The 106327-nt window shown below is 34.3% G+C and carries 99 protein-coding genes, 1 pseudogene and 1 other annotated feature; of the genes and pseudogenes, 87 read left to right on the top strand and 13 right to left on the bottom strand.

The window, feature by feature from the left end; genetic code table 11:
* The first annotated feature begins 173 nt into the window (after positions 1–173).
* From M2098_RS05320 to M2098_RS05215, 22 genes are all read left to right on the top strand, one after another.
* Positions 174–1130, top strand: a complete 957-nt coding sequence (locus M2098_RS05320; protein ID WP_280682197.1) for an ATPase, T2SS/T4P/T4SS family — start codon at positions 174–176, stop codon at positions 1128–1130.
* Positions 1069–2097: a type II secretion system F family protein gene (locus M2098_RS05315; protein ID WP_280682195.1), complete on the top strand. Its 1029-nt coding sequence runs from the start codon at positions 1069–1071 to the stop codon at positions 2095–2097. Before M2098_RS05320 ends, M2098_RS05315 begins: the two co-directional genes overlap by 62 nt.
* A 2-nt stretch (positions 2098–2099) precedes the next feature.
* A complete protein-coding gene (gene comGC / locus M2098_RS05310) occupies positions 2100–2402 on the top strand; it encodes a competence type IV pilus major pilin ComGC (RefSeq protein ID WP_280682193.1) in 303 nt (100 codons plus the stop codon).
* A complete protein-coding gene (gene comGD / locus M2098_RS05305; RefSeq protein WP_280682191.1) occupies positions 2353–2775 on the top strand; it encodes a competence type IV pilus minor pilin ComGD in 423 nt (140 codons plus the stop codon). Before comGC ends, comGD begins: the two co-directional genes overlap by 50 nt.
* Entirely contained in the window at positions 2765–3028 is a 264-nt protein-coding gene (locus M2098_RS05300; protein WP_280682189.1) for a hypothetical protein, read from the top strand. Before comGD ends, M2098_RS05300 begins: the two co-directional genes overlap by 11 nt.
* Positions 2973–3395 carry a hypothetical protein gene (locus tag M2098_RS05295; protein ID WP_280682187.1) on the top strand — a complete coding sequence of 141 codons (423 nt, stop codon included), beginning with the start codon at positions 2973–2975 and terminating at the stop codon, positions 3393–3395. Before M2098_RS05300 ends, M2098_RS05295 begins: the two co-directional genes overlap by 56 nt.
* A gap of 94 nt (positions 3396–3489) precedes the next feature.
* A complete protein-coding gene (locus tag M2098_RS05290; RefSeq protein WP_280682185.1) occupies positions 3490–3729 on the top strand; it encodes a hypothetical protein in 240 nt (79 codons plus the stop codon).
* A gap of 64 nt (positions 3730–3793) precedes the next feature.
* Positions 3794–4066, top strand: coding sequence for a 30S ribosomal protein S16 (gene rpsP, locus M2098_RS05285; RefSeq protein ID WP_134169218.1), 273 nt, complete (start codon positions 3794–3796; stop codon positions 4064–4066).
* A gap of 5 nt (positions 4067–4071) precedes the next feature.
* Positions 4072–4317 carry a KH domain-containing protein gene (locus M2098_RS05280; protein WP_280682182.1) on the top strand — a complete coding sequence of 82 codons (246 nt, stop codon included), beginning with the start codon at positions 4072–4074 and terminating at the stop codon, positions 4315–4317.
* A 34-nt stretch (positions 4318–4351) separates the two neighbouring features.
* The gene (gene rimM, locus M2098_RS05275) at positions 4352–4831 is read left to right on the top strand and encodes a ribosome maturation factor RimM (protein ID WP_280682180.1); all 480 of its coding nucleotides are present in this window, start codon (positions 4352–4354) and stop codon (positions 4829–4831) included.
* Entirely contained in the window at positions 4831–5583 is a 753-nt protein-coding gene (gene trmD, locus M2098_RS05270; protein ID WP_280682200.1) for a tRNA (guanosine(37)-N1)-methyltransferase TrmD, read from the top strand. Before rimM ends, trmD begins: the two co-directional genes overlap by 1 nt.
* A gap of 167 nt (positions 5584–5750) precedes the next feature.
* Positions 5751–6101: a 50S ribosomal protein L19 gene (gene rplS, locus M2098_RS05265; protein ID WP_134169212.1), complete on the top strand. Its 351-nt coding sequence runs from the start codon at positions 5751–5753 to the stop codon at positions 6099–6101.
* Positions 6102–6212: 111 nt separating this feature from the next.
* Positions 6213–6824: a signal peptidase I gene (lepB, locus tag M2098_RS05260; protein ID WP_280682178.1), complete on the top strand. Its 612-nt coding sequence runs from the start codon at positions 6213–6215 to the stop codon at positions 6822–6824.
* Positions 6817–7686: a ribosome biogenesis GTPase YlqF gene (gene ylqF, locus M2098_RS05255; protein WP_280682198.1), complete on the top strand. Its 870-nt coding sequence runs from the start codon at positions 6817–6819 to the stop codon at positions 7684–7686. Before lepB ends, ylqF begins: the two co-directional genes overlap by 8 nt.
* A complete protein-coding gene (locus M2098_RS05250; RefSeq protein WP_280682177.1) occupies positions 7670–8290 on the top strand; it encodes a ribonuclease HII in 621 nt (206 codons plus the stop codon). The genes ylqF and M2098_RS05250 overlap by 17 nt, the downstream gene beginning before the upstream one ends.
* Positions 8291–8353: 63 nt before the next feature.
* Positions 8354–9085: a DNA-processing protein DprA gene (locus tag M2098_RS05245; RefSeq protein WP_280682175.1), complete on the top strand. Its 732-nt coding sequence runs from the start codon at positions 8354–8356 to the stop codon at positions 9083–9085.
* A 53-nt stretch (positions 9086–9138) separates the two neighbouring features.
* On the top strand, positions 9139–11373 hold the full coding sequence (gene topA / locus M2098_RS05240; RefSeq protein WP_280682173.1) for a type I DNA topoisomerase: 2235 nt from the start codon (positions 9139–9141) through the stop codon (positions 11371–11373).
* A 1-nt stretch (position 11374) separates the two neighbouring features.
* Positions 11375–12667, top strand: coding sequence for a methylenetetrahydrofolate--tRNA-(uracil(54)-C(5))-methyltransferase (FADH(2)-oxidizing) TrmFO (gene trmFO, locus M2098_RS05235; RefSeq protein WP_280682171.1), 1293 nt, complete (start codon positions 11375–11377; stop codon positions 12665–12667).
* Positions 12664–13569 (top strand): tyrosine recombinase XerC, encoded by a 906-nt coding sequence (xerC, locus tag M2098_RS05230; protein WP_280682169.1) that lies wholly within the window; start codon positions 12664–12666, stop codon positions 13567–13569. The genes trmFO and xerC overlap by 4 nt, the downstream gene beginning before the upstream one ends.
* 183 nt (positions 13570–13752) lie before the next feature.
* Entirely contained in the window at positions 13753–14739 is a 987-nt protein-coding gene (gene rpsB, locus M2098_RS05225) for a 30S ribosomal protein S2 (RefSeq protein ID WP_280682167.1), read from the top strand.
* Positions 14740–14768: 29 nt separating this feature from the next.
* On the top strand, positions 14769–15656 hold the full coding sequence (gene tsf, locus M2098_RS05220) for a translation elongation factor Ts (protein ID WP_134169198.1): 888 nt from the start codon (positions 14769–14771) through the stop codon (positions 15654–15656).
* A 356-nt stretch (positions 15657–16012) separates the two neighbouring features.
* Positions 16013–19141 carry a vWA domain-containing protein gene (locus M2098_RS05215; protein ID WP_280682163.1) on the top strand — a complete coding sequence of 1043 codons (3129 nt, stop codon included), beginning with the start codon at positions 16013–16015 and terminating at the stop codon, positions 19139–19141.
* A gap of 132 nt (positions 19142–19273) precedes the next feature.
* On the opposite strand, the gene M2098_RS11565 is transcribed toward M2098_RS05215, so the two are convergent.
* The 3 genes and pseudogenes from M2098_RS11565 to M2098_RS05205 form a co-directional block, all read right to left on the bottom strand.
* A complete protein-coding gene (locus M2098_RS11565; protein ID WP_348521567.1) occupies positions 19274–19729 on the bottom strand; it encodes a NifB/NifX family molybdenum-iron cluster-binding protein in 456 nt (151 codons plus the stop codon).
* Positions 19730–19750: 21 nt separating this feature from the next.
* Positions 19751–20536, bottom strand: a pseudogene (locus M2098_RS11560) (Mrp/NBP35 family ATP-binding protein); the annotation flags it as partial.
* Positions 20529–20864, bottom strand: coding sequence for a DUF134 domain-containing protein (locus M2098_RS05205; protein WP_280682159.1), 336 nt, complete (start codon positions 20862–20864; stop codon positions 20529–20531). The gene M2098_RS05205 and the pseudogene M2098_RS11560, both read right to left, overlap by 8 nt.
* Positions 20865–21136: 272 nt before the next feature.
* Here M2098_RS05205 and pyrH point away from each other — a divergent pair, with 272 nt between their 5' ends.
* The 8 genes from pyrH to M2098_RS05165 all read left to right on the top strand — a co-directional run bounded on the left by pyrH (position 21137) and on the right by M2098_RS05165 (position 29378).
* Positions 21137–21850 carry a UMP kinase gene (pyrH, locus tag M2098_RS05200; RefSeq protein ID WP_280682158.1) on the top strand — a complete coding sequence of 238 codons (714 nt, stop codon included), beginning with the start codon at positions 21137–21139 and terminating at the stop codon, positions 21848–21850.
* A gap of 1 nt (position 21851) precedes the next feature.
* Positions 21852–22397, top strand: a complete 546-nt coding sequence (frr, locus tag M2098_RS05195; RefSeq protein WP_134169188.1) for a ribosome recycling factor — start codon at positions 21852–21854, stop codon at positions 22395–22397.
* A gap of 40 nt (positions 22398–22437) precedes the next feature.
* Entirely contained in the window at positions 22438–23127 is a 690-nt protein-coding gene (locus tag M2098_RS05190; RefSeq protein ID WP_280682157.1) for an isoprenyl transferase, read from the top strand.
* Positions 23128–23129: 2 nt separating this feature from the next.
* Entirely contained in the window at positions 23130–23900 is a 771-nt protein-coding gene (locus M2098_RS05185; RefSeq protein WP_280682156.1) for a phosphatidate cytidylyltransferase, read from the top strand.
* Complete coding sequence (gene dxr / locus M2098_RS05180; protein ID WP_280682154.1) at positions 23897–25045, top strand: 1-deoxy-D-xylulose-5-phosphate reductoisomerase; 1149 nt, start codon at positions 23897–23899, stop codon at positions 25043–25045. The genes M2098_RS05185 and dxr overlap by 4 nt, the downstream gene beginning before the upstream one ends.
* A complete protein-coding gene (rseP, locus tag M2098_RS05175; protein ID WP_280682152.1) occupies positions 25046–26107 on the top strand; it encodes an RIP metalloprotease RseP in 1062 nt (353 codons plus the stop codon).
* Between the two features lie 100 nt (positions 26108–26207).
* Positions 26208–27992 carry an aminopeptidase P family protein gene (locus tag M2098_RS05170; RefSeq protein WP_280682150.1) on the top strand — a complete coding sequence of 595 codons (1785 nt, stop codon included), beginning with the start codon at positions 26208–26210 and terminating at the stop codon, positions 27990–27992.
* Between the two features lie 9 nt (positions 27993–28001).
* Positions 28002–29378, top strand: coding sequence for an aminopeptidase (locus tag M2098_RS05165; protein WP_280682148.1), 1377 nt, complete (start codon positions 28002–28004; stop codon positions 29376–29378).
* A 55-nt stretch (positions 29379–29433) separates the two neighbouring features.
* Here the strand turns inward: M2098_RS05165 and M2098_RS05160 are convergent, their stop codons facing one another.
* Entirely contained in the window at positions 29434–30084 is a 651-nt protein-coding gene (locus M2098_RS05160) for a hemolysin III family protein (protein ID WP_280682146.1), read from the bottom strand.
* A gap of 257 nt (positions 30085–30341) precedes the next feature.
* Here M2098_RS05160 and M2098_RS05155 point away from each other — a divergent pair, with 257 nt between their 5' ends.
* The 6 genes from M2098_RS05155 to M2098_RS05130 all read left to right on the top strand — a co-directional run bounded on the left by M2098_RS05155 (position 30342) and on the right by M2098_RS05130 (position 37644).
* The gene (locus tag M2098_RS05155) at positions 30342–33299 is read left to right on the top strand and encodes a chromosome segregation protein SMC (RefSeq protein WP_280682144.1); all 2958 of its coding nucleotides are present in this window, start codon (positions 30342–30344) and stop codon (positions 33297–33299) included.
* Positions 33299–34417 (top strand): signal recognition particle-docking protein FtsY, encoded by a 1119-nt coding sequence (gene ftsY / locus M2098_RS05150; protein WP_280682142.1) that lies wholly within the window; start codon positions 33299–33301, stop codon positions 34415–34417. The genes M2098_RS05155 and ftsY overlap by 1 nt, the downstream gene beginning before the upstream one ends.
* Positions 34410–34736 (top strand): YlxM family DNA-binding protein, encoded by a 327-nt coding sequence (gene ylxM, locus M2098_RS05145; protein ID WP_134169166.1) that lies wholly within the window; start codon positions 34410–34412, stop codon positions 34734–34736. The genes ftsY and ylxM overlap by 8 nt, the downstream gene beginning before the upstream one ends.
* Positions 34729–35922 carry an acetate kinase gene (locus tag M2098_RS05140; RefSeq protein WP_280682139.1) on the top strand — a complete coding sequence of 398 codons (1194 nt, stop codon included), beginning with the start codon at positions 34729–34731 and terminating at the stop codon, positions 35920–35922. The genes ylxM and M2098_RS05140 overlap by 8 nt, the downstream gene beginning before the upstream one ends.
* A complete protein-coding gene (locus tag M2098_RS05135) occupies positions 35922–36851 on the top strand; it encodes a bifunctional oligoribonuclease/PAP phosphatase NrnA (protein WP_280682137.1) in 930 nt (309 codons plus the stop codon). The genes M2098_RS05140 and M2098_RS05135 overlap by 1 nt, the downstream gene beginning before the upstream one ends.
* 91 nt (positions 36852–36942) lie before the next feature.
* A complete protein-coding gene (locus tag M2098_RS05130) occupies positions 36943–37644 on the top strand; it encodes a TIGR00266 family protein (RefSeq protein ID WP_280682135.1) in 702 nt (233 codons plus the stop codon).
* 38 nt (positions 37645–37682) lie between these two features.
* On the opposite strand, the gene gpmA is transcribed toward M2098_RS05130, so the two are convergent.
* The gene (gpmA, locus tag M2098_RS05125) at positions 37683–38429 is read right to left on the bottom strand and encodes a 2,3-diphosphoglycerate-dependent phosphoglycerate mutase (RefSeq protein WP_280682133.1); all 747 of its coding nucleotides are present in this window, start codon (positions 38427–38429) and stop codon (positions 37683–37685) included.
* Between the two features lie 203 nt (positions 38430–38632).
* Between gpmA and dnaE the strand changes: the two genes are divergently transcribed.
* Both dnaE and M2098_RS05115 read left to right on the top strand, forming a co-directional pair.
* Positions 38633–41695: a DNA polymerase III subunit alpha gene (dnaE, locus tag M2098_RS05120; protein ID WP_280682132.1), complete on the top strand. Its 3063-nt coding sequence runs from the start codon at positions 38633–38635 to the stop codon at positions 41693–41695.
* Positions 41696–42142 carry a flavodoxin domain-containing protein gene (locus M2098_RS05115; RefSeq protein WP_280682130.1) on the top strand — a complete coding sequence of 149 codons (447 nt, stop codon included), beginning with the start codon at positions 41696–41698 and terminating at the stop codon, positions 42140–42142.
* A gap of 258 nt (positions 42143–42400) precedes the next feature.
* Here M2098_RS05115 and M2098_RS05110 read toward each other — a convergent pair whose 3' ends face one another.
* A complete protein-coding gene (locus tag M2098_RS05110) occupies positions 42401–43483 on the bottom strand; it encodes a hypothetical protein (protein ID WP_280682128.1) in 1083 nt (360 codons plus the stop codon).
* Between the two features lie 303 nt (positions 43484–43786).
* Here M2098_RS05110 and M2098_RS05105 point away from each other — a divergent pair, with 303 nt between their 5' ends.
* The 26 genes from M2098_RS05105 (at position 43787) to holA (ending at position 68928) form a co-directional block, all read left to right on the top strand.
* Positions 43787–44722, top strand: a complete 936-nt coding sequence (locus M2098_RS05105; RefSeq protein ID WP_280682126.1) for a D-alanyl-D-alanine carboxypeptidase — start codon at positions 43787–43789, stop codon at positions 44720–44722.
* Between the two features lie 92 nt (positions 44723–44814).
* Complete coding sequence (locus tag M2098_RS05100) at positions 44815–45507, top strand: response regulator transcription factor (protein WP_280682124.1); 693 nt, start codon at positions 44815–44817, stop codon at positions 45505–45507.
* A 12-nt stretch (positions 45508–45519) separates the two neighbouring features.
* On the top strand, positions 45520–47658 hold the full coding sequence (locus M2098_RS05095; RefSeq protein WP_280682122.1) for a HAMP domain-containing sensor histidine kinase: 2139 nt from the start codon (positions 45520–45522) through the stop codon (positions 47656–47658).
* 97 nt (positions 47659–47755) lie between these two features.
* Entirely contained in the window at positions 47756–48454 is a 699-nt protein-coding gene (locus tag M2098_RS05090; protein WP_280682120.1) for a YoaK family protein, read from the top strand.
* Complete coding sequence (locus tag M2098_RS05085) at positions 48451–48879, top strand: NUDIX hydrolase (RefSeq protein ID WP_280682118.1); 429 nt, start codon at positions 48451–48453, stop codon at positions 48877–48879. The genes M2098_RS05090 and M2098_RS05085 overlap by 4 nt, the downstream gene beginning before the upstream one ends.
* A 34-nt stretch (positions 48880–48913) precedes the next feature.
* Positions 48914–49267, top strand: a complete 354-nt coding sequence (locus tag M2098_RS05080; protein WP_280682116.1) for a DUF2185 domain-containing protein — start codon at positions 48914–48916, stop codon at positions 49265–49267.
* A gap of 48 nt (positions 49268–49315) precedes the next feature.
* On the top strand, positions 49316–51058 hold the full coding sequence (locus M2098_RS05075; RefSeq protein ID WP_280682114.1) for an Hsp70 family protein: 1743 nt from the start codon (positions 49316–49318) through the stop codon (positions 51056–51058).
* Complete coding sequence (locus M2098_RS05070) at positions 51055–52380, top strand: J domain-containing protein (RefSeq protein ID WP_280682112.1); 1326 nt, start codon at positions 51055–51057, stop codon at positions 52378–52380. Before M2098_RS05075 ends, M2098_RS05070 begins: the two co-directional genes overlap by 4 nt.
* A 306-nt stretch (positions 52381–52686) precedes the next feature.
* Positions 52687–52761: a sequence feature (ribosomal protein L21 leader region), on the top strand.
* Positions 52762–52773: 12 nt separating this feature from the next.
* On the top strand, positions 52774–53085 hold the full coding sequence (gene rplU / locus M2098_RS05065; RefSeq protein WP_134170542.1) for a 50S ribosomal protein L21: 312 nt from the start codon (positions 52774–52776) through the stop codon (positions 53083–53085).
* A gap of 3 nt (positions 53086–53088) precedes the next feature.
* Positions 53089–53403: a ribosomal-processing cysteine protease Prp gene (locus tag M2098_RS05060; protein ID WP_134170544.1), complete on the top strand. Its 315-nt coding sequence runs from the start codon at positions 53089–53091 to the stop codon at positions 53401–53403.
* Positions 53404–53408: 5 nt separating this feature from the next.
* Complete coding sequence (gene rpmA, locus M2098_RS05055; RefSeq protein ID WP_134170560.1) at positions 53409–53693, top strand: 50S ribosomal protein L27; 285 nt, start codon at positions 53409–53411, stop codon at positions 53691–53693.
* A gap of 59 nt (positions 53694–53752) precedes the next feature.
* Positions 53753–55036 (top strand): GTPase ObgE, encoded by a 1284-nt coding sequence (gene obgE, locus M2098_RS05050; protein WP_280682108.1) that lies wholly within the window; start codon positions 53753–53755, stop codon positions 55034–55036.
* A 108-nt stretch (positions 55037–55144) separates the two neighbouring features.
* Positions 55145–56503 (top strand): MATE family efflux transporter, encoded by a 1359-nt coding sequence (locus M2098_RS05045; RefSeq protein WP_280682106.1) that lies wholly within the window; start codon positions 55145–55147, stop codon positions 56501–56503.
* Between the two features lie 104 nt (positions 56504–56607).
* Positions 56608–57057: an rRNA maturation RNase YbeY gene (gene ybeY / locus M2098_RS05040; protein WP_280682104.1), complete on the top strand. Its 450-nt coding sequence runs from the start codon at positions 56608–56610 to the stop codon at positions 57055–57057.
* Positions 57038–57379: a diacylglycerol kinase family protein gene (locus M2098_RS05035; protein ID WP_280682102.1), complete on the top strand. Its 342-nt coding sequence runs from the start codon at positions 57038–57040 to the stop codon at positions 57377–57379. Before ybeY ends, M2098_RS05035 begins: the two co-directional genes overlap by 20 nt.
* On the top strand, positions 57380–57766 hold the full coding sequence (cdd, locus tag M2098_RS05030) for a cytidine deaminase (protein WP_134170552.1): 387 nt from the start codon (positions 57380–57382) through the stop codon (positions 57764–57766).
* On the top strand, positions 57766–58659 hold the full coding sequence (era, locus tag M2098_RS05025) for a GTPase Era (RefSeq protein ID WP_280682099.1): 894 nt from the start codon (positions 57766–57768) through the stop codon (positions 58657–58659). Before cdd ends, era begins: the two co-directional genes overlap by 1 nt.
* Positions 58652–59386 carry a DNA repair protein RecO gene (gene recO, locus M2098_RS05020; protein ID WP_280682098.1) on the top strand — a complete coding sequence of 245 codons (735 nt, stop codon included), beginning with the start codon at positions 58652–58654 and terminating at the stop codon, positions 59384–59386. The genes era and recO overlap by 8 nt, the downstream gene beginning before the upstream one ends.
* Positions 59387–59518: 132 nt before the next feature.
* Positions 59519–60904 carry a glycine--tRNA ligase gene (locus tag M2098_RS05015; protein WP_134167956.1) on the top strand — a complete coding sequence of 462 codons (1386 nt, stop codon included), beginning with the start codon at positions 59519–59521 and terminating at the stop codon, positions 60902–60904.
* Between the two features lie 11 nt (positions 60905–60915).
* Positions 60916–62658: a DNA primase gene (dnaG, locus tag M2098_RS05010; protein ID WP_280682095.1), complete on the top strand. Its 1743-nt coding sequence runs from the start codon at positions 60916–60918 to the stop codon at positions 62656–62658.
* A 1-nt stretch (position 62659) separates the two neighbouring features.
* Positions 62660–63874, top strand: a complete 1215-nt coding sequence (gene rpoD / locus M2098_RS05005) for an RNA polymerase sigma factor RpoD (RefSeq protein ID WP_134167960.1) — start codon at positions 62660–62662, stop codon at positions 63872–63874.
* A gap of 1 nt (position 63875) precedes the next feature.
* Positions 63876–64535, top strand: coding sequence for a class I SAM-dependent methyltransferase (locus M2098_RS05000; protein ID WP_134167962.1), 660 nt, complete (start codon positions 63876–63878; stop codon positions 64533–64535).
* 58 nt (positions 64536–64593) lie between these two features.
* On the top strand, positions 64594–65559 hold the full coding sequence (locus M2098_RS04995; RefSeq protein ID WP_280682091.1) for a PhoH family protein: 966 nt from the start codon (positions 64594–64596) through the stop codon (positions 65557–65559).
* A gap of 41 nt (positions 65560–65600) precedes the next feature.
* A complete protein-coding gene (locus M2098_RS04990; RefSeq protein ID WP_280682089.1) occupies positions 65601–66068 on the top strand; it encodes a ComEA family DNA-binding protein in 468 nt (155 codons plus the stop codon).
* Positions 66068–67996 carry an MBL fold metallo-hydrolase gene (locus M2098_RS04985; protein ID WP_280682087.1) on the top strand — a complete coding sequence of 643 codons (1929 nt, stop codon included), beginning with the start codon at positions 66068–66070 and terminating at the stop codon, positions 67994–67996. Before M2098_RS04990 ends, M2098_RS04985 begins: the two co-directional genes overlap by 1 nt.
* Positions 67993–68928, top strand: coding sequence for a DNA polymerase III subunit delta (gene holA, locus M2098_RS04980; protein WP_280682085.1), 936 nt, complete (start codon positions 67993–67995; stop codon positions 68926–68928). Before M2098_RS04985 ends, holA begins: the two co-directional genes overlap by 4 nt.
* A 52-nt stretch (positions 68929–68980) precedes the next feature.
* Here the strand turns inward: holA and rpsT are convergent, their stop codons facing one another.
* Complete coding sequence (rpsT, locus tag M2098_RS04975) at positions 68981–69244, bottom strand: 30S ribosomal protein S20 (protein ID WP_134167970.1); 264 nt, start codon at positions 69242–69244, stop codon at positions 68981–68983.
* A gap of 117 nt (positions 69245–69361) precedes the next feature.
* Between rpsT and fmt the strand changes: the two genes are divergently transcribed.
* From fmt to lepA, 3 genes are read left to right on the top strand one after another with little or no spacing between them, the layout of a single operon-like run.
* Positions 69362–70297 (top strand): methionyl-tRNA formyltransferase, encoded by a 936-nt coding sequence (gene fmt / locus M2098_RS04970; RefSeq protein WP_280682082.1) that lies wholly within the window; start codon positions 69362–69364, stop codon positions 70295–70297.
* On the top strand, positions 70294–70785 hold the full coding sequence (locus M2098_RS04965; RefSeq protein WP_134167972.1) for an ECF transporter S component: 492 nt from the start codon (positions 70294–70296) through the stop codon (positions 70783–70785). Before fmt ends, M2098_RS04965 begins: the two co-directional genes overlap by 4 nt.
* 21 nt (positions 70786–70806) lie before the next feature.
* On the top strand, positions 70807–72612 hold the full coding sequence (gene lepA / locus M2098_RS04960) for a translation elongation factor 4 (protein WP_280682079.1): 1806 nt from the start codon (positions 70807–70809) through the stop codon (positions 72610–72612).
* A gap of 37 nt (positions 72613–72649) precedes the next feature.
* On the opposite strand, the gene M2098_RS04955 is transcribed toward lepA, so the two are convergent.
* The gene (locus tag M2098_RS04955; protein ID WP_280682077.1) at positions 72650–73696 is read right to left on the bottom strand and encodes an AraC family transcriptional regulator; all 1047 of its coding nucleotides are present in this window, start codon (positions 73694–73696) and stop codon (positions 72650–72652) included.
* A gap of 147 nt (positions 73697–73843) precedes the next feature.
* Here M2098_RS04955 and M2098_RS04950 point away from each other — a divergent pair, with 147 nt between their 5' ends.
* The 11 genes from M2098_RS04950 to rhaD all read left to right on the top strand — a co-directional run bounded on the left by M2098_RS04950 (position 73844) and on the right by rhaD (position 88439).
* Complete coding sequence (locus M2098_RS04950; protein ID WP_280682075.1) at positions 73844–75349, top strand: sugar ABC transporter ATP-binding protein; 1506 nt, start codon at positions 73844–73846, stop codon at positions 75347–75349.
* An 11-nt stretch (positions 75350–75360) separates the two neighbouring features.
* Positions 75361–76299, top strand: coding sequence for a hypothetical protein (locus tag M2098_RS04945; protein ID WP_280682073.1), 939 nt, complete (start codon positions 75361–75363; stop codon positions 76297–76299).
* A gap of 50 nt (positions 76300–76349) precedes the next feature.
* Positions 76350–77558, top strand: a complete 1209-nt coding sequence (locus tag M2098_RS04940) for a substrate-binding domain-containing protein (RefSeq protein WP_280682071.1) — start codon at positions 76350–76352, stop codon at positions 77556–77558.
* 16 nt (positions 77559–77574) lie between these two features.
* A complete protein-coding gene (locus M2098_RS04935) occupies positions 77575–78549 on the top strand; it encodes a hypothetical protein (RefSeq protein ID WP_280682069.1) in 975 nt (324 codons plus the stop codon).
* On the top strand, positions 78546–79184 hold the full coding sequence (pgmB, locus tag M2098_RS04930) for a beta-phosphoglucomutase (protein ID WP_280682067.1): 639 nt from the start codon (positions 78546–78548) through the stop codon (positions 79182–79184). Before M2098_RS04935 ends, pgmB begins: the two co-directional genes overlap by 4 nt.
* A 69-nt stretch (positions 79185–79253) precedes the next feature.
* Positions 79254–80954, top strand: coding sequence for a glycoside hydrolase family 3 N-terminal domain-containing protein (locus M2098_RS04925; protein ID WP_280682065.1), 1701 nt, complete (start codon positions 79254–79256; stop codon positions 80952–80954).
* Positions 80954–83815 carry an alpha-L-rhamnosidase gene (locus M2098_RS04920; RefSeq protein ID WP_280682064.1) on the top strand — a complete coding sequence of 954 codons (2862 nt, stop codon included), beginning with the start codon at positions 80954–80956 and terminating at the stop codon, positions 83813–83815. The genes M2098_RS04925 and M2098_RS04920 overlap by 1 nt, the downstream gene beginning before the upstream one ends.
* Positions 83816–83943: 128 nt before the next feature.
* Positions 83944–84909, top strand: a complete 966-nt coding sequence (locus tag M2098_RS04915) for an AraC family transcriptional regulator (protein ID WP_280682063.1) — start codon at positions 83944–83946, stop codon at positions 84907–84909.
* A 72-nt stretch (positions 84910–84981) separates the two neighbouring features.
* Positions 84982–86379, top strand: coding sequence for a rhamnulokinase (gene rhaB, locus M2098_RS04910; RefSeq protein WP_280682062.1), 1398 nt, complete (start codon positions 84982–84984; stop codon positions 86377–86379).
* Positions 86369–87628 (top strand): L-rhamnose isomerase, encoded by a 1260-nt coding sequence (locus tag M2098_RS04905; RefSeq protein WP_280682061.1) that lies wholly within the window; start codon positions 86369–86371, stop codon positions 87626–87628. The genes rhaB and M2098_RS04905 overlap by 11 nt, the downstream gene beginning before the upstream one ends.
* On the top strand, positions 87621–88439 hold the full coding sequence (gene rhaD / locus M2098_RS04900; RefSeq protein WP_280682060.1) for a rhamnulose-1-phosphate aldolase: 819 nt from the start codon (positions 87621–87623) through the stop codon (positions 88437–88439). The genes M2098_RS04905 and rhaD overlap by 8 nt, the downstream gene beginning before the upstream one ends.
* 36 nt (positions 88440–88475) lie before the next feature.
* Here rhaD and M2098_RS04895 read toward each other — a convergent pair whose 3' ends face one another.
* Both M2098_RS04895 and M2098_RS04890 read right to left on the bottom strand, forming a co-directional pair.
* A complete protein-coding gene (locus M2098_RS04895) occupies positions 88476–89555 on the bottom strand; it encodes an NAD/NADP-dependent octopine/nopaline dehydrogenase family protein (RefSeq protein ID WP_280682058.1) in 1080 nt (359 codons plus the stop codon).
* A 49-nt stretch (positions 89556–89604) separates the two neighbouring features.
* Positions 89605–90177 carry a TetR/AcrR family transcriptional regulator gene (locus M2098_RS04890; protein WP_280682056.1) on the bottom strand — a complete coding sequence of 191 codons (573 nt, stop codon included), beginning with the start codon at positions 90175–90177 and terminating at the stop codon, positions 89605–89607.
* A 141-nt stretch (positions 90178–90318) separates the two neighbouring features.
* Between M2098_RS04890 and M2098_RS04885 the strand changes: the two genes are divergently transcribed.
* Positions 90319–91020 carry an ABC transporter ATP-binding protein gene (locus M2098_RS04885; protein WP_134167986.1) on the top strand — a complete coding sequence of 234 codons (702 nt, stop codon included), beginning with the start codon at positions 90319–90321 and terminating at the stop codon, positions 91018–91020.
* Positions 91020–93893: an FtsX-like permease family protein gene (locus M2098_RS04880; RefSeq protein ID WP_280682055.1), complete on the top strand. Its 2874-nt coding sequence runs from the start codon at positions 91020–91022 to the stop codon at positions 93891–93893. The genes M2098_RS04885 and M2098_RS04880 overlap by 1 nt, the downstream gene beginning before the upstream one ends.
* Positions 93894–93915: 22 nt before the next feature.
* Here M2098_RS04880 and M2098_RS04875 read toward each other — a convergent pair whose 3' ends face one another.
* A complete protein-coding gene (locus M2098_RS04875) occupies positions 93916–95268 on the bottom strand; it encodes a penicillin-binding transpeptidase domain-containing protein (protein ID WP_280682054.1) in 1353 nt (450 codons plus the stop codon).
* Positions 95268–97022: an FtsW/RodA/SpoVE family cell cycle protein gene (locus tag M2098_RS04870; protein ID WP_280682053.1), complete on the bottom strand. Its 1755-nt coding sequence runs from the start codon at positions 97020–97022 to the stop codon at positions 95268–95270. The genes M2098_RS04875 and M2098_RS04870 overlap by 1 nt, the downstream gene beginning before the upstream one ends.
* A gap of 165 nt (positions 97023–97187) precedes the next feature.
* Between M2098_RS04870 and M2098_RS04865 the strand changes: the two genes are divergently transcribed.
* Entirely contained in the window at positions 97188–98060 is an 873-nt protein-coding gene (locus M2098_RS04865; protein WP_280682051.1) for a helix-turn-helix domain-containing protein, read from the top strand.
* A 15-nt stretch (positions 98061–98075) separates the two neighbouring features.
* On the opposite strand, the gene M2098_RS04860 is transcribed toward M2098_RS04865, so the two are convergent.
* On the bottom strand, positions 98076–98915 hold the full coding sequence (locus M2098_RS04860) for a MerR family transcriptional regulator (RefSeq protein ID WP_280682049.1): 840 nt from the start codon (positions 98913–98915) through the stop codon (positions 98076–98078).
* Positions 98916–98997: 82 nt separating this feature from the next.
* Here M2098_RS04860 and M2098_RS04855 point away from each other — a divergent pair, with 82 nt between their 5' ends.
* From M2098_RS04855 to M2098_RS04830, 6 genes are all read left to right on the top strand, one after another.
* The gene (locus M2098_RS04855) at positions 98998–100728 is read left to right on the top strand and encodes an ABC transporter ATP-binding protein (protein WP_280682047.1); all 1731 of its coding nucleotides are present in this window, start codon (positions 98998–99000) and stop codon (positions 100726–100728) included.
* Entirely contained in the window at positions 100725–102476 is a 1752-nt protein-coding gene (locus M2098_RS04850) for an ABC transporter ATP-binding protein (RefSeq protein WP_280682045.1), read from the top strand. The genes M2098_RS04855 and M2098_RS04850 overlap by 4 nt, the downstream gene beginning before the upstream one ends.
* 110 nt (positions 102477–102586) lie before the next feature.
* Entirely contained in the window at positions 102587–103090 is a 504-nt protein-coding gene (locus tag M2098_RS04845) for a GNAT family N-acetyltransferase (protein ID WP_134168002.1), read from the top strand.
* 89 nt (positions 103091–103179) lie between these two features.
* Positions 103180–104682, top strand: a complete 1503-nt coding sequence (locus M2098_RS04840) for a DNA methylase (RefSeq protein WP_280682042.1) — start codon at positions 103180–103182, stop codon at positions 104680–104682.
* Positions 104679–105113 carry a hypothetical protein gene (locus M2098_RS04835; RefSeq protein ID WP_280682040.1) on the top strand — a complete coding sequence of 145 codons (435 nt, stop codon included), beginning with the start codon at positions 104679–104681 and terminating at the stop codon, positions 105111–105113. The genes M2098_RS04840 and M2098_RS04835 overlap by 4 nt, the downstream gene beginning before the upstream one ends.
* A gap of 199 nt (positions 105114–105312) precedes the next feature.
* Positions 105313–106086 (top strand): MATE family efflux transporter, encoded by a 774-nt coding sequence (locus M2098_RS04830; RefSeq protein WP_280682038.1) that lies wholly within the window; start codon positions 105313–105315, stop codon positions 106084–106086.
* Positions 106087–106327: the final 241 nt, after the last annotated feature.

The following is a 106327-nucleotide window of genomic DNA, read 5'->3' as shown; positions in this document are numbered from 1 at the left end:
AATGCGAGTGTAATCAGCTTGAGCGAAGCGACCCGAATACCCCGTCGGAAAGCCATGGGATGGCTTTCTGGGCTCTGCCCCGGGGTAGTTTATTGCAGACTCGTTTCTTAGGAAGCGAGTTTTTTTTAGGATTTTGTGAGCTTGTTGTTTACCTATAAATAAGCGAGGTGTATATGAAAAAAAGGATCAAACAACTACTTGAGTATATTGAAATGTATGATGCAAGTGATGTTCATTTCACACTTCAAAATGGACAATTATTTGTACGGATTCGCGGGATTGATGGAATTAAAGAAATTAAGCATAAACTGCTAGATGAAAATCTATTTCATTATTTAAAGTTTATTGCCAATCTTGATTTGGGTAATTCGCTATTACCGCAAAGTGGAAACTTCTCATATACCTTTAAAAAGAAGCAACTACAGTTTCGATTTTCATACTTACGAACAATGCAACTGCAAACCGGTGTACTGCGGATACTGAATAACCACAAGCATTTTATAATTGAAGATTTAACAACAGATATAAATCAAATTGAATTATTTAAATGCTGGTTACAACGTTCAAGTGGATTGATTTTATTATCAGGCCCAACTGGTGCAGGAAAAACCACCACTTTACATGCACTATTGGAGAGACTGTCTACATACGAAAATAAACATGTGATTACTTTGGAAGATCCTATTGAAATTCAAACAACATCATATTTGCAATTGCAAATCAATGAAAAGGTAGATTTTACGTACGCAGAAGGAATCAAACAAGTCTTGCGTCATGATCCAGATGTCATTATGATTGGTGAAATTCGCGATGAAGTAACAGCAAAACAGTTGATAACTGCTGCACTGAGTGGTCATTTGGTATTATCAACCATTCATGCGAAAAGTTGTGTGGATGTTATTAAGCGGATGTTAGATTTCGGGGTGAGTGAACTTGATTTAAAAGAAACACTGTGTGGCTTAACCTCGCAACGAATTTTCAAAGCAAAAGATGAAGAGAAACGCATTTGTATTTATGAAATGATGGACGAAGCAGATATCGCACGTGTACTGAAAGGAGAACCGCTTGATGAAAACTATGAAACCATGGAAGACAAAATTCGCTTGGCTAAACAAAGAAATCAAATTTAATAAGCAAGTACGGTTACACATGCGTATGGATGAGTGGTCGTATTTTGCTAGTTTGTTGCAACAAGGCTATCCGTTAAAGCAAGCTTTGCAGCTAATGGAGAAAGATCATTTTGAAATATGCAAAGCGATTGATGATGGTTTACGTATTGAACAACTTGTCATAGACAGCTGCAAAGGTAGGATGAAAGTGTTTCTAGAATTCTTTTTAAAGATGACAAGTTTAACAAATGCGATTTCTTGTGCATGTTCAATGGAGATGTTTGAAAAGAAATTAAAGCAAGAGATGCTCAAAAAAAGTGTGTATCCACTATTTGTGCTATTGATATCATTTTTTACCGTGTATGTGTTTTCTGGATTTGTCATACCACAACTAGTTCAACACTTTGAATTTGAGCAAAATGTAATGTTTGAACTTGTTGAAATCATTCAACATATTGTGAATGTGATGGTGCTTTGCTTACTTTTTGTGATGCTACTACTCATTTTGTGTCAGTTAAGTAAACGAATTTTACGGTGTGTAGGAATGTTTGCTATTGCACACAGTAAAACGGTAAAAGAATGGATGTCATTTTATTTAGCACATTATTTAATTGAACTTGATGCGCATGGGTTAAGTACAAGACAAGCCTTCTTGTTTTTACAAGATATACGAAAACAACCACTGTTTCATAGTGTAAGCAAATCGATTTATGATGGACTAAATGCAGGGGAAGAGCTGTTTGTAGTCTTACAAAGAAATCCGTGGATATCCAAACGGTTTAAACTACATTTTACGATTGGTTCATCAACAGGAGCATTTCGAGAAATGATGATTTCATATCGTGATGAGCAACAAAAACGTTGGCAAATGCAAATACGGAAATTTACGATGCTATTGCAAATGATTTCGTATAGTTTTGTTGGGGTTATGGTCATATGTGTATATCAAGTCATGTTGTTACCTTTACAGTTATTAGAAAGGATGTAACCATGAAGCATAAAAAAGGATTTACCATATTGGAAATGATTATTGTATTAACTATTATTGCGCTTATCTTCCTGTTGACGATTCCAAATATCCAACAGAAAAAAGAGGTAATCGACAATAAAGGATGTGAGGCACTAGTTGAAGTTGTAAACGCACAAATTCTACTATATGAAATTGAGACACTTGAAACACCTTCAAATATGCAGCAACTCATTAGTAGGGGATATGTAAAAGAAAGTCAGGCACGTTGTCCAGATGGAGAAAAAATTACCATTGTTGGTGGTGAAGCTAAAGCAAGTAAATAAAAAAGGATTTACTTTGCTTGAGGCAATATTAGTACTTACGATTATAAGCGTATGTCTTCTACTATTTACAAGAACGGCGACATCTAGCACATCTTTATCACTGGAGATGGATAAAGTGAAAAGCATCCTTTTACTAGCACAAAGAGAAGCGATTCTGACAAAACAAGTTGAATATGTTCAAATTAAAAATTCTCAAATTATAAGTGGTAAGAAAACGCATCAACTTGCTAAAGGGATGGCTTGTGGAGAGCATGAAATCTATTTCAATGAGCGAGGAAATGTAAATCAGGCACGAACGATTACTTGTACATTCAATAACCAACAAAAACAATTGGTCATTCATCTAGGAAGCGGAAATATCTATGAAAAGTAAAAAAGGGTTTCTCTTGAGTGAAAGTATTATATTTATGCAAGTGTGCATGGTTCTCGTATTATTCTTAAGTGTATGTAGTCAAAGTATGTACAAATATTCTCGTATGAAACGAAATACCTATGATGAAGAATTAGAAATGAAGACTTTCTATGAAGAGTTTCGCTATGTAGAACCAGAAGAAATCGAGGAAAATGAAGATGGAGAACATACAGAACAAGAAACTGAAGAAGATGACAATCCAGATGGGGTTTAGTATGTTAGAAGCGCTGTTTAGCTTGTTGATTGTAAGTATCTTATTATCTTTACTTTTAATGTATTTACAAGGTTTACGACGTATGGATACGAGTATGTATGATGGAGAAGATGATATTAGTATCTCACAACTTCGTTTGATTTATGTACTCAGTGATACGTGTTATGCTGATGGAAGTTTATACTTGTCATATTATGATAAAGACATGCAAGTATCCTTACAAAAAGACCGTCTGATTATGCAACCAGGATATCAAGTGTTCTTACAGTATGTGGATGATGCATATTTTACGCAAAGAGAGGAGTGTATCTATCTTGTTTATAAACATAAAAACCAAGAGGTTAAGGAACGAATCATCGGTTGCTAAACATGGATTTATTGGCTTATATGGATTAGTGCTGCTCAGTTTTATGTTGAGTTTTATAAGTATGCTTACTTTAAAAATAGAAGCGCAAAGACCCATGCAAAGTAAAGTTGACTTTGTGGAATTGTACGCACTATCTAGTGCAAAGCAAATGATCAAAATGGAAGAATCTATGCGCAATCACGAATATAAAAATTGTATGATTCAAATTCGTTGTGATGAGCAAAGCTGTCGTATTGAAATTACAGGTGCAAACTATCAAATGACAAGCATTGTATCCTATGATTACAAGTCAAAGAACATACTCAATTACCAATATGAAAGAGGTGTCAAGTAAAAAACCTTGACACCTTTATTTTTTATGGTATGATTACTGAGTAAAAATTAGAAGGAGAAACACAATGGCTGTTAAATTAAGATTAAAAAGAATGGGTAAAAAAGGGTATGCATACTACCGTATCGTAGCTGCAGATTCAAGAAGTCCTCGTGATGGAAGAATTATTGAAGCAATCGGAACATACAACCCAAACTTAGACCCTGCACAAATTACTTTAGATGAAGAAAAAGCAATGAACTGGATTAAAAATGGTGCACAACCATCAGATACAGTACGTACAATTTTATCTAAACAAGGAGTTCTAAAGAAATTACACGACGAAAAAAACAGTAAATAGTCGTCATGGATTACGAAAGAATCATGTTGGATCTAATCACTCCAATTGTTGATAATAAAGAATCACTATCAGTGAAAGTCTTACCAACACTTGAAGATGATGAAGTTCTCTTAAATGTATATGCAAGTTCTGAAGATGTTGCTCGTCTTATCGGGCGTCGTGGAATTATGGCAAGCAGTCTTCGTCAGATGATGTCTATTGCATCTCGTACAGAGAATAAAATGATCACAATTAAATTTGAATCATATTAGGATGCAGACGCATCCTTTTTTAAAAGGTGAATGTATGGAAAAAATAGAAATTGGACAAATTGTAAATACTCACGGATTACGTGGGGAACTAAAAATTAAACTGGATACAGATTTCGCAAATGAACGTTTTAAAGTTGGAAATACGGTATTTGTTGGCGACTTACCTTTAGTTGTACATAGTTTTCGTATGAATAAAGGGATGGCTTTAGTTGCATTCAAAGAACTTTTAGATATCAACTTAGTTGAAAAATATAAAGGTGAAAAAGTATTCGTAAACCGCGAAGATATTAAAGATGATGGTAAAGGATACTATTTCTTTGATCTTGTTGGTTGTGAAGTATTAGATCAACATGGGAAGTCGCTTGGTATTGTGGATGAAATGATTGATACTGCTGCAAATCCAATTATGCGAGTGAATCAAAAAATCTTAATTCCATTTGTGGATGCATTTGTAAAGTCTGTTGATTTAGATAAAAAACAAATTGTAATTGAAGTAATTGAGGGATTGTTATGATGGAAATCAAAGTGTTGACACTATTTCCAAACTTTTTTGATTCCTTCAAGGAAACATCAATTATCAAACGTGCACTTGAGAAGGAAAGTGTACAGTTTACAGCGATAAATTTTCGTGATTACACATTAGATAAACACAACAATGTAGATGATACGATTTGTGGAGGTGGAGCAGGAATGCTACTTGCATGTCAACCAATCGTGGATGCATTAAAGGCGAATACTAAAGCAAACAGTAAAGTTGTTATGTTGAGTCCACAAGGGAAGAAGATGACGCAAAAACTTGTACGTGAGTTAGCTGAATGTGATGATATTGTCTTGCTGTGTGGACACTATGAAGGATTTGATGAAAGAATTCGTGATTATGTTGATGAAGAAGTAAGTATCGGTGATTTTGTGTTAACTGGTGGAGAGCCAGCAGCGCTTGTTTTAAGTGATGCCATCATTCGTTTGCGTGATGGAGTAATTCGTAGTGATTCTCATGAAGATGATTCATTTGAAAACGGCTTACTTGAATATCCACAATATACACGCCCAGTAGAATACGACGGTAAAAAAGTACCCGATGTATTGATGAGTGGACATCATGAAAATATTCGCAAATGGCGATTAAAAGAATCCTTACGAAAAACACACTTGCGTCGTCCAGATTTGTTAGATGGACGCACATTTACAAGCGAAGAACAAAAGTTATTACAAGAAGTGATGGATGAAGAAAATAAGAAACAAACTTCGAATGATGAAAATCAATAAGTCATAAAACAAAGGGTCATAAAACAATGGTGAAATTCAGTAATTTTTGGTTTACATTAATGCTGAAATTTGCTATTATATATAAGCCTGTTGGCTGCAGGGTTCCGCTTATCCGGTAATAACGGATTATGAACCAATCTGTATTACTAAAGAAAAGGAGAAAGAAAATGAATTTAAATTTAGTTAATGAAGTAACAAAAAAACAAATTAAATCTGATATCCCTGCATTCCGTAGTGGAGCTACAGTAAAAGTTCACGTTCGCATTAAAGAGGGTGACAAATCAAGAATCCAGGTATTTGAAGGTGTAGTAGTTGCACAAAAAGGTGGAGGAATTGCTGAAACTTTCACAGTTCGTAAAATCTCTAACCAAATCGGAGTTGAAAGAACATTCCCATTACACTCACCAATTATCGATAAAATCGAAGTTGTACGTCATGGTAAAGTTCGTAGAAATAAATTACGTTACCTTAAAGGACGTAGTGGAAAAGCTGCAAGAATTAAAGAAATCCGTAGATAATCTATTAGATGCACGAATGTGCATCTTTTCTTTTCCATAATCAGGTTAAGAAATGTTGTAAATTATATGTTTCATTGTGTGAAACATAAAGGAATAATGGTATAATAAGCGATGATGAACGAGACAAATGTCAATACAGAAACAAAAAAGGTAAATGAGACGAAAACAGAAATATTAGACTTTATTAAGATGGTCCTTATATGTTTTGTTTTGGTTTTTTTGTGTGTGAAGTTCTTCTTTCGCCCAATAACCGTTTCTGGTAGTAGTATGTATCCAACATTAGAAAATCAAGAATTTGGATTTTCCAATGTCTTTGCAGGATTAACTAGTGAAATTGAACGATTCGATGTCGTTGTTGTCCAAGATGAAAAAACTGGAGATGACTTGTGGGTGAAACGAGTGATTGGTTTGCCTGGAGAGGAAATCGAATACTTTGATGATCAGTTGTATATTAATGGTAAACCGGTAGAAGAACCATTTTTAAATAAAGCGTATATGGAGACACAAATCGGGGATCGTAATTATGGAAATACGTTTACCCATGATGTAGAACCTATTGTCTTAGGTGAAGATGAGTATTTTTTACTGGGTGATAATCGTCCGGTATCTAGAGATTCAAGAGCAGCTGGAATTGGACCGTTTAAGCGTAGTTCGATTATTAGCAAGAATGTTCTTGTGTTATATCCATTTGATAAAATAGGGATGGTGAGTAATGATGAGTAATCAGAAATTAAATATACAATGGTTTCCTGGGCATATGACCAAGGCTAAACGTGAAATGCAAAGTATGTTATCAATGGTCGACATGGTAATCGAATTGCGTGATGCACGTGTGCCAAATGCTTCAAAGAACCCGTTGATAGATGAATTAGTCGGACAAAAACCAAGACTGATTGTTTTAACGAAAATCGATAAAGCAGAAGATGAAGAAACAAAACGGTGGATTCAATTACTATCGAATGAGTATACAGTTGTTGTTGGTGTAGATGTACTGCATGATAATGTAAAAAAAATCATCAGTGAAAATGCACTGTTTTTAATGAAAGAAAAACGAGAACGACAAATAAAGAAAGGGATGAATCCACGTGCAGTACGTTGTATGGTGTGTGGAATCCCAAATGTTGGAAAAAGTACGCTAATTAATCAAATAGCTGCTAAGAAAACATTAGTTACTGGTGATCGCCCAGGAGTTACAAAAAACACACGTTGGGTAAAAGTAAATAAGGATATTGAATTACTAGATACACCAGGTGTATTATGGCCAAAATTTGAAGATGAGCAAATTGGGATCTTACTTGCGATTACTGGAGCAATTCGTGATCAAGTATTACCACTAGAAGAAGTAGCGTATGCTGCCTTAAAATATCTAAAGGTGTATTTTCCAGAACGTTTACAGGAAGCGTATGGCGTAACTATCATTGAAAATAACTATAAGTTGTTTTTAGAGATTGGAAGAAATCGAAACTTACTTCAAAAAGGAAATGAAGTTGATTACAATCGAGCGATTGAAACGTTTATGAAAGATATTCGTACCAACCGTTTTGGAAAGATTACTTGGGAGCGAACTGATGCAGTGCACGAATGAGTATGAATTACAGTATGAAAACCAAGGCTACCAACAAGTAATTGGTATTGATGAAGCTGGGCGAGGTCCATTGGCTGGTCCACTGGTTGTTGCTGGTGTATGTTTTCCAATGGGATTTAGTCATCCCGAGATTTATGATTCAAAGAAGCTTAGTGAAAAAAAGCGTGAAGCACTTTATGGCTATATTAAAGAAGAAGCACTATATTTTTCTATTGAAATTATTGATGAAGCGACAATCGACCGTTTAAATATCTACGAAGCAACAAAACAAACAATGATGAAAATTGCTTCTGAATGTGAAGCTGCTGATGTTGTTTTAAGTGATGCGATGAAATTTCAAGTTGAAGGAAAAATTGTTGAACCTATAATTAAAGGTGATCAAAAAAGCGTCAATATTGCAGCTGCAAGCATTCTTGCAAAAGTAACACGTGATCGTATTATGAAAGAATATAGCAAAATGTATCCAGAGTATGGATTTGATAAACATAAAGGATATCCAACTAAACAACATATGGTTGCACTTAATACATATGGTGTATTGCCAATCCATCGACGCAGTTATGCACCAGTAGCTAAAGCACTACAAATGCATTTTGATTTTTAGTAAAGAAGTATCTATCAAGGATATTTCTTTTTTTCTTCCTATATATATACAGAGGTGTATAACATGAGAGAAAGATTACTGTATTATAGTGTAAAATATGATGGCGATGTACATGCGATTAAAAGAGCAATTTTACATAATGAAGCATACGAATCCATTACGTATCCAGATCCATATATTACAATACTGGATGATGTGTATCCCCAAGAGTTTCTGTTGTTGAAATATCCACCCTATGTTCTATACTATAAAGGGGATATATCATTATTAAATAAACGTAAAATTGCAGTTGTTGGTTCGCGCATCATGACTCGCCAAGGCAGATATAATTGTGAAACGCTTATGCGATATGTAAACAAAGAATATGTAAGTGTCAGTGGACTTGCTAAGGGAGTGGATGCATATATTCATCAATTATCACTTCACACAAGAAAGACCATTGCCATTGTAGGTTGTGGACTAGATATTCACTATCCAAAGTGCAATAGCTTTCTATATAAAGAAATTGAAACAAATCATTTATTGTTAAGTGAGTATCCAAATGGTTCGCGTCCATTTTCATTTCATTTTCCTTTGCGTAATCGTTTAATTGCAGCGCTAGGAGAGAAACTAATCGTGATTGAAGCAAGTAAGCGAAGTGGCACCATGCTTACGGTAAATGAAGCAATTGAACTAAATAAAGAAGTCTATGTATTTCCATATTCATTTGTAGAAAATCATGTAAGTGGTTGCAATGTATTGATTCAAGAAGGGGCAAACATTATCGTAGATAATGAAACAATCGCCGAATTGTAGGTGTTGACAAATGAACAAAAGTGAATATACTTGATGTAAGTCGGAGGTAGTAAATGAAAAAATTAGTAATTGTGGAGTCACCTTCCAAATCAAAGACCATAGAAAAATACCTTGGTAGCGATTTTCAAGTCGTATCAAGTAAAGGACATATACGTGATTTAGCCACATCTGGAAAAGGTGGGTTAGGGATCGATGTAGATAATAATTTCGAACCAACTTATAAAATAAGTAAGGAAAAGAAAGCAACTGTAAAGGAATTGAAAGCACTTGCTAAAAAAAGTGATGAAGTATATCTTGCAAGTGACCCGGACCGTGAAGGAGAAGCGATCGCTTGGCACTTAGCTGATGAACTTGGTTTAGATCAAGATAAACAAAATCGTATTATTTTTCATGAGATTACAAAACCTGCTGTTATTGAAGCATTTGAAAATCCAAGAAAAATTGATCAAGATTTAGTAAAGTCACAGGAAACAAGACGTATTCTTGACCGTATCATTGGGTTTCGTCTATCAACTTTATTACGTTCAAAAATCAAAAGTAAATCCGCTGGACGTGTACAATCAGTTGCATTGCATTTAATCATTGAACGTGAAAATGAAATTCGTGCCTTTAAACAAGAAGAATATTGGACAATTGATGCACTAGTGAATAAGAAAAATGATTCATTTGTTGCTGAATTGAAAAAATATAAAGGAAAAACTGCAAAAATCGCAAATCAAGAACAAAGTGATGCAATCATAGCTTCTTGTACAGGTGATTATGTTGTGCAATCTATTGATAAGAAAGTAAAGAAGAAAGCTTCTAAGCTGCCATTTACTACTTCATCATTACAACAAGAGGCAAGTACAAAGTTAAATTTTAGTGCAAAGAAGACGATGTCAACTGCACAAAAACTTTATGAAGGTATTGAAATTGGTACGGGTGTTGAGGGTCTTATCTCTTACATGCGTACAGATTCAACGCGTCTAAGTGAAGTGTTTACAAGTAGTGCACTTGCATATATTGAAAGCACATACGGAAAAGAATACGTTGGAAGTGTACGTCAAAAGAAAGATGCAAATTCACAAGATGCCCATGAAGCATGTCGTGTTACTGATGTGAATCGTACACCTGAGTCAATCAAAAGTTACTTAACTGCAGATCAATATAAACTATATAAATTGATTTATGCACGTACACTTGCATCATTAATGGCACCAGCAAAAAGTGATAGCATGGTTGTACAAATCGTAAATAACGATGCACAATTTAATGCAACTGGTTCGGTATTGACTTTTGATGGGTACTTGAAAATATATAAAGACTATGAATCAAGTAAAGATGAAGTCTTACCAGTACTCGAAGAAGGTGAGATCTTAAGTGATGTAAAACTTGAAGGTAAACAACACTTTACTGAACCACCAAAACGTTATAGTGAAGCGCGTTTAATTAAAGAACTCGAAGAACAAGGAATTGGACGCCCTTCTACATATGCGATGATTATTGATACATTGCAAGCACGTGGTTATGCAGACTTACGAAAACCAACGGAAACAACAAAAACGAAAGTATTCTTCCCAACAGAACAAGGGGAGTTAACAGATAAGAAATTACAAGAATTCTTCTCTGATATCATTAATGTGAAATACACAGCAGCGATGGAAAATGAACTTGATGAAATTGCTGAGGGACAAAAGGATTACGTAAAAGAATTACGTAAATTCTATGACCGTTTTGAGCCGTTATTGCAAGAAGCATACGACAAAATGGAAAAAATCGAAGCAGAGAAAACAGGTGAGATGTGTCCTGAATGTGGTCATGAACTTGTAATCCGTAAAGGACGTTATGGAGACTTTGTTGCTTGTAGCAACTATCCAGAATGTAAATATGTAAAACAAGATGAAGAAGATAAAATTGATGAGACCTGTCCAAAATGTGGTGGTCCATTAGTGAAAAAGCGTGGACGTTTTGGTGAATTCTATGCATGTGCAAACTATCCAGAATGTAAATACATCAAAAGTGATCGTCAACCACCAAAAGAAACGGGAGAGATGTGTCCTGAGTGTGGAAAGCCATTAGTTGAACGTAAATCAAGATACGGGAAGATGTTTGTTGGATGCTCAGGATATCCAAAATGCCGTTATATTAAAAAAGAAGAAAAACCAAAAGATGAAGAGGTTGATGCAACTGCTAAATCAGAAGCAGAAAAAGTTGTAGAAACTAAGACAAAAAAGAAAACGACAAAAAAAGCAACAACAAAAAAGGCGACAAAAGCAAAAGAAGATAGTCGTACAGAATCTGAGGAATAATATGAAAGAAGTAATCGTCATCGGTGCAGGTTTGGCCGGAAGTGAAGCAACTTGGCAACTCGTAAAACGAGGAATCAAAGTAAAACTTTACGAAATGCGACCAAAGAAAATGACTGCTGCACACCATACTAGTAATTTTGCCGAACTTGTATGTAGCAATTCATTACGTTCCAATGCACTTGAAAATGCTGTTGGGATTATGAAAGAAGAACTACGTATGTTAGATTCGCTAATCATTAGCAAAGCTGACGAGCACCAAGTACCTGCCGGTAGCGCACTAGCTGTAGACCGAGCAGGTTTTAGTGCTTCTGTCACAAAAGTTATCAAAGAACATCCATTAGTTGAAGTAATTGAAGAAGAACTTACAGAAATTCCTGAAGGTAATGTCATTGTGGCAACAGGACCACTAACAAGTGATGCGCTTTCTGAACATATTAAAGATTTGTTTGATCAAGAGTACTTGCATTTTTATGATGCAGCAGCTCCAATTATTGAAAAGGATAGTATTGACTTTACAAAGGCATACTACAAATCTAGATATGATAAAGGGGAAGCTGATTATATCAACTGTCCAATGAGTGAGGAAGAATTCACAAAGTTTTATCAAGAACTCATTCATGCAGAAGTAGTTGTACCAAAAGATTTTGAAGATGAGAAATACTTTGAAGGATGTATGCCATTTGAAGAAATTGCAAAACGTGGAGAAAAAACTTTACTTTTTGGACCGATGAAACCTGTTGGTTTAGAAAAAGATGAGAACCATAAACCATATGCGGTTGTTCAGTTACGTCAAGATGATGCAGCTGCAACCTTATACAACATTGTAGGATTTCAAACACATTTAAAATGGCCCGAACAAAAACGTATATTACAAATGATTCCAGGTTTAGAAAACTGTGAGATTGTTCGTTATGGCGTTATGCACCGTAATACATTTATGTGTGCACCGAAGTGTTTAAAACAAACGTACCAAAGTCAAATCAGAGATAACTTATTCTTTGCAGGTCAAATGTGTGGAGTCGAAGGATATGTAGAAAGTACAGCAAGTGGAGCGCTCGCTGGAATTAATATGGCACGTCTATTAGAAGAAAAAGAGCCAATTGTTTTACCACCGACGACTGCAATTGGTGCACAAGCATACTATATTACGCACACCAATCCAGCTTACTTTCAGCCAATGAATGCAAACTTTGGGATTATGCAATTGGAAAGTAAAGTGAAAAAACGCGAGCGTAAAGCAGCATATGCTAAGCAAGCGATTGAAGAGATGCAACGTATTGTTGAAACATTATGAATGAATACGTTGAACGTTTCTTAAACTACACCAAGCAAAGAAACTCTGGTAGTGAACATACGTATGAAGCATACAAACGAGATATTGATGATTTCATGCAATTTATGAATCAAGAAAGTCTGAATGGTTTTGAAGAAGTGGATCGCTTAGTTGTGAGTAACTATATTGTAGAGTTGCGAAATCGCACAAGTTTACAAGGACCACTTAAAAACAGCAGTATTGCTAGAAAACTGAGTTCCTTACGTTCGTTTTTTGCTTATTTAAATGAATATATTGGAATATCAAACAATCCATTTCATTATGTAAAGATGCCAAAAATTGATAAAAAGATTCCTGAGTTCTTATTTGAAGATGAACTAGATCAATTACTAGATGCAATGGATATACATGATGAAGTCGGTTTACGTAATCGTGCGATGTTTGAATTAATGTATGCTTGTGGCTTACGGGTCAGTGAAGCAGTAAATCTAAAAATTAGTGATATTGATTTTGCTGATCAAACACTAATTGTCACAGGTAAGGGTGATAAGCAGCGTATGGTTCCATTTTATGATCGAGTTGGAACACTAGTAGATACATATTTAAAAACAACAAGAGAGAGATGGACTCATGAAATGCATGGATATGTGTTTATCAATCAAAAAGGAAAACAACTTACAAGTCGTGGGATTCAATATATACTCAATCAATGTGTATTGCAAAGCGGTTTGAACATGCATGTTCATCCACATATGTTACGTCATAGTTTTGCGACACATTTACTAGATAATGGTGCAGATTTACGAATTGTACAAGAGTTGTTGGGTCATAGTTCACTAAGCACAACCCAGATTTATACACATATTAGTCAAGATAAATTAAAATCAACATATGAAAGCGCATTTCCACGTGCAAGAACGTAAATGCGTTTTTCTTAAACCCTATTGAATAAAGGTTTTGTTTGTGGTACAATACCAAAGCGTGTGAAGACACGACTACACACATCAAGAATTGGTTGATCCGTGCTCTAGCAGGAAGAATCCTAGCGACAATGAGTTATCAACTTTTGAATTGATGGAGGAGTAACGGAAAGAGAGGACTTATTTATGTCAATTGTTTCAATGAGACAACTATTAGAATCAGGTGTACACTTCGGACACCAAACAAGAAGATGGAACCCAAAAATGAAACCATATATTTATGGTTCAAGAAATGGTGTATACATCATTAACTTAGAAGAAACGGAAAAACAAATCGATACTGCTTACGCTGCAATGAAAGCAATCGCTGAAAAAGGTGGAAAAGTATTATTTGTTGGAACAAAAAAACAAGCACAAGGAACTATCGTTGAAGAAGCATTACGTTCAGGAAGTTTCTATGTAAACCAAAGATGGTTAGGTGGATTATTAACTAACTACCGTACAATCCAAAAACGTGTAAAACGTTTAATCGAAATTGAAGAAATGGAATCAACTGGATTAATCGATGTATACACGAAAAAAGAACAAGCACAATTCCGTAAACAAAAAGCTCGTTTAGAAAACTTCTTAGGTGGAATTAAAGAAATGAAAAAACTTCCAGATGCAGTTTTTGTTGTTGATCCAAAAGAAGAACACAACGCAATCGCGGAAGCAAAGAAATTAGGAATTCCTGTATTTGCAATGATCGACACAAACTGTGACCCAGAAGAAGTTGATTACCCAATCGCATCAAATGATGATGCAATGCGTGCAATTAAATTAATCGTCACATTGATGGCTGATGCAATCGTTGAAGCTAAAGGTGGATTATTATCAGTTGCTCACTCATGTGCAAATGATACTGAACCAGATGTAACTATGAAAGACGTTATTATTAACGTTGAAGAACAAATCGCTGAAAACGAACGTCGTCGTCGCGCTAAATACGAAGAACGTCGTGCTCGTTTTGCTAACAAACGTGATGGACGCGATAACCGTGGACCAAGAAAACCATACCAAGGACGTCGTGATGACAACCGTGGAGCTCAAGGTGGAAACAGACCAGCTTACAACAACAATAAGCCAGCTGAAACAACAACAGCTCCAAAAACAGAAGAAAAAAAAGAAGCATAATTACATAACGTAAAGAAAGGAGACTTACTATGACAATTACTGCTGCAATGGTAAAAGAACTTAGAGAAAGAACAGGCGCAGGGATGATGGACTGTAAAAAAGCCCTTCAAGAAACTGACGGTGATATGGATAAAGCAGCTGAATGGCTTCGTGAAAAAGGTATTGCTAAAGCTGCAAAAAAATCAGGAAGAATTGCTGCTGAAGGATTAACTCGTGTTGCAACTGATGGAAACATCGCTGTAATCTTCGAAGTTAACTCAGAAACAGACTTCGTTGCGAAAAACGAACAATTCACTGAATTATTAGATAAAATTCAAGGAATTTTATTATCAAACAAACCAAGCGATATGGACAGTGCATTAGCATTAGTTACTGAAGGTGATACACTTGAAACTACAATCGCTAACGCAACAGCAACAATCGGTGAAAGAATTTCACTTCGTCGTTTTGAAGTAGTTGAAAAAACTGCTGATGACGTATTTGGAGCTTACATGCACATGGGTGGAAAAATTTCTGCTTTAACTGTGCTTAAAGGTGGAAATGATGAAGTTGCTAAAGACATCGCAATGCAAGTTGCATCAATGTCTCCACAATACATTTCTCGTGACCACATGCCACAAGAATTTATTGACAAAGAAAGACAAATTCAAACGGAAATCTTAAACAATGATGAAAGTTTAAAATCAAAACCAGAAAACGTTCTTAAAGGAATCGTTGAAGGTCGTTTATCTAAATCATTACAAGATGTAAGTTTAATTGACCAAATTTACTTCAAAGATCCTAACCAAAAAGTTGCCCAATACTTAAAGAGCAACAACGCTGAAGTTGTAACATTCGTACGTTACGCTGTAGGTGAAGGAATCGAAAAAAGAGAAGAAAATTTCGCTGAAGAAGTAATGAACCAAATCAATAAATAATTTAAAATGAAAGCTACTTCGGTAGCTTTTTGTTTACTACCTACACTATAAAACACAATTTTTATAAATAAGAATTAATTATAAATTTAAAAATAAAAATCTTTACATTACATAAATGTAGTATTAAAATATAATTGTGACAATTAAGAGTTTTATGTGTGTTGTGTTAATATAAGGTTTAATTTGTTTGTAAACGAGGCCGATATAAGTGTGTTTGTATGCATGTTTTTTTGTGCATGTTTGTATAATATCGCTTTGGATACTTAATCCTTTTATAATGCAGCTCATACAAATCTTTGATTTATATGAGTTTTTTCTTATATAAATATTGTTGTTGTGTTTATAAGGAGGAAAGTATGAAAAAAACAAAATTAAGCATAAGGAAAATCACACTAAGCATATTAACGTTTGCATTAGTTCTTGGTGCCATCTTTATGGGAGACTTGCAGTCAGTAAAGGCGGAAACGAACTTGCCAGATGCATATGAATTGAAAAATGCAAAACAGGAAGCAAGTAATGATGAAGTTAAACTGACTAAAACGGTTGAACAAGCAGTAGATGAAAATGGAAAAGAGATTGAAGGACAATATGATATCACTTTTGGTACTACTGGAAAATCAAAGACTATCAAAACAAAAGAAAGACTAAATATCGTATTTTTATTAGATGATAGTAATAGTATGTACAATATTAATTATTGGGGAACAATTACTGGTAAGAAGGATCTTTTGGTAGAATCAGAAAAAATGATCAAAACAATTTCTGATGACTTACTAAAAGAATTTGGTAAAACTAGTTCAAGTGACACGGAACATCCAGGCGTATCATTTAAAGTAATAACTTTTGCAGAAAATGTAAGTTCGAAGGCTTGGCGTCATGATTCACCAGTATATAAAACTGGAAAAAACCCATATGATGATACTACAAATAAAGGAAATGTAGGTAGTGCAACTTTTATACAAAAAGCACTAAGAAAAGCCAATACGGAGTTAGATGATTTAGCAAAAACAGATTCATCAAAAAAAGGAAAAGAAATCATCTTTTTATTAAGTGATGGAGAACCTACGTTTTCCTATAAAGATAACTCATCGAATACTGTAGTTGGTAATGGAAAAGTTACATCAAGTACAAACAATAAAAATACAATTAATCAAGCAACTGCAATTAAAGAAAGCGGTAAGACTATTTTTACAGTTGGTGCGAGTATTGATGTAGATGTTCTAAAACAAATTGCTTCTTACAAAAGTGGAAGCTCAACAGAAAAGTATTACTACACATGTGCAGATGCACAGGCAGTTAAGAATGCATCACAAGCCGTAGCTGAGGCAATGAAAGAAGAGTACTACAATGGTCAAGGAACTATTACTGATACACTTCCTGAATGGATGGAATATGTAACATCAGATGTAACAGATATTCAAGTACAAGATAATGTAATTAAATTTCCATTAAATGTAGATGGTAAAAATACAACGGAAGGAACGATACGAGTAAAAATTAAAGATATTGACAATAATGGTAGTTACTTACAAGATGGTTGGTATAAAACGAACCTTACAGAGAATAATGGAGTAAATTATACATATGGTGATAAAACAATAAACATTACTGGATCAACAGAGTTTTATTGGGAAAATACATATGGATATCAATTTAATTTCTTCAAAATTGATGAAGCTACAAAAGCAAAAGGTGAAGAAATTCTTTCAACGGATTTAAACCAATACAAAACTGGTAAGAATCCACAAGCATTAAATTCTTCAACACCTACAAAAACAATCAATTTGGATAGTACTAATCGTAGTGTAAGTATTGATAATACAACTACAAAGGATTCAATTCCTGCAGAAATTACTGTTGATGGAGTTACTTATGAATTCGTTAGATTTGGAGCAAATACTGCTACATTAACAAATGCAAGAGCAACTAGTGGTAATTATGTAAGTATTGAACCAGTTGGTATTGATGTTATTTATCAAGAGAAAATTGTAGAACAAGATTTTAAAGTAGAATACTATTTAGATGATCAAAGTTCCCCAATGAAAACTCTTTCTTCAAGTGAGATTCTTGGAACAAATTCAAAAGTAGAAGTTGGAAAAACTTATTCGATTGAGAATCTTACATACAACAATGTAAATATTCAAAATGCATTCTTAAATGGAGTGAGTGGATCATCAGATCGTCAATTTTATATGTTGGATACAGCGAAATCACCGATTCTTAGCTTAGAAATAAAAAGAAATGCAGATGATAATGTTTATAAAATCTACTATAAGTCGTTGCCAAATAACGGAATGGCTACAATTCAATTCGTACATTACGAACAAGAAGTTGGGTCAACAGATAAAAATAGTATCGATTCACATCCAGTTGAGGTATATCATGGTTCAGAGTTTGTAGATGCAAGTCATCTAACTCGTGCTTTTGATGACAAAAAACATATTGCAAATCTAACGGATGTTGAAGATTCGAGCGGTGTTTTGAAAAATGGATTCACTGTAGAAGCTGGAAAAACATATACTGTAACTATCACGCACAAATACAAACCAGCAACTGTAAAAGTGAATGCTACCTTTGTTGGTGGGCCTAGAAACCAAACTGAAGTGTTAATGGATTCTGCTACTGGATATGTTTCTTACTTATCACTAACAGACACAACTGATGGTGGAGAGTTAGATAAGAAGTTTACAGATGAAGGATATGTATTACAATCAACTTCTTCAACAACAGTAACACCTACAACAGATGTTCCAGATCAAGTAATCAACCGTGTTTATGTATACAAGAAAACAGCATATCGAGTTGAGTACTATTTTGAAAATGAAGCAGGAGATTTTGTTGTTAACAATGATTGGACAACAGTTTTCCCAATTACGGAACATGGAACTGATGTCTTCTACTCAATTAGTGATGCGCAACAAAAACTTGTTGATAATAACTTAGATTCAATTTATGAATTAGCTTCAGATCAACCAAGTAAACAATACGTGTTAAAAGTTACTGAGGATGTGCAAACGAATGTAATTAAAGTGAAATATGCATTATCAGAAGTTGAAGCTGAAACAACAAGTTATACAGTTCACTTCTGGGAAGATGTTATTGGTTCAAGTACAGATGCAGATAACTATATTGGAAGTTATACTTCTGAATCATTGTATGTTGATGGAGATGTAATTCAATTAAGCGATATTGATGTAAAATACTTCTTAAGTAAAGATGCAACATATATGTATCAAGCAGCTGATAAACAATCACTAACAATTAGTATTGAAAAAACAGATGATAACGTATTTAACGTAGTATATGTTAAACGTGCACCTTCAGTTGCGCCAGAAGAACCAAAACAAGACAATAAAAAAGAAGAAGTAAAAGTTCTTCCATCAATTGCGACAGGTGATACTACAAATGCATTGGCATACTTATCACTACTTCTATTAGCAACTGGTGTCTTTGTAATTACAAAGAGAACTAGAAAAGTAAAATAACATATAGTTTTAGTAAAATACGAGAAACAGAAGGGAAGTAAGCAACTTCCCTTTTTATGTGTATCGATTGACTAATTTATAAATATAAAAACAAGCCGAGTTAAGGCTTGTTAGTTATTTACATTATGTTTGTTAATGGTTTGAGCAGTTTCCACTACATTGGTGGTCATGATCATGATGATGATCATGGTCGTGGTGATCACAAGTTGCATCACTTGAAAGTTGCACATTACCAGCTATGTAGTTAGCAATTGCTTGTTCACAACTACCGCTAAATCCAGTGTATACAGTAATTCCAGCAGCTTCATTAGCATCTTTAGCTCCATTACCCATACCTCCACATAAAAGTGTAGTCACATCATATTCTAAAAGAACATTAACAAGTTCGTGATGTCCTGCACTACCTGCAGAAATGATGCGTTGGTTTGTGATTTCATTATCTACTACTGTGTAGATTTTAAACTCTTTTGTTTTTCCAAAATGTTGGAAAACTTGTCCTTTATCATAAGGGATAGCAACAACTTCGTTTATTGTTTTGGCTGTATCTTCTGTATTTGTAGTATGTAAACTTTCTACGGTTTTTAGCATTTCTACAATTGGTTGAATTTGTGGAATATCAAGATCTTCAATTAATCCTTTATCTACTTGTTGAGCAATACTTGGATCCATTGGTAAACGAGCAATACAATCAACATTAAAGCGCTCTGCAATCTCATCAAGGTGACTATCACCAAAAATGTGATGCTCTTTATTGCATGAATCACAAATAAAGTAACTCATATTCTCTACGATACCCAGTACAGGAATTTGCATCATATTTGCCATGTTTACAGCTTTTTCTACAATCATCGAAACAAGTTCTTGCGGACTGGTTACAATAATGATTCCATCTACTGGTAAAGATTGGAATACAGTAAGTGGAACATCTCCAGTTCCTGGAGGCATATCTACAAACATGTAATCTACATCACCCCATTGCACTTCTTGCCAAAATTGTTTGATCATTCCAGCGATAACAGGGCCTCTCCATACAACGGGATCACTTTCGTTTTGCAGCAACATATTCGTAGAGAATAGTTTTACTCCAGTACTTGATGTTGCAGGAAACATCCCGCTATCATTTCCATATGCTTTATCTTTGATTCCAAATGCTTTAGGAATGGATGGACCCGTAATATCACCATCAAGTATTGCACTAAGATATCCTTGCTTTTGCATGTTTGCGGCAAGTAGGGAAGTAACAAGTGATTTTCCTACACCACCTTTTCCACTAACAATCCCAATGACTTTTTTGATGTTTGAATTTTTGTTTGGTTCTTCTAAAAAACTTTGTGGTTGTGTTCTATCGTTGCAGTTTTCACTGCATGAACCACAATCGTTATTACAATTACTCATGATGAGTTCCTCCTTTTTTACAACAATGACGACGTTTGTGTACTTTTGGGCATGGTTCTTGATGGTCAACAATACGTAATGCAGTTGATTCAACCAGGCAAATCGCAATGGTTTTTCTTGCACGTTGATACATCGCTTGAACAGACGCTCGAGATAGTCCCATTTGCAGTGCACATGCTTCTTGGTTTAATCCCTCATAGTCAATTAGTCGAATAACTTCATATTCATCTAAAGGTAATAATGTGACATGCTCGTGTTGAAGATCTGGTTTAAAATCCATACAACGAGGCTTATTACAAATGTTTCGTCTCTTTTTTGGTCTGGGCATACAAATCTCCTCATTATTGTTTTTTTTACAAAGAAAAGTATATGCTCATTTCTGGCATATGTCAAAAACTATTTGCAAATCATGAAGTGTATGTGAATAGATAAAAACATGAAGTAGCAATTCTTTTTTTACACGAATTTAGGAAAGTGAGCTACTTGATACGAATGGATTATTTTCGGTAGTTATTTGTTTTTTCCTGTGGAAGTGGTCTAGTAAATCATGTATAATGAATGAGAGTCTACGGAGACTGTATATAAAGGAAGGTATTATAGATGTATAATCGAGTTCTATTAAAACTAAGTGGAGAAGCATTATCTGGTAATGGAAATGCTTTTGACCCAAACATCCTTGCACAACTTGCTGAAGAATTGAAGGAAGTTCACGAACAAGGTGTTGATTTAGCAATCGTTGTAGGTGGAGGTAACTTCATTCGTGGTAAACTTGTTGAACAATTAGGTATTGATCGTGTACAAGGTGACTACATGGGAATGCTAGGGACTGTTATAAATGCACTTGCTGTGCAAAATGCTTTGGAACAAATTGGAGTACCAACACGTGTTCAAACTGCAATTGAGATGCAAAAAATTGCAGAACCATTTATTGTAAGAAGAGCCATTCGTCACTTAGAAAAAGGACGTATTGTCATCTTTGGAGCTGGAACAGGTTCACCATACTTCTCAACAGATACAACTGCAGCCTTACGTGCAAGTGAAATTAAAGCAGATGTAATCTTGATGGCAAAAAATGGTGTAGATGGTGTATACGATAGCGACCCAAAAAAGAATCCAGATGCTAGAAAATATGATCACTTATCATACATGGATTTATTAAATCAAGGATTGCAAGTTATGGATACAACTGCAACAAGTATGTGTATGGATAACGATATTGACTTAATCGTATTTAATATGAACGAAAGAGGAAATATATTAAAAGCAATTAAAGGAAATACAATTGGAACTGTAATTAGTAAAGGAGATAAATAAAATGCAAGCAATTTTAGATAATGCAAAAGAAAAAATGGAACGTGCAATGGATGCACTTCACAACAATTTAGTAGAAATTCGTACAGGTAGAGCAAACCCTGCGATGTTGGATCGTGTAGAAGTAGATTACTATGGATCACCAACACCAGTAAACCAAATGGCAAGTATTCAAGTAGTTGAAGGTCGTCAATTATTAATTAAACCATACGACAAAAGTTTAGTTAAAGATATGCTTCAAGCAATTAATGCATGTGATCTTGGATATCCAGTACAAAATGATGGAGATGTATTACGTATTAACATTCCACCATTAACTGAAGATACTCGTAAAGCTTTAGGAAAAGATGCTGCAAAAGTTGGAGAAGAAAGCAAAATTGTAATCCGTAACATTCGTCGTGATGCGAACGATGCTGCAAAAAAAGCTTCTGAACTTACAGAAGATATGAAAAAAGATGCACAAGATCGTATTCAAAAACTTACGGATGAATACGTGAAAAAAATTGATGAAACTGTCAAAACAAAAGTCGATGAAATTATGTCAATTTAATTAACCCACGTAAGTGGGTTTTACTTTATGGAGGCTAACTATGGTAAAACACGTAGCAATGATCATGGATGGAAATGGTCGATGGGCAAAAGCAAAAGGTTTTGAGCGAACAAAAGGACATAAAGCTGGTGCTGAAACGATTCGTACCATAGCTTTAGAAGCAAATCGTTTAGGTATTGAGGTACTTACGTTATATGCGTTTAGTACAGAGAACTGGAAACGTCCACCAAAAGAAGTAGAATATTTATGTAAACTACCGAAAATGTTTTTTAATAAATATATTAGAGAGTTGAATGAAAAGAATATTAAGGTTATGCATATTGGAGAACTGGAACGATTTCCTAGTGATACAGTAAAAGTAATCTTAGAAGCTGAAAAGCAAACAAAAGATAATACGGGACTGAAGTTGGTCATTGCGATTAACTATGGTTCACGTCGTGAAATTACACTTGCTGCACAAGCGTATGCAAAAGATGTTATAGATGGAAAACAACCATTAGATATTGATGAAGATACATTTGGCTCTTACATGATGACAAATGGACTTCCTGAAATTGATTTACTTGTGCGCACAAGTGGAGAAAAACGTTTATCTAATTTCTTGATGTGGCAACTTGCGTATGCAGAATTTGTTTTTGTTGATTACGCTTGGCCTGAATTAGATGAGGCACGTTTTGCAAATATCATTGAAGAATTCAATCAACGCAATCGTCGTTTTGGAGGTGTGTAAGAATGGTAAAACGTATCATTACCGCACTAGTGATTATCGCTTGTGTCATCCCGCCGTTACTATATGGTGGAATATTACTTAAGATATTAGTTGGATTGATTGTTTTGGTATCAAGTTTTGAACTTGTATCATTACTACCAAACCGTAAATCCTTAAGTACAGCACTACTAACTATTCTATTTTTATTGAATGGATGTTTGGTTATCATTCCAGAAAAATACTCATTCTTTGTTTTTGCTGTGCTAATTTTTGCATTACTATCAACACCGTTATTTCGCAAACGTGTTCTTACTGAAGATGTCTTTTTCTTGATTGCCATTTCGACAATTACATTTATTCTAGGAAAAGTATTCTTCTATATTTATAGTGCAAGTCACTTATACATTTGGTATATTTTACTAGCGACCTATGGTTGTGATACAGGTGCTTACTTTATTGGAAGTATCTTTGGAAAAACCAAACTGTTACCAGAGATTTCACCAAAGAAAACAGTGGAAGGTGCTGTTGGTGGTTGGGCAACAGGGGCATTACTATCTGCCTTATTTGCGATTTTTGTGATTAAGGATATGCCACTGATTTTATTAATTATTGGATCTTTATGGTTGCCAATAGTTAGTCAACTTGGTGATTTATCATTTTCGAATATTAAACGTGACTACAATATTAAAGATTTTTCAAATATCTTTCCAGGACATGGTGGATTTTTGGACCGTATCGATTCATTAATCTTTACATTAGTGGCATTTGCAGTAGTAATGGTGATTGTATTATGAAAAAAATCATCTTACTTGGGGCAAGTGGATCCATTGGTATGCAAACCATTGATGTAGTACTTGGACATCCTGAAGAATATGAAATTGTCGCGATGTCTATTGGACGCAATATGAATGCATTAAAAAAGATTATTCAACTGTATCCAAAATGTCAAAACTATAGTGTTCTTCAACAAGAAGATGCAAAAATGATGCAAGAAATTTATCCGGAACTATCATTTACTTGTGAAGATGAAGGACTACTATCTTTACTTGATATACAAGCAGATGTGGTCGTAAATGCCCTTGTTGGATTTGCTGGTTTAAAACCAAGTTTAAAGACGATTGAAAAAGGCATGGTTTTAGCACTAGCCAATAAAGAAAGTCTAGTAACTGGTGGGCCACTAGTTAAAGCAGCACTAAAAAAATACAATGGAACAATGTTGCCAATTGATAGTGAACACTCTGCAATTTTTCAATGTTTACAAGGCAATAAGCGTAGCGAAATTAAGCGCTTGATTGTAAGTGCTAGTGGTGGAAGTTTTCGTGATAAAACACGCGAGGAACTCGTTTGTGTAACTGTCAAAGATGCTTTGAATCATCCAAATTGGTCGATGGGAAAACGTATTACAATTGATAGTGCAACAATGATGAATAAGGGGTTTGAAGTGATTGAAGCATATTACCTGTTCGATGTTGATTTTGATCAAATTGATGTCATTATCAATAAGGAAAGTATTGTACACTCACTTGTTGAGTATGTAGATCACTCCGTGATTGCACAACTAGGAACAGCGGATATGCGAATTCCAATTCAATATGCACTTAGTTATCCAGATCGTTTATCTTTAAAACAAAGCGAACCGCTTGATTTAGTGAAAGTAGGAATGTTACACTTTCAAGCGATGGATTTTCATCGCTTCCCATTACTTGAACTAGCCTATAAAGCAGGACGACGTGGTGGAAATAGTGGCGCAATCCTAAATGCTGCAGATGAAGTTGCAGTACAGTTATTTTTAGAAGAAAAAATCTCATTCTTACAAATTGAAGAATGTATTACAAAAGCCTATGAACAAATACAGTTTATTGAAAATCCTACATATGAGGATTTACTAGCGACTGATTTACAAACACGTGCTTTTGTAAGTGAACTTGGAGGGAATTAAATGGATACGATTATAGCCATTTTAAGTTTTGTAATTTTATTAAGTGTGATTGTTTTTGTTCACGAATTAGGACATTTTCTTACAGCCAAAGCGTTTGGTGTATACTGTGGGGAATTCTCGATTGGGATGGGACCTGTTCTGTTTAAAAAACAAGTAGGGGAAACACAATATTCCATTCGTGCTCTACCAATTGGTGGGTTTGTGTCAATGGCTGGAGAAGCTGACGATACAAAAGCGGATGAAAACGTTCCATTTGAAAGAACGATTAATGGGATAAAAACCTACCAACAAGTAATTGTTATGCTAGCTGGAATTATTATGAATGTAATTTTAGCTTGGGTCGTATTTGTTGGTATTAATATGGCAGTCGGACAACGTGTAGAAGCACAACCTGCCATTATCAACGAAGTTGTCAGCGATAGTATTGCTAGTCAAGCTGGCTTTGAAGTTGGTGATAAAGTCACAAGAATTGAAGATACAGAAAACAATGTCTATGATATTACAACTGCCAGTGAAATGGTGAGTGTTGTAAATACATTTGAAGGTGAATTAACGTTTACAGTAGAACGCGATGGAAAAACGTTGCAATTGTCAGCTACACCAATTCTTGATACAGAAAGTGATTCCAAACGCATTGGTGTTGCTTTTGCGCCTGGAAAGGTAATTAAAATTTCACCAATGGATGCAATTGGTTATGGTACACAAGATCTAAAAGAAGCAAGTACAGCTGTATTTGATGGGCTTGCAAACTTATTGCATGGAAAAAACCTTACGCAATTAAGCGGACCTGTAGGTATCTTTAAAATTAGTGCACAAGCGGCACAATCAGGAATCCTAGTATTCTTACGTTTACTTGCTTTATTCTCAGTAAATATCGGGATTATGAATGCACTACCAATTCCTGCACTTGATGGAGGACGTGTAATTATAGTTCTTGCAGAACGACTATTTGGTCGTAAGTTAAATGAGAAGGTAATGAACGGTTTAATCCTTGGAGGATTTGCAGTTTTAGTTGGATTGATGTTGTTTGCAACATACAATGATATCTTACGAATGTTCTAGGAGTGTGTAACCACATTCCTTTTTTTACTGAATTGAGTCATAGGGCTACAAATAAAGGTAAAATAGGAGTACAATAGTAGAGTTAGAGGCGGTGAATTTAATGATTAATGAAAGAATTCGCGCATTGCGTGAAAAAATGAAGGAACATAATATCGATTATTATTACATTCCTACCAATGATTACCACAACAGTGAATATGTAGGTGCACATTTTCAAGAACGCTACTACATGAGTGGTTTTAGTGGGTCTATGGGGACGATGATCGTCGGTAAAGAAAAAAGTTATTTATGGGCAGATGGACGTTACTACGTGCAAGCTGAACAAGAAATTAAAGGAAGTGAAATTATCTTCAAACGCTTAGGTAGTGATGGCGTGGAAACACCCTTACAATTTTTAAGTATGAACACACCTGAAAAGGGAGTTATCGGTTTTGATGGAAAAACTGCGGCTGCCTTTGAAGGGTTAATGATGGAACGCATTGTTAACAACAAGGGGGGTAGTTTAGTTAGTGGATATGATTTAGTTGGTCAAATTTGGCAAGATCGTCCTGCACTTCCAACAGCAAAAGCATTTATCTTGAATGAAAGCTATAGTGGTGAAAGTACACAAAGTAAGTTAGAAAGAATTCGTAAGGTGATGAAACAACATGAAGCAAATGTACATGTTGTCAATTCATTAGATGATATTGCATGGATTTTAAATATTCGTGGAGCTGATATTCCAGCAACACCAGTTGTTTTAAGTTACTTAATGATTGAACAGGCAGAATGTCGCTATTATGTTGATGAAGCTAAATTGAGTGATGAATTGAAAGCATACTTTATTAAAAACAATATTACTGTGCATCCGTATGATGCAATTTACGAAGATGTAACATATGTAAAACAAACAGTTTTGATGGATCCAGAAATTATGAATTATGCATTATATAATGCGATTAAGAAAAGTACGACAACAGTTGAAATGGCAAATCCATCGATTTTGATGAAAGCCTTAAAAAATGAAACAGAAATAGAAAATTTACGAATTGCACACATTAAAGATGGTGTTGCAATGACCAAATTCATGTATTGGTTAAAAACAAATATTGGAAAAATCGAGATGGATGAAGTTTCTGTTGCAGATACGTTACTAACTTTTAGAGAGCAACAAGAACAGTTTATCGAAGTTAGTTTTGATACTATATCAGCATATAATGCAAATGCTGCGATGATGCACTATCACGCACAAAAAGAGACATGTGCTACATTGCAACCTGAAGGGTTATTGCTCGTTGATTCTGGTGGTCAATATATGAATGGGACAACAGATATTACACGTACATTTGCATTAGGTGAAGTACATCCTGTTTGGAAAACACACTTTACACAAACACTAATGGGAATGGCACAACTTGCACGCCAAAAATTCTTAAGTGGATGTACAGGAATCAACTTAGATATTCTTGCACGTCAATACTTGTGGAACAGCAATATTGATTATCGTTCTGGAACTGGACATGGAGTAGGGTTTTTATTAGGTGTCCATGAAGGTCCACATGGAATCCGTTGGCGTAAAGCGATGAACCGTAAGGAAGATACACCGTTGATGGAAGGTATGGTTGTCACTGATGAACCTGGTGTATATGAAGAAGGAAGTCATGGAATTCGTATTGAAAATGAATTGATTGTGAAAAGGGATATTGTAAATGAATATGGACAATTTTTAGCATTTGAAACTATTACATTTGTACCGATTGATTTAGATGCCATTGATTTTGAAACACTTGATGAAGCAACACGAATTTGGTTAAATGAATACCATAAAGAAGTTTATGCAAAAATTCATCTATATCTAAATGATGAAGAAGTTGCATGGCTAAAAGAATATACAAAAGAAATATAGGAGATATTTATGTACAAGAAAAATGCATGGGAAAAATATGATGGAAATTTCAAAGAGATTTTTGATTTCAATGATGGATATAAAACATTCATCTCAAACAATAAGACAGAACGTCTTTGTGTAGCAGATGCTGTTGCAATGGCAAAAGCTGCAGGATACCAAGATTTAGAGACTTTAATTGCAAAACAAACACCATTGAAAGCGGGTGATAAAGTTTTTGCAACAAATAAAGATAAAAATATTTATTTATTTGTTATGGGTGAAAAACCACTAGATGCTGGAATGCGTATATTAGGAGCGCATATTGATTCACCACGTTTAGACTTAAAACAAAATCCATTATATGAAGCAAATGACTTTGCTTTACTTGATACACACTACTACGGTGGTGTAAAAAAATACCAATGGGTTACATTACCACTAGCAATTCACGGTGTTGTAATGAAAAAAGATGGAACACGCATTGATGTAAGTATCGGTGATGATGATAATGATCCAGTTGTTGGTATTGGTGATTTGCTTATCCACCTAGCTGGTGAGCAACTACAAAAACAAGCAAGCGTTGTAATTGAAGGTGAAAACTTAGATGTTACAGTGGGAAGTATTCCTGTAAAAGGGGAAGAAAAAGATGCTGTAAAGAAAAACATTTTAGCATTACTTAACGAAAAATATGGAATGGAAGAAGAAGACTTCATCTCAGCTGAACTTGAAGTAGTTCCTGCAGGTAAAGCAAGAGACTATGGCCTTGATCGTTCTATGGTGATGGGATATGGACATGATGACCGTGTATGTGCATATACTTCTTTAAAAGCGATTTTAGATAGTGAAGTTAACACGTATACTGCTTGTTGTACACTTGTTGATAAAGAAGAGGTAGGTAGTATTGGAGCAACAGGAGCACAATCAAAATTCTTTGAAAATATCGTTGCTGAAATGTGTGCGCTTCAAGGAATTGACACAAACTTAGGTATGCGTCGTGCATTCACAAATTCAAAAATGTTATCTAGTGATGTAAGTGCCGGTTTTGATCCATTGTTTGCTTCTGTAAATGAACCAAAAAACTCTGCATACCTTGGAAACGGTGTGGTATTCAACAAATACACAGGAGCACGCGGGAAAAGTGGATGTAATGATGCAAGTGCAGAATATATTGCAGAATTACGTCAAGCGATGGATGCAAATGATATAAACTTCCAAACAGCTGAACTTGGAAAAGTCGACCAAGGTGGTGGGGGAACAATCGCCTACATTCTTGGAAACTACAACATGGAAGTAATTGACTGTGGAGTCCCTGTATTAAATATGCATGCGCCTTGGGAAGTTGTTTCTAAAGTTGATGTATATGAAGCATATAAAGCATACAAAGTTTTCTTAAAAAATCTATAAGATAGAAAAACGCACAAGTCAGTAATGATATGACCTGTGCGTTATTTTTTTTGTTTTACATATAAAAGACGATAGCGATGATATGTGCAATCGATGCAAGTCCAATAAATACATGCCATATAGCATGTGCATATGCATATTTTCTTGAATAGAAGTATGCACCAACAGAGTACAGAACGCCGCCAATCACAATCCATAATAGGAATGTTGTATTTGCTGCTTCCAAAAGAACGGGAAGAAATAAAATCACACTCCAACCCATCACTAAATAAATAGCTAAGGATAAACGAGGTAAACTTTTAGGGGAAAGACTTTTATATAAGATTCCAATAAGGACCATCGTCCATTGAATGATGAGAATTAATATTCCTTGCCAACCTTGAATAACACATAAGGCTACTGGTGTATAACTTCCAGCAATTGCTAGATAAATGCAAATATGATCCAATACACGAAATACCACTTTATGTGGACTATTAAATGCCATCGTATGATATAAGGTGGAAGATAGAAACATCAAGAACAAACATATCATAAATACACTAACACCAACTGCGCGTGTTAAACCACCTAGTTGATAAGAATGAATTGCCCCAAATGGGATAAAACAAAGCATCAAAAATGCCATGATACCGTGTGAAGTTGCATTGAATACTTCTTCACCAAAACTAAGTTTTAGCATATCTTTTAATCCGTTTTTTGCCATAGTGGATAACCTCCTTCGTATAGTTTTTTATTGTAAGGTGTTTTAATTAAAAGGTCAATGATTTTTCTTTGATATTCAAAGTAAATGTGAAAAATGTATGTAATTGAGCAGAAAATCAAGTGAAGAAATTCACAAAATAAAGAAGATGTAATAAATCATAAAATAACCAATAGAATTCACGAAAAAAAGCCGTTTTTTATCTCCGGATATACTATGGGTTATGCTATAATAATAAACAGTGAAGTGGGAGGATTTCTATGTTTCTTAAAAGAATTGAGTTACAAGGCTTTAAGTCATTTGCAGATAAAACCATCATTGACTTTGAAGATGAAGTAACCGGAATCGTAGGTCCTAACGGTTGTGGTAAGAGTAATGTAAATGATGCCATACGTTGGGTACTTGGGGAACAAAGTGCCAAATCATTAAGAGGGCAGAGCATGAGCGATGTCATTTTTAGTGGTTCTGAAGGTAGAAAAGCTGTAAATATGGCGGAAGTAACCTTGGTATTTGACAACAGTAAAAAGCATTTTGATATTGAATTTGATGAAGTAAGCATCACACGTCGTTTATTTAGAAATAGTGGTGAAGCTGAATATATGATAAACAACACACCATGTCGTTTAAAAGATGTAACAAACATGGTTATGGATAGCGGACTTGGGCGCGATTCATTATCGGTAATTTCACAAGGTAACATTCATGAAATTGTGGATGTAAAACCAGAAGAAAGAAGACCGTTATTTGAAGAAGCAGCAGGAGTTGCTAAATACAAGAAACGTAAACACGAAAGTTTAAATAAACTAAATCGCACGCAAGAAAACTTATTACGTGTAGAAGATATTGTTGGTGAACTAGAAACGCGTGTAAATCCATTAAAACGTCAAGCAAAAAAAGCAGAACGTTATTTGCAAATGAAACAAGAACTCGAAACTATCGAGGTTAGTGTTATTGTGGACGAAGTACAACAATATACAAAGAAAATTGAGGATTTAAAAAATAAAGCTTTTGATTATGAAAGTCAAAAGGCGATTGCAGAAACAACAATTCAAGTAGAAGATCAAAAAAATCAAAGTGATCGTGAAGAAATTTCAAGTTTAGATAGAGAAACACATAAACTACAATCAGAATTCGTGGAAGTAGTTAACGAGATTTCAGCACTGGATTCAAGAAAAACAGAATTGGATGAAAAACGTAAATATGCACTTGATTCACAAGATGCAAAAGCACGTGCTATCGAATTGAAAAGTATGCTTGAAGAAGCAAAATATGAATACGAAGATAGAGATCAACGGGTTTCTTCCTTACAAACAGATATTGAACTTGCAAGTAAGAACTACGATCAAGTCGAATCAAATTTCTCTAAATTAGCTGAGGAAAATAGTCATCTAACACAGATGATTAACCGACTTTCAAATCGTAAAGATGTATTGACCAACTTATTGAAATCTCCATTTAACCACCAACAAGGGGTAAAAACGATCATCGATCAAAAAGATAGTTTCTATGGAATTCATGGAGTTGTATCACAATTGTTGCAGCCACAAGAAGGCTATGAAGAAGCTGTATCCAGTGCTCTAGGTGGTGCATTATTCCATATTGTGAGTGAAGATGAAGACAGTGCTCGTAATGCGATTTCCTTTTTGAAGAAAAATCGTAGTGGACGTGCTACGTTCTTACCTACAAGCGTATTAAAACCTCGTGGGGTAAACACAGATGATTTAATTGTTGCGGATCATGCAACTGGATATTTAGGTGTTGCAAGTGATTTAGTTGCATATGATGATAAGTTTGAAATCTTAGCATCTTCATTATTAGGAAATGTACTTGTCACTGAGAAGTTGGTTCAAGCAAATGAACTTGCTCGTTTATTAAAATTCCGTTACAAAATTGTGACGATGGATGGAGAAGTTGTGCATAAAGGTGGTTCGATGACTGGTGGTAAGGTAAAAAATGATTACTCACCATTAACCATCAAAAAAGAGCTAAGTACTGTAGAACAGCAACTACAAGAACATAGTGATAAAAGTGCGGATGTGAAAGTAAAACTTAATGAACTACAGCATCACTTAGAATCATTAAAAGATAAAAAAGTGGAATTACAGATGTCACTAGCAAGATTGCAACCTGTTCTTGATGTAAAGAAAAGTAAATATGAAAAGTTACTTGATGAATTCAAAGAACTTGATGTTGAATTTGATGATGTGGAATTAGATAGTACAAATGACAATGACATTGTTGTACAAATGTCAAAAGCACACTCGAAGAAAGATGAAATTGAAGCGAGTTTAAATAACAAGCGTGAACGTCGTTACACATTAGGTAAAAATGTTGAGAAACGTGATGCGCGAATTCGCGACATTCGTCGTGACTTATCTGTGCTTGAAAAAGTTAACCATGAAGCTGAAATGGATATGGTAAAAACGGAAACGCATTTGGAAAATGTATTACAACGTTTATCAAGTATTTACCAAATGACATATGAGCATGCAGTTACAATTAAACAAGACCAAGAAGACTTAAACAAAGCAAGAGAAGATGTATTACGTTTACGTCAAGAAATTGCAAAACTTGGAAATGTAAACTTAGATGCACCTGCTGAATATGAAGAAGTACGGGAACGTTATGAACTTCTTGTCTCACAAAAAGAAGAACTAGAACTTGCAAAAGCAAAAATTCTAGAAGCAATTGATGAGATGGATGAAGTTATGAGTAAACAATTCATGGAAATGTTTGAAAAAATCAATTCGGAATTACATGAAACATTTAGAGCAATGTTTGGTGGTGGAAAAGCAAGATTGTATTTAACTGACCCAGATAATGTTCTAGAAAGTGGAATTGAAATTGAAGTACAACCTCCAGGAAAGAAAGTTGACAACATGCGAGCACTTTCAGGGGGAGAAAAAGCATTACTTGCCATGTCTGTATTATTTGCGATTCTACGTGCAAGAACGATACCATTATGTATCTTTGATGAGGTAGAAGCGGCACTTGACCAAGCAAATGTAGAGCGATTTGCACGATATGTTTCAAATTATCGTGGTGATTCACAATTTATTATTGTTACACACCGTCCTGGAACGATGGCACAATGTGATCAATTGTATGGAGTAACCATGCAAAAAGATGGAGTAAGTAAATTCTTGAAAGTTCGCTTAAAAGATGCGATGGGATATGTTCAAGAAGATAGTATGAACCAAGAAGGAGTTGTTGCTTAATGGGATTTTTAGATAAACTGAGAAAGAAATTCACAAATGAACAACCAGATGTAGAAGACATTGAAACAGATGAAACTGAACCTGTTGAAGATACAACTACAGCTGATAAAGAAGTAATTGAACAAGAAGTTGTTCAAACACAAAGTGAAGAACAACAAGAGTCAGTTGTTCCTGAAATTGTTCAAAGTGATCGCAGTGATGCCAATCGTTATCTTAGTGGGTTAAGTAAAACAAAGGTATCCTTTACACAAAAACTTAAAAACTTAGCAAGAGGATTTAAAGGTGTAGATAGTGATTTCTTAGAAGAGTTGATGATTGTACTACTTGAAGCAGATTTAGGTATTGATACTGCTGAAAAACTGATTAAACAAGTAGAAAAACGCTCTGATAAAGAAAAAGCAACGACAATGAAAGAAGTGAATGATATATTGTTTGAAGAAATGCAAACCTTATACAATTCATTTGAAGATGCACCATTTATTGAAAATGCTGATGGTCCAACTGTAATTTTGATGGTTGGAGTAAATGGAAGTGGAAAAACCACAACAACAGCTAAACTGGCAAATATGTTTAAAGAAGATGGTAAATCAGTTATGGTAACAGCAGCTGATACCTTCCGTGCTGGTGCTGTTGACCAGTTAAAACGTTGGGCTGACCGTATTGGTGTGGATTGTGTAGAAGGTAGAGCACAAGCAGATCCAGCAAGTGTTATCGTTGATGGAGCGCGTTTTGCCAAAGAACACAACAATGATATTATGATTGCAGATACAGCAGGTCGACTTCAAAATAAAGTAAACTTGATGAATGAATTGAAGAAAATCCATAAGGTGATTGATAAAGAAATTCCAGGACAACCAGCAGCAGTTTGGTTAGTTATTGATGCAACAACTGGTCAAAATGGAATTAGCCAAGCAAAAGAGTTTATGGGAGCAACCAATGTAACCGGAGTTATTCTAACAAAGTTAGATGGAAGTGCGAAAGGTGGTATTGTACTTGCAATACGTAACATGCTTGGACTACCAGTGAAATATGTTGGACTTGGAGAGGGTGTAGATGATCTTCGCCCATTTGATATCGATACATTCTTATACGGTATTATGGGAGATATTGATGCGTAAGTCATTTGATGACATAAATACCTATTTGGATTTTTATGAAGATTTATTAACAGATAAACAAAGAGAGATTATGAATGAGTATTATCGTGAGGATTATTCACTAGCTGAGATTGCTGAAAATCGGGGGATTTCTCGTAGTGCAGTAAGCGATAATATCAAACGGGTTACGAAGATTCTTGAGGATTATGAAAAGAAACTTCATTTATTAAAGAAATTCCAGGTTCGCCAAACCTTATACGAAAAGTTGGCTGACGAGCATGCGAATATAAAAGAAATACAAAAGAAATTGAAAGAAAGTGAGATTGAGAATTATGAGTAAGATTATTGCAGTAAACGCAGGGAGTTCTTCATTAAAATTTCAACTTTATGAAATGCCAAGTGAAGAAGTACTAACAAGCGGAATTGTAGAACGTATCGGATTTGATGATGCGATTTTTACAATCAAAGTAAACGGAGAAAAAGTAAATACAGTACAACCAGTTAAGGATCACACGGTTGCAGTAAACTTATTGTTAGCGGCTTTGATTGACCACAAAATCATTGGAAGTTTTGAAGAAATCGTAGCAGCAGGACACCGTGTAGTACATGGTGGGGAATACTTTGACAAATCTGTGTTAGTTGATGACAGTGTTGTTGAAAAAGTAGATCAATTATCAGAATTAGCACCACTACATAATCCTGGAGCACTTGTTGGATACCGTGCATTTGCGAAAAGTTTAGATCACGCAAAACACGTGTTTGTATTTGATACAGCATTCCACCAAACAATGAGTCCAGACCACTTTATTTATGCGCTTCCTTACGAATGGTACACAGACTATAAAGTACGTAAATATGGAATGCACGGAACAAGTCACTTATATGTAAGTCAACGTTGTATTGAATTGCTTGAAAAACCAGCAGAAGATACAAAAATCATTACATTACACTTGGGTGGTGGATGTTCAATCACTGCAGTTGATGGTGGTAAATCAGTAAATACATCTATGGGATTTACACCACTTGCAGGAGTTATGATGGGAACTCGTTGTGGAGATATTGACCCAGCAATTCCTTTATACATGCAAGAAAAACTTGGTGTAAGTGCTGGTGAAATGGATACAATCTTAAATAAAAAATCAGGAATGTTAGGAGTTTCAGGAATTTCTAGTGATTCACGTGATATTGAAGCAGCAGTTGCTAAAGGTGATGAAAGAGCCATCATTACGGAAAAAATCTTCACAAACCGTATTGTGGAAACCGTAGGTTCATACTACATGCAAATGGGTGGATGTGATGCAATTGTCTTTACAGCTGGAGTTGGAGAAAACTCAAAAGACACACGCCAAGCAATCATGAATGCACTTGAACCAACATTAGGAACAATTTGTGATGATGCAGCAAATGATGTTCGTGCGAAAGAAACATTATTAACTACTGCAGATGCAAAAACAAAAGTGTACTTAATTCCAACAAATGAAGAAGTTGTAATTGCTCGTGATACTTACGAATTAACTGAAAAATAATGTTAGATATATTAAACGAAGTTAAAGATTTTGAAATCATCACGATTTATCGCCATACAGGTGCTGATGCAGATGCACTAGGTAGCCAGTTTGGGATGAAGTATTTCTTAGAATCCAATTGCCCAGATAAAAAGATTTATGCTTTAGGTGATGATGTAGGAAGTGCAGCAGATATGTTTCCAGCACGCGATCAATTAGATGATGCATCTATTGCAAAGTCTTGTGCAATCATCCTTGATACAGGAAATACGGAACGTATTGATGACCAACGTTATAAAATGGCAAAGAAAGTGATTAAAATTGATCACCATATCGAAGTTGATGCATATGGAGATGTTTCATATGTTGATACGAAAGCAGCAGCAGCATGTGAAATACTTGCACTTATGTTTGAAAATAGTAAAAAAGTAGTATCAACTGCTTGTGCTAGAGCTTTATATATTGGTCTACTTGCTGATTCGATCAATTTTACAACAACCTCTACAACGGCAAGAACTTTACAAGCAGCAGCATATTTAGTGTCTTGTGGTTTAGATGTAAATAAAATTAGTCAAGAACGTATGGGAATGTCAGAAAATGACTTCTTCTACATCAATGAGATTCGTTCCAGTGTCACAGTTGATAGACATGTTGCATATGCGATTATGGATGCAAGTACATATGAAAAATATGGCTTGGATTATAATCTAGCAAAAGAAAAAGTATTTGCGATGGCAAATGTAAAAGAATTTGAAATCTATTGTTTATTTACAGAAGATAAAAGTTATGGTGAAGGTTACTACAATGGTTCATTACGTAGTAAAAATGTTGCCATTAATGAAATTGCCAATGCCTATGGTGGGGGTGGACATGCTAACGCCTGCGGTGTAAAAAAACTAACAAAAGAAGATATTTCGCGTCTAGTGAATGATCTAGCAAATCTTCTATAATATGAATACCCTACAACATGTGCTGTGGGGTATTTTTATAGGAATTGCTAAGTGAGTATGCTATGATTATTTCGATAAGGAGACATGCAAAATGAAATATACAAAAACAAGTAGTACAGCTTTTCCTTTAGTTGAAATTCAACTACAAGCAAATGAAGTGGTTCGCATTGAGCGAGGTGCGATGGCATATCATAATGGAAAAGTGAATTTAGAAGGAAAGATGAATTCGAATGGTTCGACGGGTATTGGTGGTTTATTAAAAGCCGTTGGCCGTAGTGTTGTAAGTGGGGAAAGTATGTTTATTACAACGGTCACTGGACTTGCTGATGATGCAAAAATTGGAATTGCACCAAATGCACCTGGTGAAATTCGTGAAATTCAAGTTAGTGGACAAAATCAATGGAGACTAAATGACTCGGCATTCTTTGCTTGTGATGAAGGTGTTTCTTATGATATGGAACGTCAAAGCTTTGGTAAGGCAGTCTTTGGTCGTACCGGTGGATTCTTTGTTATGACTACAAAAGGGGAAGGATCTATGCTGATTTCTTCATATGGAGATATCCTAGAATTTGAACTTGATGGAACACAACCATTTGTTGTAGATAACTCACATGTTGTTGCTTGGAATACATCGTTAAATTATGAAATTAAAGTTGCTTCTGGAACATTTGGATTTAAAAGTGGAGAAGGGCTTGTTAACGAGTTTAATGGTGTAGGAAAAGTACTTGTTCAAACACGTAATATTGAAGCACTAGCATCTATTATTGATCCATATATTGTAAAAGGAAACTAATAAAAAAAGACATCGTGAGATGTCTTTTCATTTACATATTATGCTTTTGCTTTCCCTTGATTTGCGACTGCTTCCATTTTTGCTTTCAATGCATCTTGGTCTCCTAGATAGTATTTGTTTATTACCTTGAAGTTTTCATCAAATTCATAGACAAGAGGAACCCCAGTCGGAATATTTACATTTACGATTTCATCATCTGACATATGATCTAGATATTTTACCAATGCACGCAGTGAGTTACCATGTGCAGCAATTAATACACGTTTTCCAGCTTTCATTTGGGGAACAATTTCTGCTTCGTAATAAGGGATTACACGTTCAATAGTTGTTGCTAAACTTTCAGTAAGTGGTAGTTCAGCTTTGTTTTCATAACGATATTGTTCCTGAAGTGCAGGGTTTCTTGTGTCAGTTGCTTCTAAAGCAGGTGGTGGTGTCCCGAACGAACGACGCCATATTTTAACTTGATCTTCACCATATTTTTCAGCAGTTTCTGCTTTGTTTAATCCTTGTAGTGCACCATAGTGACGTTCATTTAACTTCCATGATTTGTATACAGGTAACCATTCACGATCCAATTGTTCAAGTACATAATTCAATGTATGAATGGCACGTTTTAAATATGATGTATAGGCAACATCGAAATCATAACCAGCTTCTTTTAGTAGTTTACCACCATTTTTGGCTTCTTCAATACCTGTTGGAGATAAATCAACATCTGTCCAACCAGTAAATAAATTTTCTTTGTTCCAAACACTTTCTCCGTGTCGTACTAATACTAATTTCATATATACCTCCTGTTAAGTTATATATAGTTAACTTTTAATTATTATACGTCACTTGTCTGAATTACTCAAGTAATATACATGGAAATGTTTATATTGTATTTCTTATATCTAGATTGGTGTCATTTTTTTGTGACTTGTATTTCATTTCAAATCTATTATGTATACAAATATGCTATACTTATACAGAAAGAAGGGGTGTTGTTGTGGCTGTACATTTACATACACGTAGTTGTTATACACTACTTGAAAGTACATTGAAAATTCAAGACATTGTCGCACTAGCCAAAGCAGAACAAATGGATGCAATTGCCTTATGTGATTGTAATGTAATGCATGGTGCAATGGCGTTTTTTCATGCTTGCACGAAAGCGAACATTAAACCAATTTTCGGTTTGGAATTTGAAGTACTTATCAATGAACAACACATCCAGTTACTTGCTTATGCAAAAACAGATATTGGATTTCAATCTTTGTTGGCTTTATCCTCACATATTAATACAGTGGATGAACCACTAACTGTTGAAACAGTGCGCAGTTTTGATCGTGATCTAATTATTTGTAGTGCAGGTAACAATGATGATTTACGCAAGTTAAATAGCTATGAAGATAAAAGTGAATTAGAAGAAATATTAAAACTTTTCAAACATAGTTTTGTTGAATTTTATATTGCGATTGCAATGAATGATTCTTTGTTTTTAAAGAAACAAAATGAAGTGTTGAAAAATATTGCGCGTCGTTTAAAGATTGATACATTCGCTTTATCAAAAATATATTATGCAAAAAAAGAGGACTTTGAAGCATATCAGGTTGTAAATGCAATTGGTCAACAACGTACGATATACGATAAAACACTTAGCATCGAACAAGATCGCTATTTCCGCTCAAGTCAGGAAATGGAACGATTATATGATGTTGATGATTTACTCAAAGCAGAAGAAATTGCTGCATCATGTAATGTGAAGATGAATTTTCCTAAAGCAAGTTTACCTGTGTATGAGAATAATAAGCAGGTAGATTCAGCAACATATCTTCGTGAATTATGTCGCTTAGGTTTACAAAAGCGTAGAAATAATCAAGTTAGTCAAAAGTATGTGGAACGCTTGCATCATGAACTAGATGTTATTGAGCGAATGGGGTTTGCTGATTACTTTTTAATTGTCTACGATTTTGTACGCTATGCGAAAATGCAAGGTATATATGTCGGACCTGGAAGAGGTAGTGCAGCTGGTTCACTGGTGTCGTATTGCTTAGGAATTACTGAAGTTGATCCATTAACATATGGATTACTGTTTGAACGTTTCTTAAATCCAGAACGTATTTCTATGCCAGATATCGATATTGATTTTCCAGATAATAAAAGAGATGAAGTGATTGCTTATGTTGCTAAACGTTATGGAAAAGAACGGGTAGCCCATATTACAACCTATGGAACCCTTGCCACAAAACAAGTTCTACGAGACGTAGGGCGTGTTTTAGCAATCCCCTTAAGTGATGTGGATATGTTATGTAAAATGGTGCCAAACGTACTTAAAATAAATCTAGATACGGTATATGCACAAAATAAGAAGTTCGCTCAAGTTATTCAAGCGAAAAAGGAATTTCGACGTTTATTTGCAATTGCACGAAAACTTGAGGGACTTCCTCGACATACCTCGACCCATGCTGGTGGGATTGTTTTAAGTGATAAACCCATTTCAAGTGTATGTCCATTAATTGCGGTGGAAGAAGATTTATACTCAACACAGTATTCTATGGAATATCTAGAGGAACTGGGACTAATAAAAATTGATTTCTTAGGATTAAGAAACCTTACAATTATCGATGAGGTTGTTGCACATATTAAAGAACATGGGCATGATTTAGATATCAAATCCATTCCACTTGATGATAAAGAAACATTCCAACTTCTACAAGCTGTAGATACTGTTGGTGTTTTTCAATTGGAAAGTGAAGGGATGAAAAGTTTATTACACAAAATGCAAGTAAAAAACTTTGAGGAAATTGCAGCAACGATTGCTTTATTTAGACCAGGACCAATGGAGAATATTCCATTGTATTTAGAAAATCGTCAACACCCAGAATCTATTGATTATATCGATGCAACGATACAACCAATCTTAGAGAATACGTATGGGGTTATGATTTACCAGGAACAAATTATGCAAATCACTCAAGTTATGGCAGGTTTTTCACTTGGAAAAGCGGATATTCTTCGAAAAGCGATATCAAAGAAGATTCCAGGAGAATTAGAAAAACTAGAGAAAGACTTTATTGATGGATCTTTACGTAAAGGATATAGTGAAAAGGTTGCACATAAGGTATATGATTCAATCTTGAAGTTTGCTGGATATGGATTTAATCGTTCACACTCTATTGCATATGGACTTATTGCATACCAAATGGCATATTTAAAAGCAAGATATCCACTTTCATTCTTTACATCTTTACTAAATAGTATGATTGGTTCAGAGACAAAAAGTAGTGAATATATCTTTGAAGCTAAAAAGCGTGGAATCAAAATATTACCGCCAAGTGTAAACACATCAACATCTACCTATGAAATTGAACAAGAATGTATTCGTTTTCCATTGTTGGGAATTAAGAATATTGGTCGTGCAAACTGTGAAGCACTCTTACAAGAACGTGCAAAAAATGGTGTGTATACAGATTTCTTTGACTTTGTTGCTCGCATTTCAACAGTGAAATTTTCTAGTAAGGCAATAGAGAGTTTAATTGATGCAGGAGCACTTGATGATTTTCAAGAAACAAGAGCATCATTACGTGCAACCTTACCAGATGCCCTGCGGTATGCTTCACTAGTTAAAGTTGATGAGATTGAACAACAGTTAGATTTAACTCTTGTATCAAAGCCACCAATGGTTGTGATGCGTGATTTTCTAGGAGATCGTTCACGTAAAGAGAAAGAAGTGCTTGGTTTCTATTTAAGCGAACACCCAATCACCCAAATTCGATCACGCTATGCACAAGATGTAAAAGGACTCATTGAACTTGCACACATAAAGGGATATGTGAAAACGATTGGCTTTATCGAACATACAAAACAACATCGTACAAAGAATGGACAAATCATGATGTTTGTTGTGATCAGTGATGAAACAAGCAAGTTTGATTTAGCTATATTTCCAAAAGAATATCAAATTTATCAAGATATTCTAGAACGTGGAAATTATGTATATGTAGAAGGGTTTATTAAAGATCGTCCATCGATAGCAGTTAATAAGTTGCAGAAAGTTGAGGCTGAGTAAATGAAAGTTTGTATAATCTATGTATCTTTTCATCATCAAAATACAAAGAAGTTAGTACAAGCTGTCGCTTCTCACTTTGCTTTTGACTGTTTTGAGTTAAAGGAAGCACAATCACTAGATTTACGTGCATATGATATGATTGGGTTTGCTTCAGGTATCTTTTATGGAAAGATGAATATACAACTAACAAATTTTATTGCAGATAAACATGAAGACATCAAACAAGCATTTGTGATGTTTACATGTGGAATGAAGCGAAAATCATATACGCAAATGATAAAACAATTTTTCGAACTTTGTGAAATCCCACTGCTAGGCATATATGGCAGTCGAGGACATGACACATTTGGACCCTTTAAATATATTGGAGGAATTGCTAGAAACCATCCAAACGATAAAGATATTGAAAAAGCATATACATTCATACAAGAAATTACGTCTAGGTAGAAATGCTTGTGCTTTAAGCAATGGAGACCTTACAGCGATGGTTTATAACATCTTAAACAATGCAAAAGAGGATTCGAGTTTAGTACTCATCATCTTAGTGAGATTTGTTTTTTGGTGAATAGGTACATAAAAGGTACTTTCTATTACTGTATTGCGAAAGTTTAACTGCAAATTTCATATACAGTAAAGAAAGTACTTAGTTTAGTTTTATTTTCTTATATTGTTTTTTAGTGATAGAGGGTTGTTTTCTATCACTTTTTATTCTTGATGATTTACGAAAATATTTGATTTATATGTATATGTATTCTTAGATTGACACTCTAATTGAATTTCATTATTCTTTTTGAAGTTATTATCAATGTCGTAAGTGATCAGTTTATCTTCTGCTGTCAATACTATTAGAGTATTGTTGTTAATATCTGTTTTTCTAATTGTACATTTTAGATCATAGCTTCTAATTTGTTCTGTTTCAAGGTCATAAACACTAACCATACTTCCGTTTGGTTCTAGTATACTGGTGTGAGATATAATAAGAGAACCTTTATATTCAAAAACATCATCAGGTGTTTTATGCGGAAGCGTAACTGTTTTTATATCATAAGAGATTAAATCAAGTGTCAAGAGTTGATCATCATCTTCACCATTTCTTTTGAATTGACTTGGAATAAACATTTTATTATTATAAATCATCGCTTTATGGACTCCACCACAATATTCAGAAAGATCAATGGTTTCGAGTAATTCTAAATTATTGTTATAAATGTGTATTCCGTTATGGTCTATCAATTCTCCATTTTTTTCGATTGAGTAATTATAAAATTCATATAGTTTATCCTTATCTACAACAAGTTGTGTGTTCATTGCACCTGCTTCTTCTAGTTTTACTTCTTTTATTTTCTTAGTTGCTTTATCAAAGCGTGTAATATAACACTCACCATTAAGATTGCTCCCAGCATATACATATTTTTCATCTGCTGTAGAACATAGAATATTTACGCGATCAATTGGGTATTCTGTAAATTCTTGATTTTCTACATTTAAACTTACAACCTTCTTTGCATCTGCTTTCTTCATTAGACCTAAGGGAACAAGCAATACACTATTATCTAAATATACAGGGTTATCCCAAGTAGATGATAGGTCTGCATAATCATAATACTTAGTTCCTAATTCATTCAAAGACTCATCATAAAAAGTAATGCTACTATCTTCTTTTGCTTGTGTGGTTTCTATGACTCCTACAAAAAAATCACTTGATATATTATCGTCATTGTTTTGTTGTTGACATCCAACTAAAGACAAAGAAAATAAAATAATGATTAAGAAAATTTTTGTTTTCATAACTTGTTTTCTCCTCTAAAAATTGAAGGATACATATATATGGTCTTTCAATTTTTCTTGTCTTTCTGTAAATTAATATTGTTTTTGATGTGTTTGCTAAGGCTTGTTTACTTTATATATAGATTAACTATATGCATAGTTTTTGTCAATGATACGTTGGATTGTTATATAAATATAAAATATACATTTGGTCTTGCTAACACAATGCTTAGATTTTTCTTTTGTATTTCTTTAGAATTTCTACCACTTGGATTTAAGAATTATTGCATATGATAGATACAGATAAGGAATAGGTATGAATATATGAGACGAAAGAAAAAAAAACATCGTTTGCTATCGATTACGTGTTTTCTATTTAGTGTGTTATTAGTCACGACACTAATGACTAACCAACTACCACAGAAATTAATTAATGCTATTTCAAATCAGGAACTAGAAGGTGGCAGGCAAAAACAAACATTGGAATTATTAGATGGTTTACAAAGTTCAAATGCAACACTTGTGAGACTTGACAATGATACACCAATAGAAAGTAAAGACGGAGATCATCGAGTGTATCCAGCATCGCTAACAAAAATTATGACTTTGCTTGTCGGATTGGAAGAGATTAATGACTTTCAGGCAACAACTAAAATAGCTCCATATACGATTGAATACATACAAAAGATGAATGCAAGTGTCGCAGGGTTTCAAGCACATGAAGAAGTAAGAGTTTTAGATTTGCTTTATGGTTTGCAACTCGCTTCAGGAGCAGAATGTGCACTTACTATTAGTGAATATGTTGCAGGTACAGAAGAACATTTTGTCGATAAAATGAATGTAAAAGCTAAGAAATTGCAACTAGAGAACACCCATTTTACAAACTGTACTGGTTTGGATGATCCCAATCAATATACATCTGCAAATGATATCGCAAAACTACTACGATATGCCTTAAATAATCAAGATTTTCGTTTTATCTTTACAAGCTACGTATATCAAAGTACACCAAGTGATGTTCATCCGAAAGGAATATTGATTAGTAGTACACTCTCACAAAAACTACAGGATATGCAAATTGGCAATGAGACAATCCTAGGTGGAAAAACAGGCACAACAGACAATGCAGGCTTATGTTTGGCATCACTGTTAAGAGTAAATAATCAAGAATATGTACTTGTGACATTAGGTGCACCATATACAAATGATGATATGTATGGAAATGTGATGGATGCAATTTCTGTTGTAAATCGCTTATAAATACAAATCTTTAGAAATTCTTTAGAAAAGTTTTCTATTCAGTAGGCAAGAAATCCCTTATAATTAAGGACGAGAGAAGTGGGGGATGATTTATGAAGCATACGGTACTCATTGTTGAAGATGAAAGGGAAATTGCAAATGCAATAGCTATTTATTTAGAAAATCAAGGATATGATGTTCTAAAAGCAGAAAATGGAAAGAAAGGTCTTCAACTATTAGCAGAACATTCTGTATCATTGGCTATCGTAGATGTCATGATGCCAGTAATGGATGGAATTACAATGATTATGAAAGTACGTGAATCGTATGATCTTCCAATTATTGTGCTAAGTGCAAAAAGTGAAGATATAGATAAAATTACTGGTTTAAATATTGGTGCAGATGACTATGTCACAAAACCATTTATTCCAATGGAATTAATTGCACGCGTGCAAGCGCAAATCCGTCGTTATTATCGATATCAAAAACATCAAGAAGAAACATTTCACGGGTATCGTGTTGGAGGTTTAGAACTTCATACAGATACGAAAAACTTCTTTGTTGATGGAGAAATCGTCCGATTAACCCCATTAGAAATGCAAATCATGGAACTTTTTATGAAACATCCAAATGTTGTGTTTTCTAGTGAACAAATCTATGAATCGATTTGGAAAGAAGAAGCCATAAGTACGGAAACTGTAATGGTACATATTCGTAACTTACGTGAAAAGATCGAAATAAACCCTAAAGAACCACGATATATAAAAGTTGTATGGGGGATTGGCTATAAACTAGAAAAATCGTAGAAGGAGAAATCTATGAAAAAAATAAAAGCAATACTATTCATTTCAATTATCTTGTGTAGTATTTTATATGTTGCACAGTTCCCAGGTATCGCTCAAAAAGTTGGTGAGGAAAGTAATGAGTATTCAATAATCTCAGTAAGTAATCAATTACTAGGTAGTGAATATGCATTCAAGGAAAAATTAAATCCCAACGAAAGTGAAAAGCCTGTATGGTTAGAAAAAACTGGTTCTATCGGTTTAGAAGATACAAATGTTGCAGCAGTCGAGAAGTTCATGTTAGCTGAAGAACTATCTAGATTTGAAACAGATGCATTTGTGAAAGTGCAAGCCATCGATTTAGAAACACAAGAACGCTATACAAATAGTGAAAAGTACAACTTCAAAAATGTGAAACAGATGGATAAACAATCAAGACTGGATTATACTGCAGTAAAACTTACGTTTGATGAAGATGGAGAATTAACCATTATTGGTGAGTTTCCTTCATCTAATGTTGCGAGTCATATTCTAAACACATTTGAATATAGTCGAATGGATGCTAAATCTTCGTTATTTAATGAGCATTTATATGAATATAGTCAGTATCAAAGCTATGATGATTTCCAAATCGTCACAAATAACTATTCAATGAAGCCGGTTACAAATCTTGAAGTGACATATATTATACCTAATGATCTCACATCACAGTATATTGATGGGAGAATTAGTGGATATGATTGGACAAGTAAATGGAATGATGTGTATCTATTTAATGGAAGTGGATCTCATTCAATGTATATATTGTATGGCTTCATAGCTTGTGGAGTTGTTGCATTAATCATGCTATTTTTACCAGAAAGAAAAGTAGGTCAAATCCAACCATATAAAGCCATAAAAAAAGTACCACTCGAACTTATTGGAGGAAGTTTTCTAATACTTATGACATTCATACTTGTCGCACTATCTGAATGCACGACAAGTATGTTGCAAGGTTCATATGCGCAGGTAATATTGCCAGATAATCGAGTATTGTATTATGCGATATGCTTGGCGTTTAGTACAGCACTTATGTTTACTGTTTCGATGGTTGTGTATTTGCTAAAACATATATTGATGAATTTTACATCATATATGAAAGAAAGAAGTTATCTCGTTCGTTTTGTACGATGGGTATTCACATTATCGTTTACTCCAAAAGGATATATTACAATTGTTGGTATTTTCGTGATAAACTTAGTGATTTTGGTTTATGGATCTTCTGGATATTATCGAGCAAGAATGATTCCAGCAGTATTTCTATTCACCATATTTGCATTAATTATGATTCATGTATTTGATCGTATTTGGAAAAACTATAAAAAAGTATTGAATCAAAGTGAACGTGTATCACAAGGTGATTTTACAAGTACACCAATTGGCGATGTACAACCATTCAATGAAATTAGTGAACAACTTGCAAGTATCAATAACGGATTTAAAAAGGCAGTTGATGAGGAAGTAAAGTCACAGCGCATGAAAACTGAACTGATTACAAATGTGTCGCATGACTTAAAAACTCCATTAACTTCAATTATCTCGTATGTAGATTTACTCAAGAAGGAAGAATTGAGTGATACAACCAAAGAGTACGTAGAAGTGTTGGATCGTAACTCTATTCGTTTGAAACGTTTGATTGAAGATTTATTTGAAGTAAGTAAAGCAGAAAGTGGAAATGTTGAGCTTCATCTAGAAAAAATAGATATTGTGAATTTATTAAATCAAGTGCTTGTGGAAACAAAAGATGAAAGAGCAGAACAGTTAGATATTCGAATCACTTCATCAAACGAACATATTTATGCAAATCTAGATGCGAATAAAATGTATCGAGTATTTGAGAATTTACTGCAAAACATTTATAAGTATGCATTAGCACAAACACGTGTATATATCGATATAAAAGAAACAGATACTATTTCTATTGTCTTTAGAAATATCTCACAAATTGAATTAGATTTCGATGCACAACAATTAATGAATCGATTTGTCCAAGGAGATAGTTCAAGGAGTCAGGAAGGCTCTGGACTTGGCTTAGCTATTGTAAAAAGCTTTGTCGAATTACAAGGTGGAGAAATCAACATCGTAGTAGATGGAGATTTATTCAAAGTAGAACTTACATTTAAGAAGTTCGAATAAAAGGGTGAGACCGCTGGAGGTCTCACTTTTGTGTTCTGCGCACAGAAACTTGACCTAGCATGATGATGCGTTTACACTATATATGATGAAAAAAATCATGCAAAAACAACAATCAACAACGTCAATTGATGCACATGAACGCTTACTTGTAGGTGGTTTACTAGCAGTTGTCGGTGGGTATTTAGACGCATTTACTTACACTTGTCATGGTGGTGTGTTTGCTAATGCGCAAACAGGGAATATGGTGTTGCTTGCTGTTAATGTATTTGGTGCAGACGTGAAATCACCACTTAATTATATTGCACCAATTTTAGCTTTTGCTTTTGGTGTATTACTTAGTGAGTATTTACATCGAAAACGTCGATTCTTTGGTGTTTTGTTGTGGAGACAAGTTGTATTAGTAATTGAGATGCTTGTAGTATTCGTCATTGGTTTTCTGCCGATGACATTTCCTAGTCAAGTGATAAATGTTGCGATATCTTTAGTAGCAGCAATGCAAATGAATAGTTTTCGTAAAGTGTTAAATCTACCATATGCAACAACCGTTGCTACTGGTAATTTACGTTCGATGATGGAAAATGTCGCAAAAGTGGTATTCGATCATGATAAACAAGCAAGAGTTCATGTCTTTCATTATGGTGGTATTATTTTCATGTTTATCATAGGAGCAATTTTTGGTTTTCTTGCATCTAGAACATTGCAAAATAAAGCAATCTTTCTAACCATACCGATTTTTATATCTATATTGGTGATTATTCGTGATTATAAAAAGTATGAAGGAGCTAGTGAATTATGAGAAAGCAAATCGCAGTGAAAGCCTTAATTCAAAAGCAAAACGATTTTTTAGTTCTTCATAAAACGGTAGAAGAAGCAAAGTATGATGCATCTGACAGTTTATATGATTTACCAGGTGGACGCGTTGAAGTAAATGAAACGATGTACGATGCACTTATTCGCGAAGTGTTTGAAGAAACGGGTATTCAAATACAACAAAAACAAATAGAAAAAGAAGTAAACAAAGTGGATGTACAACGAAAAGATGGAACAAGTTTGCATGTGATTACCTATCTTGTGCATGTTAATACTGAGAAAATTACTTTGAGCAATGAACATGAAGCGTATATGTGGTTAAATAAGTCGAGTGATTTGTATTCGATTTTGCCTGAATATATACAATTATTGATGGAAAATGTTATATCTGATGATAGCAATCATGTGTAATACAATATGAGAGTAAATGAAGTGAGGTTAATGTATGTGTGCAGATGAAAAAATGTATAAAGATTTTGTAGTATCAAAAAACATTCTCGAAGGAAAACCAGTGGGGTATAGTTTACGTGAGAAAACAACAGATGATACCTTAAGTGGTTGGAATGTTTTATCTATTGAAGATGATGAAACATATGTTTCAAATCCTGATAATTTTACTATTGTGAAAGCAAGTGAAATAGCAAAACTACAACCATTACTACTTGAAATTTATGATAGTATATATGGTACAGAATTGAACTGGCTATATGATGAAGATGGTATGTTCAAAGGATTCTTTGATCTAGGTAGTAATCAGGAAGTTAGTATTGCTCAAGTACTGACAAAAGGAATGTTGTAAGACAAATAAGAAAAGTGTGTGTTATAAAAATTAGCTAAAGGGGGAAATATGGCTATTATAGGAATCGATTTAGGGACAACAAATAGTACAGCGGTTGTCTACAAAGAAGGAAAAGTGGAATTTATTCCGAATGCATTTGGAGAATATTTAACACCAAGTGTTGTTAGTAAAGATGGTGATTCAATCATTGTAGGGAAAATTGCCAAAGAACGATTGGTGCATCACGCAGATAAAACAGCTGCATTATTTAAACGTGAAATGGGAAATCAAACAATTATACGTTTAGGAAAGGATAAGTATACACCTGAAAAATTATCAGCTGTAGTCGTTCAACAACTCGTTGCCGATGCAGAAGCTTATCTACAAGAGAAAGTCGAAGAGATTGTTATTAGTGTTCCAGCATATTTTAATGCGAAGCAAAGACTTGCGACGAAAAAAATAGGTGACTTGCTTGGGATTAAAGTAGAACGTCTGATCAACGAACCATCGGCTGCTGCAATTGCATGTAGAGATCAAGAAGAAGATGAAACATTTATTGTTTTTGATTTTGGTGGTGGAACACTAGATGTATCGGTAGTTGATTGTTTTGCGAATGTTATTAATATTTGTGCGATTGCAGGAAATAATCAACTTGGTGGAAGTGATTTTGATATTGCGATTGCAAATACATTTATTCAACAATCAAAATTTCCAGCAAAAACAGTGAACGATTTTGTAGGTGCAAATAGAAATAGTTTATTGTATGAAGCAGAGCGTGTGAAACTTGCTTTGCAAGATCAAGACGAAGTATGGATGCGTTATCACTTTCATAAACGTACTTATGAATTACTTTTTACAAGAGATATGCTATATACCTGTGCAAAACCAATCTTTGAAAAACTAAAAACAGTAATTGGTACAGCGGTTAAAGATAGCGGATTTCATGCACCTGAATTTACAGGTGTAATCTTGGTTGGTGGTTCAAGTTATATGCCTGTTGTACAAGACTATCTTCGTGAACTGCTAGCAATACCGATTATGACAAGTCCTGATATGAATTTATTAGTTGCGAAAGGTTTGGGAACATATATTGCAATTAAAGAAAGAAAAGAAGAAGTGGCTTCATTAGTTGTAACAGATGTCTGTCCATTTTCTTTATCTACTGCAGTCGTAAGTGAAATTGATCCAAGTGTTCATCTAGCTGATGTACTTATTGAGAAAAACACAGTACTACCGACAAGTAAAAGTCTCCTTCTTTCACCAGCAAACCTGGGTCAAAAACATGTAAATATTCAAGTTTACCAAGGAGAATCGGCATATGCTAAGTATAATGTGTTATTAGGAACACGTCATGTCGATCTTCCTGTGAATTTTGATAGACCAGAGATGTTTACCTTAACCTATTCATATGACATTAATTCCATGTTGTTTGTTGAAGTGTTAGTACATTCAACGCAAGAGCGAAGTATTTTCCAAGTAGGGGAAAGTGATTACTTAGAAGATGTCACATCAAAACAAACGCTTGAACAAATCAAAGACATTTCGCTTAAGATTACACGGCAACCTGAAATTGATTTGTTAGAAGCACGTATTCTTCGTGTCTGCGAACAAACAAGTAAACAGAAAAGCAAACACTTGATTGAGTATTGGATGGAAACAGAGAAAGAATTGAAAAGTAATGGGCAATCGCTACGAAAGCAACATCAAATTATCGAGCAAGCACATCGTGTATTAGATATGTATGAAAAAGATAATGATTTGGATCGTTTGGATATATTCTCTGACGATGATTCGAAAGGATTTTTATCATGAGTTACTTTGATGATTGCTGGACAATACTTGAAATCGAACAGACCAACGATAAGAAAGTTATTAAATATGCCTATGCAAAATTATTGAAAAAATATCATCCTGAAGAAGCACCTGAACAATTTCAACGTATCCAACAGGCATATAAACAAGCTTTAGATTATGCAAATCAAACAGATGAACCAATAAGTTTGGAGCAACAAGATCACACGTCAATGACTGATACAAACCAAAGTGTTGATCATAAACCATCATCACATACGATGGAAAACCATGAAGAGAACTTACAACAACCGATTCATACTATTGAATTTATGGATATCGAGATTGAACAGAATCAAGATGTTGATAAAACAACAAACGAGAAATCAATTTTATTTGCTACAGATTTAAATGTTATGAATACAGATGCTGAGATTCATACTTCTATATTTAATAATACAAGTATTGATGAATCACAAGTGGTCACAAAAACCTATTTACTTCAGAAATTCGAACGAGATTTAGAACGTTCATTATCAAAAGATACAATTACGCTTTTCTTTATTGATTCTGATGTCCAAGTGTATATTAAGGATCCTACATTTGTAGAACAAGTTGAAGCCATTCTTGTCCGCAAATGTAAAAAGATGGATGAAGATATACTAGCATCAACACAGTCGTATGCAAATGCATATAAAATGAATAAGCTGTTACGTGCTATTGAGAAAAGAAAAAAGGGTGCTAAATTCAGTAAAATCAAAAAAGGTGCAGTTATTTATGTGCTTGTTATACTTTCATTTACACTACGTCCACTGCTAACGCATATAAAAAATGATAAACCAAAGGTAAATCAACAAGTAATTGAGAAATATAACCAGCTACAGGATGAACGATATGAAGACTTGTTGAATGAAAAAGCAAATGATGCGTATATTTCAATACGCAATATGGAAGCTACACGTTTTGGTTTACACTATGGTGAAAATGAAGATATTAATATGTTGTATGATGCAAATAATGAACTTGTTTTACAAGAACCAGTACTTCGATATAAAAGCAACAATGACAATGCAATGTTATTGCTAACTGAAAATGGTTGGAGTATATACTTTGAAGGAATTGCATATCCAACAAATTGGGAAGATGCAAGTTTTGTGACATTGCATATTGATGGTGTACAACAAGGAGTACTTCAAGCTATTATTGCAAAAGATGTAAATGGTTATGCAATATATGACATACAAGGAAGATTCATGTATCAAGATCAAAATGATTATGCTGAAACTGATACTTTTGATGTGTATGTTGAACAAGGAGAAATTGTTCGTGTTGAGTTAAATTAGAATTCAAAAACGGAGCATTTTATCGTGTTCTGTTTTCATATAAAAATAAAATTGTAATCCAATGCACAAATTGATGATCGTTAAACGGATGCTAAAAGTGGGAATAAACTTATAGGATACACAGAAGATGTAAAATGTTACATACCAGCAATTGATGCGGGATACTTCGTTGGCAATTGGACAAAGTATAACTAGTATTTAGTCGGTATTTAGGGTATAATACATAGGCAAAGAGTTGTAGAAATCTACGATTCTAATTGACTTTTGGATATGAATCATGTAACATATCAATGTTGTTAGCTTCTTCGTGGCTTACAACCGCTCTTCATAAGGTACATAAGTATGCGTGCATCACCTTATTTGGCGAGTCTTAACGAAAGAAGGAGGTATATTATGTACGCAATTATTGAAACAGGTGGAAAACAAATTAAAGTTGAAAAAGGACAATCTATTTTTGTTGAAAAATTAGATGTGACTGAAGGAGATAAAGTTACTTTTGATAAAGTAGTTTTAGTTTCTGATAAAACAACTAAAATCGGTACTCCATACGTAGAAGGTGCGAAAGTTCAAGCTACTGTTGAAAAACAAGGTAAAGCTAAGAAAATTATCGTTTACAAATACAAAGCGAAAAAAGGTTCTTCTCACCGTAAACAAGGTCACCGTCAACCATACACAAAATTAACTATCGATGCAATCGAAGGATAATTTATGGTAAAGGTAAAAATTGATACAAAAGCAGATCAAATTACACAAGTTGTAATTAAGGGTCATGCAGATAGTGCAGAACATGGACAAGATCTAGTCTGTGCAGGTGTATCAAGCATTGCAGTAGGTATATTAAATACATTACATGTAATGGATGAAAATGCATGTTCATTAGAAATGAATGATGCATTCATCAAAATTGTTGTTATAAACAATACAGAGACGGTGCAAACCGTTCTGAAAACACTATACATTCAACTTAAAACCATGGTTGAGAATTATAGTGCATATATTCAGATAACGAAAGAAGAGGTGTAATCATGATGAAATTCAGTTTAGATATTCAATTATTCGCATCTAAAAAGGGAGTTGGTTCGACAAAAAACGGTCGTGACTCTCAATCAAAAAGATTAGGTGCAAAACTGGCAGATGGACAACATGCAAACGCTGGAGCTATTATCTACCGTCAACGTGGGACAAAAATTCACCCAGGTAAAAACGTTGGACGTGGGGGAGATGACACATTATTTGCTACTATTAGCGGTGTTGTGAAATTCGAACGTTTAGGTAAAAAGAAAACTCAAGTTTCAGTTTATCCACAAGCATAGTTAAATATCCTCGCGCTAGTCGCGGGGATTTATTTTGTAAAGTAAAGTGAGGTACATATATGCAATTTATAGATAGAGTTAAAATTAAAGTCAAAGCTGGTGATGGTGGAAAGGGTATGTCTTCTTTTCGTCGTGAAAAATATGTGCCATTTGGTGGTCCTTCAGGTGGTGATGGTGGAAAAGGTGGAGACATCGTTTTCATGGTCGATGAAGGAAAATCAACACTTTTAGATTTACGTTACAATCGTAAAGTTGTTGCTCCTAATGGTGTAAATGGAAAAACCAAAAAGATGCATGGAGCAGTCGGTGAAGATGCAGTGATTAAAGTTCCATTAGGAACGATTGTTAAGGATGCAGAAACTGGACGTATTCTAGCGGATCTAACAAGAAAAAATCAACGTGCGATTATTTGTAAAGGTGGTAAAGGTGGACGTGGTAACTTCCGCTTTAAAACCAGTAAAAATACTGCACCTACATACGCTGAAAAAGGTGGACTAGGTGAAGTAAAAGATGTTGAAGTTGAATTAAAAGTATTAGCAGATGTTGGGTTGGTAGGATATCCTTCGGTTGGAAAATCAACACTACTATCTGTAGTAAGTGCTGCAAAACCAGAGATTGCAGACTATCACTTTACAACGATTCAACCAAACTTAGGAATGGTTCAAGTTCCAGACGGACGTAGTTTTGTTATGGCGGACTTACCAGGACTTATTGATGGTGCAGCTCAAGGGAAAGGGTTAGGACATCAATTTTTACGTCATATTGAACGTTGTCGTGTAATTATCCATGTTGTCGATATGGGCGCACAAGATGGTCGTGATCCAGTTCAAGATTATGCAAATATTAATAAAGAATTGGAAGAATACCAATATCGTTTATTGGAACGCCCACAAGTTGTAGTGGCAAACAAGATGGATTTAGATGATGCAGAAGCTAATTTAGTTCGTTTTAAGGAAGCATATCCTGATGTGGAAATTTATCCAACGATGACTGCTTTAGATGAAGGGTTAGAACCAATTATCTATAAAGCTGCTGATTTACTTGAAGTTACACCTGTTTTCCCATTATATGATGAGGAAGAGAAAAGTGAAGGTGTACTTTATAAATATGAAGGTGATAAACCTCCATTTAAAGTACATAATCTTGGAAATGGTCGTTGGAAACTTACAGGTGAAGAAATTGAAACAGCATTTGCAATGGCAACACTTGATACGGATGAAGGACAACAACGATTTGCTAGAAAGATGCGTGTTCTAGGCGTTGATTCTGCTTTACGTGAAGCAGGAGCAGCGGATGGAGATACCATCGAATTAGCAGAATTTGAATTTGAATTCGTAGAATAATAAACAAAGCATCTACCTATATTTGGGAAAGATGCTTTTTATATGAAAAATAGTTAGAATTTACGCTAATTTTTGATAGAATGTGTAGTGAATGATTTGGGGGGACATATGAGTAGAGTAAAGGATATGACAAGTGGTAGTCCACTGAGACTAATGGTATTGTTTGCCATACCACTAATATTAGGGAATTTGGGTCAACAATTATATATGATTGTGGATACGATTATTGTTGGCCAAGGAGTTGGTGTTGAAGCACTTGCTTCATTAGGTGCTACAGATTGGACGTATTGGTTGTTTTTGTGGATAGTACAAGCGATTACACAGGGATGTTCCATTCGTGTAACACAGGATTTTGGTTCAAAGGATTATAGTCAACTTCGTAAATCGATTACGATGTCGATTCGTATTTGTATATTTGTTACATTGATTGTAACAGTTGTAGGACTGATTTCAGGAAAACGATTATTGATTTTACTGCAAACACCTGAAAACTTAATGCAAGGTGCACTTACGTACTTCTATATTATGCTTGGTGGAATCGTAATAAGTGTATGTTATAACATGAGTGCAGCAATTCTTCGTTCATTTGGTGATGGAAAAACACCGTTGTTGGCAATGGGGATTGCAGCAATTGTGAATATTTTATTAGACTTATTATTTGTTATGGTGTTTCACTGGGGAATTGCAGGAGCTGCAATTGCAACACTAATTGCCCAAGCACTATCTTTCATCTATTGTTTGCATGTCTTACGAAAATTGGATTTCTTACAGTTTGATAAAAGTGATTGGATTGTAGATAACAAACGAATTCAAGAACTTGTGAAATTAGGAGCACCACTGATGTTTCAAAATATGGTTATTGCAGGAGGTGGAATGGTTTTACAATCTGTTATCAATAAATATGGAATTATATTTGTTGCTGGATTTACTGCAACCAACAAACTCTATGGTTTACTTGAAACATCGGCAATAAGTTTTGGTTATGCGACGACAACATACACTGCACAAAACTGGGGTGCTAAGAAAATTAAACGGATTGTAGATGGATTACGAACATCGACAATTTTATCACTTGTGCTTTCTGTAGTGGTTGGAATATTTTTGATTGTTGTTGGTCGTCAATTATTAACCTTGTTTATTGCGAGTGAAAGTTATGCAGATCAAGTGTTAGATGTTGCGTATAAATACTTGTTTATTATGTCGTTATTTTTACCAGCACTGTATTTACTGTATACATACCGTTGTACATTACAAGGATTGGGAAATACTGTAGCACCGATGATTTCTGGATTTATTGAGTTTTTCATGCGTGTGATTAGTGCGCTTGTATTTCCATTAGTGATTGGAAGTACTGGTATATTTTATGCAGAAGTCACTGCTTGGGTTGGTGCGATGATTTACTTGATGGTTAGTTGCTTGTCAAATGTAAAGCGAATTCAAGAAACAGTAGTTGAAAACGAATCATAAATGATGTAAAGAATTCTGTAGTCGATTGAGAAAACAGAATTCTTTTTAAATGAATATGTGTATCTATTTCTTTCAGTGATTTTAAATTGTGATATAATATCCACATGAGCGTACATATAGAAAATCAATATGATTTCACTTTCGAATTTGAAAAAGAATTTGATGAAATCTACAAAAAAACAAAAGAAGTGGTTCACAAACCTGAACACTATGTCGTTAGTGTAATTTTTGTGGATGATAAACAGATACATGAAATCAATCAATCGTATCGAAATATTGATCGACCAACGGATGTGATTAGTTTTGCCTTACTTGATGATCCTGATTTTTTACTTCCAGAAATGGATGAAATAGAATTAGGGGATATTTTTATTAGTATTGATACTTGTAAAAGACAAGCAGTTGAATACGGACATAGTTTTAAACGTGAACTTTGTTTTCTGTTTACGCATGGATTGTTGCACTTGTTTGGCTATGATCATATGAATGAAGAAGATGAAACAAAGATGTTTGCATTACAACGGGAGATTCTTGATGAAATTGTGGATAAATAAGTTTAAGAATGCCTTTCGCGGATTTGGCTTGCTTATTAGTGACTTTAGTGTAAGAATTCAGTTGGTGTTGTTACTAGTTGCATCTGTTTTTTTTATGATGTTAGGACTAGAAACATACGAATGGATTGCTGTTGTAATTTGCTTTGCTTTAGTGATTGTGGCAGAAATGATAAATACGGTGATTGAAAAAACATTAGATTACATACAACCTAACCAAGATCCAAAAATCCGTAATTTAAAAGATATGGGTGCAGGATTTGTATGGATGGCTTGTATGTTTGCGATTATTGTCGCATGTATTATTATTGGAGGAAAAATTTAAATGGAAAAGATTATTGAACAAACAAGAGAATATTTGAAAAATGCATACGTACCATATTCGAATTTTAGAGTAGCTGCTTGTGTGCAAACAAAAGATCAATTATACTTTGGTGCAAATATTGAAAATGCGAGTTATGGATTAAGTAACTGTGGAGAACGTAGTGCACTATTTTATGCATATTCTCATGGAGTTCGTAAAGAAGATATTCAAGCAATTTATGTTGTAACTACAGCGGATGTAATTACAACACCATGTGGAGCATGTCGTCAAGTTATGGCAGAGTTAATGCCACGCGATGCAAAAGTAATTCTTGCTAATGATGATGAAATTCAAACATACACAGTGGAAGGCTTACTTCCTCATGCTTTTGATGCGGAGAGTATGTAATGAGTTTTAAAAGCGGGTTTGTAGCGATTATTGGACGTCCAAATTCTGGAAAAAGTACATTGTTAAATGCACTGATGCAAACTAAATTAGCGATTGTTTCTGATAAACCGCAAACAACAAGAAATAATATACTCGGTATTTTAAATACAGATACTTATCAAGCAGTGTTTGTGGATACACCAGGAGTACATAAACCAAAAACAGCACTTGGTCGTTCGATGAATAAAGGTGTCTATTCTTCTATGCAAGATGCAGATGTTATGTACTTAGTTGTTGATGTGACAAAACCATATGGTACTGGTGATGAATTTTTATTAGAACGAATTAAAAATACACATGCTAAAGTATATCTTGTGTTAAATAAAGTGGATTTAGTTTCACGTGAACAACTAATTGAAACACATGTGACTTGGGCAAGTAAATTCGACTTCAAAGAAGTGATTCCTATTAGTGCAAAAAATAGCGATAACATTGATGAATTACTAAATGTGACAATTGCTGATCTACCAGAAGGTGTACAATTCTATCCAACGGATATGGTTAGTGATCGCTCAGATGATTTTCGAATCAAAGAAATCATTCGTGAAAAAGTGTTGTTTTATACACGTGAAGAAATTCCTCATGGAGTTGCGGTTGTTATCGAAAACAAAGAAGAAGAGGATGGCGTATTATACTTACAAGCTTTGATTATAGTCGAACGAAAAAGTCAAAAGGGAATCCTTATTGGGAAACAAGGAAGTATGATTAAAAACATTCGTTTAACTGCACAAAGAGAACTCAAACAATTACTTGGCAAAAAAGTAACACTCGAGCTATACGTACGAATTGAAGAAAACTGGCGCAATAAGGAAAGTAAACTAAACGAACTAGGGTATAAGGAGTACGATGAATAATACTTGTATTGGTATTATCTTAAATAATCGAGACTATAAAGATAATGATGCACTAGTCGATGTGCTTACACGAGAGTATGGGAAAATTACATTTGTAGCCCGTGGTGTAAGAAAGCACAACTCGAAAAATGCAACACCATGTTCCATTCTTAGAATTTCGCGATTTTATTTTGATTATAAGGAAACAAAAGGCTTACAAAATCTAAAGATTGCAGAACCGGTGAAAAATTTCTTTCATATTCAAGGTGATCTAGAAAAACAAGCCATTGGTTGTTTAATTCTAGAACTTATGGATACTTTACAGTTAGATGATGAACCTGCTTATACATTGTTGGAGAATACCTTACAGTATTTGGATTCAACAAAAAATCCATACCTTGTTTTGGGGTTATATCTTGCTGAACTTTGTCGTTTTATTGGGATTGAACCATTCGTAGATGGCTGTGTAAACTGCCAAAGTGAGCATCAAATTGTTGCAGTTAGTGTTAGTGATGGAGGATTTGTTTGTGCAAATTGTTACAATCCAAGCAAACACATAAAAAAAGATAAACAGCAGTTGCAAACATTTAGAATCTTGCATAAAGCAGTGATGGGTCAATTTCCAATCATTGAAGATAGTGTAAAACTTACATTTGCTGATTTAGAAGATACATTTACTTTCCTTAGGGAATACAGTGGAATTCGAATGAAAGGATATAAGTTTTTAAAAGAAATTGCAGAAATGTAGTAAAAAGTGAAGCGATTCACTTTTTTTGCTATGCATGCATGTCGTATTGATAGAAATTGACTTTCGTGTTATTATATAGACTGTATCATAATGTGTAAAATACACATTCTATATAGAAAAGAAGAGGATATTATGAGTAAAAGTAACTTTGAAACAGTAGTTAATCATATGAAAAGTGTAGGGTTTGTATACCAAGGTAGTGAAATCTACGGTGGTTTATCAAACACTTGGGACTTTGGTCCACTTGGAATTGAACTTAAAGATAATGTAAAAAAAGCTTGGTGGCAAAAATTTATCCAAGAAGATCCAAATAATGTAGGGATGCAAAGTGCAATTTTAATGAACCCTCAAGTATGGGTTGCAAGTGGTCACGTTGGTGGATTCTCAGATCCATTAATGGACTGTAAATCTTGTCAAACACGTTATCGTGCTGACCAATTGATTGAAGACTTCTCAAAAGGAGAGGTAAATCCATCAGGATGGTCAAAAGAAGAAATGAAAAACTATATTGAAGAACATCATGTAAATTGTCCAAATTGTGGAAAGCACGATTGGACAGATATTCGTGAATTCAATTTAATGTTTAAAACATTCCAAGGAGTTACAGAAGATAGTAAGAATACCATTTACTTACGTCCTGAAACTGCGCAAGGAATCTTTGTAAACTTTAAGAATGTACAACGTACAATGCGTAAAAAACTACCATTTGGAATTGGACAAATTGGTAAAAGTTTTAGAAATGAAATTACTCCTGGTAACTTTATCTTTAGAACAAGAGAGTTCGAACAAATGGAACTTGAATTCTTCTGTAAACCTGGTGAAGATATCAAATGGTATGACTACTACAAAGATTACTGTATGAATTTCTTAACAACATTAGGAATTAAAGCGGATAACTTACGTTTACGTGAACACGATGCAGAAGAATTATCACACTATTCAAATGGAACAAGTGATATTGAATACCGTTACCAAATTGGTAAAGGAAATGATTGGGGAGAGTTATGGGGAATTGCTGACCGTACAGATTTTGACTTAACTGCTCACCAAAATGAAAGTAAAAAATCTCTTGAATATCAAGATCCTCAAACAAATGAAAAATATGTACCATATTGTATTGAACCTTCAGTTGGGGTAGAACGTATGATGCTTGCAGTTATGTGTGATGCATATGAAGAAGAACAACTTGAAAATGATACACGTAAAGTGCTTCATTTACACCCATTCTTAGCACCATATAAAGCATGTATTTTACCATTAAGTAAACAACTAGGTGACGAGGCAAAAGAAGTGTTTGCAAAATTAGCAAGTTTGTTTGCCATTACATATGATGAAACAGGAAGTATTGGAAAACGATACCGTCGTCAAGATGAAATCGGTACACCATTCTGTATTACATATGATTTTGATAGTAAAGATGATCACAGTGTAACGGTTCGTGACCGTGACACGATGGAACAAGTTCGTATTAAGATTGATGAACTTGAAAGTTATATTGCAAGTAAGATTAAATTATAGGAGATGATTTTGTGGCAAGAATCCCAGAAAATGTCATTAACGACATCCGAAATAAAAGTGATATTGTTGATGTAATTTCACATTATATGCCTTTAGATAAAAAAGGGAAAAATTATGCTGGGGTATGCCCGTTTCATGATGACCATGACCCATCAATGTCTGTGCATGTAGATAAACAAATTTATCGTTGTTTTGCCTGCGGAGCTGGTGGGAATGTATTTACCTTTGTGCAAAACTATGAGAATGTTGGCTTTGTTGAAGCGGTAAAACGCGTTGCTGAAATTGAAAATATACCTTTTGATTATGATGTTGGTTCGAGTGTACCAAAAGTAGATCCAGCAAAAAAGGCATTATACAATGTATTGAATGATGCAATTGAATTTACAAGTTATGAATTAAAATCACAAGAAGGAAAACCATTTTACGAGTATTTAAAGAGTCGTAATATTAATGATGCAATTTTGGAGAAATTCCAAATTGGATATAATCCAATCAATGATAAACTGTATCATTTCCTACATGCGAAAAAGCATAGTGATGAAGATATTATAAAAACAGGTGTGGTACGTCTTACGCAACAAGGATTGCGTGATGTATTCTATCATCGATTTATGATTCCAATTCATGATAGTTATGGAAATCCTGTAGGATTTACAGCACGTATTATTGATGCATCAAGTGATGCAAAATACATCAATACTTCGGATACGCCAATTTATAGTAAAGGACACTTATTATTTAATTATCATCGAGCTAAGGATGAAGCAAGAAAAAGTGGTATAATTTATGTAGTGGAAGGTGCAATGGACGTACTTGCCTTGGAAAAGGCGGGAATCACCAATGGTGTTGCAACTCTTGGTACTGCAGCTACAGATAGTCAGTGTAAACTGATTCGTTATACCAATGCGAAAGTATACTTATTTTACGATGGTGATAAAGCAGGTCAAGAAGCAACCTATAAATTTGGTTTATTGAGCCAAAAACAAGGACTCCAAGTAGAAGTTGTAAAAAATGAACTTGGATTAGATCCTGATGAAATTATTGAAACTTACGGAATTGAAGAATTACAAAGTATTTGTAAGAAGACAATTTCGTGGATAGAGTTTATGATGAATTATTTAGCTAAGAAGTTTAACTTAGCAAATTATTCAGAAAAAAAAGAATATGCAAAGCTTGTTGGTGAACAAATTGCAAAACTGAAAGATGATTTTGAAAAAGAAAATTATTATTCATTATTGCAAGAATACAGCGGGTTTGATTTACGGAATATGAATCAACAGCCACAAACACCTACGCAAACGATTGTTGAAAATACAAATGTTTTGCGTAAGCCTCAACCAGGTATCGAAGTGGCACAATATCATATCCTGAGTCAATTGTTGTTAGCAAAACAAGCCGGTGAGATCTTTCGACATGAACTAGGATTTCTACCTACAGATGCGTATAATCAATTAGCGCTTGCTATGATTAACCATTATCGTGAACATGATACGATTGAAGTAGCCGATTTGCTAAACGCTTTAGAAGAAAAAGAAATGAAGGAACTTCTGTTACATGTGGTGGACTGGAAATTAGCCTATCCAGAGTATTCAGATGTATTGCTTCGCGATTCCATCAAAAAAATCAAACGATGTATGATGGATGAGAAAATTAAGAACTTAAGACAACAAGCTACAGAATTGAGCGACCCTAAACAAAAAGCGAATATAGCTGTAGAAATCGCTAAGTTGAAAAGAGAGAAAGGGGATTACTAATATGGCAAAAAAGAAAGTATTAGATGAAGTAAAAACATTAGATCAGGTAAAAGAGGATCTATTAAAAACACATAAAGAAAAAGGTAAAATTACCCAATCTTATATTGATAAACAAGTAGAACACTTGGATTTATCTGATCAAGATACTGAGGATCTATTCGCTTGGTTTACACAAAATAACATTCCAATTGATGAAGATGACTTAGAAATTGACGAAAGTACAATCGTTGAAGGAAAAGATGACAAAATCGATGTGGAAGATGTTGATGATGTTGATGATGCTTTGCTTAGTGAACTAGGTGAAGATGAAGAAGAAGATAAAAAAGAATTAAGTGATTTGGAAACGTTGGAACAATCCTTTGCGGCAAGTAGCCAAAGTAAAGTGAATGATCCCGTTAAGATGTACTTAAAAGAAATTGGACGTGTAGAATTACTTGATCCAAAAGAAGAACCAGAAATTGCCAAACGTATTCAAGAAGGTGATGAAGAAGCGAAAAAGAAATTGATTGCAGCAAACCTTCGTCTTGTTGTTTCGATTGCCAAAAAATATGTAGGACGTGGAATGTTATTCCTTGATTTAATTCAAGAAGGTAACATGGGTCTAGCAAAAGCAGTAGAGAAATTTGACTATACAAAAGGGTTTAAATTCTCAACATATGCAACATGGTGGATTCGTCAAGCAATTACACGTGCGATCGCTGACCAAGCACGTACGATTCGTATTCCAGTACATATGGTGGAAACCATCAATAAACTGACAAGAATTCAACGTCAACTTGTACAAGATCTAGGACGTGATCCAACTGCAGAAGAAATCGCAGAAAAAATGGGTGGAATTACACCAGAAAAAGTTCGTGAGATTCAAAAAATTGCCCTTGAACCAGTTTCGTTAGAAACACCAATTGGTGAAGAGGATGATTCTCACTTAGGTGACTTTATAGAAGATAAAGATGCAATGTCACCAGATGAATATGCAAATAACCAATTGTTGAAAGATGAAATCAATATGGTTCTTCAAGGGTTAACAGAACGTGAAGAAAAAGTATTACGTTTACGTTTTGGACTTTATGATGGACGCACAAGAACGCTCGAAGAAGTAGGTAAAGAATTTAATGTAACACGTGAACGTATTCGTCAAATTGAGGCGAAAGCGTTACGTAAACTAAAACACCCAACACGTTCGAAACGTTTAAAAGACTTCATGGACAAACAATAGAATGAAAATTTCCAAAAGACTTCAAGCAATTGCGGACTTCGTCGATCAAGATGCAATAATCGCGGATATTGGGTGTGATCATGCACAACTTGCTTGTGCGCTAGTCAACGATGGAATCGCAAAAAAGGCATATGCTTGTGATATTGGTCGTGAGCCATTAGAGGCTGCGAAAAAAACAATCGAAAGAAGTGAATGTACAGATAAGGTTGAAGCAATCTTGTGTGATGGACTGGAACTTGTTCCAGCAGATGCAGATATCTTTATCATTGCTGGAATGGGCTTTGAAACGATAAAACATATTCTTGAAAATAGTGAGGATAAGTTAAAACAAGCTCGTAAAATTATTATTCAATCCAATAAAGATGTAGAAAAACTAAGAATGTTCATCAGTGAAAAACGCTATCATATTCAGGAAGAAGTTGTTGTTCACGATCATCATTACTATCAAATTTTGGTGTTTGATGTGGCATGTGATGAGCCATTATCAAACGATGAAATTATGTTTGGACGCCGTATGGTAAAAAACAGTGTATTTCACCAATTTTGGTTCTCTCAACTAAAGAAATTTGAAGAAATCTACGCTGGAATGGAAAAAGAAGGTAGTAAAAAACAAGCAATTGGTGAAATTATCGAAAGAATTCAAAAGGAAATTGGAGTGTAAGACTCCCAATTTCCTTTTTTTTGAAGTAAAATAAACATAACAAGAAAGAAGGGGTGTAATGATAGAAAAATATACGATTTCCTTAGCAGATGTTTCTTTTGATCAATATAGTCATTTATTTGGTCCACACGAAGCATATCTGGATGTGATACGTAACTACTATAAAGTGGAAATGGTGTTTCGTGAGGAAAGTGTATCCATTATGCATGTGGATGAAGAAATTGCAAAACGAATTGAAAAAGTAATTCGTTATATGATAAGTGCAAACGATGGAGGCTTACAAGTAAGAGAACGAGAAGTGTTATATGCATGTAAGCTTGCTGATCAAGGAAAACTCGACAAACTTGAAAAGATACATAAAGAAGTAATTAACCGAACAAACGATGGAAAGATCATCTATCCAAAAACATTAGGACAATCCTACTTGTTTAAATGTATGCGTGAAAAGGATATCGTTTTTGCTACTGGGGTTGCTGGAACTGGGAAAACCTATCTTGCAGTAATGTATGCGGTAAATCTATTAAAGAAAAATGATGTAGAAAAAATCATCTTAACTAGACCTGCAGTAGAAGCAGGGGAGAGTTTAGGGTTTTTACCAGGTGATTTAAAGGAAAAAGTAGATCCTTATCTAACGCCTTTATATGATGCATTAAATGATGCATTAGGAGCAGATAGTGTGCAACGATTGATCGATAAAGGTGTTATTGAGATTGCACCATTAGCATATATGCGTGGTCGTACATTAAATAATGCATTTATTATTCTTGATGAAGCACAAAACTCGACAAAATCGCAAATGAAGATGTTTTTAACACGTATGGGATTTAATTCCAAAGTTGTGGTTACTGGAGATGTTACACAAATTGACTTAATCAAGAAGCATGATTCTGGATTGTTGAGTGCACGACAAGTATTACAAAATATTGAAGATATCGCATTTGTTGAATTAACAAGTGCAGATGTTGTAAGAAACCCATTGGTTCAAAAAATTATTGATGCTTACGAAAAGTTCGATGAAAATTAAGGATTAGAATAAAAAGAAGTGAATACTAAATAGGTGATATTATGAAGAAAATTTTACTTATTGGAGCATTCCTTCTTTTTTTATTTTGGAATAAGAATAGTTATGTTGATTTAGAAGATTATCAATCAAAGGAAATTGAAGTTGAAATAAAAGGAGAAGTATTGCATCCTGGAGTTTATCAACTGCCTTACAATGCAAAAACGAAGCAACTTGTAGAAAAAGCACAACCTTTAGAACACGCGGATACATCAACGCTTAATTTATCAAAACAACTTCGTCATGAAGATGTAATTGTTATACCAGCTAAAAGTGAACGACAAAAGATCAGTATAAATGCTGGTTCTATTGAAGAATTAGCAAGTCTACCAGGTATTGGTCCAGCAACTGCTCAAAAAATCGTAGACTATCGAAATGAACATGGTGCATTTCAAAATGTTGAAGATATTATGCAGGTAAAGGGAATTAAGGAAAAGCTGTTTCTAAAGATTAAGGATTATATCTGTTTATAATGCAATACATTGGATATATATGGATTAGTGCAATACTGCTAATCATCAATAGAGAACCTAAGACAAATCTTCTAATCATCATTTTGTCAATCGGCTATCTAACGTATAAAACACGTAGATTTATGCTGTTTTGGTTTGTTGTGTTATGTGCATTTAATACACTGTTAATAAAGGAAGTTCCAGAAATACCTGCACATACGATCATTGAAGTCATCGATGTAAAAGAAGGATATGTAGTTGGGAGAAGTGATAAGCAAAAGGTGTACATCTACAATATTGATAATGTAAGTTTTCATGATGTTATCCATTTTGAAGGAAGTTATGAGAAAATTCATTCATATCAAAATCTTCATACATTTTCTTTTATGCAATATGCAAATCAAGAGGGAGCATATTATCAAGCGTATGCAAATGATTTTACAGTGCTCGCAAAAAGCAATTCACTTAAAGCAAATATGTATACATGGATTTCTCGACAAGATTCACCAGCTAAAGTATATTTTTTAAATACTTTGTACAATCAAAAACAAGAGATGATGGAAATGACATTTTTAAGTGGGTTTCACATATATCTACTTGTCTCTTTACTAACAAAACATACAAAATTTCATAAATGGCCAACCATTCTTGTTTATTCAAGTGTTGCCTTAGTCCTTTTTCCTTTACGTTTTTATATGCTTTCTTTATGTGTGCGTGCAGCAATCGAATGTTTGTTTCCAAAACTGGAAAAAGCATATAAGATTCACGCATGGGCATTTATGCTGTTATGTTACGATCCAAATTATTTGTATCATCTAGGATATGTGATTTCTATAAGTTTAGCAACTATCTCGATTTTTAATGTCGAAAAGCGATCGCGACTATGTCTTACTTGTTTGGTGTTAATTCCAATTCATCTATACTTCTTTCATGAAGTTAATATATTTGCAATTTTATGGTTTTCTTGGATTCAATATCTAAATACACTTATGTTTATCGTTAGTCTAATTGGACTAGTCATTCCGCAAATCTTTGTATTTGTAGATTATATATTGCAAATACAAGTATTTCTAACAAGTTTAAAAATTGAGCAACTTACAATCTATGGATTTCCACATGTACTTTGGTTAATTACGTGGATATATCTTGTTTTGTGTATGATTAGTTATCGAAAGAAAAAGTATGTCATATATCTAGCAATCTTATTAATAATTCAACACCAAATTCAATTTATCTTACCTTATGGTGAGGTAATGTTTATTGACGTTGGTCAAGGTGATACGATACTCATTCGTGAACCATTTTATGGAAAGACGATGCTAATTGATGTAGCAGGTCACATAAAAAGAGATATAGCAAATGAGGTAATTTATCCAGTCTTAAAATCAAAAGGCATACGGAAAATTGACGTTGTTGCAATTAGTCATGATGATTATGATCATTCTGGTGGCTTAGATACACTTAAAAAGTTAATTCCTATTGATACAGTAGTACGTAGTGGAAACATTCAACTAGATCAATTGCATTTTACAAATTTGAATGAACAACCAACTTCACTAGATGAAAACGAAAAAAGCATGGTTCTATTTGCTCATATCTATGGTTTTAACTATTTATTTACTGGCGATGCTGGACTTGAAGTAGAAGATAAAATTATTCAAAGATATCGACAACTAGACATAGACATATTAAAGGTGAGTCATCATGGTTCCAATAGTGGCACGGGATCCAACTTTCTTTCTGTGATACAACCTCATCTAGCGATAATAAGTAGTGGATACAATAATACATATAATCATCCACATGATGAAGTCATCGAAAATCTAAAGAAACAACGCTCACATATCTTTAATACACAAACACATGGGAGTATTCATTTTTATTTTATTAAAAACTTTCAACTCGTTGGGACAGCGACGCAAGAGTTTGGTATAATAACAAAGGAATGAATTATACACTTATAGGAAGCGAGAGCTATCTTCGCAAACGAAAACTAAATCAATTAAAAAAAGAGCATGATATTAACGATATGAATTTAATTACCTTTGACTATACAAAGGATACGATGGATCATATTTTAGAAGAATGTAACACCATGCCTTTTTTTAGTGAACATAAAATGGTCGTTATTCAAAATTGTACGTTTTTTGGAGCATCAAATAAAGATACTGTAGATGAACTTGTTCACTACTTAGAAGCACCAAATCCAACAACGATTGTTGTTTTGGATTATGATGGAAAAAAAGATGCAAGAAAGAAAGTTGGAAAAGACCTAGCAAAACTGACAAAAGAGTTTCGTTTTGAGCAAATTAGTGAGGAAGAACGAAATCGAATGATTCGTGAAGAATGCCAAAAACGTCAAATCACAATGGATCAAGGAGCATTACGAGAGTTTCAAATACGTGTAGGACTTGATTTGAACCGTTTGTATACAGAGTTAGATAAACTTGAATTGCATGGTGGTCAAATTACGAAAGAAGTCATAGAAGCGCTTATTAGTCGTCCTATTGAAGATGATACATTCTTGTTAAGTAATGCAATATTTACGCATGATACAAAAAAAGTGTTCTCATTGATTCAAGATTTTAAACAAAACAATGTAGAAATTATTGCGCTTATTGGTTTACTTGCTGCACAGTTCCGTTTTCTAGTGCAAGTACAAACACTGAAAAATGAAGGATACACAAATGATAATATCGCGCGTGAGTTAAGTACATCACCAGGTCGCATTTGGCACACAGTTAAAAATGTAGGACAATATCGTAAAGAGGATTTACTCACAATTCTTAAGGATTTATCAATACTCGATCAAGATATTAAAACAGGACGTATAGATAAACAACAAGGGTTTGAAGTCTTCTTACTAAAACATACGATGTAACATAGAAAAAAGGTTGTGGAATGAAATCCGCAACCTTTAATTTATTCATTTACTATTTTACTGCGTTAACAGCTTTTGCTAAACGTGCTTTTTGTCTAGAAACATAATTCTTGTGATGGATGTTACTAGTAATTGAACGGTCTAATTGTTTGCTAGCTTCAGCGTATGCTTTAGTAGCAGCGTCCTTGTCGTTAGCTTCAACAGCACTTAAAACAGCTTTAATAGCAGTTTTAATTTTTGTTTTTTGTGATGCGTTAGCTAAACGTTTTTTATCATTAGTAATAACACGTTTCTTTTGAGATTTAATGTTAGGCATTCTGACACCTCCTAATTTCAATGCCTTAACATTATAGCAATTGAATAAATAAAATGCAATAACAACCTTTAACTTTTAGGTAACTTCAAGTATAATGGTAAAGATTGGGGTGATGGTATGAAAAATATACGAATTGTATTCATGGGAACACCAGAATTTGCATGTTCCATTTTGAAGAGTTTAGTTGATGCAAAATACGACGTTGTCGGTGTGGTGAGTCAACCAGATAAACGCGTTGGAAGAAAGCAAATCATTCAAGAAACTCCAGTTAAAAAACTTGCGTTGAGTTATGGAATTCAAGTGTTTCAACCATTGAAAATCAAAGATGATTATCAAGAGATACTCGAAACAAAACCAGATCTTATCGTAACATGTGCATATGGACAATTTATTCCTGAAGTGGTATTACAAGCACCAACATATGGAGCGCTAAATGTACATGCTTCTTTACTACCTAAATTAAGAGGTGGAGCACCAATCCATAAAGCAATTATTTATGGTGAAAAAGAAACGGGTGTTTCAATCATGCGAATGGTAAAGAAAATGGATGCTGGAGATTACATGTTGCAAGAGAAAGTTGCAATTACTGATGAAGACACTGCAGGAAGTTTACATGACAAACTGATGATTGCAGGTGCTAAAGCGATCACAGAAGCCATTCCTTTACTTGTTGAAGGAAAAGCGATCTTTACACCGCAAGATGAAAGTAAAGCAACATTTGCTTACAATATTTCAAAAGAAGAAGAAGTTATTGATTTAAGCAAACCTGTAGATGAAGTTTACAATCAAATTAGAGGTTTAATTCCATGGCCAGTTGGTTACATTATGTTTTGTGAACGAAAGTTAAAAATTCATGGTGTAGCACGAACAACAGTAGAAACAAATGAGCCTGTAGGAACTGTATTTCGCAAACAAGGAGATAAGAAAGGATTGTATCTTTCATGTCTAGGAGGATGCTTACAACTTACTAAAGTTCAACTAGAAGGGAAAAAAGCCTGTAGCTGTGCAGAATTCATTAATGGAAATGGCGACAGGATAGTACTTTGCCGATGAAAACAGAGAAGATCGTATTATGTGCCTTTGGGGCAGCGTTAACATTTCTAGCAACAGTGATTATCGTATTACCGATGCCAGGAATGGGGTATGTAAATTTTGGTGATTCCATTATTTATTTATTTGCTTGTACACTAAATCCATTAGCTGCATTTTTTGTAGGTGGTGTAGGTAGTGCATTAGCAGATATATACTTAGGATATACACAGTTTGCGATATTTACATTAATTATCAAAGGTATAGAAGGATGTGTGGTTGCATATCTATTTCATAAAATAAAAACAACCTATCGTGTAGCTGCATTTGTTTGTGGAGCTCTGATAATGATTGCTGGGTATTATGTAACAGATGTGATCTTATTACAAGATTTCATTGCTGCTTTACCAAGCATACAAGGAAATCTCGTACAAGGTGGCGTATGTGTAATCTTCGCATTACTTGCATATCAACCATTTGTGCGAATTGCCAACAAATATAAAAAAGATTAAATAAAATAGAGGAGAATGTATTTGAAACAGTCAAATATTCGTAACTTTTCAATTATTGCACATATCGACCATGGGAAAAGCACGCTGGCTGACCGTATTTTAGAACTTACGGAAACAGTAGAGATGCGTGAAATGAAATCACAGTTGCTCGATAGCATGGATTTGGAAAGAGAACGTGGAATTACAATTAAATTAAATGCAGTACAATTGAAATATACTGCAAAAGATGGTGAGGACTATATCTTTCACTTGATTGATACACCAGGTCACGTCGATTTTACCTATGAAGTATCACGCTCACTAGCGGCTTGTGATGGAGCGGTTCTTGTTGTTGATGCAGCACAAGGAATTGAGGCGCAAACCCTTGCAAATGTATATTTAGCATTAGATAATGATTTGGAAATTCTACCTGTCATCAACAAAATTGATTTACCTAGTGCTCGACCAGATGAAATCATGCAAGAAATTGAAGATGTTATCGGTTTAGATGCAAGCTATGCACCACAAATATCTGCAAAAAGTGGATTACATGTCGTGGATGTATTAGAAGCTATCGTAAAATATATACCAGCACCAACAGGTGATGTAAATGCACCACTAAAAGCACTTGTTTTTGATTCGGTTTACGATCCATATCGTGGTGTTCTTGCACTAATATCAATTAAAGAAGGAAGCATTAAAGTTGGAGATATGATTAAGTTCATGGCAACTGGAGCTGAATATGAAGTGTTAGAAGTGGGAATACGAAATCCAAAAGAGGTCAAGAAGCAACAACTTGTGACTGGTGAAGTTGGATGGATTAGTGCTGCTATTAAATCTGTAAAGGATGTACGTGTAGGGGATACAATTACTATCAAAAACAATCCTGCTGCACAGCCACTTGCTGGATATCGTATTATGAATCCAACAGTATATTGTGGACTTTATCCAATCGATAATGCCAAATACAACGATATGCGTGAAGCACTAGAGAAGCTACAATTAAATGATGCAGCCTTACAATTTGAGCCTGAAACATCACAAGCCCTTGGATTTGGGTTCCGTTGTGGATTTCTAGGTTTATTACATATGGATGTAATTCAAGAACGTATTGAACGTGAATACAACATCCCACTGATTGCAACTGCACCAAGCGTTGTATATCATGCCTATTTAACAGATGGATCTATGGTTCAAGTAGATAACCCAAGTTTTCTACCAGACCCACAAAAAATCGACCATATTGAAGAACCTTATGTAAAAGCGTCAATTATGGTTCCAAATGACTTTGTTGGGCCAGTTATGGAGCTTTGTCAAAAGAAACGTGGAAACTACAAAGATATGATTTATATTGATGATACAAGAATGAATTTAATCTATGAACTTCCACTATCAGAAATCGTGTTTGATTTCTTTGATCGTTTAAAATCATTAAGTAAAGGTTATGCAAGTTTTGATTATGAGCTTATTGGATATCAAACATCACGCCTTGCAAAAATGGATATCTTACTAAATGGGGAAATCGTCGATGCCTTGAGTACCATCGTACACCGTGATTTTGCATATAACCGTGGAAAATCGATTGTTGAGAAATTAAAGAAATTGATTCCAAAGCATCAATTTGAAATTCCAATTCAAGCAGCAATTGGTGGAAAGATTATTGCCCGTAGTAACATTAAGTCTTTACGTAAAAACGTACTTGCTAAATGTTATGGTGGGGATATCTCACGTAAGAAAAAGTTATTAGAAAAACAAAAAGAAGGAAAGAAGCGCATGAAATCTGTTGGTTCTGTTGAAGTGCCACAAGAAGCATTTATGTCTGTTCTTTCTATGGATGAAGAAAACTAAGCCAGAATAAATGGCTTAGTTTTTTTGAAATTTTTTATTATATAGTGCTGTAAATTTTACGATATTCGCTTGGTGTTAGATTGTATTGATTTTTAAATATCCGGATGAAGTGTTCCACATTTTCATAGCCAATTTCATTGCTTATATCACTAATGGAGATATTGGTATCTGTTAGTAAAGCTAGTGAAATATCCAATCGTGTCGTACGTAAAATTTTTGTAAATGTAGAGTTTGTTACTTTTTTTATTAATCGAGAAGTATACTCAATGGTAAAATGAAAGTGTTTAGCTACATCATCAAGTGTTATATCTTTATAATTATCTTTAATAAACCGAACAAGTTCATATGCTTGAGTTCGGTTTTTATTTACTTCAGGAGGAAGTTCGCATGTATCTTCATAATTACGTAAGATTTTTGCAAACAGAGAAGTAAGATTGTTATTTAAAAGTTCGTTGAAATAAATTTCTTTATTTATATACTCTAGAAAGATATCCATAATCAATGATTCTATTTCCTTGTCGTCGTTGGTGTGAAATATTATATAATCTGTTGCTTGAGGAGCGTAAAGATTATGCATAAAAAACTTAGATAAAATATTGTTGCTACGCAAGAAGTTCAGAAACATATCTTCAAAAGTTGCACGGCGTATAACGATATCGATGACAATACTTTCATCAAAAACAGAGATGTTATGAATGATTTCGGGAGGAATCAAACAAACATCTCCTTTTTTCATATCAAATGAAATATCACCAATGGTTTGCTTACAACTACCTTCCAATACATAGAGTAATTCAAAGAAATTATGTTTATGCGGATTGTTTGGAGAATAACAATTGTGTTTTTGGACAAATATATTTTGCTTTGAAGAAGTATCAAAAAACCATTCTTCAAGATAAATAGGTGGAATGGTATCTTTAAGATCAGGTATTATCAAATTATGCTCTTTAACAAACTCTATATCGAGGTTATCTAAAAATATTTGTAACGATTGTTTGTCTTTTCTGGCATCATAATAATCTTTATAGAAAAGCTCGTAATCATTCAATGTGGTAATTCGATTATGTAATTCTTGTTGGTTCATTTAATTCACCTCATAATAATTGTACGAGAAATGTCAAAAAATATCAATCGAATAGACAGTTTTAGACCATTTTATAAATGTAAGCGCTTTGTTATGATTTGAATGTAAAGAAAACAACATAAAACAAAATCGTGAGAGGTTCTTAAAATGAGTGATAAAACAATCTTAGAAGTTAAAAAAATGAATAAACGCTTTGGAGCAACGATTGCTTTACGTGATGTTGATTTTATCTTGAAGCGTGGAGAAATCCATGGGCTTATTGGAGAAAATGGTTCTGGAAAATCAACTCTGTCTTCAATAATTGCAGGTATCCAAAAAGCAGATAGTGGAGAAATGTACTTCCAAAATAATGTACACCAACCAACTAGTATGATTGATGCATTACACAAAGGTGTTGGAATGGTTGTACAAGAAAGTGGAACTATTGCAGGAATTAGTATTGCTGAGAATATTTTCTTAGGAGAATCTGCAGCATTCAAAAAAACTGGATTTATTAATCGTAAAAAGATGAATCAAGAAGCAGCTAAGGCTTTGGATATCATTCAAGCAAATCACATTGCTCCACAGGCATTAACATCAAGCATTGATTTTCAAGATCGAAAACTTATTGAAATTGCAAAGGTAATGTATAAAAATCCAGATGTGCTAATCGTTGATGAGACAACCACAGCTTTATCACAAAGAGGAAGAGAAACTATCTATGAACTTATGAAAAAGATGGTTCAAGAAGATAAAGCAGTTATTTTTATCTCTCATGATTTAGAGGAATTGATAGAAGTATGTAATATCGTTACTGTATTACGTGATGGAAATATCATCAAAAGTTTGCCTAAAGCAGAGTTTGATGAGGACATAATCAAGCAATTGATGGTAGGGCGTGAACTCGATGGTCACTACTACCGTGTCGATTACGATAAAGAAATTTCAGAGGAAGTTGTCTTAGAAGCCACAAAACTACACAAAGGTGACAGATTAATTGACATTAATCTTAAACTACATAAAGGAGAAATTCTTGGCATTGGTGGTTTGTCACATAGCGGAATGCATACCTTAGGAAAATGTCTATTTGGTTTTGAATCACTAGATACAGGAAAAGTAATTGTTGAAGGATGCACAAAACCAATTGTTAATGAAAAAACAGCGATGAAAAGTGGAATTGGATATGTCTCAAAAGACCGTGACGTTGAAGCTCTTTCACTAAAATCAAGTATAAAATCAAATATATCAATTGTTGGATTAGATAAGATTAAAAGTAAAAAACATCTTATTACAAAGAAAAATGAGAACACTTATGTTAAAGAACAAGTTGAAAGGCTAAGCATCAAATGTCGTACGATGGAACAAACTGTACAGGAACTATCCGGTGGTAACAAACAAAAAGTAGTATTCGGAAAGTGGATAGCAAGAGATTCATCAATACTAGTTCTTGATTGCCCAACGCGTGGGGTAGATATTGGTGTAAAACAAGCGATGTATCAGCTAATTTATAAACTTTCACAAGAAGGAAAATCATTCATTATTATTTCTGAAGAATTGAGTGAGTTGATTGGAATGTGTGATCGAATCTTAATAATGAAAAATGGACAAATATCTGAATCATTTAATCGAAATGAAAACTTAAGTGAATCTGATATTATTGATTCCATGATTTAGGGAGGAACGAAATGAAATTTGATAAACAAAAAATAATAGATTTTGCCCCATTGCTGGGATTATTAATTTTAGTTGTATTATATGTCATTGCAATGCAAGGTGATATTTCTCCTTACAATATTAAAATCTTAATTAATCAAGTAGTTATTACAGCGATTGTCGCAACTGGAGCAATTTTCATATTTTCTATTGGTGCATTCGATATTTCCCTAGGAGCTTCAACCGCTGTAAGTGCTATGACTGGTGCGTTGGTATTAAATGCAACAGGATCTGTTCCTCTTATGTTTCTAACATGTTTAGTTGTTGGAATGGGGATTGGCTTATTTAATTCAACCCTAGCAGCAATCTTCAACTTGCCTGCTTTCGTTACTACTATTGCTATGTTAAGTATTCTTGGTTCGGTAGTAGAGTTATTATTAGCAGGAAATTCACAACTTGCAGTTGATGCTGCACTTGTTAAACCGTTTGATTCAGTGATAGTAAAGGTTGTGCTAACTCTAGTATACTTTGCAATCTGTGCATTCTTGCAACACTTCACGAAATTAGGAAGAAGTAACATGTTTTTAGGAGATAGTCCAATTTGTGCAAAACAAAGTGGTTTGTCACCAAAAAAACTAACTATTATTGTATTTGTTTTAGCTGGTATAGGTGTTGGAATTGGTGCTTTTCTAACGATAGTTAGAGCACCAGTTCTCGGAAAAACAACGGCAGCGTCTATTGGAATGGATGTCTTGATGGCCATTGTCTTTGGTGGGATGCCCTTGTCAGGAGGATCAAGAACAAAGATTACCGCAGCTATTGTAGGAGCAATATCAATCGCCTTACTAAATCAAATATTGCCTGTATTTGGCTTAGATACGGGTATGGCACAAACAGTAAAAGCCGTATTATTTCTTGGGGTAGTATTTGTAGCAAGTATGGGATATCGCGAGAAAATGTTACCGCGTTAATTTGGTAAGCACACAAAAAAAGTGTTCACATATGAAAAATGGAGGAAATTATGAAAAAGTTAAAAAATTTATTTGTAACATCACTATGTCTAATTCTAGCATTAACCACACTTACAGGATGTGGTAGTAGTAGCGATGAATCATCAGCCAAAAAAGGGATTGATGATATGGATACTGTGAAAATTGGAGTGTTGGTCTACGATTCAACAGATTCTGAAGTTATTGCGTTTAAAAAATACTATCAAGACTATATTGCTAAAAACTACCCAGTAGAATTTGTTTATTCAGATACAATCAGTACTGCTGAAGAGGAAGTTGCTGCAATAGAAAATATGATTAATACGAAAGCAAAAGGAATTATTTCGTTCTCAGATCAAGACCGTACTGCTAGTGTAAAGATGTGTGAAGAAGCTCAAATCTACTATGCTGTAGGAGCAGGAACATTAACAGAAGAGCAATATGAAGAACTAAAAGGAAATCCATACTACGTAGGATCAGTTGGACCGTCTTTAGAGACTGAAGAGAAAGTTGGTTACGACATGGCTAAGCACTACATTGATGCAGGTGCAAAAAACTTCTTAGTATATGCTGGTGGATACCCATTTGTTGACATGCACAAGAAGAGAACAGACGGAATGATTAAAGCATTTGAAGAAGCTGGAGTTACATATACGCTAGGCGAAAATGGTGGTTTAGGAAGATTCACTAGTGACGAATACAAAATTGATACAATTGATGGATTTCCAGATGAAGCAGGTGCATTCTTTGGGACAGTTGGGCAAAAAGTTGCTGAAAAAGACTTAGAAGTAGTTGTTACAGCAGCGTTAGGAGTTGAACTCTTTGGTGCTAGTATTTCACAAGCAAATCCAAACTTAAAACTAGGAACAGTTGCATCTTTTACAGATGCTTACACAGAAGCATTTAATGCAAATCCAGCACAAGTTGATTACTTAGCAGGTAAATATGCATCATCAATTGGACCAGTCTTTGTTGCAATGTTTAACGCAATAACAGGAAATGTCGATGTAACTAGAGATGGTGGAAATGCATTTAACCTGAGTCAAGAATACTGGGTGGCAATTGGTACAGATGCTTACAATAAAATGTCTGAAATTGCAAACAGCACAGAAAAGCCAGCATACACAAAAGGAGACTTAGATGAATATATAAAACTTGTTAATGATAAAACAACATTTGAAGATTTCAAATCATTCGTAGAATCATCTACATTTAAAGATATTGAAAATATGCATAAATAATAAGAAGAGGTGACTTATGAAAAAACATAGCAATAATTGGGTAGGTAATACAGTAAAAACGTTATTTATTCCCATATTTACCGCACTGTTGTTTGTTATCATCTGTGAGGCAAATGGATTGCATTTAGTTGAAACACAAGGACATGTGTTAACCTTGATACGATCAACTGTTGTGATTGGATGTACTTCATGGGCTCTAGCATTGAACTTAAACTCTGGTCGGTTTGATTTCTCAATCGGTTCGATTGCTCTATTATCTTCCATGATAAGTGCGAAGCTAGTCATTATGTTTGATTTACCTGTAATTGCTATGCTTGTTATTGGAGTTATCTTAGGAGGAATTCTAGGCTGTATTTCAGGAGTATTATATGTACTTCTGAAACTGCCGCCTATCATTACTTCATTAGGGGTAACCTTAATTTATGAGGCATTCACTTTTGTAGTAACAAATGGAGAAGGTTTACTAATTTCAACGAATTTAAATCTATTGGAAATATCAACCATTCCTTGGTTAACTGCGATTGGAATCGTTGGATTAACTAGTATTTATATATTGATGAATAAAACGACTTTTGGTTACAATCACAAAGCTTTGCAATATGGACAAAAAATCTCAAACAATACAGGAATTAATGAAACAAAAAATGCAATTTTAAGTTATACTTTTGCAGGATTGTTAATGGGTGCTGTAGGTTGTATTAATCTTACAACCAAAGGAACTGCTTCTGTAAGCATTAACTTTTCATCGATTTCAACAATGTTTGTCGCATTCTTACCATTATTTATTGGTGGGTTTATTGGACGCTTCAGCGAAGAAAGAATTGGAATCTTTCTTGGAGCGATTACTTCAGCACTAATCACTTTAGGATTTGTACGCTTAGATGTATCAAGTCAAATGCAATCACTAGTAAATGCAGTTATTCTATTGCTGTTCTTGGTATATTTAAATAACGAACAGAAGCTCGTACAGTTATTTAGGGGACGTAAATGAAAAAGTATAAAGGAATAATCTTCGATTTAGATGGTGTTATTTGTTCAACAGATGAACTACACTATCAAGCATGGAAAAGCATTGCAGATGAATTGCACTTGCACTTTGATAAAAGTATCAATGATATGTTACGTGGAATTGGACGTAAAGAAAGTATGGAAATCATACTAAAAGAAAATCATACTACTAAATCTGTACAAGAAGTTGAAGAACTTGCAGCAAAGAAAAATGAAGTGTATTTGTATCTATTGAAAAACTATGGGCCTGGAAATCTAACCGATGAGGTAGCTAATACATTAAAGAAAGTAAAGGATTTAGGTTATAAAATTGCCATTGGTTCATCTAGTAAAAATGCTAAATTAATTTTATGCCAGTTAGGAATTATTGATTGGTTTGATGTTATTAGTGATGGAACAAATATTACAAACACAAAACCTGATCCTGAAGTTTTTATCAAGGCTGCAGAATACTTACATCTCGATATAAGCGATTGTTTAGTAATTGAAGACGCAGAGGTTGGAATTGATGCTGCTATAGCTGGTGGCTTTGCGTGTGCTGGTATTGGCATTGCAAGCAAACACAAGGATGTAACTTATTCACTAACAACGTTTAGTGATTTATTACAATATATTTAGATATTTATAGCCGAAAATAGTTAGTTTTAAGTTAATTATTTTCGACTATTTTTTATAAATGGAGGAACTATGTTGGAATTAAACAAAAAACCATTTTACTTACAAGAAGAAGCTGAGAAATGGGTATATAAAACACTTGAAAATATGAGTGTTGATGAAAAGATTGGACAATTGTTTTGTCCGATTGGATATGCTACGGATAAGGGATACTTACAAAACGAATTCATTCATCGTCATGTGGGTGGTTTGATGTTTCGTCAGGCAGATAGTAATGCACTTTACGAAACTTATGGATATTTACAAGAACAAGCAAAAATTCCAATGCTTCTTGCTGCTAATTTAGAAGCAGGAGGTACTGGATTATTAACAGACGGTACTTCTTTTGGAATGCCTTTGCAAGTTGCAGCAACAAATGATGAACAAATGGCATATGCGTTAGGCGATATTTCTTGTGCTGAAGCAAGTAGCGTTGGATGTAATTTTGCTTTTGCACCAATTGTAGATATCGATTTAAATTATCACAATCCAATTACAAATGTAAGAACGTTCGGTTCTGATCAAAACAAAGTCATTGAATATGGAAGACAATATATCAAAGCAGCTAAAAAACATCAAGTAGTTACTTCTATTAAACATTTTCCTGGAGATGGAGTAGACGAAAGAGATCAACACATTCTTACGTCTGTAAATTCATTAGACAAAGAAGCATGGGATGAAAGTTTTGGTAAAGTCTATCAAGAATTAATTAATGAAGGAAGCTTAGCAGTGATGGCAGGCCATATTGCTTTACCGTCGTACCAAGAATATTTTTCGAAAGAAGAAGCTTTCAAGATTATACCAGCTTCATTATCAAAAGAATTACTGCAAGACTTACTACGTAAACAATTAGGATTTAATGGTTTAATTATCACTGATGCAACACCTATGGTTGGATTTTGCGCTGCAATGGAACGCGAAAAAGCTGTTCCTTTAGCAATTGAACATGGTTGTGATATGTTTTTATTCAATAAAGATCTAGCAGAAGATATTGAGTATATGCACAAAGGGTATAAAGATGGATTGTTGTCACAAAAACGTTTGGATGAAGCTGTTATAAGAATTTTAGCAACAAAAGCAGCAATTGGATTACCAGAAAAAGCTAAGAATAAACAATTGTTACCTAAAAAAGAGCAACTTTCTATCGTTGGATGTGATGCACATACTAAACTTGCAAAAACATGCGCAGATAAAGCAATCACGTTAGTAAAAGATACACAACGAATATTACCACTTTCTGCTAAAAAATATAAACGTGTATTGTTACAAATACTGGGAGACTGTGATTCAAACATTCGAGTATATGCACAATTTGCAAATACATTAAGAATAAATGGATTTGAAGTGTATCCTTATGCAAAAGAAGGATTTGACGAAAATGGAAGTATGCAAGTAGATTCGGTAGAACAGTTCAAACATAAATATGATTTAGTCATGTATATTGCAAATATCGAAAATGCAAGTAACAAAACAACAAATCGCATTAATTGGTTTACCTTCTTTGGTCAAGGTAATAATATTCCATGGTTTGTTGAAGAAGTGCCAACGCTGTTTGTTAGTGTTGCAAACCCTTACCACTTACTAGATGTACCAATGATTAAAACGTACGTTAATTGTTATTCTAATAATACACATGTTATTGAAGCGTGTATGGATAAGTTACTGGGGAAAAGTGAATTTAAGGGAGTTAATCCAATCGACCCCTTTTGCTCAAGAAAGGAACTAGAATACTGATGAAAGTAATCGATCTAAAAGTCAATCATTTAACCAATCCGTTGGGTCACAATCTTGATTCTATTACACTTTCTTGGCGCACGGATACGATAGTTGATACAAGTGAGGTGCTTGTCGCAACGGATCGTACTTTTGAACATCTTGTTTATCGAAGTGGAGATGTAGAGAATATCAATCAAATTTCATATGTTATTGATATTGATGTAAAACCACGAACACGTTACTTTTGGAAAGTATGTACGAAAAATAACGAAGGGGTTTGTGAAAGTGATATTGCTTATTTCGAAAGTGGAAAAAGAAATGAAGCATGGCTAGGGAAATGGATAACTAGTGAAAATAAAAAAGAGCAAAGTATTATTCTGCGTAAGGACTTTCACTCGCAGACAAAACCAGTGTCTGCAAGAATGTACATGGTAGGTTTGGGGTTGTATGAATTAGAAATTAATGGCAGAAAGGTCTCGAATGAAATACTGATGCCTGGATATCACGCATATGATGGATATATTCAGTATCAGTCTTTTGATGTCACAAGTTATCTTCAAGAAAACACAAATCAAATTGGTGTCATCTTAGGTAACGGTTGGTACAAAGGGCGGTTTGGTTTTGATGGAGGATATGAAAACCTATATGGTCAAAACTTGGCAATGATTTGTGAGTTATATCTTGAATATGAAGATGCTAGTGAGCAAGTAATTGTTAGTGATTCATCGTGGACATGTTGTAAAAGCATGATCCTTGAAAATAATATTTATGATGGTGAGGTTCTATATGGAAATCAGTATTTGGACCATTACTCAATGATTGATATTTTTTCATCACTTGGACAAGTGAAAGAACTACCAGTAAGTTCATTTAGTCCATTACAAGAACGTAGAAATCCTGAGATTCAAATAACGGAAACTAAAAAGCCTGTATCGTTGTTTAAAGTAAAGTCAGGAGATTGGATTTTAGACTTTGGACAGAATATGGCAGGATGGGTTGAATTTGATGTTAATGAGAAAAAAGGAAAGAAAGTCATTTTACAATATGCTGAACATTTTCAGCATGATGAATTTTACAATGTGAATCTTAGAACTGCAAAATCAACATTTGTTTACCATTCTCTAGGAATCAAACAGCATGTACGACCACACTTTACATTCTTTGGTTTCCGATATGTAAAAGTAAGTGGGATTGAACAACCTAAGATTGAAGATTTTAAAGCTTGTGTAATCCACTCGCAGATGAAAACAACAGGAAAAATTGTAACAAAACTTCCACTAGTAAATAAGCTGGTAGAGAATATATTTTGGGGACAAAAGGGAAACTTTTTAGACATACCAACAGATTGTCCGCAACGTGATGAACGAATGGGGTGGACTGGCGATGCTCAAATTTTTTGTACTAGTGCTGCATATAACATGGATGTATCATTGTTTTTTGCAAAATACATGTATGATGTGAATTACGAGCAATCGCTCTTAAATGGAGCAGTCCCTAATATTGTTCCTCGTTTGAAATTATCAAGACCTGATGGATTTATTGATGGATATGGTGCTTCTCCATGGGCAGATGCAGCAACCATCATTCCATGGAATATGTATGTAATGAGTGGAGACATTGCGCTGCTTAAACAACAATATAAAGGTATGAAAGCGTGGGTAGATTATGCGCATATGATTTGTGAAGAGAATGAGAATCCGTACTTATGGACGAGCGGTTTTCATTTTGGTGACTGGCTAGCTTTAGATAATTATAAACATCCAGAATCTACTATTGGTGCAACCGATTCTTATTTTGTCGCTTCTGTTTATTACTATTACTCTACTTTACTTGTTTCAAAAGCGGCTAAGGCATTGGGTAATACAAAGGATTATCAAACTTATGAAGCACATGCTATAAAAATTAAAGAAAACTTGACTAAAGAATACTTTACACCAAATGGACGGATTTCTATTGATACGCAAACCGCTCGTGTACTTGCAATTCATTTCGATTTGTTGGGAAAAGATCAACTGCTTAAACTTGGGGAAGAACTAGCAAGTATGATTGTAAAAAACGATATGCATTTAGATACTGGATTCGTTGGAACACCGATGTTATGCAGTGCTTTGACGAAAACCAATCAAACAAAATATGCATTTTCTTTACTATTAAATGAGAGTTATCCTAGTTGGTTGTACGAGGTGAAAATGGGTGCAACAACAGTTTGGGAACGTTGGAACTCCATTAATCCAGATGGTACAATTAATGAAACTGGCATGAACAGCTTGAACCATTATGCCTATGGAGCAGTTATTCAATGGTTATATCAAGAGGTTGCAGGAATTCAGCCACTAGAAGATTCACCAGGGTTTAAAGAGTTTAAACTGTATCCAAACATTGATGGTAGAATGGGATTCGTAGATACTTCATATAACAGTATGATGGGTAGAATTAAAAGTAGTTGGGAAGTTCTTGTTACAAATGAATTAAAATGCAGATTTACAGTTCCCATGTGTACGGTAGCACATGTACGTTTACCAATTGCAAATGATACTACGAAGTTTGAGAAATATGAAAACTACAAAAATGATAAAACATGGATGTACTTTACATTAACTGGTGGGGAGTATGACTTTGTCTATATACCGGTTGAACGCTTTGTAGCAAGTTATAATGTTGAAATGGATACCTCTATAATTTTAAATAATGAAAAAACGAAAAATATCGTACAAAAATACATGGGGGAAGGTCTAAAAGCGGAAGAAAAGTTACTTACCCAAATGGGACATAGACCATTTGTATGCGTCCTTAGTAATTATCAATTTCTGCGCTACATCAATCCAATGACAATGCAAAAAATGAATAGCGAATTGATGACTATTACATATGAAGTATAACAAACTAAGAATTATATAATAAAACGTAAATGTGGTTAGTAGAGTGTTGTGCATCACCAACATTCTTTTACACCGTTTACGCGAATGATGTTTAATTATAAATACCTGTATCAACGAGGGGAGCATGTATGATTTATGAAGATATATTAGAAAAATTATTGGCATTTACGAATGAAGAAATTGATAATCTAAATGGTAAAAAAATCATTGATAAATCTATCTATGTAGATGTAGATAGTCATGTGATTGATTTTAATAAGATACTCCATGATTCCAATCAAATTGCTGTGCGAAAACATACTCGTTTTAAAGAATATCCAAAACATAAACACAATTACTTGGAATTAATGTATGTATATCAAGGATCAATGACACATATAATTGATGATCGTGAAATTATAATTCGTCAAGGTGAAATTATGTTGTTGAATCAAAATATTGAACATGAAATTAAGTTTGCTGGAGAAAATGATCTTATCTTCAATTTTATCATTCCTTCTGATTTTCTTAATTATTTGTCTTCACTTGTCGCTCAAGACAATCTAGTTACTCGATTTGTATTTGAATTTTTGTTTTCGTATAGTAATGATGGGGAATATTTGTGTTTTCATGTTGCTGATGATCAAGTAGTCACCCAGCAAATTGAAACGATTATTACAGCCATCTATCGACCAAGTGTTAATAATCAAGTTGCATTAAAATTACATGTTGGTTTGCTGCTCGTACACTTGATGAATGCGCCAGAGAAAATTGAGACATACTCAATGAATAGTTACGATAAAGTTTTAAGCAGTTCGATTTTAAAATATATTGCGTTAAATTACCAAGAAGGTTCACTTACAAAACTAGCTAATCAGATTCATCAACCTGATTATAAAATTAGTAAAGTAATAAAAAGTGTGACTGGAAAAACCTTTAAGCAACTCGTGCAGGAGACAAGATTGCAAAAGGCATGTGAATATTTAGTAAATACAAATTTACCTGTGTATACTATTATGAATAATGTAGGTTATGAAAATCTTAGTTTCTTTTATCGAATGTTCAAGGATACATATCATACGACACCACAGAAATATCGGGAATTTGCAAAATAGGATAGTCAATAAAACAAGTTGCGTTATTATCACGTGGCTTGTTTTTTATTATGCTATTTTAGAGGTGGAATTATGGACTATTATTTAGCAATTGATATAGGTGCAAGTAGCGGAAGACATATGCTATTTTTCTTAGAAAATGGAATATTGCAAATGGAAGAAATCTATCGATTTGAAAATAAAATGATACATAAAGATGGACATGTATTTTGGGATATTGATGCTATGTATCAACATGTAAAGCATGGAATTATGCAGTGTAAAAGTATTGGAAAAATTCCAAAAAGCTTAGCAATTGATACGTGGGCAGTAGATTATGTGTTGCTTGACCAAGATAAACAACTACTGCATCAACCATATGCGTATCGAGATGAGCGAACACTTTCTATTATTGATAAGGTGCATCAACGTATCACAAAAGAGCAGTTGTATCAAAAAACAGGAATTCAGTTTCAAGTATTCAATAGTATTTATCAACTAGCTTCTGAAGTAAAAGACGTGCGCAAGCAAGCGAAGCATTTCCTGATGATTCCAGATTATTTGCATTATTGTTTAACTGGTAATATGGTCAATGAATATACGAATATGAGTACTACACAACTACTTAGTGCAACAACTGGTGAACTTGATGAAAGTATCTTACAAGTAGTAGATATTCAACCAAGCATTTTTAAACAAATCGTAACACCTGGAACATATATAGGAAATCTAAAAAAAGAGTTTGTGGCTGAACTCGGTTTTGATACACAGGTAATCGTACCAGCGACTCATGATAGTGCATGCGCTTATATGGGAGCGATAAAAGATGATGCGATCTTGTTAAGTTCTGGAACTTGGTCATTACTTGGCGTTATTCAAAACAAAGCAAATACGTCTTTAGTGGCAATGCATGCAAATTTTAGTAATGAGGGTGGATATGATGGGACGTATCGTTTTCTTAAAAACATAATGGGACTATGGATTATTCAAGAAGTCGCACGTTGTTATCAATATGAATATAGTTATGCGAAATTAGTAAAACTTGCTAAACAACACGTATTTACAGGCATATTTGATGTTAACGATCCACGGTTCTTAAAGCCAAAACAGATGGTTCATGAGATTCAAAACTACTTCAAGGAAAGGAATGAGAAAATACCACAACATGTAGGTGAAATAGCATATTGTGTATATCATTCACTTGCACATTCTTACAAACAAGCAATTGATGAACTCGAATCTATCACCGATAAAACGTACATAACTATCAATGTTGTTGGTGGAGGTTGTAAAAATGAGTTGCTTAATGAACTGCTAGCCACATTAACAAATAAAGAAGTAATAGCAGGACCATCAGAAGCAACTGCAATAGGCAATGTTCTATGTCAGTGTATTGCAGATCACAAAATACAGGATATGAAACAAGCCCAACAAATAATTAAACAATCATTTGAAATTACACATTATAAAGGAGAAACGTATGATAAATAGACGTTATGAAGAAGCAAAAGCAATGTATAAACAATTTGGTGTGGATACAGATGCAGCACTAAAAAAGTTGAATGATATTCAAATATCCATGCATTGTTGGCAAGGGGATGATGTTGTCGGTTTTGATGGAGCAGATAGTTTATCTGGTGGAATCCAGACAACGGGAAATTATCCAGGACGCGCAACAAACGCACAAGAATTAATGGATGATATGGACGAAGTATTCTCGATGGTACCAGGGAGCCATCGAATCAATCTACATGCTTCATATGCAATCTTTGAAGATGAAAAAGTAGATCGCGATAAACTAGAACCAAAGCATTTTGAAAAATGGATGCAATATGCAAAGAAAAGAGGGATAGGCATTGATTTTAATCCAACGTTGTTTGCACATCCTAAAGCTGTCGGACTTACACTGGCTTCACCTGATGAAAGTATTCGTCAATTTTGGATAAATCACTGTGAAGCATGTATTCGTATTTCACAATATTTCGCAGAAGAATTAGATACACATTGTTTAATGAATATCTGGATTCCGGATGGATTAAAAGATATTCCAGGAGATCGTTTAGGACCTAGAAAACGATTTAAACAATCTTTAGATGAAATCTTAAGCATCGATTATGACAAAGAGAAAGTTATTGTTTGTTTAGAGTCAAAAGTTTTTGGAATTGGTATGGAATCATATACAGTTGGCTCAAGTGAATTTACATTAAACTATGCACAACAAGCACATATTGCTCCACTACTTGATAATGGACATTATCATCCAACTGAAGTTGTAAGCGATAAGTTATCTTCTACTTTACTATTTTTTGATAAGGTTGCATTACATGTAACTCGTCCAGTTCGTTGGGATTCTGATCATGTGGTTTTATTTGATGATGAAACAAAAGAAATCGCAAAAGAGATTGTACGTAATGATGCACTGGATCGTGTATATATTGGACTTGATTTCTTTGATGCAAGTATCAATCGTATTAGTGCTTGGACTGTTGGTATGCACAATATGCAAAAAGCCTTACTTCATGCACTGTTGATGCCAATGGATACCTTACGTACACTGCAAGACCAAGAAGATTTTACACAAATTATGGCAATCCAAGAAACACTGAAAACATTCCCACTTGGAGATGTTTGGAATTACTACTTACAAACACACAATTGTCCTACTGGATTTAGTTGGTATGATGAAGTGATGAACTATGAAACAAGTGAACTAGTAAAGAGAGGAACTCACCATGAATAAGTATCCTAAGTTTATTAACGATTTTATTCGTATGTGTAGTGATGGTTACCAACAAGGTTGGCATGAGCGAAACGGTGGAAATTTAACCTATCGTTTAACCGATGAAGATATTCAAGATGCAAAGTATTTACTAGAAGCACATGATACATCGTATCCCATTGGAACACATGTACCACATCTTGCAAATGCATACTTTTTGGTTACAGGCTCTGGTAAGTTTTTTAGAAATGTAACTTTAGATCCAAAAGCATCGATTGGGATTATTCAAATTGATGCAACAGGAGAACGTTACTATAAATGTTGGGGATTACGCAATCACAGTGTTCCAACAAGTGAATTGCCTTCGCATTTAATGAATCATGAAGTAAAAATGCTAGCAACAAATGGAAGTCATCGTGTAATTTATCATGCACATCCAGCAAATCTAATTGCTTTAACTTTTGTATTTGCACTTGATGACAAAGTATTCACAAAAGAATTATGGGGTGCTGCTACAGAATGTCCTGTTGTATTTCCTAGCGGTGTTGGTGTTGTAGATTGGATGGTACCTGGAGGAAAAGATATCGCAGTGGCATCAAGTGAGAAAATGAAAGAATACGATGCAATCGTATGGGCACATCATGGTCTATTCTGCTCAGGAGAAAGTTTGGATATTACTTTTGGTTTAATGCATACCATTGAAAAAGCAGCAGAAATTATTGTAAAGGCACTATCGATGAATTTGCCACGAATCAATCAAATTAGCGATGAAGAGTTGTGCCAACTTGCTAAAGATTTTCAAGTCACATTGCCAGATAAATTCTTATCATAAAAATAAGCCATCACGCTGTGATGGCTTTAATTTGTATTATCCATTTTGTACATAGTTTTTAAGATCTTCAAGACTCATATCTTCAATTCCTAATTCACCAAGTGAACGACCAATACTCCAACAATCCTCTTCCATGATAAGACTACCAAGATTGACCATAGAGTCCATAATTGGTGTTGCTACATCATAAGCATTTGCTAGTTTTGCCCAACTAGCTAAACCAAATGGAATGTCTTCTGCATAGTATCTATTTTTAAAGTTTGCTGGACCTGTGATTTTGGCGAAATTTGGATCACTTGCGATAACTTCTTTAATGGAATCGCTTTGGATACTTCCACCAACTCCGTGTGCTGCAATATCATGGGCATAACCAAACTGTTTTAAAATATGAATTCGTTCATTATCGATTGCTTCTGTTGCGCGTACCACGCTATCACTAAATCCTTCTGTATAGAAATGGAAATCACCTTTAGCTATTTCAATTCTTCCTGCATTCAAAATACATCCAGGTACATGAATGATTGGATTTAAACTTGATAGACCACAAGCAATAACACTTTCGACAGCTTCTAAGCCATCAAACAGATGTGAAAGACGTGTAAGAACTTCATCAGTCTTATTTGCTGGTATGACACCAATCTTTAGTGGATTAAAACGTGACATAACTAGGGAAGTGGCAGGTGCAATTAAACGTGTTGCATAAGGAAGTGTATGACTTTCAGCAACTGGTACATAATTAACTCCAACTTTCTTAAATTCCTTATAGAAAATCAACGAACCAAAAGTTCCTGGAAGCAAACATACAATTTGTCCTGGCTCAATATAAATCGCTAGTTTTTTTGCTAATGAAGCATGCACAAAAGCAGGAACAACAACTAAAATAATCGTTGCACCTTTGACTGCCTGTTCCAAGTTTGTAGTTACATCGTGAATTTTAATATCACCAGTGCCAGCAGCACCTTGTAAGTGCACAATTTTGTGCTTAAATAATTCTTGGTGTTGATCTTTAAATGCAGGATCTTCATACATTGTTACTTCAAAACCCTTTAGGGTTAAATCTGCAGCTGCAGCATGTCCACCATTACCACAGCCTAATATTGCAATTTTTTCTGACATAAATGTTGCCCCCTTTATATACCCATATAGTAGACCTATATCAATAAACCTACAAGTGGTTCAAATCATGAATACTCATTCGCTCTAGTACATCTGTAAGTGAATCGGTTAATTCTTTCTCACTGACGCCATGATCATCTTTTAACCACTCAAGGATGGTTCCTATGGTTCCTTGTACGAAGAAGACAAAATATAGATTTAAAATTCGTGGATCTTCTTCATTGAATTCCATTTGGAAATCATGCAATGCCATGTCTTGTACCTTGGCAAATACTTTATGTACCAATCGGCTATTTTGGTAATCACTTAAAATAATACGACTTACTGCACGATTTTGATTTAATAAATGAATCAATTTACTTAACCATACATGAATAAATCGCTCTCCATCAAAAGCTAAGATTGGCATCACACTTTCCATAAGTTCATCTTCGATTTGATTGAACAAATCTGTAGTATCTTGATAATGCAAATAAAATGTACCACGATTAATGTCTGCTAATTCGCAAATTTCTTTTACGCTTACTTTAGATAATTCTTTTAGTTCGAGCAAAGAGAGGAACGCTTCTTTGATTACGTGTTTTGTATATTGGACACGTCGGTTATTTTTAACTCCAGCCATAGTTCGTACTTTCGACAATTATCACAAAAGTGTTGAATCAATAACACTTTGATGTGCTTTGCATATTGTCTACCTTTCTTACTTTTATTATAATAACAGTGTGGGATGAAATCAACATAGTGTTGAAATATTGGAGGACCTATGTCATATATTGAAGTAAAACACGAATTTAAAATTTATAAAATGGGATCACATGAAATCATTGCAAATGAAGACATGAATTTTGAAATTGATGAAGGTGAACTTGTTGTTATATTAGGACCTAGTGGTGCAGGAAAAAGTACCATTTTGAATATATTAGGGGGAATGGATAGCCCGACAGATGGAGATATTATCATTGATGGTGAGAATATTGCTACATACAATAGTCGACAATTAACAAATTATCGAAGAACTGATGTTGGCTTTGTCTTTCAATTTTATAACCTTGTGCCTAACCTAACTGCAAAAGAAAATGTAGAACTTGCTACTGCAGTCTCTAAAGATGCATTAGATGTGGAACAAGTGTTAAAAGATGTTGGATTGGAAAACCGGATGTCAAACTTTCCTTCACAATTATCTGGGGGGGAACAACAACGTGTAGCGATTGCTCGTGCACTTGCTAAAAATCCTAAATTATTGCTTTGTGATGAACCAACTGGAGCGCTTGATTTTAAAACAGGAATACAAGTTTTAAAACTTCTCCAAAATACATGTAAGAAATTTAAGAAAACAGTAGTTATCATTACACATAATCATGCTATTGCACCAATTGCACATAAGGTGATTCATATTAATGATGCAAAGGTAAAGAAGATTGAAATTAATGAACATCCTGTAGCTGTAGAGGAGTTGGTCTGGTAATGAAGTTACGATTGTATATTCAAACCACATTCCGTGAAATTAAACAATCATTTGGGCGTTTTATCGCTATTGTTTTGATTATTTTCATGGGTGTGCTTTTGTTTGTAGGAATCAAGTCAGTTGGACCAGATTTAGAAAGTAGTCTACAACAAGTCATCGACAAACAAAGTATGTCAGATATCGTTGTACAATCCACGCTTGGTTTTTCACAACAAGATAAAGAACAATTAGAAAGTAAACTGAAAACTGCAAATATTGATTTGGCTTATAGTTTTCCAGTAATTGAAGAAACAAAACAAAAAAACCTTCAAATATACGATATCGCAAAAAATTCGATACAAAACGAATTACTGCTACAAGAAGGAAGCCTACCATCAAATGCTGATGAAATTGTTGTAGACGAGCAACTAAAGAAGCAGTATCCATTAGGTAGTATCATGCAACTGGATGATGATGGATTAGTCCATAAAGAGTTCCGCGTAGTTGGATATGTAAAATCTGTATTATTTATTGCAAATGCAGAGCGTGGTGTTACAAATATTGGTGATGGACAGTTACATGGATTTGCTTATGTTACAGATGATGCAATTGCTAGTGATGTGACTTCTATCATGTACATACAATTTCAAGATTTAGAAAATGTAGATATGTTTTCTAGTGAATATAAAACAAAACTACAAAGTTATACAAAAACACTGGATGATTTTCTAAGTGTGCGAAAAGTCGAACGCAAAGAAGAATTGCAGCAAGATGCTTATACAACGATTCAAGAAAATGAAACAAAGCTCAATGAGCAACAACAAGAATTGGATAATGCCAAAACCCAAGTGAGTACAGGACTATCAACCATTCAAAATCAAAAAGTTAATCTAGATACACAAAAGCAAGAAGTACAAGGACAAATCCAAAACTTGCAAGATCAAAAAGCATCAGTATTACAGCAAAAGGCACAAATTGAAGCACAATATGGTGCGGATGTTGCAAATGCACAATTTGAGCAACTATTGCAACAAATAGAAAATGGATTACAACAAGCAAATGCTGGACTAATTCAAATCGAGAGTGGGCAACAAGAACTTGTTAAGCAAGAAGCAACACTTTTAAAAACACAAGCAACACTGCTTGAAAATCAAACAAAAATAGATGAAGAAAAAGTTGAAATTAAACAGGCTAAGAGTGATATTGCTTTGATGCATGAAGCTACATACATTACCAATCAGCGAAAGGATTTACCTGGTTTTAGTGAATATACGAGTTTATCTGATAGAATCGATGCGATTGCCAATGCATTTCCAATCTTCTTTTTTGCGATTGCGATTCTTATTACCTTTACGACAATTACACGAATGATCGAAGAAAATCGTAAAGAGATAGGAACGCTGAAAGCACTTGGATACCATAATGGAGAAATTGCAATCAAGTATGTACTGTATGCACTTATTGCATCAAGTATTGGAATTGGAACAGGAGTACTTGTAGGAACAAAGTTACTTCCTGCCGTTGTATTTACGATGTTGCAATCACAGTATATTATTCCAACATATGAAACCCATTATTGGAGTATTCCGATTTTGATTGCAACAGGGCTATCTTTAGCTAGTACATTGTGTTCAACTGCATATGTACTAGTTAAAGATGTTAGAGAAAAACCAACTGTACTATTACAACCAAAAGCACCAAAGTCAGGTAAGCGAATTTTACTTGAAAGATTCACTTTACTTTGGTCACATCTTAGTTTTCAAATGAAAGTCACATTCCGTAATATGTTTAGATATAAAGGTCGTTCTATCTTAACGATTAGTGGAATTGCTGGATGCTGTGGATTGATGGTGACAGGTTTTGGTTTAATGTCTTCCATTGGAGCACCAGCAACACTTCAATTTGATGAACTTCAAAAAAGTGATGCAATTATTACAATGGAAAGTGATGTTGATCAAAGTATACTTAATCAAGTGGATACCTTTATTACAAAAGATCCAAAAGTAAAACAAGTACTTGATGTTTATAGCGAACAAGTCACATTTTCTGGTTCAGATGTAAGTAAGCAAAATGCATCTTTATATGTGCTAAATACAAACACTACATATACAGAATTCTTTGATTTACGTGATTCAAGTAAACAACTTTCCTTAGCAGAAGATGGAGCGATTATTAGCGATCGTCTTGCGCAAATATTTGATGTACAAGTAGGTGATCAAATTGAGATGGCAAATGCACAAGGAGATATATACACACTTACAGTTAAAGGAATTGCTGAAAACTATCTAGGACATAATGTGTATGTATCAAGTACGTATTATGAAAATGTTATTGAGAAAGCGGTGCATGATAATACATTCTTAGTGAAGACTGATCATATGAATTCCCGTGCAGAGCAAGACTTACGTGAAGCACTTATGAAAAAAGAAGGTGTGCAAAATGTAACCTATATGAGTACACAAAAAGATAAACAAGCAAAACTAGTCGATAGTTTATCACCAGTTGTGATTATTATTATCTTACTAAGTGGAACTTTAGCGTTTGTTGTGTTGTATAACCTAACAAATATCAACATATCAGAAAGGGAAAGAGAACTTGCAACACTAAAAGTACTAGGATTTCATAGCGAGGAAGTAACCATGCATATTGTTCGAGAAAACATATTCTTTACCATTATTGGTATCGTAATAGGATTTGGTGTAGGTTATGTACTTACATGGTTTATTCTTGCAATGGCATCTTCTGATTTGGCAGTATTCCCAGTAGTCATTAAAGGATACGCATATGCGATTGCAGCAGCTTTAACAATTGCATTTACACTTATTGTGACATGTATTACTCATGTTAAATTAAAACATATTCATATGATTGAAGCTTTAAAATCCGTCGACTAAAAAAACGCAGGTGTCTGCGTTTTTATTTTATGATATTTGGGATTTGATTTAATACATTGATAGCTGCATCCATTGCAGCACCTGTATAACTGGCATTTTCAACGATGAAGACAAAAGCATATGGTGTATCTTCATTTGCTGAGAAACCTACAAACCATGCATGTGGATTATCATTTTCAACTTCAGCAGTACCAGTTTTTGCTGCAATATTTAAACCTGCAAAATTATAATCTCCATAGTTTTGCATTGTATTATTTCGCATTAATTCTTGAAGCTTTTTAGCACTAGTTTCATCAAGTAAACGCGTATCACTTTCTGTCATCTTTGTGATCGATGATAGAAAAGAAGTATCTTTAATGTAATGTGTGGCTTCTAATGTACCATCATTTGCAATTGCAGATACATATTCAAGAAACTGCATTGGATTAACTAATGTTGTATATTGTCCAATACCTGCCCACGCAAGATCTGCACTTGATGCATTTTCTAGATTGAAACGCGATGGGCTTGTTTTTGCACCATCGATATTTGTACTTGCGGTTAAACCACTTTTATCTACATAGTTTGCTAGGGTATCATTACCTAATTGATTTGCAATTAAACCAAAAGCTATATTACATGAGTTGGCAAGTGCTTGCTCAAATGTTTGATGACCATGTACACCATTACATTCAATCCATTGATCACCAATGGTAATTCCACCTTGACAATCAAATGTTTGACTTTCAATGTCGCTGATGTTTTCAATTGCTGCATATGTAGTGACAAGTTTCATAATTGAACCAGGAACATATAAACCATTAAGTACACGATTTAAGTAAATACCATCTTCATCACTTGCATCATCACTTGGTGGGTTGTCTGGATCAAATGATGGTTTTGATACCATTGTTAGAACTTCACCTGTTTTGTAGTTCATAATCGCAACAGCACCATGATTTGCACCTAGTGATTGATAGGCTAAACTTGATAATTGTGCATTGATGGTTAGTTGCATTTCATGCTCTTTACTTTTTGAATCGAAAAGGCCATTTAGAACATTGTAACCAATCAGTTTATCTCGTTTTGTAGTTAAAATACTATTTGAAATGCTATCATTTTTATCACCAATTGTATGTAAGGTTGCTAAGCGAACATTCATATCATCTGCATACATCATTCCATTTGCACTAGAACTTAGTAAACGCACCCCATCAGAAGAATAAATTTCTCCAGCAACGGTAAGTTCACCATCGTGATAAATGTTTTGATTGGTTTGATAACTGACCCAACTACTTGCACCAGTAATGTAGTCACTTGCAAAGATTGCTGCACATGCAATAAAGGCAACCATTAAGATAACTAAGTACTTTGCTCTTGCAGAGATTCGTTTCATTACTCTTCACCTCCAACATCAACTGGTTTTACTTCTTGGTGTTCATTTGGTGTCGCATAGTTTAATGAGGCACTGATAAAGCTAAGTAAACCCCAACTTCCTACAATACTACTACCACCGTTACTTACAAATGGCAGGGTAACTCCAGTGAAAGGAAGTACATCAAGTGCTCCAAAGATATTTAGTGCAGCTTGAATAACAAACATACCTGCTGCAGCACATGCGGCAATTACATAATAACTACTTCGTGCAACTTTATGTGAACGAATGGCACCTAGTAATATTACTAAAAACATAATTGCGACCATGATGGCAATCAATAGCCCCCATTCTTCACCGATCATAGCAATAACGATATCCGTATCAGCAGCAAAGATATTTTTCGCAAATCCATTTCCAACACCAAGACCTAATAGACCACCACTAGCTAGTGCAATAAGCGCACTTGCTTGTTGATATCCTGAATCATACATATGTGCAAATACATGTCGCCAAGTTTCAAATCGACGCATAATATATGGACGAAAACTTAACACCATAAGTCCACCCAATCCAGAAACAAGTAATGTCATAAAGATTGCTTTGATATCTCCACTTGTCATAAACATCAAAATAATGAAAGTAACAAAGAATATTAATGCAGTTCCAAAATCTCCCATTAAGAATAGTAAACCAACACATGCGGTTGAATAGACAATCAAATTTCTTAGATTTTTACTTTTAAATAGCCAGTTGAGTGTTGCACTACTGGCAAAGATAAAGAGCACTTTTACTAACTCGGAGGTTTGTAAACTCAGTGGACCTAGACGAATCCAGTTAGTTTGACCATTGATATTACTTCCAAACACAAGGGTAAATGCAAGAATAAGAATGGATAATAATGCAGCATAACGACGCAATTTCATAATTGTATCTAAATTTTGTAAGGCTAGACATAAAATAATATAAAGTACAATTCCGATAATACAGGCAAATAATTGCTTATAGACATCTTGCGGATTAGCGCTAGCAATCATACTAAATCCAATGGTAGTAAGAAAAAATGCGGCAGCTTCCGCTCCTAAGTTTTTAAGTTTTAGCATTTTACCGATTGGAATACAAAGCCAAGGTAAGATAAATAATGCACCAAAACTCAAAAATATTTCTTTGTGATAGGTTGCATCAATTGCAAAATACATTTGGATGCAAGTTAAGATTTGAAAGATGTTCAATAACACCATTGCTTTAGCATAACTACCATCTTTACGGCCAATGAACTTCAACCTTTGCATAAATTTAAAAGAAAGACGTTTCTTTTGTTTATGTAGTTTTTCTTCATATGCTTTGATATTGTCATATGTTGGTGGTTGAATGACCATCTCTACACCAGAAAGGGAAATCGTATCTCCCATATGAATCGGTGTTTGATCATCTGCTTTTTGATCATTTACCAGTATATCGCCAGCAAAACGTGTATCCGTTAAGTTCCAATATCCATCATCATTCATGACCAATACAGCATGTTGCTTAGAGATAAATCGTAAGTTAATGATGACATCACAAGTCGAAGCTCGTCCAATTGTCACTTCATAATTCGTGATTGGTATTTTTTCGACTCCGTTACCTACGTTTAAGACAGCTAAGATTCGTTGCTTTTCTTGACGGTATAAAATTAAGCGTTTAATTTCAATAAAAATCAAAAATGCCAGCAATACGAAAACATATCTGGCAAAGCGTAAATAGTGAGGTTCGATTAATTGTAATATAAAATCCATAGCACACTTCCTTTTACACATTGTATAGAATTGGACTACAAAAAACAAGAAATAGCATATTACAATGATGTAAGGTTATATGTAGTTGACAAATGTTTGTGAAAAATGACAAGATGTCCTTAGTGATTGTTCGTACAATGACAGTACAAGAAAGAGGGTAGAAATATGAACTGGATGGATGCACTAACAAATGGATTGAACTATATTGAGAAACACTTAAAGGAAAATGTCACAGTAAATGAAGTTGCTAGTTCTGTTGGAATCTCACCGATGTATTTCCAACAAAGTTTTAAAATCGTGACGGGTTATACAGTAGGAGAGTATATTCGAAATCGCAAACTTTACTTAGCTGCACTAGATGTACTTCAAGCAAAAGAGAAGATGATTGATATTGCTTATACGTATGGCTATGAAACACCTGAGAGTTTTAGTAAAGCTTTCACACGAATGCATGGAGTTTCTCCGACAAAGTTACAACAACATCCATCTAAGATTACAATATTTCAACCTCTACGACTTGTAATTGATGTCAAAGGAGGACAAGATATGCAAAATTTTGCAAAAGACAAAGGCGTAATGAAAATGATTGGTAAAAAGTATGAAGTGGTGTATGAAACTGCTTATCAAGAGATTCCAAAGTATTGGGAAGAATACCGCAAAGAGTGTATGAATCCGAATTCTAAAGAAGTAGCAGTATATGAAAAACATCACATTGGTGAGTTTGGTGTTTGTTTTGATGAGCGCCAAGAAAGCGGTTCATTCGATTATTATATTGCAGGTATGTATGAAGGTGGAGAAGTTCCTGAAGGATTCACACTATTTGAAGTTCCTGCAAGTACATGGATGATTTTCCCAGTTGTTGGTCCAATGCCACACGCACTTCAAACAACAAACACAAGAATCTTTAAAGAATGGATTCCTAATCACCCTGAATATGAAATTTCTTTACCAATTAGTATTGAATGGTACAAAAACGGAAAAATCGAAGATTACGATTTTGAAAGTGCTATTTGGATTCCAATCAAAGATAAAGCATAAATCAAAAAATGTTGGTCAGCTACGATCAACATTTTTTATTGGTAATTTAGTTTCCATCATAATTTTGGTGCGATATTTACTTGGGTCTTGTTGGTTTAATCGACTAAATAAATAGTCTTCATAAACATATTCACCAAGCGGTATGTCGTGTTCTTTTGCATAATCAAGTAGTTTATTATATGTGACAGGTAAACTATCGTAGTCACCTTCATGAATAATGGTAAGCATCATTATTTCTTTACGAAGGGTAGTAACACCTTTAATATATTTGTTGGCTTCTGTGTATAAAAAGTCAGGTGTACTAAAATCTTTTGTGTTTAGTGTATCAATACGCATTACGTATTTTACGTTTTTTTGAATAACGAGCATATGCTTATTTGCATAGGTTTGAAAGTTAATAAGTGATAAAGTTAAATCCTTTTCCTTACCATGTTTGATGGGATAACTTAAGATAATGTTTTGTTTTGGATAATAATCGATTGTAATTTCATCAGCTTTGACTTGCATTCCTTCATTTGTATTTGAGGCAAAACGTTGAACCATTTGCGATATTGCTTTAAGTTCATCTATTTGACTCTGGATTTTCTTCTCTTTTTCTTCAAGAAGGGAAATAAATAGTTCTGGTGATCGTTTTTCTAAATAAAACTTAATATCTTCTAATGACATATTCATTTTTTGTAGACATTTGATCATTTCAAATGTATCAAATTGACGATATGTATAATATCGATAGCCATTTTCTTTCGTATATACAGGAGAGAATAAACCTATTTCATCATAGTAAAATAATACGTGTTTTTCTACACCGCACAGTTTTGCGAACTCTCCTGAAGTTAAATATGTATTCTTTTTCACTTTCTTTCTCCTATGTGTTGACTATAAGGTTACCTTATAGTTTAGTATAGTTTAGATTAAGAGGATTTACAAGAGGTGAAGTATGAAGTTTTTATGGAAATATTTGCGAAGATATAGTTGGATACTGGTATTGAACTTTGTGGGGATTGCAGGTTTTATTATTGCGGAATTAGGAATTCCTTCTATTGTGGCGCAAATCGTAGATAAGGGAATTCGCAATCATGATGTAGCGCTGATGAAAACGATGTTGCTATATTTAGTGCTAATTGCAATATGTGGGGGAGTTGGTCGATTAATTCTTTCGTTTTGTGGAGCTCGAATGAGTAGTTATGTCGTGCGAGATATTCGTAATGATATTTTCAAAAAGACGCAGACGTATTCACCTAGAGAATACAATATGTTTGGTGTTTCAAGTATGATCACAAGAACGAATCCTGATGCCTATATGTTGATGCAATTTACCAACATGTTAATGCGTACAGGTTTATTAACGCCAGTTATGATTGTAGCTAGTTTTTTCATGGTTATTAAAACAAGTCAAAACTTAGCAATGGTCATCATTGGAAGTTTACCAATTATCATATTTTCGATTTATCTTATTGCCAAAGCAAGTGGTCCATTATCAAAGAAACAACAAAAAGAGATGGATAATTTAAATCGAATCACAAGAGAGAATATTACAGGTGTACGTGTCATTCGAGCATTTCGTAAAAATAAATATGAAGAACAACGCTTTAGCCAAACTAGTGAAGACTATACAAATGTAGCAAAGAAACTATTTAAATTGATGGCCATTGGGCAACCATTATTCTTCTTTATTTTAAATAGTGCTGGTTTGATTATTTACTGGGTTGGATCTAACTTAATTGATGCAGGAAATCTACAAGTTGGACAACTGATGGCATTTGGAGAATATATGTTCCATGCCTTATTCTCACTTATGTTATTTTCAAATATGTTTATGATGTATCCACGTGCAAAAGTAAGTGCGGATCGTATTGAAGAAATGTTAAATGTTGAAGTTGCTATCAAAAATCCAAGCAATCCAGTATTTGAAGGAAAAGAAGATACTACACTTGTTTTTGATCAAGTGAGTTTTCAATATCCAGATGGGGAATTGCCAGTCTTACAAAACATCAGTTTTGAAGCACATAAAGGACAAACTGTTGCATTTATTGGAAGTACGGGAAGTGGGAAAAGTACTCTTATTAATTTAATCCCGCGTTTTTATGATGTAAGTGCTGGAAACATTAAAGTGGATGGAGTCGATGTGCGTAAATACGATATCAAAACACTTCGTCAAAAAATTGGTTTTATTCCGCAAAAAGCTTTGTTGTTTTCAGGAACGATCAAAGAAAATATTAAATATGGAAAACATGATGCAAGTGAAGATGAAGTTGTTGCTTCATCAAAAGTTGCGAATGCGTATGAATTCATTCAAGATAAGCCACAACAATTTGAAGACTGTATTGCTGAAAGTGGAACAAATGTCTCTGGTGGTCAAAGACAAAGACTATCCATTGCTCGTGCGGTTGTTAGAAAGCCAGAAATTTATATCTTTGATGATTCCTTTTCTGCACTTGATTTCAAAACGGATGCAGAAGTACGTAAAAACTTATTATCAGAAACAGAAGATGCAATTACGTTAATTGTTGCTCAAAGAGTTAGCTCGATTATGAATGCTGATCAAATTATCGTCTTAAACAATGGAACAATTGTTGGAAAAGGAACGCATCGTGAATTGTTAGAAACATGTGAAATCTATCAAGAAATCGCACGTAGTCAGTTAAGTGAAAAGGAGTTGGCACTATGAAACAATTAAAACAAATACTTAAAGACTTAATGCCATTTATCGCTCCATTTAAAAAGTTTTTTATCTTCTCTATCTTCTTTATTGTACTTGCTTCAACGATGACAGTTGTTGCACCGTATGTAGAAGGGATGATTACGACATATTTATTAAGCGTTGTTAGTAAAAATGGAGCAATCAATTTTCAATATATTTTACAGTTAATTGCAGTATTGCTTGGAATCTACATAACTGGTTCAGGAAGTCGTATTTTATATCAATTCATTCTTACAGAAGCAATTCAAAATATGATGAAAGATTTACGACAAGCAATCAATGTGAAAATCCATAAATTACCCGTTTCGTATTTTGATAAGCATACAACTGGTGATTTGATGAGTCGTATGGCTAGTGATGTTGAAACAGTAAGTAATGCACTCCAACAAAGTTTAGCCGTCTTTGTATCGAGTATTTTAATGTTGTTATTTGCAATTGGAGCGATGTATGCAATCAATGTAAAACTTGCACTGATTGTTACACTAATTCTTCCATTCACTTTAGTATATGGAAAATTCATCGTGAAGAAATCTCAACCAAGATATCAAAACTTACAAAATGCACTTGGAGATTTAAATGGGGTTATTCAAGAGAAATACAGTGGATATAAAGAAATCATGCTTTTTGATAAACAAGAGGATTCTATTGAAGAGTTCATGGCAGTAAATCAAAACCTTTGTAATCAAAGTTTTATGTCTCAGTTTGTGAGTGGAATGCTTACTCCTGGAATTAACTTAATTACATATTTATGTATTGGTGTTGTTGTGTATTTAGGTGGTCTTGATGTATTAGCAGGAGTGATGTTAGTTGGACAACTACAAGCATTTATTCGTTACATCTGGCAAGTTTCTGATCCTCTAAACCAAATGAGTGATTTAATTCAAATCTTGCAAGCTGCAGTTGCTTCATTAGTTCGTATTTTTGAAGTCTTAGATGCTACAGAAGAATTGCCAGATCGTAAGCAACCAAAAACAATTGCAGATGTACATGGTTCTGTGCAAATGAAGGATGTTGCCTTTGGTTATACACCAGATACGATTTTATTGCATGATTTATCTGTTGATATTAAGTCTGGACAAATGGTGGCAATCGTTGGTCCGACAGGAGTAGGAAAAACAACACTGATCAATTTATTAATGCGCTTCTATGATGTAAATGGTGGAGCAATTTGTGTTGATGGTGTTGATATACGTGATTTAGCACGTGATGATCTGCGTAGTATGTTTGGAATGGTTTTACAAGATACATGGCTATTTAAAGGAACGATTAAAGAAAATATTGCGTATGGAGTCGATCATGCTACTGATGAGCAAATTGAAGAAGCTGCAAAAATTGCAAATGCACATCACTTCATTCGTACATTACCTGATGGATATAACATGGTGATTAATGAAGAAGGAAATAATATCTCGCAAGGTGAGAAGCAGTTACTAACAATTGCACGAGCAATTGTTGCTGATCCAAAAATCATGATTCTTGATGAAGCAACAAGTTCAGTCGATACACGTTTGGAGCAAATGCTTCAAGAAGCGATGTCGAAAATCATGGAAGGAAGAACAAGTTTTGTGATTGCGCACCGTCTATCAACAATAAAAAATGCAGATGTCATTTTGGTGATGAAAGATGGAAACATTGTGGAACAAGGAAACCACGAAACACTATTAGCGAAAAAAGGATATTACGAACAATTGTATAATGCACAATTTGCAGAGTAATTCATAAGGGTTTGAACATTTGTTCGAATCCTTTTTTCTGTCATCTAATATTTCCGTTGACTTTGCCAGTGAATGTTGTTTAAATAACTGTATGAATAGGGGAAACGCATATGATTGAAATACTTAAATGTGATACAAATGATGTAACATTATTAGCAAGTTTGGCTAAAGAAATATGGAGTCAACATTTCTTGCCAATTATTGGACAAGAACAAGTGACGTATATGCTAGAACATTTTCAAAATGAAGAAGCGATGACACGTCAAATGGAAGAAGAAAACTATACATATTTCAAAATCATTGATGGCCAACCAATTGGTTATATCGCAATTGTGTTCAAAGAAGGTGAAGATGCTTTCTTAAGTAAGTTTTACTTAAAAGAAAGTGCACGCGGACAAGGATATGGTCGCTTTGCTTTAAAGTTTATTGAACTACTTGCACGTGAAAAAGGGTCAACTGGAATTTGGTTAACTTGCAATAAAGATAATGAACTTACAATTGCTAAATATAAGAAAATGGGATTTGAAATCTTTGAAGAAGCAGTAAATGACATCGGTAATGGTTTTGTTATGGATGATTATTACATGAGAAAAGATATTATTAGAAAAGCGTAAAATACTTCTTGATGAAGTATTTTTTTTACATGATTCATGTATCAAAGTATAGTAAACTATAGTTATAGAAGATGGTGAAAGGAGCTTGAATGAATCATACATATATTGCAATCGACTTAAAATCATTCTACGCTTCGGTAGAATGCAAAGAACGAAATTTAAATCCACTAACAACGAATTTAGTTGTGGCAGATAATAGTCGTACGCAAAAGACTATTTGTTTGGCAGTATCCCCATCATTAAAAGCGTATGGAGTACCTGGCAGACCACGTTTGTTTGAAGTACAAAAAATAATACGTGAAGTAAATCAAGAACGAATTAAGAAAGCGACAAATCGTACATTTATCGATGATAGTTATGATGCACAGTTTTTAGCTACACATCCTGATTACGAGGTGGATTTTATCGTAGCACCACCACAGATGGCAAAATACATTGAAATTAGTTCGCAAATTTATGAAGTGTATTTGACGTATGTGTCAAAAGAAGATATTCATGTATATTCCATTGATGAAGTTTTCATTGATGTAACACCATACTTAGATACATATAAAATAAGTGCACATGAATTAACACTAAGAATTGTACAAGATATATATAAACAAACTGGAATTACTGCGACTGCGGGAATCGGAAGTAATTTGTATTTAGCAAAAGTAGCAATGGATATTGTTGCTAAGCATATTGAACCTGATAAAGATGGCGTACGCATTGCATCACTAGATGAAATGGAATATCGTCATACCTTGTGGAATCATCGCCCACTTATTGATTTTTGGCGTGTTGGTCGTGGATATACAAAGAAATTAGAAGCACACGGTCTGTATACTATGGGAGATATCGCACGTTGTTCATTAGAAAATGAGGAAGTGCTATATCGTTTGTTTGGTGTGAATGCAGAATTGCTTATTGATCATGCGTGGGGATATGAACCATGTACGATGAAGGAAATAAAAAACTATAAACCTGCAAATCATAGTTTTGGTGCAGGCCAAGTCCTGCATTCGCCATATCCATTTTCCAAAGCGCGAATTATCGTGAAAGAAATGGCAGAAGCACTTGCTCTTGATATGTTAGAGAAAAGGCTTGTAACCAATAAAGTGGTGCTTACTGTTGGATATGATAAAGAGAGCTTGCAAATTCCAGAAATACGTAATGCATACACAGGAGAAGTTACAACGGATTTTTATGGACGTCAGGTGCCTAAGAGTGCGCATGGGACACAAAACCGTGAACAGCTAACATCTTCAGCTTCTTTAATTACACAAGCGCTATTGGCGTTATTTGACCGCTTGGTGCACAAAGGGTTGCTTGTACGTAGAATTAGTATGTCGTTTGCGACATTTCCTGAAGGTACTGTGATTAAACCTAAAAAGAAATCGGATCAATTGGATCTTTTTACAGATTATGAAACGATTGAAAAAGAAAAGCAACAACAAAATGCCTACTTAGATAAAGAGCGTAAAGAACAAGAAGCACTGCTTAAAATCAAACAGAAGTTTGGTAAAAATGCAGTATTGAAAGCAACGAGTTTACTAGATGGTGCAACTGCAAAAGATCGCAACAATCAAATTGGAGGACATAAGAAATGAAACGTGATGATCAAGTATTAAAAAAGTATGGGGATATCATGAATCTCACTCGTCCAATTTCAAAAAAACATCAACCAATGTCGCTACGTAATCGCGCAGCACAATTTGCACCATTTGCAGCACTTACTGGATATGATCAAGCACTTGCAGAAAAAGCAAGACTTACGGATCATCGACCTGTATTATCAGAAGAAAAGAAGACTCAAATCAATGATATGTTACAGCAAGTATTTATAAATATTACAAATACACCAGACATACGTGTTTCATATTTTGAGCCAGATGCTAAAAAGGCAGGTGGTAAAATTATTACACTTCATGCATTTGTTAGAAAGATGAGTGTTGATGAACGATATATCATGTTAAAAGATAAACAGAGAATTCTTTTTGATGATATTCTTGATGTGCAAATTCTAGATACAGAAGAATAAAATGATGTTTGACAAACAAAGCGCATTTTGTTACTGTAGACATCAGTTATCGGAGGACTTATAAACGTAAGTATAAGACCGGATAAGATAGCGAATATACAATTTTTGGAGCGTTGCTTTTGCGTATGAAAGCACCGGATAAGAAGATTGTCACTGTTCGTATCTTATCCGGTTTTTTGTTTGAAGAGGGGAGAGTTTTATGAGTTTATTACAAGGAAATATCAAACATACATATACGAAATATTTAGCCGCAGCGTTTGGTGGTGCGATGATTACATCAATTTATTCATTAGTTGATATGGCGATGGTAGGGAATTATCAAGGTCCAGAAGGAACTGCAGCACTTGCTGTGGTTGCACCAATTTGGAATGTGATCTACAGTTTAGGTTTACTAATGGGTGTTGGTGGTTCTGTAATGTTTAGTACAATGATGGGGCAAAAAGAAAAAGATACATATCGAGCAAATATGTATTTCAGTGTTGCTCTTATTGGTTCTATAGTGTTTGCACTACTCGCTTGGGTTGCTTTGCTTTTGTATGAGAAGCAAATCCTAGTTTTATTTGGTGCCGATCCAAATTTGCTTGAACTAGCAAGTGCATATGTATTACCAGTAAAAATTGTATTGCCTGTATTTTTATTTAATCAAATGCTAGCAGCTTTCTTGCGAAATGATAATCATCCTGGATTAGCAACAGCAGGTGTCTTAGCAGGTGGATTATTCAACGTTGTTGGCGATTATATGTTTGTGTTTACTTTCGATATGGGAATATTTGGAGCAGGACTAGCAACTGCTATAGGAGCACTTATCACTTTTATAGTTATGCTCACGCATTTTTACTCGAAGAAAAATACATTACGTATAGTACAAGTTGATACATTTTTTATGACATGTAAGGAAATAGTAATCACTGGATTTCCAACATTTTTTATCGATATTGCTATGGGAATACTTACCATCTTATTTAACTTTTAGCGTCAGAAGTCGCCCACTTCAACGGCGATAAGTAAGTGGGTGATGAATGACACCTTATGTCTTTATTAACACAAATAAATGACTCCTTTGTTTCAACCAGTAAGGCGAATTATTGTGTGATAATTATTGTTGGTGATATTCCTACATGGTATAATCAGTATGAAGGATATATCATTCTACATTAGAGGTTATATATATGATAAAACTAGATAATAATAATCATTCGGTGTTCGCACTATAT

It is taken from the genome of Breznakia sp. PFB1-19 (genome assembly GCF_029893935.1).
Taxonomy (GTDB): Bacteria; Bacillota_I; Bacilli_A; order Erysipelotrichales; family Erysipelotrichaceae; genus Breznakia; species Breznakia blatticola.
The sequence above is the reverse complement of the archived record's forward strand: the minus strand, read 5'-3'. Positions and strand labels throughout refer to the sequence as shown.

Bases quoted from the DNA above. Each gene is read 5' to 3' on its own strand.
- era (WP_280682099.1), top strand. From the start codon at position 57,766: ATGAGTTTTAAAAGCGGGTTTGTAGCGATTATTGGACGTCCAAATTCT.
- M2098_RS11565 (WP_348521567.1), bottom strand. From the start codon at position 19,729: ATGCTAAAAACCGTAGAAAGTTTACATACTACAAATACAGAAGATACA.
- M2098_RS05070 (WP_280682112.1), top strand. From the start codon at position 51,055: ATGAGTTACTTTGATGATTGCTGGACAATACTTGAAATCGAACAGACC.
- M2098_RS05095 (WP_280682122.1), top strand. From the start codon at position 45,520: ATGAAAAAAATAAAAGCAATACTATTCATTTCAATTATCTTGTGTAGT.
- M2098_RS05185 (WP_280682156.1), top strand. From the start codon at position 23,130: ATGGTAAAACGTATCATTACCGCACTAGTGATTATCGCTTGTGTCATC.
- M2098_RS05115 (WP_280682130.1), top strand. From the start codon at position 41,696: ATGAAAGTTTGTATAATCTATGTATCTTTTCATCATCAAAATACAAAG.
- M2098_RS05300 (WP_280682189.1), top strand. From the start codon at position 2,765: ATGAAAAGTAAAAAAGGGTTTCTCTTGAGTGAAAGTATTATATTTATG.
- rplS (WP_134169212.1), top strand. From the start codon at position 5,751: ATGAATTTAAATTTAGTTAATGAAGTAACAAAAAAACAAATTAAATCT.
- M2098_RS04990 (WP_280682089.1), top strand. From the start codon at position 65,601: ATGAAGAAAATTTTACTTATTGGAGCATTCCTTCTTTTTTTATTTTGG.
- M2098_RS04965 (WP_134167972.1), top strand. From the start codon at position 70,294: ATGAAAACAGAGAAGATCGTATTATGTGCCTTTGGGGCAGCGTTAACA.
- M2098_RS04850 (WP_280682045.1), top strand. From the start codon at position 100,725: ATGAAACAATTAAAACAAATACTTAAAGACTTAATGCCATTTATCGCT.
- rpsT (WP_134167970.1), bottom strand. From the start codon at position 69,244: ATGCCTAACATTAAATCTCAAAAGAAACGTGTTATTACTAATGATAAA.
- M2098_RS04925 (WP_280682065.1), top strand. From the start codon at position 79,254: ATGTTGGAATTAAACAAAAAACCATTTTACTTACAAGAAGAAGCTGAG.
- M2098_RS04875 (WP_280682054.1), bottom strand. From the start codon at position 95,268: ATGAAACGAATCTCTGCAAGAGCAAAGTACTTAGTTATCTTAATGGTT.
- comGD (WP_280682191.1), top strand. From the start codon at position 2,353: ATGGAGAAAAAATTACCATTGTTGGTGGTGAAGCTAAAGCAAGTAAAT.
- M2098_RS05060 (WP_134170544.1), top strand. From the start codon at position 53,089: ATGGTAAAGGTAAAAATTGATACAAAAGCAGATCAAATTACACAAGTT.
- frr (WP_134169188.1), top strand. From the start codon at position 21,852: ATGCAAGCAATTTTAGATAATGCAAAAGAAAAAATGGAACGTGCAATG.
- M2098_RS05075 (WP_280682114.1), top strand. From the start codon at position 49,316: ATGGCTATTATAGGAATCGATTTAGGGACAACAAATAGTACAGCGGTT.
- M2098_RS05085 (WP_280682118.1), top strand. From the start codon at position 48,451: ATGAGAAAGCAAATCGCAGTGAAAGCCTTAATTCAAAAGCAAAACGAT.
- rimM (WP_280682180.1), top strand. From the start codon at position 4,352: ATGGAAAAAATAGAAATTGGACAAATTGTAAATACTCACGGATTACGT.
- trmFO (WP_280682171.1), top strand. From the start codon at position 11,375: ATGAAAGAAGTAATCGTCATCGGTGCAGGTTTGGCCGGAAGTGAAGCA.
- M2098_RS04855 (WP_280682047.1), top strand. From the start codon at position 98,998: ATGAAGTTTTTATGGAAATATTTGCGAAGATATAGTTGGATACTGGTA.
- M2098_RS05140 (WP_280682139.1), top strand. From the start codon at position 34,729: ATGAGTAAGATTATTGCAGTAAACGCAGGGAGTTCTTCATTAAAATTT.
- M2098_RS05035 (WP_280682102.1), top strand. From the start codon at position 57,038: ATGAAATTGTGGATAAATAAGTTTAAGAATGCCTTTCGCGGATTTGGC.
- M2098_RS05205 (WP_280682159.1), bottom strand. From the start codon at position 20,864: ATGCCCAGACCAAAAAAGAGACGAAACATTTGTAATAAGCCTCGTTGT.
- M2098_RS04865 (WP_280682051.1), top strand. From the start codon at position 97,188: ATGAACTGGATGGATGCACTAACAAATGGATTGAACTATATTGAGAAA.
- M2098_RS04940 (WP_280682071.1), top strand. From the start codon at position 76,350: ATGAAAAAGTTAAAAAATTTATTTGTAACATCACTATGTCTAATTCTA.
- obgE (WP_280682108.1), top strand. From the start codon at position 53,753: ATGCAATTTATAGATAGAGTTAAAATTAAAGTCAAAGCTGGTGATGGT.
- M2098_RS04830 (WP_280682038.1), top strand. From the start codon at position 105,313: ATGAGTTTATTACAAGGAAATATCAAACATACATATACGAAATATTTA.
- M2098_RS05000 (WP_134167962.1), top strand. From the start codon at position 63,876: ATGAAAATTTCCAAAAGACTTCAAGCAATTGCGGACTTCGTCGATCAA.
- M2098_RS05245 (WP_280682175.1), top strand. From the start codon at position 8,354: ATGAGAGAAAGATTACTGTATTATAGTGTAAAATATGATGGCGATGTA.
- holA (WP_280682085.1), top strand. From the start codon at position 67,993: ATGAATTATACACTTATAGGAAGCGAGAGCTATCTTCGCAAACGAAAA.
- M2098_RS04840 (WP_280682042.1), top strand. From the start codon at position 103,180: ATGAATCATACATATATTGCAATCGACTTAAAATCATTCTACGCTTCG.
- M2098_RS04950 (WP_280682075.1), top strand. From the start codon at position 73,844: ATGAGTGATAAAACAATCTTAGAAGTTAAAAAAATGAATAAACGCTTT.
- M2098_RS05100 (WP_280682124.1), top strand. From the start codon at position 44,815: ATGAAGCATACGGTACTCATTGTTGAAGATGAAAGGGAAATTGCAAAT.
- trmD (WP_280682200.1), top strand. From the start codon at position 4,831: ATGGAAATCAAAGTGTTGACACTATTTCCAAACTTTTTTGATTCCTTC.
- M2098_RS04955 (WP_280682077.1), bottom strand. From the start codon at position 73,696: ATGAACCAACAAGAATTACATAATCGAATTACCACATTGAATGATTAC.
- M2098_RS05135 (WP_280682137.1), top strand. From the start codon at position 35,922: ATGTTAGATATATTAAACGAAGTTAAAGATTTTGAAATCATCACGATT.
- rhaB (WP_280682062.1), top strand. From the start codon at position 84,982: ATGGACTATTATTTAGCAATTGATATAGGTGCAAGTAGCGGAAGACAT.
- M2098_RS05250 (WP_280682177.1), top strand. From the start codon at position 7,670: ATGCAGTGCACGAATGAGTATGAATTACAGTATGAAAACCAAGGCTAC.
- M2098_RS04890 (WP_280682056.1), bottom strand. From the start codon at position 90,177: ATGGCTGGAGTTAAAAATAACCGACGTGTCCAATATACAAAACACGTA.
- M2098_RS05165 (WP_280682148.1), top strand. From the start codon at position 28,002: ATGTACAAGAAAAATGCATGGGAAAAATATGATGGAAATTTCAAAGAG.
- rpoD (WP_134167960.1), top strand. From the start codon at position 62,660: ATGGCAAAAAAGAAAGTATTAGATGAAGTAAAAACATTAGATCAGGTA.
- lepB (WP_280682178.1), top strand. From the start codon at position 6,213: ATGATGAACGAGACAAATGTCAATACAGAAACAAAAAAGGTAAATGAG.
- M2098_RS04870 (WP_280682053.1), bottom strand. From the start codon at position 97,022: ATGGATTTTATATTACAATTAATCGAACCTCACTATTTACGCTTTGCC.
- M2098_RS05160 (WP_280682146.1), bottom strand. From the start codon at position 30,084: ATGGCAAAAAACGGATTAAAAGATATGCTAAAACTTAGTTTTGGTGAA.
- ylxM (WP_134169166.1), top strand. From the start codon at position 34,410: ATGCGTAAGTCATTTGATGACATAAATACCTATTTGGATTTTTATGAA.
- topA (WP_280682173.1), top strand. From the start codon at position 9,139: ATGAAAAAATTAGTAATTGTGGAGTCACCTTCCAAATCAAAGACCATA.
- comGC (WP_280682193.1), top strand. From the start codon at position 2,100: ATGAAGCATAAAAAAGGATTTACCATATTGGAAATGATTATTGTATTA.
- ybeY (WP_280682104.1), top strand. From the start codon at position 56,608: ATGAGCGTACATATAGAAAATCAATATGATTTCACTTTCGAATTTGAA.
- M2098_RS04845 (WP_134168002.1), top strand. From the start codon at position 102,587: ATGATTGAAATACTTAAATGTGATACAAATGATGTAACATTATTAGCA.
- pgmB (WP_280682067.1), top strand. From the start codon at position 78,546: ATGAAAAAGTATAAAGGAATAATCTTCGATTTAGATGGTGTTATTTGT.
- cdd (WP_134170552.1), top strand. From the start codon at position 57,380: ATGGAAAAGATTATTGAACAAACAAGAGAATATTTGAAAAATGCATAC.
- rpsP (WP_134169218.1), top strand. From the start codon at position 3,794: ATGGCTGTTAAATTAAGATTAAAAAGAATGGGTAAAAAAGGGTATGCA.
- recO (WP_280682098.1), top strand. From the start codon at position 58,652: ATGAATAATACTTGTATTGGTATTATCTTAAATAATCGAGACTATAAA.
- M2098_RS05090 (WP_280682120.1), top strand. From the start codon at position 47,756: ATGCAAAAACAACAATCAACAACGTCAATTGATGCACATGAACGCTTA.
- M2098_RS04905 (WP_280682061.1), top strand. From the start codon at position 86,369: ATGATAAATAGACGTTATGAAGAAGCAAAAGCAATGTATAAACAATTT.
- rhaD (WP_280682060.1), top strand. From the start codon at position 87,621: ATGAATAAGTATCCTAAGTTTATTAACGATTTTATTCGTATGTGTAGT.
- rpmA (WP_134170560.1), top strand. From the start codon at position 53,409: ATGAAATTCAGTTTAGATATTCAATTATTCGCATCTAAAAAGGGAGTT.
- M2098_RS05170 (WP_280682150.1), top strand. From the start codon at position 26,208: ATGATTAATGAAAGAATTCGCGCATTGCGTGAAAAAATGAAGGAACAT.
- M2098_RS04920 (WP_280682064.1), top strand. From the start codon at position 80,954: ATGAAAGTAATCGATCTAAAAGTCAATCATTTAACCAATCCGTTGGGT.
- M2098_RS04935 (WP_280682069.1), top strand. From the start codon at position 77,575: ATGAAAAAACATAGCAATAATTGGGTAGGTAATACAGTAAAAACGTTA.
- M2098_RS05190 (WP_280682157.1), top strand. From the start codon at position 22,438: ATGGTAAAACACGTAGCAATGATCATGGATGGAAATGGTCGATGGGCA.
- M2098_RS05110 (WP_280682128.1), bottom strand. From the start codon at position 43,483: ATGAAAACAAAAATTTTCTTAATCATTATTTTATTTTCTTTGTCTTTA.
- pyrH (WP_280682158.1), top strand. From the start codon at position 21,137: ATGTATAATCGAGTTCTATTAAAACTAAGTGGAGAAGCATTATCTGGT.
- M2098_RS05155 (WP_280682144.1), top strand. From the start codon at position 30,342: ATGTTTCTTAAAAGAATTGAGTTACAAGGCTTTAAGTCATTTGCAGAT.
- ylqF (WP_280682198.1), top strand. From the start codon at position 6,817: ATGAGTAATCAGAAATTAAATATACAATGGTTTCCTGGGCATATGACC.
- dxr (WP_280682154.1), top strand. From the start codon at position 23,897: ATGAAAAAAATCATCTTACTTGGGGCAAGTGGATCCATTGGTATGCAA.
- M2098_RS05320 (WP_280682197.1), top strand. From the start codon at position 174: ATGAAAAAAAGGATCAAACAACTACTTGAGTATATTGAAATGTATGAT.
- M2098_RS05130 (WP_280682135.1), top strand. From the start codon at position 36,943: ATGAAATATACAAAAACAAGTAGTACAGCTTTTCCTTTAGTTGAAATT.
- rplU (WP_134170542.1), top strand. From the start codon at position 52,774: ATGTACGCAATTATTGAAACAGGTGGAAAACAAATTAAAGTTGAAAAA.
- M2098_RS04885 (WP_134167986.1), top strand. From the start codon at position 90,319: ATGTCATATATTGAAGTAAAACACGAATTTAAAATTTATAAAATGGGA.
- M2098_RS05015 (WP_134167956.1), top strand. From the start codon at position 59,519: ATGAGTAAAAGTAACTTTGAAACAGTAGTTAATCATATGAAAAGTGTA.
- M2098_RS04995 (WP_280682091.1), top strand. From the start codon at position 64,594: ATGATAGAAAAATATACGATTTCCTTAGCAGATGTTTCTTTTGATCAA.
- tsf (WP_134169198.1), top strand. From the start codon at position 14,769: ATGACAATTACTGCTGCAATGGTAAAAGAACTTAGAGAAAGAACAGGC.
- M2098_RS05105 (WP_280682126.1), top strand. From the start codon at position 43,787: ATGAGACGAAAGAAAAAAAAACATCGTTTGCTATCGATTACGTGTTTT.
- rpsB (WP_280682167.1), top strand. From the start codon at position 13,753: ATGTCAATTGTTTCAATGAGACAACTATTAGAATCAGGTGTACACTTC.
- xerC (WP_280682169.1), top strand. From the start codon at position 12,664: ATGAATGAATACGTTGAACGTTTCTTAAACTACACCAAGCAAAGAAAC.
- M2098_RS05045 (WP_280682106.1), top strand. From the start codon at position 55,145: ATGAGTAGAGTAAAGGATATGACAAGTGGTAGTCCACTGAGACTAATG.
- M2098_RS04945 (WP_280682073.1), top strand. From the start codon at position 75,361: ATGAAATTTGATAAACAAAAAATAATAGATTTTGCCCCATTGCTGGGA.
- M2098_RS05315 (WP_280682195.1), top strand. From the start codon at position 1,069: ATGAAAACTATGAAACCATGGAAGACAAAATTCGCTTGGCTAAACAAA.
- M2098_RS05295 (WP_280682187.1), top strand. From the start codon at position 2,973: ATGGAGAACATACAGAACAAGAAACTGAAGAAGATGACAATCCAGATG.
- M2098_RS04835 (WP_280682040.1), top strand. From the start codon at position 104,679: ATGAAACGTGATGATCAAGTATTAAAAAAGTATGGGGATATCATGAAT.
- fmt (WP_280682082.1), top strand. From the start codon at position 69,362: ATGAAAAATATACGAATTGTATTCATGGGAACACCAGAATTTGCATGT.
- M2098_RS05290 (WP_280682185.1), top strand. From the start codon at position 3,490: ATGCAAAGTAAAGTTGACTTTGTGGAATTGTACGCACTATCTAGTGCA.
- gpmA (WP_280682133.1), bottom strand. From the start codon at position 38,429: ATGAAATTAGTATTAGTACGACACGGAGAAAGTGTTTGGAACAAAGAA.
- ftsY (WP_280682142.1), top strand. From the start codon at position 33,299: ATGGGATTTTTAGATAAACTGAGAAAGAAATTCACAAATGAACAACCA.
- rseP (WP_280682152.1), top strand. From the start codon at position 25,046: ATGGATACGATTATAGCCATTTTAAGTTTTGTAATTTTATTAAGTGTG.
- M2098_RS04915 (WP_280682063.1), top strand. From the start codon at position 83,944: ATGATTTATGAAGATATATTAGAAAAATTATTGGCATTTACGAATGAA.
- M2098_RS04880 (WP_280682055.1), top strand. From the start codon at position 91,020: ATGAAGTTACGATTGTATATTCAAACCACATTCCGTGAAATTAAACAA.
- M2098_RS04895 (WP_280682058.1), bottom strand. From the start codon at position 89,555: ATGTCAGAAAAAATTGCAATATTAGGCTGTGGTAATGGTGGACATGCT.
- M2098_RS05080 (WP_280682116.1), top strand. From the start codon at position 48,914: ATGTGTGCAGATGAAAAAATGTATAAAGATTTTGTAGTATCAAAAAAC.
- M2098_RS05280 (WP_280682182.1), top strand. From the start codon at position 4,072: ATGGATTACGAAAGAATCATGTTGGATCTAATCACTCCAATTGTTGAT.
- M2098_RS05215 (WP_280682163.1), top strand. From the start codon at position 16,013: ATGAAAAAAACAAAATTAAGCATAAGGAAAATCACACTAAGCATATTA.
- M2098_RS04985 (WP_280682087.1), top strand. From the start codon at position 66,068: ATGCAATACATTGGATATATATGGATTAGTGCAATACTGCTAATCATC.